The organism is Paenibacillus sp. cl6col, from assembly GCF_900102125.1.
GTDB lineage: Bacteria > Bacillota > Bacilli > Paenibacillales > Paenibacillaceae > Paenibacillus_B > Paenibacillus_B suaedae.
This window is the reverse complement of the sequence record NZ_FNAZ01000004.1, coordinates 57,672-173,014: the sequence shown is the minus strand read 5'-3', so window position 1 is coordinate 173,014 and position 115,343 is coordinate 57,672. Positions and strand designations below refer to the sequence as shown.

Sequence of the window (115,343 nt, the reverse complement as noted above, 5' to 3'; positions counted from 1 at the left end):
CTATACGGGAATTCTGCTCTGACACGCTAGACCGCCTCCTCTCCGACTTGGGAACGATAAATATCCTGATACACTTCACAGCTATCCAGCAGCTCTGCATGGGTACCTATGCCAACCACATATCCATCATCGAGCACCATGATGCGATCCGCGTCCAGCACGGAACTGATTCGCTGGGCTACTATAAGGCAGGTCGTGCCCTCCAACTGCTCTCGAAACGCCTTCTGCATGCGAGCCTCCGTACCTGTATCCACTGCACTTGTACTGTCATCCAGAATAAGTATGGACGGCCGCTTCAACAACGCTCGCGCAATGGACAGGCGTTGCTTTTGCCCACCGGACAGATTGACGCCTCGTTGTCCAATCATCGTGTCGTAACCTTCTGGCAGCTTCTGAATGAACTCAGCCGCTTGTGCAGCTTCAGCAGCTGCCTGCACTTCCTGATCGGAAGCTGCTGCATTCCCCCAGCGAATATTATCCCGAATTGTCCCGGAGAACAGGATCGATTCCTGAAGCACCATACCAACCCGCTGCCGCAGCTTGCGCAGTGGGATATTTCGAATATCTGTCTCACCCAGCAGAATATGCCCTTCTGTTACATCATAAAATCGTGGAATTAAGTTCACCAGTGTTGATTTGCCTGCACCGGTGGAGCCAAGAATCGCAATCCGTTCCCCTGGCATCGCCGTGAAAGAAATCCGCTTCAGGACAGGCTGCCCTCCTCCACCTGTATAGCTGAAAGAAACTTGATCGAAGACAAGCTGACCATGTGCCTTAGGATAAGCTGTGGTGTGCTCCGCTGAATCCGTTGCTAGTTCTGATTCATGTTCTGTTAGATGTTCCATTGCATGCTCTGACCCATGCTCCACTTCCAGTCCAACGTTACGAACAGCAGCGATATCTGAAATATCCGTCTGTGTATTCAGCACTTCAGATATTCTGTCTGCAGACACCTTAGCCCGAGACAGCATCATAAGCATCATCCCCACCATCATAAGCGCGAACAGAATTTGCATCATATAGTTCGTAAAGGCGATGACTTCTCCCACCTGCATACTGCCGCCGTCCACCTTGATTCCACCGAACCATAGAACAGCTACAATACTGAAATTCATAACCAGCATCATAACAGGCATCATAAGCGCCATAATTCGAGTAGCCTTCACCGTTACTTCTGACAAGTCAGCGTTCCTCTTTTCAAATCGTTCCTGCTCATACGAAGAACGAACAAACGCTTTAATAACACGGATGCCTGCTAAATTTTCGCGCACTACACCATTTAATCGATCGAGTTTGGTTTGGACGTTTTTGAATAGAGGAATACCTTTGCGGAAAATAAGAATAAGTGCCCCGAACAACAAAGGAACCGTTACAACGAATATAAGAGCCATCTGCGCGTTCAGCGCGAACGCCATCGCGATCCCACCCATGAACAATAGCGGAAAGCGAGTCATCATGCGCAGCATCATCAGCACGACGTTCTGCACCTGTACGACATCATTCGTTAAGCGCGTAATCAGAGAGGAAGTATGGAATTGATCCAACTTGTCGAAGGAAAAGGTCTGAATGTTCTTGAACATGGCTAAGCGGATATCTGCGCCAACATGCTGTGAAGCAATACTCGCAAAATAAACGCATCCCATTCCACCCGCAATACCGACAAAGGCGATGCCGACCATCATGAGCCCTGTTCTTGCGATATATCCCATATCCCGATTCACTACACCATAATCTACAATATGGGACATTAGCGTCGGCTGCATCAGATCACATATGACCTCAACGAGCATGAGGAGCATCGCGCATAAAGCCGCTTTTCGATAAGGCAAGATATAAGCAAATAACTGTTTCATGAATACAGCGCACCTTTCACGTTAGTTTGGCAACTAATGATACAAACCGCAGGAGGGGACGGCTCGTAGCCTTATTGCAGAAACCCTTTAACAGCAAACAGCGGCTGCTATTCTATTCGCCTACCCTCTCTTCATCATGAGCAGACAGATTGTGATGCATATGCAGCAAGAAACGACGCAGCAGGATTTTCTCCTCCTCGCGGAATCCTTGGAAGCATTGCTGTTCCACTTCCTTCACGGCCTCCTGCACATGCCCTACGGCATCCTTGCCTCTTGGCAGCAAATATACGCGGGAAACCCGCAAGTCCTCCTCATCCGCACGGCGTTCGATGAGCCCCGCTTTCTCCAGACGATTCAGCATCACCGTAACCGTTGCTGGCTTAATCTTCGCCTTCTCCACTAATTCCTTCTGGCTCCGCCCATCTTGATCACTAAGCAGAAACAGCATTGGCAGCTGCCCAGGATGGATGCCCACATCCTGCACCTTCTTCATCATTTCATTGTTGTATGCCCGCACAACCTGTGACAGCAACACCTCTAACGAATCTAAATACGTATCTTCCATTGCTTATAAACTCCCATCCATTTATTTAGCCGACTACTTATTTTGTGACAGTAGTCTACCACAGAGCTGAATCGGATTCAAGCAGCAGACAACCCCCTCAACCGTACGTAACCTGCACAAAAAAAAAAGCATCTGCTCACGCAGACGCTCTCTTCCCGATTCCCGTATATCATCAACAGTCCTACATACTGCCTTATTTATGGCTAGCATGCAGATCATGCATGTTCTGATGAAGCTCCTTAATCATATGATTCATCAAGTATTGCTCTTGTGAATTCAGTCCGTGCTGATTGTCCTGTGCAATGTATTGCTGGATATTCCGCTTTAACAGTTCATTTCGTCTATCTAACATTTGTTCGTAACTCAAACAGAAGTCACTCCTCGCTTGTTGTACGTGCACAATTTAAGCCTATTTAAGTATAAGGAGTAGACTCCTGTTAGAAAAATGTGGTGTTCCCTCTTCCTGCCGCATCTGACCGCAAGAAGCATCATCTTCATGAAACAGAACGGTTCGCTTGTAATAATGCTCGCTTTTACTCCCTGTTAGTCCCCTGCATCAAATATAAGCCCATTCTTCATCATTCGCCGCCGGGATCAAGTGCCTCTGTTATTCTTGCATAGATGCTTACAATCTCGTCCAGCTTCATACGGACAAGTCCACTGGAGGAAGGGGCGACGAACTCATATACGCCCTCTACAACCGGATCTGCCTGTACACCCCAATTGATGCCCGTACGCCCACTGTACTTCTCATACACACCCTTACCGACAAAGCATACAGCCCTCGGCTTATACATCTCAATTTTCTGACGAAGCTGCTGGCGCCCTTCCGCGTACTCCTCTGCCGTTATCTCCGCAGCCGCTCGAGTCGGACGGGCAACAATATTCGTAAATCCATAGCCTAATTCAATCAGATCGCCATCTTCCTCTGCCCGGAACAACCTCGGAGTCAGACCTGCTCGATAAATGATCTGCCAGAATCGATTGCGTGGATTCGCATAATGATGCCCGGTTGCCCCTGATCTCAAGCTTGGATTGAAACCAACGAACACAATACGCAGATGCGGGGCAAGATGATCGGGAATGGAATCCATCGACATGACCTCCTTCACTTATTTACAACATCATGAGAAATTAGAAAATTTCGCATATTTTTCTAAGTTGCCTCACATAATAGAAGAGCGGCAACTTGCGAAAACGCTTGTGAGCTGCATAACATTCGTTTTCACTGTACCGACTGCGCTTGCAGACATACTTGGAACTTGCCGAGTCAACCGTGAATAGAAGGGCTGTCCATAGGGGCAGTTCTTTTCATTCAGCCCGCGCTTTTATTTATCCCATCTCATCAGCGCGCACAAATAAAAGGAGGGTTCTACCATGTACTATGCAAAAAAACAACCCGAGCCAGTTCCCGAGGAGCAAACATCCATCTGGCAATGCAGTCAGGACGGCTGCTCCTGTTGGATGCGGGAGAACTTCACATTCGACGACACCCCCATTTGCCCGATCTGCCAGTCTACAATGGTTGAATCGTCGCGTATGCTCCCTACACTAACGAACAACACCAATTATGCCCACACGAAGTAGAATCGCTCAGCTTCGACGTCCGCGGCTGGCTTCATCCGTCTATGGACTGAGGCTGGCCGCATTTTTTTTACAGCGAAAGGTCTGTGCGCTCACAATGAGACACAGACCTCTTATTTATTCTTATTTTGTTCTAGCGCTTGTACTAACGAACAACGACTGCCGTACCGCTTACTGCAACCATCAACATGCCTTCTCGCACCACTTCATAATCCACGTCAATGCCGACAATTGCGTTGGCGCCAAGTCGTCTTGCCGCATCCTTCATTTCTTCCATCGCAATGACACGCGCTTCCTTCAATTTGCTCTCATATGCACCAGAGCGACCGCCTACTACATCACGCACAGAGGCAAGGAAGTCCCGTACGACGTTGGCTCCCATGATTGTCTCTCCCGTTACAATATCTATATATTCTACAATTTCTCTGCCTTGAATCGATGGTGTTGTCGTTACGATCATCATTTCATTCCTCCTAAGGGTAGGGTAACTTGAAGTTCTTCATACATTCACTGTTTTCTATAGTATCCAGTATACAACGAGCCATTCACAGTACCTATTGATTAATATGACAATCCGCCCTTATTTACTTACATTTTTGCAACATGCATCTGTTGATGTCTCTACTCTGTCCAATCAGATATCCAGACTACCTTGACAAGACTCTATTCATTTGGTTATATTTTACATGTGAATAATATATCGTAATTTCTTGCGACGGAAGCACCCGTAGGAATGGGCAATCATGCCCTTCTTGCGGGTTTTTTTGTTGTCCTGAAGTTAACGACCAAGAGGAGGTTTACAAATGAAACAGAGAGGTTGGCAAGTCTCAGCAGTGCTGCTCGCCGTGTTGCTTCTACAGCCATTGCTATCAACTGCAACGCAAGCAGCAAGCAAGGAATTGTCCCCCACAGCGAAGAGTGCATTGACGAAGATGGCTGAATCCGCAGCTTCCACCCAAGCCAGCTCCATAGACTCCATGTACAGCGAGCTCATTTCCTTGCAAAATCAGAGCCTGCAGCGAGACAGCACCCTGAAGCAGATGCAAGCCAAAAATAAAGAAACCCTGACTAATGTACGCAGTAAGCTCCAACACTGGGATACCGACAAGATTAATAAACTAGAAGCCTCTCTGAAGCAAACAAGACAACGCTACGAGCCGCTATTCGCTTCATATCAGCTCCTGAACGATCAGCTATCCCGCATGGGCTCCAAGAAAGACGACAAAAAAGAAATCCTGCGCAAGCAGCGCGATATTGTGAAGGCTGCAGTCCAATTAGCAAGAATGGACATTAAAACAAAGGTAGAAGCAGTAAAGAAGGCACGTGAGAGCAAATCAAAATTCGTAAAACGCGTACGTGATATTCTGGCAGGCATCAATACCGTGAATACCCAAATGAAATCAGAACGAAGCACGGTTAGTGAGTTACAGAAACGCACTACGCCACTATGGTCATTGCTCAATCAAGCAATTAAGAAGGGAGACGCCAAAAATTCACTTCAGTCGCTAACATCACTCGTCTCCCTAATTCGTCAAATCGATCAGTCCAAAAAGAAGCTGGAGCAGCACGAGTCACGTATTACGGAAATTGTAAACAAAGCAAAAGGCACCTTTACTTCATGACATAATACAGGCTCTACGGTTCACGCCAACTGTAGATGGTCGCAAATAAAAATCCCCGGAGTTATCCGGGGATCATCATTCACATGCAGCTGCGACGTTGACTAGACGGAAGGGCGCAATCATTCTACCTCCAGCCGAGACCCTAATCGCCGTTCTACACTGACTGCTTATGCTGTTCTAAGGCAGCGTCTATATGCCCTTCTTCATCAGAAGTATGCCGTGTGAAGCGTGCTTCAATTTTTTTGCTAATCAACAGAGACAGGCCTATAAATAGGACGACAAAAATAAGCTGCAACGGATGATCAATAAATCGTTGTATATCGTGACCAATATAGGATACGGAGAATACCATGAGCGCCTTGCCAAAGAGAATCGCAATGAAGAAGGAGCGGATTCGCATGCGCGCAACAGCCGCGACCATATTAATAAGAACGAAGGGACCTACTGGGAAAATACTAAGCAAGAAGACATAACTGAATGCATTATGACGCACCCACAGCATGCTCTTCTTCACCTTCGGCTTCTCAGCCCAGCGAGCGAGCAACGGGTGGCCTGCTGCCTTGCGCACAATGAGGAACGTCAGCATGCAGCCGCTCACGATTCCAATCCATGAATAGAGAAATCCGAGCCACAACCCATATACTGCAGCATTCACACCTACAATAACGAGGGTAGGCAGCGGCGGGATAAAGGACTTCATGAACGTCAGTAATATGCCCGGCAGCGGCCCGAAGGAACGGAATTGCTCCAACAACGCCTTCAAATGCTCTTCGGTAAAATAAGAAGTTATCTCGGATAGTTCCATGTTGTACGTATCCACCAGCCTCTATATTTATCTGTCCAAAAATGGCTCAATATGATTGCCATTGTCATACGAGATGGAAGCTGCCATAAGCTCGCTTCGAACAATAGCATAACATACATCGTCCCCACTATACTGCCTTCCACAACAAAAAAGATCGACAAATAAATGGCGTGGCTGCGAATATAACAAGAGCGAAGCAGAAACACAAAGAGCCGCCCCTGAGGACGGCTCTTTGCTATTCATACGGCATCCCTGCCGCATAAATTAATAAATGCCCCAAACCTTAGGTCTGGGGCATTGTAATTTCGTGTCTTACAGCTTTACAACGTTCTCAGCTTGTGGTCCACGGTTGCCTTCAACTACGTTGAACTCAACGCGTTGGCCTTCGTCCAACGTTTTGAAGCCGTCGCCAGTGATTGCGGAGAAGTGTACGAATACATCGTTACCGCCTTCAACTTCGATGAAACCGAAACCTTTTTCTGCGTTGAACCATTTAACTGTACCTGTTTGCATGAACAAATACCTCCTAAAATTTACATGACCTCTTATTTACATAAATAAATAAAATTCACATATTGGACAAGGTTATTCTATCTTCAAAATAACCCTCTGCAATATGTGAATCAGGTCAAATTTGAATATAGTCATCTTACCACAAGGTTACCCAAATAGCAATTCCTGTTTTTTAATTTGTTTTAATTTCCCGTTGTCCAAGTCTTCTCAGGCTCAGACAACGTCAGCGTATTCAACTAATTGACCACATCTACGTGCTCAACCTTCTTTATTGTCATGTACATTACGAATGCACCGATCAGTGCCAAGATGATCGGAACGATAATGATTGAATTCAGCGAGACTCCCCCATTATTCGAGCACACGATGGAAACAATGAGCAAGGAAGACATGATCGTCGTCGGTGTCGAATATTTTCTCATGCCGAAATATAGCGGAATGAGGCTCATAATGCTTGCAGCCATTGCATTCATGATCAACTTCAATGCCCCTCCCCCAATTATCGACAAAGTCAGGGGCTCTTGTATAATGGGTACAATTGCATTTGCTGTCAACAAGATCGCGTTGAGCACAATTTCAGACACAATAATATTGCTAAATGTGAAAATGGCGATAATGGCCAACTTGCTGAGGAGGATCTTTTTCCGACTTATTGGATACATAAATAGGATGTTTATTGTCTTTGATTTATATTCATCAATAATGAACCGAGATATCAATACTGCTGCAAAGACGATAAAGATCATTCGTACAAATGAATCCACACCCACAAAAAGGGCAGTGTAATCCGCGAAAACAACTTCTTCCATCATGTTAGGACTGTATAACATTAAGAATAAGATGGCAATCGCGACAATATTTGCAATAATTGCGTTTCGAATATACCCTCCTATGTGATGCTTCCGAAGCTCCAAAGCTATCAAATTACGCAACATGATCGCCTCCATCCAACAAAGATAAGAAGTATTCCTCTAAAGAGCTGTTTTTCTTATGGATCGATTCTATTAAAATATCGTTCACGACCAGTTCCTTCGTCAGCACTCCCTGCTGGATATTCGGATCATATACTCGAATTATGCGCTCATCCATGACTCGTAGATTGTGTATGCCTAGTTTATCTTCGAGCAGGAACGCAGCTCGCGTGCAATCATTCGTCACAATCTCAATATATTCGCTATTTTTCATACGAACCTCATCCATAGACACTTCTGCAATTAATCGACCCTTATTAATGACACCAATCGTATCTGCAACAAGCTCAATTTCACCCAGCAGATGACTTGATATCAATATCGTTGTACCATATTGTCTGCTCAGCATGAGAAGCAAATCGCGTATCTCCTTAATCCCTATCGGATCCAGCCCATTAATAGGTTCATCCAACAGAAGCAGCTCCGGCTTCGTTGCGATCGCTCTGGCGATCCCTAGCCGCTGTTTCATTCCAAGCGAGAAATCTTTAACTGCTTTATCACCCACATGGTTGAGCTTCACCAGCTCCAATGCCTCATCTATGGCCTTCATGTTGTGATATCCCATGTACTCGCAGTGCAGCTCCATATTCTCTCGTGCCGACAGCTTGTCATAAAATACAGGGTATTCGATAATTGTCCCCATCCGAGCCAGCAGATGATACGACTTAGGGGCTAGCGCTTCCCCGAATACTTCAATTTGACCCATTGTAGGCTTAATTAAGTTCGTAATCATTTTCATAATTGTTGTCTTACCGGCCCCATTCGGACCCAAAAATCCATATATCTCTCCTTGACGGATGTTCATATTCACATTCGAGACAACCTCTTTGTCTAGGAACGTCTTTGTCAAATGATGTGTACGTAATAAATACGTCATGCCAGTATCTCCTCCCGCTCAATGCGTGCTTCCCGATGACTTTATTGTATGAGGCATTCCTCTCTAATTCCTTACTCAATCCTTACAAAAATCTTAAGCTCTATTTGCTCTTCATTCAGTCTCACTCGACACACCTTGGTATTCATGAAGCCGATTGCTAGATTATCTGCTCTACTCATTATCGTACGGGCATGGGAGCGTTTCAATCCGTTATTTCCTTCTGATAGCGATGAATAGTTATTAAGTTGGAGGCATATAGATGGATTATCAGGTATGAATCAACTCTAGTAGGTTAATACTTGTAGTATGTATACAAACTAGTATTTTCTTATCATTGACAAATTGTTCCTCGTAACCTATATTGAGCTTGATAGTTCCCTATGCCTATGATTACAGTCATCTTCGCTTGGATAAGAGGTGTTATGATTGATCAATCACATAGGGCACACTAATCGAAAGATTAGGCCGCAAAGCTTCGGAGTCTAACGGTTCTACGACCTATGATAGTCCAGCTGCAACTAACAATTCTGTTACTTGCAGCTGGACTTTTTTTATTTATGTGAAGTTCTGGCGGAATTAACTTTCCGTTGAGCTATATAAATAAGAATGAGGAGGCATGGACTCACTTCGGTAGGGGAGGAATAAAATGAAAAAATGAGGTGGCGAATTGAATGAAACGTAGAGTAAAGTTGGCCGTAACATGGCTGTGCGTATTTGCCGTGTTCTTCGGGTTTATTCCTCACACACTGCAAAGTGCAGATGCAGCCGCACGTGATCCAATTTGGCCAGAGCCAGGTGCTGTGAAATTAAGCAAGACAGCGAAGCCAACCGGGACGCCAGGAGAGTGGCAGATTACTCTGACCGCCGAAGGGAAGAACGTTGAAGCCGGTGACACCGATGTTGTACTTGTCTTAGACAAGTCAGACAGTATGAAAAGCTACAAACGGTTAGACAATGCCAAAAAAGCTGCGGAGAAATTTGCAAATACACTGCTTTTGTCCAACGTCAAAACAAGAATTGCTCTTGTCACGTTTAGCACCAGCGCAGAGGATACATCATCCGGATTCCTTGGCCAGAATGATAAACAGCAGCTCCTGAACAAAATTAAGGGCATCTCGGCTTCCGGAGGGACAAACATACAAGGCGCTCTCAACACAGCACATCAGTTACTAACTACAAAGAGTTCAGCTAAAAATAAATTTATTGTGCTGCTTAGCGACGGTGCGCCAACGTTCAGTTCTCCTGCAAAAAAGGCCGCTCCTTATTCATGGCCCAACAACAAGTATAACTTTGTACTGTCCAACTTTGACTACACCAAGACTATCGGATCCGGCAGCAGCTATGAATTATCCTCTGGCTTGTTTGGGGATCGATACAAAGTAGATAACTATACGGTTAAGGACAATGGAATTCCTACGATATCTCAAGCCAAAGCATCCAAGGATGCAGGAGTCACCATTTATTCGATTGGGCTTGAGGTCGGCAATGATGCTAACGCTGTATATGTATTAAAGAACAGCGCTTCAGCAAACAACTATTACCCATCTGACAGCGCGGAGCTGGAGAAGGTTTTCTCTGAACTGGCAGGGAAAATTTCCTACGCGGCTGAAAATGCTGTAGTCAAGGATCCGATGGGTGAAATGTTTAACCTTAATTTCAAGGGCAATGCACCTGTTGAAAAGCAAGACTATACAGCATCTCAAGGCACGGTGAAATGGGATGCAGCTTCGGAAACGTTTGTATGGGACGTTGGCAACATTGTAGAGGGAAGTCCGGCAACCCTGACATATACCATCAAAATGGACTCTTCTAAAAATCCGAGTGCCGATGTCAATTACCCGACAAACGGACGTACCACCATGGAATACACAGATGTGAATAGACAACGTACAACAAAAGATTTTGAAGTGCCACAAGTCAGCTTCGGCAAAGGCTCCATTCTTGTGAAAGGCTACAAGGTTAATGAACAAGGCGAGCCTATTAACGCAGACGGCAAGGTTGTCGAACGTGTGGATCTTGCAGAGCAGTTGTACAGCGAGTCTTTCACTGTCAATGGGAAGGATGCGCTGGATATAGGGCCGAAGTACAAGGTTCCTGCTCCGAAGCTCGACAACTATGTGTTGAAAAAGGGCACCGACCCTACAGAAGAAACGTTAACACTGCAGGAACCTAACAAAACAGTATGGTTCGGATATATGCTAGCTCCACAAAAGCTAACGATTAAGTATGTAGATAAGGACTCCGGCACATCCATCGCTGACGACGATACTTCGCTCTCCGGCACCGACGGACAGACGATTACGTTGAAGGCACTCGACATCCCGGGATACACGCCTGAGAACGCCGAAGTTCAATACACATTTAAGGCCAAGGACAACGAATATACCTTCTTCTACAAGAAGACAGCACTCCCTATCACGATCAAGTTCATCGATAAGGATACCGGCAAGTCCATCGCTGACGACGACACATCTCATTCAGGTAAAATTGGCGAGGCCGTTACGTTGAAAGCTCTGGACATCCCAGGCTACACGCCTGAGAAGGCGGAGGTAACCTACACTGTAAAAGCTGCGGATAATGTGGTTACCTTCTTCTACAAGAAGACGGATCTCCCTATTACCATCAAGTTCGTCGATAAGGATACCGGCAAGTCCATCGCTGACGACGACACATCTCATTCAGGTAAAATTGGCGAGGCCGTTACGTTGAAAGCTCTGGACATCCCAGGCTACACGCCTGAGAAGGCGGAAGTAACCTACACTGTCAAAGCAGCCGATAACGTAGTTACCTTCTTCTACAAAGCGAACGCTCAAAAAGTAATCATCAAACATGTCAGCAGTCTTACAAACAGAGAAATCGCTGCCCCAACATCTGAACAAGGTGTCACTGGCCAGACGATTACGTTGAAGGCTCTAAGCATTCCAGGCTTTACAGCTGACAAGGCTGAAGATAGCTATACGTTCAAGGCCGAGGACAATGTATACACATTCTGGTATACGCCAAGCCAACAGACACTGACAGTGGAGTATTTGAGTAAAGAAACCAAAGAAACACTTGCAGATTCTGAAACTCATAACCGGCCTACCGGCACGAAGCTTGGGTTGGAAGCCAAGAAGATTCCTGGCTATACGCCTGAGGTAGAAAGAGAGCTTTACACATTCACAGATAAAAACGACACGTACAAATTCTTCTACACCGCGAATCCACAAAAAGTAACCATCCACTACATTGACCAAGACACCAAGCTTCCTATCGCAAAAGATTCTTCGAAAGACGGCAAAACTGGAGAATCAATAACACTGACTGCACTAGAAGTCACAGGCTACACTCCAGTCAATCCAGAAGTAAAATACACGTTCACTGCTGAGGCTAACCAAGAGCACACCTTCTTCTACACCAAGAAGGACGTTACTCCTCAAGAACGCACCGTGCACGTCCACTATAAGGATGCAGCTACTGGCACAGTTCTGAAGGAATCCACTTCAACAAGCGGCAAGGTTGGAGCAACCATCACACTGAGAGCAGAAGATATTACAGTTGATGGTGCAATCTACGTGCCAGACTCCTACCAGCATGAATACACAATCACTGAGCAAGCTAAACAATCCTATACGTTCTTCTACAGCAAGAAAGAGCTGCCAACCTATTTCGTGACTGTTCATCACCTTGAAGAAGGCACTGACGCAGTGCTGCATGAGCCTACTACGGTCAGCGGCAAGTCTGGCGAAGTCGTTCATGTAACAGCAGAGCCAATCTCCGTAGCAGACGCTGTCTATCAGCCTTTAAAGTTCAATCATGACATTACGATTGACGGAACTCCAGAACAACAGTACACGATTTACTACAAAAAGGGCGATCCTGTAGAGGCATTGCTGCTGACGGTACTGCATCTGGATAAGGAGACTCTTGCACCGGTAGCAGAACCAACTTCGTTGAAAGGCAAAGCCGGAGAGCACATCACACTGAAGCCAACACCGATCACAGTGACAGACGCTGTATACAATCCAGAGCAGTCTACTTACAACTATGTCTTCACTGCAGATGCTTCACAGACGTTCAGGATCCTCTACATCAAGAATCCAATCAGCAAGCCAGATCAGCAAGTAACGATTAAATATGTGGAACAAGGAACAGGCAAGCAGCTCGTAAATCCAACGATTAAGAGCGGCAAAGCGGGGGAGAAGGTCGAACTTACGGCACTGTCCATATCGGGGTACACACCTGTGAAATCCACTGACACTTACACCTTCACCGATAAGGAAGGGCAAGAGTACATCTTCTATTACACGCAAAGCTCAAGTGGCGGAGGCAGCAGCAGTGGCGGCAGCAGTACCTCCTATTATCCAAGCTCCAAGCCATTGCCACCAGTTCCACCATTGCCACCGGTGCCGAAGTTAGAAACGCAATATCATTACAATTACATCAATGGATATCCGGATGGGGAAATCAAGCCGAAAAAACTGATCAGCCGCGAAGAAGTGGCTGCTATCTTCTACCGCTTAATGGAGAATACCACACGGGCCAACTTCTTGAAGGGCACCAACTCTTACAAGGATGTAGCCGAAAAGCGCTGGTCGAACAGACACATCTCCACGATGGAGAGTGCAGGGATTATCACTGGGTACCCAGATGGCACTTTCCTGCCAGAAAAACCGATTACAAGAGCAGAGTTCGCCGCAATTGCTTCCAGATTCGATAAGCTGAATGAGCAGACGAATACACTGTTCTCCGATATCAGCGGTCATTGGGCAGAGAAATACATCGTATCGGCAGCAAACAAAGGCTGGATTAAGGGTTATCCAGATGGCAAGTTCAAGCCAAATCAGTACATCACTCGTGCCGAAGCAATGGCGTTCATCAACAGCGTACTGAACCGAAAAGTGCACAACGATGATGTCCACAAAGACGCGAAGAAATGGCCGGATATCGCCCCTACGGATTGGTACTATTCCGATGTGATGGAAGCGACGAACTACCATGACTACCACCGCAACAAGGATGAATTCGAATCGTGGGAGAAAGTAAACGCTGATGTCGTGTACCCATAATCGCGACTGAGCACGAATATGCAGCAAAGCGCCTCTTCGACGCATGTCGAGGAGGCGCTTCTTCTATGTAGGGCTCTTAGCTCGCAAATAGCTTAGCCATAAATTCATAAGTTAACGGCATGCTGCTCTTCAAATCGTCCCTTGTCGTATCGCTAAACAAATACAAGCTAGCAGCTTCAGCGAAATACTCCGTTGGATACGTCGAGACATAGCCATCACCTTTATATTTTACACTTGCTTCTTTATTGAAAATGGTATTGAATTCCTCAGTACCACTAATTTCATTGAAAACGAGTCGGTCAACCGCATGCAGTGTCTCGTGAATTTCCAGATTCAACGAATTGTGCCCCTTCCCTTTCTCGCTATACCCGATGCGAACCGCCACAACTCGCTCGCTCACTCCAGGAACATCGTCCCATGTCAATCCAGTGCCTTCCCACCCTCTTGGTACTACTCCCTTCAGGTAAGCAAGTTCTGGCTCGTCCGTAATGGCTCCTTGTGTAAGCTTAATCTTAACTCCTTTACTATATAGAGCATTCAAGACCGATGTCGGAAACTTCTCCAGCCGCTGCTTCATTGCAGCTGCCTCACTTCGATTGTAATCGCCGTTAGGCAATACAACCAGCTTGTCCAGAATAGTCTGCTCCTGCGCTTGAACCGGAACTGCGAATAATGGGCATACGATGATAACAGCAAGAATAAGTGCGACAACACGCTTGTCCCATTTCACGATACATTCTCCTCCCGAAGCGAACAGCTGAATAACCGATTCAACACTGCCCTGCTTCATGATTGGTAACTGGCTGGCTTAGCGAGATTCGCTGTAGCCCCTATAGCTTTGCGTCACCATTTTTCAATGGCTTTGCCCTTGTGAAATACGGAGTGCATGATATGAAGTTTGCAAGCAATAAAAAAAAGATCCCCACTTACCGAAATAAGAAGGGATCGTAACGTACATGGACGTTGCCGCTATTCCTCTATAATCGGTAACTGGCTGGCTTAGCGAGATTCGCCGTAGCCCCTATAGCTTTGCGTCGCCATCTTTCGATGGGTTTGCCTTTATCAATATAGACTCTATTGAAATGGAAAATAAATCTATTAGTGCTATATCACTAGATTAATGCTGCTAGAATCGAAAGTCAAGCAGGTAACGGCAAAATTTTACAAGAAAATCGAGTCCTTTTTCCTCCCTATGCCTGAACTTGTCGCATTGTCCCATAACAAAGAGCCCCGATACAATCGGAGCCCCTTCCTCTATGAATCTACCTACTACATCACTGCCTATAGATTTACTTCGTATGCTCTAGAAGGCTTCACCAGGAATGATTTCATTAGATGCCTTGGACAAATTATTGGCTGTTGCTTGTCGGCCATCTGCAATCGACAGAATGAATATACGATAGGCAACACCACTTCGGAGTGCGGATCCTGTAATGTCCTTATCTGAAGAAGTAAGCGTCAGGATACCCTCCTCCGATACCTTCACCACACGATATCCTCCGTTGCGTACCCGATTGGCTTCCGTCAATGTAAAGCTATCTGCGTATCCAGAAGGAACTGCCATTATCGCGTAATAGGCGATGCCCTTGCTATCTGCTGCCTTATCGAATGATACTTTGAGGATTGCTCCTTCCCCTTCCAGGACAGCAGTTACATTCGCCGCTGCCGGAACAGCAGGATCAAGCAGCATAAACTCCTCGGAAGGAGCAGAGAGAGCATTGGATGCACCTTTCCCTCCGGATACAGATAAGATAAATACTCGGTATGCCATCCCTTTTGAGAGCTGCTTGCCGTACACATCACGTGCAGCATCAGGCAGCATCTCCTTCACAGCGCCCGCCTGCTTAGATACCTTCTTATAATTGATTGCCGATACGGTATTTGCAGCAGATAGCTTATAGCCATCCGCCTTCTCCGAAGGAACGATTAGAATTCGATACTCGCCAATTGTGGAATCATTAGCAGGTGCCGAGAAGCTCACTTCCACATCCCGACTATTGCCGCTGTTCTTTGTTCCTTTCACAGCAACATTTGTAACTGTGTCTGCCCCTAGGTTATCCTCCAAGACGATATTTGGAGAAGGTGCAGACAATGCATTGGCTCCGCTGTCATTGTCTCCTACTGACAAAATAAAGACTCGATAACTAACGCCATTTTTAATGGACGAACCATCCACATCACGAGCATCCGAGGACAACGTCAAAGTATGATTCGCTCCGTTCGTTTTGACAACTGCGTAATTGGATCGCGATACTTCACTAGCCGCAGAGACGCCGAACTGACTTGCATTCGCTGATTTTACGACCAGCACTCGATATTGTCGTATATTCGACTCATCTACTGCTCGGGTATATGCTACCTGTAGATCTCGGCCATCACGATAATCGCTAACATCCTTAACACCCACATTCGTAGCGGAGTATACCACAGCACGATTCTCCAGTGTAATCGGCCAAGACGGATTGGATAAGGCATTGGAGTAACTGCCCTTCCCAACAGATAAGACAAATACCTGATAACTGACTCCATTTCGAATAGAAGAGCCATCCACATCACGGGCATTGGAAGGCAGCACAATACTTTGATGTCGTCCCGTTGTACTGACAGCGATATAATTTGATCTAGATATTTCATTTGCACCGGACAGTGTAAATCGATTAGCATCTGAGGACTTTACGACCATAATTCGATACTGGCTAATATCCGACTCATCCGATGCCCGCTCGAAGTTAACTCGCAAATCACGGCCATCATTATAATCGCTGACATCACTGACCGTTACATTCTTAGATGCCTGAACATTCCCTTTATTGTTGAGTACGATCGCAGAAGATGCTGCGGAGAGTGCAGAAGCATTGCCATCCTTGGCTACTGCCATTACGAATACGCGGTACGTCTCCCCATTGCCAATATAAGATCCCTGTACATCTCGGGCATTGGACGGCAATGTCGTCGTTATGTTGTATCCATTCCGCGCGACATCATAATATCTGCCGGACGGAACTCGGTTCGCATCGGACAGATCGAAGCTTCCGGCATCTCGGTTTCTGACTACAAAGATCCGGTAATAGCTCACCTTCGATTCATCGCTGGAACGAATAAAGCTGACCTGCAAGTCACGGCCATCCCCGTAATTGCCCACATCATCCACTTTTGTAATGGACGGCGCCGCGATCGGGCGATCCAGCGTAATAGAGGATGAACCTGCAGACAACGCATGCGGAGACACCTTGCTATTGCTGCTTACAGAGAGTACAAATACGGTATATGAAGTATCGCTGCGAATATAATCACCGGATACATCTCTTGAGGAAGAGGAGAGCGTTGTCGCTAACGTAGAATTGGAACCAGATTTGGAGATTGTCGTGTAGAATGAGTTGGGCACAGCATTTGCAGCAGCCGTGTCAAACCGATTGGCATCTCTTGTCTTCACAACGTGGATTTGATAATTCGCGATGTAATCATCATACTGCGGACGTGTAAAGCTGACCTGTAGATCTCGGCCATCTCCGTAGTCGGCCACATCGCGTACTTGCACATTGCTTACAGCGGACACTGTTGTGTTCGTTAATGTTAGGGTTTGGGAAGCTGAAGATAACGCCGACTTGTTCGTGCCTTTGCCTACCGCAAGCACTAACACCGCGTAGGATTGACTCTTCTTCAGAAGGTCTCCATCTACATCGCGAGTGTTGGATGTAAGCGACACTTGTTGTGGCCCGCCAATCGGGAACGCCACGGTATATTGACCTGTAGGAACAGCCAATGCTTGCGACAAGGTGAATCCATAGACATTCGCGGCCTTCACTACAAATACGCGATAGTGATCCACCGCTGATTCCATTGCCGATTTCAAGAAGCTGACCTCCACATCACGGCCATCTCCATACTTGCCAGTCGTTTGCGCGCTGACACTTGTTACTGGGGATACCGTTTTGTTTGCAGGGAGTGTCCGAATATAAACGCTCTGTGATCGCTGATCCCAGCCTACCTCTGCCCCAATTGCCTCACTGACGAAGCGTACAGGCACCATGGTTCTCCCTAGCAATGTCTGCGGCGGTACATCAAGTACAACAGCGGAGCCGTTTATGGTCGCTGCCTTGGAGCCAATCTTCAGCACAATGGTAGTATCGTCCTTAATGGCCGTCACCATTTGCTTTCTCTGATCCCACAACACCTTGGAATCAAGCGCTTCGAATATGGCGCGCATCGGAAGCATCGTTCGACCCTGAAGCGTTGTCGGTGGCTGATCCGTAACCAGCTTCACCCCATCCATGTAAATGCTGATGGATGCAGCTGCTTGCAGCTGTGTAGGAATGACAAGCAGCAGCATGACAACTGCCACAATCCCTGACAGTATCCTTTTCACCCGTTCCTCCTCCTCGTTCACCAAGCATGATAATCCAATATATGTCTTCCTGTTGCCTTCTTAACGTGGCAATCTAGAGAAAGGTTTCGCTCTAAGTTGCAATCATTCAAATTTGGGCTTGTCCTTTTTTTCGCATGGCTTCCATTACTATTCAACAGGATAGTTACTATATAAAATAACCGTACTTTTATTAGAAAAGCAGTTCGATTATGATAACAGCACAGCATGCGCATGTTGAATTCATAATTTCGGAATGTGATGGAGCAAGGCCTAGGAGGAAGGAACACCGTATGAGAGCAATTGTATTCGGAAGCACCGGCTTCATTGGAAGCCATGTCGTGGAGCAACTCCTGCATGCCGGGCATGAGGTTACCGCCGCCGCACGGCATACAAGCAATATCTCATGGCTCAAACTGAGCGGCGCCCAAGTCATCCAACTCCATATGGAGAACCGTGCAGAACTGGCTTCTGTCATCCAAGGACATGATGTGGTCTACAACTGCACAGCAGATGCGAAGCTGAATTCGACGATACGCCCAGACGCACCCGTAGAAATTCAATTGACGAAATGGTTGACAGACACTGCGGCCGCGCAAGGAGTAGCCCGCTTCGTTCAGTTAAGCACCATTGTTGTCTATGATTTCCGCAGCAATGAACCAATTGATGAACGATATAATACTCAACCGATATACCCGATACAGCAGTTAGGACTAGCAAGGGAGAAGATCGTACAAGAAGCTGGCCTCCGTAGCGGAATGAAGACGGTGATATTACGTCCGGCAAGCACGATTGGAGTACGCGATCAATCCTCATTCTTCGCCAGAATGTTCGCGGCACATGCCCGCGATCAGTATCCAATCATCGGAGATGGTTCAACGAAAGTGTCTCTCGTCGATACTCGCGACATCGGCCGTGCGATGGAGTGGCTTGGTACATATGGTGAGGTCGGGCAGGATAATGGGGTTTATGTATTGAAAGGATTCGATACGACTTGGATGCAATTGAAAGAGGCCATCGATGCCGCTACAGGCAAGCGCGCTTCCCTTCTCCATATCCCCGCTGAACTGACTGAGGAACAACGGAAAGCGTATCCTATGTCGCCTTTTGCATGGGACACATTAACGACCAACCGCATTTGGGACGATTCGCAAATTCGCCAGCAAGGATTCCAAACCCTCTATTCCATGGAGGAATCGGTTACGGATGCAGTTCGTAATCTGATGACTCGGCAGCAATATAGGGCTTATTAAGTAATAATCTACTTTTAAAATACAAAAAGGGACACGAAAATTCGTGTCCCTTCATAACGAATAAACTTGATGCACAAGTAACCCCGTCAACCCTTACTTGGAGGATTGAACTGGACTCGTGTTGGCAAGAACGGCTATCTTCTTCTCACCCTTGACCATAGCAGACTTGCATTGCGGGCATGTCGGTTCATTTGAAAAAGTGAAATTATCTCGCATCCATCCATTGCAATCTTCACTCGAACATATCCACACCGATGTTATTTCCATCGGCACATCCTCTTGTGATTTCTTCCGCGAGCTGTACAAACCCCATCTCTCCTCACATGATATGTTGATACGCCGACTGTAAATATAAAAGCCCCAAACGTCACGTTCGGGGCACGATATTGCGACTACAGCCGAATCAGTATGGTTCCATTATACCATACTTCCAGATTAATCTGTGTAAAAAGTGGATCTCCGTTCCAATTCTGAATCAACCTGTACAAAAGCTCTGTTGAGAAGTGGCTATTTCCTCCCGTAATCGGCCTTTATCTCGCCCCAATGCTCGGTTTCCCACTTCAGAATTTTATTGCTGTAGGTATTCGTCTGCAGCCAATGAAGCGCCCGGTCTACTAAATTCCACACTTCCCGCGTCGATTCATTGCGAACAAGCGTTGTCGCCACTTTCTTCTCGCGTACCCACTTCATCGCGGTTCGCGAATCACTGTATATCGTCTTATTGCTGCCTTGCTGCTTGAGATAAGCCAAAGAATGCACGATGGCAAGGAACTCGCCTAGGTTGTTCGTTCCATTGGGAATAGGCCCATTTGCAAAGATCACTTCTCCTGTCTTCGTATCTACTCCCTGATACTCGATCGGCCCTGGATTCCCTCTCGTCCCTACATCTACGGAAATGCTGTTATAGTCAATCTCTGATTTGGATACGGAAGCAGCAGCCCCAGCGGACTTCCCAGAAGCCCCCTTCTTCGCAGCGCCTTGACCCCAATGCTTCTTCCAGCCTTCCCGATAGGCCTTCTCCGCTTCGCTCTGGGAGGTATAGGACTTATACTTCGCGTCCTTGTAATTGCTCACCTGCGCTTGGCATTCCGGCCAGCTCGTATAGACTCCTGGCTTACTTCCTTCCCATACCACATAGTATTTCTGCTGCGCCATAACTCGTACCGCTCCTTCACCTTCTGCTTCTCTATTGACAGCGACAGCTGCCACTCCACCAGAAATACAGAGGAACATGTTGTTCCTCGTTATCCAGCGTTAGTTGCTCCATCTCTTTACTCCAAGCTTACGTCCATCCCCAGCAGAATCCATCTCTGTCCCATGCGACTTTGCCGCGATGCAGCTTACGGAACGCCTTCTTCACTTCCTTGTCGAGCGAAGCATTCCCATTCTCATTCACATATACGAAATGCTCCCCGAAGTGCGCCTTCACATATTCAATGACATCGCTCTGATAAGCGACACCCTTCGTTCTAATTTCATCGATCATCCATTCCGCTACTTGCTGAGCTGTGTATTCCACCAACATTCCACTCCTAATTCGTATCGATACTTGCATGCCTGTTCTCATTATAAATGAGCCCGCATCATATTCCTAATGTGCTCCACAAATTTTCCCTAATAAAAAAGCCGTCGGTATCCGACAGCTTTCCCCACTCTTTATCCGTAATCCGTTATCCAGTTTTCTTCGTAACGATTTTCAAGGCACCGTAGATAAACCATCCTGCAAACATCGCTGCCAAGCAGCATGCAACAAAGACAATTGTCGGCGGAGACCATACGGCGATAAATGACCATGGCATGCCCTCAAGGAATAACTTCGGAAGCGCAAGCACCAGGCAAATCCCGCCTGCACACACAAGCAGCAAGGCTACAAATCCAATTACTCGCATAACACCAAGCGAAACCAAAACACGCTTCCGTCTCGCGATACTCCAGACAAGCCTTCCACCTGCCAGCCATCCCAGTAGGGCAAGTCCTCCTGTAATCCCAGCTGCAATTGTTGCTGCTTGATCCAGGGCCTGCATCCGATCATTCGGCACCGGATTGCTGAGGTTATCTCCCTTCCACAGCGTTAGCACGCTTTGGCCAATAGCAGCCGTAGCATCGCTCATCACATTGGCAATGACAGCAACGCCAAGCTGCCGATCCTGCTGCAAAATGATGTAAGAGGAGAAGGAAGGGTTTGCGCCCGCATGCATAATAAGATTCTGATCCTCCCCGATACTCCATCCGCTTGCATAGTAGGTATCATCGATCGGTGCTACGGATTTGTCGGGCATATGCGATTCTTGCACTAATGCCTTGCTTACCTGCTCATTCAACCCATATCCGAGCTGTGCGTTCATCCATTTCGCAATATCAATACTGTTGCTTACTAGATATCCGGCTGGGTTATTGCCACGATAAATTGGCGGGTGATATTCTCTTGGCTTCAGAAAACCCACTCGGTATCCGGTCGCCATCTCGCTAGGCAGAACTGACTGGATGCCGACGAATGAATCTGTCATGCCAAGTGGCTCAAGCACATGCTGCTTTATATACGCTTCATAAGACTGCTTCGTTACCTGCTCGATAACTAGTCCCAGCACATCATAGTTAATCGTCGCATACTCATGTGAGCTGCCCGGCTTACGATCCAATTGTTGTCCCAGCAGCATCCGCACCGTTTTCTCCAATGCACGATCCGTATCGTCTTCGGGGATTAAGGCTATCGTCCGGGCCGATATTCCGCTTGTGTGATACAGCAGCTGACCAATCGTAATCGCGGCCGACTTTCCTTCATTGTTCATGGTGAACCACGGCAGGTATTTTCTTACATCATCCGTCCGGTTAATCAATCCTGCCTTTTCAAGCTGCAAAATGGCTAGTCCCGTAAAAGCCTTAGTCGTAGACCCTAATTCGAACAACGTATGTTCTGTCACAGGCTTCTTTGAATCTAGATCGGCATAGCCAAATCCTTTTTCAAACATTGTCTTTCCCTTTTCAACAATAACAACGGACATACCCGGAATTTGACTGCGCTCTCGTTGTTCTTCAATAAATTGCTCAATCTTTTTGGTGCTAGACGTGTGCTCCACCTTCGCTTGTTCCGCTGCAGCATAAGGCAGTGTACAGGTTGCCATTACAAGTACGACTAACATCACACAACCAACAATGGCAGCCATTTCCCAGAAACCAGTTCGTGCTGTATTCATAAATTTCTCCCCATTCTTTGCCCAAGGGCACCTCGCAGTATGCTATTCATGTAGTCATGGCAGGTGATTAGAAAATAAATCGTATGCATGATCAGGTAAATGCCGATAACGGCAAATGAATAGCTCCAGTTGGATAGCATCAGGAGATTGTCCAATGCCTTCATAGCAATCAGGGCATGAATGGTACCGACGATACAGGGAGCAAAGAAGAGAATACCGATTTGGGCCATAACAATGCCTCGAATTTCACCCTCCGTCAAGCCGATCCGAGACAGTGCCTTGCAATGTGCCTGATCCTCTCGAAGCTCGGTAAAAAGCTTAAAATAAATCACGCTGCCCGCCGCCATAAAAAATAACAAGCTAATGAACAGGCCAATGAACATCGTCAAACCCATCAGACCCTGCGCATTCTCGTACTGCGTCCGATAGCCGTCGAACTGGACGGCCCGCTTCATCATGTAAATTGCACCCGATGCCGTCACCATGACCGCACTCAGCATCGACACGAGAAACAGCATCATTGCATTACTCTTCAGTCTGGAACTCAGCTGACCAACGATAATCATCGTGGTACGATGGTAATAGAATCTTGGACTTCTCTGTACAGAGTGCAGTACTAACAAGCTGAACTGGGTGAAGAACAGGTACGTACCGATCGTTACTGAAATCATAACCGGCATGGCCAACAACGGGAAATTCCTCATATTTATGCTAAGTGCCAATCCATAAGCCGTTCCTAAGCAGATGACTGCCAGAGCTGCGAGTCCATGAGAAAAGTCGGCTTGTTCTGCCGGTTTTCTTGAAGCCTCAAGCATATCAACGATCTCGCCATGGCCTGTCTTGCAGGCAGCCCATACAGATATAATCGCGAACAACAATGCAAAGCAGACAACGGTCAAGCCTAGCGCTTCCATAGGTACGGTAAATATGATCGATACCTCCCGATCTAGCAGCACTTCCAACGTCATGAAGAACAGCTTACTGAATGCGATGCCTGAGCCGATGCCCAGCCCAATGGCCGACACGGCAATGCTTGCATGCTCGTACACGATCAATCTGCACAGCTGCCATCGTGTCATTCCGAATAAAGTAAGCAGGCCGAATTCCTGCCGTCGCGTCCGGATGAATGCCGAACTAGAATACAGCACGAACAGTACCGAGAATATAATGATGATATACTGGCAAAACATCATGCCCTGCCTCACTGAGTCAGCTCCTAGTATACGGCCGTTCATCACATCAGGATGGAATCGAAACGCGGCAAACATGTAAAAAACCATAACGGAAAATGTGCTGCTCAGGAAAAAAGCACAGCATGAGCGCCAATTGCCGCGAATGTTGCGCAAAGCAAGAGCTCGAATCGTCATGACCGCTTCACCCTGAGGGTTTCCTTATTTCCTCGCCGATTGATAGTACTCATCACTCCGGTCCTCCCCTGCACAATCTCTTGATGTATCACAACAACGCAAGTATAGCCCTGCCACCGTACGCATCCCATCGATTTAAGTGACATTGCGGTACTAAGCAACCTTACAAGATTGTCACCTTGCAGAGCTTAGTTGAGCATCAGTCAGCATCAGCGCCGTTCAAGTAAATGGATGCCCCTTGCTTGAAACGTCACCGTCATCGTTGTCCCTGCATGAAGCTCTGAAGACGCCGACAATCCGTGGCCTAACCGGCCGCATACTTCCTTGGCTACATACAGCCCCATTCCCGTCGATTCCCCAAGTGCCCTTCCATTCTCCCCCGTGAAGAATGGATCGAATATGCGAGGCAGATCGTGCGACGGAATTCCGGTTCCCTCATCCGTTATGCTTAAGCGGCACTTGCCGCTATCGTCATTCGTTATGCGGAAGCGAAGCTGCTTCACCCCCGGCTTGCCCTTGCTGTATTTGATTGCATTGCTGACGAATTGATTCAATACAACTCGCATCCATTTTTCATCCGTTTCCACCCAAGCCTCACCCTCGATCAGCGGAAAGGTAGAATGGCGAATGCATAGACGCTTATGTCCGTTCACCACCGAACGAACAAGATCATGCAGAGATATTCTTCGTATATGGAGATCCATTTCGAACTTATCGAGTCGTGCTGTATACAACAGCAGCTCCAAGCTGCGGGACATGCGATCTGTCTCCTCCTGAATGCTGGCAGCGAACTGCTTCTGCTCCCCCGTGGATACCGGAATCTGCTGTATTGCCTCCTGGCACAGCATGTCCGCCGCCGATATCGGAGTTTTCATCTGATGCACCCATTGAAGCACGAAATGATTATGCATCTCCTGCTGGCGGTGGTAGTTTCCAAGCTCATTCAAATAGATACGATATTGGCGCTCCAGCACGTCCGCAACGAGCATCTGCTCCCTTGTGACGGGAGACTGAACGAGCACAGCGACGTTCACGTCTCCGGAATCTGTGCATGCTTGCATCAGTTCCTTGTAATAGTTTTTCTGCCGAAAATAATCTACGACTATCCATAGGATTAGAAATAATAGTGAAAGCACGATGAAATAAACGATTGTGCCGTCATCCATTGCTTCCGGATAACGCGCCTGCTTCAGAAGCATCAGGCTGATCCCAAGCACAATAATTAGGGCGCTCGCAAGCAGATACAGCAGCCGATCCCGAACAAACACTATGGGGGACTTATTCATAAACATGCTCCCCCTTCTGACTCTCGCTTTCCTCGCCGAGCACCAGCTTATATCCTATCCCTCTGACCGTACGAATCGCATCCGGCAAACCGAGTTCTCCCAGCTTATTGCGCAGTCTCTTCACGTTTACCGTCAATGTATTGTCGTCAACAAATTGAGTATCGTCCCACAGCGTTTCCAGCAACTGATCTCGGGTCACGGCAGTACCACAATGTACGAGCAGGCTTTCGGCTAATAGCTGCTCGTTCTTCGTCAGCTCGATTTTCCTCTGCTGCCATATAAGCTCATTGCGACTAAGGCTTAATGTTAATCCTTCCGCGACTATGTCCGGTTCCGGCGGTGGGGGAAGCTCCGATACGGCGGCGTAATCCCCATATACTCTGCGCAGTACGCTGCGCACCTTGGCAACCAGCAAATCGAGCATGATTGGCTTTGTAATATAATCATCACCGCCATTCTCAATGGCCATTACTTGATCCATCTCCCCTTCTCTCGCCGAAATGAACATGATCGGTAGATTGGATCGGGCACGAATCTGCCTGCACCAATAATAGCCGTCAAAATACGGCAAATTAATATCGAGCAGTACCAAATGAGGATCAAAAGCGGTCAGTTCGGACATCAAATCTCGAAAATGTGAAGCGCACAATGCTTCAAAATGATATTTTTCTAAATTCCTTTGTATGACGGAGGCGATCTTCTCATCGTCTTCTACTATTAAGATGCGGTACATTTATGTAATCCCTCCCGTGAGCGGTACAAATCATTACAATTTCCCTTTTTACCTAAATAGACTATAAAAATGATACCACCACCGCCATTTTACGTATAGAAAATCGAAAAAGCTGCCGAACCATTCGGCAGCTTCTGTAGTATTATTATTTCTCAATCTCTCACGATAACATCATCATATACTTCACAACGTTATGACCTGGCCATCTTCCGGAACGAGGATTTGCTCCGCAATCCCTTTCTCTTGAGCATAACTACGCAACTCCTGCCTCGACAGCAAGCAGTGATTCACCGCCTCCATATGCGATGAAATAATGATGGATTCCGGCGATGCCTGATGCGTCCGATAAATATCTTCCTTAGTCATGAGAATCGGGTCACCGATAAGGAATTGAGCTGCACCACCGTTTACTACAATCACTTCAGGCTTGTGCTGTTGAATTGCAGCGTCCACCTCATCGCACCAGATCGTATCTCCCGCGACATACAAGGTCTTCTCTGTCGGATGCGACAAGACGAAGCCGGATACCCTGCCCATCCGCTCTCCAATTTCTCCAGTGCCATGCCGACCAGCTGTGCGCTGCAAACAAACTCCTCCTACGGAGGTATGTTCATTCATCGCCTCGACATGATGGAAGCCCGCATCGCGAATCGATTGAGCATCCTGCTCGTTTTGGGCAATAATGCGAATCTCCTTAGGCAACACCGATTTTGCCGTGTCGTCGAAATGATCAAGATGAAGATGCGTCACAATGACGGCATCCACTTGAATGATCTCATCAATAGGAGTCGGCAGCTCAACAAGCGGATTGCGAAGCTCCGCATGCGGTGTATTTGGGAATGCTGGGTAAGTCCCCTTAGGGGCCAAAAATGGATCAACCAGCAGCCTCTGGCCTCCGTACTCTATAATCATCGTAGCATTGCGAATCTGTGTAATGTTCATCCTGCACTCCTCCTGTGGCAAGCCTCTTTTGCTCTTCCTATGAATAGGATAATATGATTGAAGATAGGAAGACATATACAGAATCAAGTGTTAAACGTTAAATACTTGATTAATGAAAGAGGTTGTTACGATGCTGGATTCTACGGATCAACGCATTATTGAGGAACTGTCCCGCAATGGACGAGTTTCGATGAAGGAACTGGGACAGAAGATTCATATGACAGGTCAAGCAACGGCGAATCGCGTACAGAAGCTGGAAGACGAAGGCGTTATTGAACACTATACGATTCAATTGAATCAAGCTAAGGCTGGGTACCCCGTACAAGCATTTATTCAAATCTATACAAAGCAGCCGGATCATCGCCCATTCTTGTCCTTTGTCGAGACACAGCAGACCTATGTTCTTCATAATTATAAAATTAGCGGCGAATGCTGCTATATGATGGAGTGCCGCTTCTCCTCCAATGAGGAACTGGATGCATTCCTCGTGGAATTGAATCAATATGCGAATTACAGACTGTCGATTGTCATTAAGAAAAACCCTTAAGTAGAATCTCATAAATCTTCAGCCCATCATTTAACGTCTAACATCGTCAAACATTCTAACCTTCTTCCACCAATGCTAATAGTAATATAAAGAATACAGCCGTCTTTAAGACGGCCGTATTCTTTGTCCCTTTGTCGGACAAGGCAATGATTATTTACGGTTTATCGGCACCGTTGAATTCGGCACGAAAGATTTCGTCATGGGGATTAGCCGGGGATCCTGCAAACTGAAGTATATTGACGTTAGCACTCATGACATGTTTGCCGTCAAGCGTCCCCCCGCTTTGCGAACCGAATCCATGAATGCCACCGCTATGGCCCCACACCGACTCTCCGTCCGCGCGCTTCGTTACTTCATAAATACCCAAACCATACCGACCGATAGGGGTTTCCACACCATCCAGCATTTGTGTCATCGATTCTTTTGACAACACCTTTCCGCCTAGCAGTGCACTGAAAAACGCATTCAGATCCTTAGCGGTTGAAATCATGTCGCCCGCTGCGTTCCCCCATGAAGGATTGAGCTCCGTGATGTCGATGTATCCTCTGCCTTCCAATGTGATATATCCCCGTGCATGTGGATCTGGCAAAGAGGACTTCGTGCCAGCAACAGAGGTGTCTTTCAACCCCAATTTTGCAATTATGCGTGCCTCGATATTTTCGCCGTACGTTTTACCCGTAACCTTTTGGATAATAACTCCCGCCAATACATAATTCGTATTGGAGTAGCTCCATCCCTTGCCGGGCTCGAACAGCGGCTTCTGCTCCAAGCCAAGCCGAATCAATTCATCCGCGGAATACGTTTGATAAGGCTTCTCTACTACGATCCGCTTTATGAAGTCTTCTGATGTATAATTGGCAATTCCGCTCGTATGATTCAGCAGCTGCCGAATCGTAATGTTGCTTCCATCATATCCATTCCCTTGAACCACGCCCGGAAGCCACTTTTCCACGGAATCATCCAGACTCAATTTGTTCTCCTCCGCCAATTGAAGCATTACAGTTGCGACGAACGTTTTCGTAATGCTGCCAATACGGTAATGGAATTCCGGATCCATCTTACGATCACTATAAATACTTGCCTGGCCCGCCCCATACGACCACACCTGTCCATCCTTTACAACCTGTGCTAGGATACCGGGAACTTCCTTACGCTTCACAAGGTCATCCATCGTCTGTTGGACAAGTGAATGCTTCTCATTTGGTAGATGGTTTACTTGACTTTCTTGTGTCGAAGCCCAATTGTTCCTCACATCCTGTGCCCGAGCTGCCGAAGTATTCAGCAGCATGGATCCTGCAAGCAGCACAGAAAAACTCGCCAACAAACATTTTTGAAATAACATAGAATCCTCTCCTCTTCTTTTCTTGTAGAATCGCGGCATACATCATGCACTCGGTAGATTCAGAAGCTTAATGCCCGCGAATTAATCTCAAGCTATCTGAAAAATGTCATATTTCGTAGTAACGAAATGTCACTTATGGCAAATTACTAGGCAATATGCTCGCGCAAAGGGGCATGACTTGGGGTTCATATGACAAAATGTCATGATGTGACAAGCGCTGTATCATCCCGTTCTGAGTAACATGGATGACGTAATTGCCTCTTGACTGTCGTCATAGTTATTATCAATACACTACAGAATCTATCGGAACTATTGAAATGAGGTGCTAGCATTGAATATAGCAATACCGTGGACGAAGCAGCGGGCGTGGTACGATTGGGCGATTCTTGTCACTCGAATCTATTGGCTGTTCAGCGCGTCGGTCATCGTACTAGCGTTCCGTGAAGAGTTCCCTCACGCGATGTGGATGCTCTGTACGCTAGCTTTGTTCGTCTATCCTCTTCCATTGCTGCTGCGCTTCGGAAGACAATGGCACATGCTTGTGGAAATCTTGCTTGTCGGCGTTTTCAGTATTTGGATAAGTGCCTACTTGCCTTTAGCTTCTTGGCAATTTCTTATGGCTGCCTTTGTATTCGGCTTCTTAAGCAGCCGCAATTCGCTATGGTGGACCGCTCCCCTGGTTGTGATCTGTATTCCCTTTAGTCTCGGCATAGCCGTTAATTCAGCAATGGATGAGATTTTGCTCCGATACCTGCCGAACAACGGGTTAGCCTACTTTCTAGGCTTTGCTTTTCAATTGCTGGCACTCACTCATAAGCAAAGTCTTATCATTCAGGAGCAAAATCGCGTGCTCGAGCATCATGTAACCCAAGTAGAGCAGCTTACCTTGATCGAGGAGCGGAGCAGGCTGTCCCACGAGCTTCACGATACAATCGGGCACACGTTAACATCCATCATTATGGGATTGGAATCGATGCGTCCCGCCATTCCTAAATCACACGGCGAGCAATATGGAGAAATAATAGTACGGGCTCGCAAAGGGCTCGATGGTATACGTACGCATCTGCATGATCTATCCCCCGATCAGAAGGATGGAACCCTAAGCGAATCGATTGATCAGCTGTCCAACGACTTCTATACATCGACAGGCATCAAGGTAAAACTCCGCGTGTTGGGAACAGAGTGTCCTGTAACGAAGCACGTCAGTCACTGCCTGTACCGATGCTTGCAAGAAGCCCTGACGAATGCTGTACGACACGGACAAGCCACCTCCATAGATATTTCGCTATATTTCGATGAAGAATGGCTCCGTCTGCATATCGAGGACAATGGCCAAGGGATGGAGCAGGTACAATACGGCTATGGACTTTCGGGTATGAAAGATCGCCTGCTCGCATTGGGCGGAAATCTGTCTATTCATTCCGTTCTTAGAGAAGGTACAGTAGTCATATGCAAGGCGCCTCTTATCATGCCAGCACCGAACGCTGCAGTGCGAATTCTTATCGTAGACGATCAGGAATCGATTCTACATAGCTTGCATGTGTTATTGACCAAGCACCCTGAATTCGAAGTAGTCGGGGCGGCCTCCAATGGGCGGGCAGCACTTGAACAGTGCGAGCGTTTCCGTCCAGATCTTGTGCTTATGGATGTAAAAATGCCGAAAATGGACGGGATTACCGCCCTTCAAACGATGAAGCAGCGGTGGCCTGACTTAAAGATTGCATTTCTGACTACTTTTCCAGACGTCGGGCAAGCGATGACGGCCCTTAAGCACGGTGCCAACGGCTATATGCTGAAGTCCGTCCATCCAAAAGAACTGATTGAGGCCATTAAATTGATTAACAATGGCGGGACGTGGATCGCGGAAGGCATTGCGGAGCAAGTATTTGCAGGCATGAAGCAATCAAGGACGAGCAACATAGAAAACAGCGCAAGTCATATTCAAGACAATCCATATAGACTTACACAGCGTGAACACCAAGTATTGCACCATCTATCATTGGGCCTTAGATACAAGTCAATCGCGAAAAAACTCTTCTTAAGCGAAGGCACTGTACGAAACTATTGTTCCATCCTCTATTCCAAGCTGAATGTAGGCAATCGGGAAGAGGCTGTATTAAAAGGAAAACAGGAGAATCTTTGCTAATGACCCCAGTAACACGAATGAAGGAGCAATAATTGCCCCTTCTTATTTTACTGTTCGACCTCAACTGCACACCCTTTAGGGGTCAGTCCATTAATCGGGGATGATCGAGAACACGGTTCGTCCCTGATCTTCTACTCGTTGCACGGTTGTCAGCCTCTGATCGATCTTAGTAATATCCGTAATCCCTTGTTTGTTCTTCTCAATCGTTAACGATAGGATCATCCCTTGCAGCGTCTTCGGGTTCTTCTTCAATCTCGTTGTCAGGAAATTTCCTAGCGAAGAAGCCGCCACCCGGAGCCGAGTGCGACCGTACCTATCCTTCATTTTCTTGGAGATGACGGGATGAAGGACATGTGGGTGAGCACCCAGCACCGCATTTACACCGTGTTGGAACAGCAATTGCATAAGCCTGCGCTGCCTTGCCGTCGGCGTTGTTCGATATTCCTGTCCGAAATGCAAACAGGCAATGACCAGATCTGCCTGCTCTCTCAACGCCTTAACATCAGCAAGCATCCTGCTCGGATTCAGGCGATTGACCTGCCACGCTTTCGAGACAGGGATTGAATTTGTACCCAGCGTATACGCGGCAATGCCTAGCTTGATTCCCTTTACAGGTATGATCATGGATGTGTGCGCATCTCTCCTCGAACGATAGGTACCCGTGTGCTTCAATTCATAACGATCAAGAACATCAAGTGTTCGGACTAATCCCTTCCCTCCCCCATCCATGCAATGATTGTTCGCAGTCGAGAAGAAATCAAATCCTGATCGCTTCAGTGCAGGTGCCAATTCATCTGGACAGCTAAAGATCGGATACCGTGTGACAGGATGCCTTTGCTCCTTCCAACGATTGCTCCCCTTCTGTTTCAAGATGCCGTCATCATGCCAGGTTGCACCCGAGAATGTCGTCTCTAAATTGCCAATCGCAAAATCATGCTCCTGTATATAAGGAGCTACTTGTTCGAAAATCGGTTCAAATCGATAGCCGTCAGGCTGCTTCGCCGAGCCAATGATTTCACTCTTCATCAATATATCTCCTACCGCGGCAATCTTGATTACCGTCAAGTCGCTCACTCCTTCCTGCCCATAGTTTATTCAGCTACCCAACAATGTGTAAAAAAACGCGAACAATACGGGCAAGGTCCCAGTCAGACGAATAGGATAGGGTAAACACCTACAGGAGGAGGATCAGACTCCATGAAGAGAAAGGCGAGAAAGACAGCAGCTAAAACACATTCTCTAGTCGAGCCAAAGGGACCGAAGTGGGAACATCATCTCGCATTGATGAAGGATCATGAGCTGCGCGGGCATTTGCCAGAGACATTGAGGATGGATAAGGACTCTTTATCATTCATGCTATCGCTGTATCCAACAATCTATGTGAAGCCGAATCAAGGCGCCTTCGGTGAAGGGGTCATGAAGGTAAGCAAGTCAATGGATTCCTCTGGATCAGAACAGTTCCATGTCCATCACGGAACGAAGCAGCATACTTTCCATTCGGAAGAACAATTGTATCCCTTCATTCTGGCGAAGAAGACAAGCAAAAAATATATTGTGCAGCAGGGAATTGATTTGATGAAATGGGAAGATCGCCCCTTCGATCTGCGCATTATGGTCAGGAAGCAGGAAGACGATAGTTGGAAGAACGAAGGTATTCTCGGCCGTGTTGCCCAGCCTAACAAAATTGTGACAAATATTCGCAGCGGCGGAAGCTCCATGTCGATTGAGAAGTTATTATCCTCGCATACCAATTGGGTCAGTCTGCGCAATGTGAAAGAGCAATTGAATCGGATCAGTGCGCGTACAAGTGAAGTGATTGAGACCAGACATCCCGGAGTGAAGATGCTCGGTATTGATATCGGCATCGATCAACAATTAAAGCCATGGATCATCGAAGTGAATATGAAGCCAGAGAAAATATGCTGGGATTGCATCGAAAAACTCTACCAGGAAAGTGAATCCGTCTAACCTATGGAAAGCAAAAGAGAGCCGACATAACGTCGACTCTCTTTGCCATTCTACCAGCCAAAATCCAATGTCTTTCCCGTTTCAGCCAATGTCTTAATGTTGCTTAGTATCATCCACCAATGTCCCTTCGTACTCTCATAGGATGGATGTCCTTCCGTCCAGTTGTCATTGACCAATGTTAACCGTGTACAGCCGCCAACCTCGTCAATCGTGAAGGTAATTCGAGTCTCCAGCTCCGCATGATTCTCACGATAAGAGGGCCCCGGATGCTCTGTATAGCTCAACACTTTGTTCGGTTCATAGTCCAAAATGCGTCCATACACATGCACCGTCTCGTCGCCTTCATTGCCTGGACCTACATATTCATAAGGAGCTCCAGTTTCGAAGGTCGATTTCAGTACACAACCGAAGAAAATTTTACGCGTTCCTTCTGGAGACGCGATCGAATTCCATACGATCTCAGGCGATGCTCCAATATAAAATTCATACTTTAATGCTTCCATTTGCCTTCACTCCTTCACAAAATGACTGACTACTCGCTCCCGTACTAAGCAGCATTGCGGTGACTCCCATCTATTGCTACTATGATTATAGATATTGCCCGTAAGCTTGTATTGTAAAAACGCGACAGTCCACAGGAATTAGGCACATTGTAACGGTTGGCACATAACAGGGACTTGCTCAATCAACAAGTCCATCGTCCTTCAATCTTGATTTCGGGAGTGATTCGCATCGTACTTATGCAACCCACAATCCATAAGCCTAGCATGGGCATTTTGAACATGAAACAAGGCGAACAGAAATTCACGCTTGCGCGCCATGTGCCCTCTGACCCATTGCGTGATGTTATTAAGCACTTCTGGATCATTCGCTGGGATCTAACCGATCAGCCTCCATACGAACAAGGGATTGTTCCAAACCCATGCGTTAATATGGTCATTGAGCATGGTCACACGGCTATCTATGGAGTTGCGCAGAACCGCTATTCTCATCGTCTGGAGGGCAAGGGAAAGGTATTAGGCATCAAATTCAGGCCAGGAGGATTTTATCCGTTCGCGGGCCTGCCCATCTCCCAGATTACGGGCCGTTCAATGCGTCTTGAAGATGTGTTCCAAGCTGATCCGCGTCTACTTGAACAGGCTGTCCTATCCGAGGACGAGGATGAACATATGGTCGCGGCAGCAGAAGCCTTCTTCCTAGCGCATCTTCCCGCTAGAGACAATAACGTGGCTTATCTCAATCGCATCATTGACCGTATTCAGGGCGATCGCCATATTACGAAGGTCGATCATGTATGTGAACAATTTGAGGTGAATAAGCGCAAGCTGCAAAGACTGTTCCAGCAATATGTGGGTGTGACGCCTAAATGGGTCATTCGACTGTATCGATTGCACGATGCCGCAGAAACAATCGACTACGGTTCTTATCAAGATTTGACGAGACTATCCATAGATCTTGGCTACTATGATCAATCCCACTTTATCAAGGATTTCAAGGGTATCATCGGCGCTACCCCAGAGGAATATACGAAGCGTGTTCTCCACGCAACATAGGAAAAGGCCGGATCCCCTCTCTGTATGGGTCTCCGGCCTTCTGTTATTGATTTATGATTCCAATGATTTCATTCCTGCTCCTAGCTTTTGTTATCCAGCTACATATCCTCTACTATCAAATGAACCGGGCAATGATCACTGCCCAAGATATCCGAGTCAATACGAGCATCTACCAAGAAATCGTTCAATCTCGAAGATACGAGGAAGTAATCAATGCGCCACCCGATATTCCGTTCACGCACCTTCGGCATGTACGACCACCAGCTGTACGCGTCCGTCCGATCCGGATAGAAATGCCGGAACGTATCTGTGAAGCCTGCGTTTTGTAAGATGGTCATCTTCTCCCGCTCTTCTGCTGTGAATCCGGAATTGCCCTGGTTTGACTTCGGATTCTTCAAATCGATCTCTTGATGAGCAACGTTCAAGTCGCCACATACGATGACCGGCTTGCACGCATCCAGCTGCTGCAAATAGCCGCGGAATCGCTCTTCCCACTCTAGTCGTTCTTCCAGACGGGAGAGATCACGCTTCGAGTTCGGCGTGTACACATTGACTAAGAAGAAAGATTCGAATTCAAGTGTAATGATGCGGCCTTCCGGCTCCTCATTCTCCTCGATGCCATAGCGAACCGTCAGAGGCTTCTTCTTCGTAAATACAGCTGTGCCGGAATATCCCTTCTTGAGCGCATAATTCCAATACTGCGAATATTCCTCCCCAAGATCAAGCTCAATCTGCCCTTCCTGCAGTTTCGTCTCTTGGACACAGAAAATATCTGCGTCCATCTCTTGAAAGTAGTCCATAAAACCTTTATTCACGCAAGCGCGCAACCCGTTCACGTTCCAGGATATAAGCTTCATCTTCTATATCTCCTTGCTTAGCTATCAATAGTTTAGATGGTACTATACTATGTAGTGTACCATAATCTAGTACGGCCCGTAGACCAATCAAGTAAGAGTATATTGGGATAAATTACCACAATCCTCTGCCCAATAACAAATTCTATAATACTATTTTTCTATATTGAACCTCTTTTAATAGGCCAAAATACCCATTTTTAAACTATGAATCGTGAGGTAAAATAGTCACTAACCTTAGTGGAAACATATGGGTCATATTACTTTTATAAGGGGGTCTGAATTCAGATCGTTTGCATCATTGATAGAGCGCAGGCACAGCACTAACCATTTCAAAAGGGAGGTTGCAGCTTGAAATTACATACGATACGTCGAAAATTAGCGGGAATCCTTAGCATCGCCATGGTAGCCGCCATGCTATTCCCGGCCCCATCACACACTTATGCGCAAGAGATTACTTCGAAAGAACAGGTTACACCAAAGGTCAATTCCAACCTGTCTCCACAGCTCCAACTTCCTGGTCAACCCGAATCACCAACCAAAACAGGCAACAACTTTGTTCCTCAGTCCGACAGCAATAAGCCGATAACTGTCATCGTCGAATTAAACACAGAGCCCGTAGCCTTGTCCCAAGCGGAGCAAGGGCAAAGCTCTGCTCCATCTGTTGCCGATCAAGAACAGAAAATTAAACTCGAGCAAAACACCTTTAAATTGCAAGCCCGGATAAGCTCGAAAGCGGTAATCCGCCGTGAATATACGGCCGCACTCAATGGATATTCCGTGAGCATTCCAGCTAATGAAGTGGATCGCTTAGCGAAGCTTCCTAACGTGAAAGCCATCTATCCAAACTTGGAATATAATATACCTGTTGACGACGGGAGTGTATTCAAGCCACTCATGGATGTAAGCGCTCCCTATATTGGTACGAATGTATTATGGGACATCGGCGTCACGGGTGCTGGCATTAAGGTTGGAGTGTTAGACACAGGTGTCGATTATAACCATCCTAGCTTAAAGGATGCCTTTAAGGGTGGTTGGGACTTCGTTGATAACGACAGTGATCCGATGGAAACCCGCCCTGATCTTTCGAAGCTGCCTAGAAACGGAAAACCATACCATACATCACATGGAACTCATGTAGCCGGCACGATTGTGGGCCGTGGCGACCCTAACAATCCGAACGGAAAGACTGGATGGGTCAGAGGCATCGCTCCTGGCGCTGACTTATATGCATACCGGGTACTGGGACCTTACGGCAGTGGATATACAGAGAATATTATTGCTGGTATTGATAAAGCAATTAAAGATAAGATGGACGTCATCAACCTGTCGCTAGGCGGAACATTCAACAACGCTTATACGGCTGATTCAGTGGCCGTCAACAATGCAGTACGCGCTGGTGTAACCGTTGTAATGGCAGCAGGCAACGAAGGTCCTAATTCTGGAACGCTTGGCTCGCCTGGCGGAGCTCACCTTCCAATATCCGTAGGAGCTTCTACACCTCCAATGATTACACCTTTCTTCCAGGCTCCAGGCATTCAACAATTGCTGTACGCCAAACTGTCTACGCATGCACCAGAAATCACTAATAAGAACACATCATTCGAGGCGGTATATGCCAACCTCGGCAAGCCTGAGGACTACAAATATATCAAAGCATCCGGCAAGCTTGTGCTCGTCTCGCGCGGCGATATTAGTTTCCGGGACAAAGCAATAAATGCAGCCAAGGCTGGAGCTGCAGCGCTTATCATTTTCAACAACGAACCTGGGGAGCTGGGAGCAACTCTTGAATTACCAGATCAATACGTTCCTACCTACACCCTCTCACAAGCTGCGGGTCAAGCACTAAAGAGAAACATTGATAAAGGGATAGCCACGGTTACCTTTGATACCGTACCAGAGGAGGATCTATTAGCGGACTTCAGCTCCCGCGGGCCTCTTCTTCCGGACTATATGATTAAACCAGACATCACTGCTCCAGGTGTTGCGATACGTTCTTCCGTACCAGCGTGGGATGGAGACTATGCGTCGAAAGGCTACGAAGCTAATAATGGTACAAGTATGGCCGCCCCACACATCGCTGGCGCCGCTGCCCTGCTGCTGGAGAAGTATCATCACAAGATAGAAACAGACGAACTGAAAGCTCTCTTGATGAATAACGCTAAAACCATAGAAGACCGCGATCATAAATTATACTCCGTAACCGAACAGGGCGCTGGACGAGTGGATCTCAATCAAGTTATTCAAGCTACAGCCATTGCTCTCGTTGAAGCAACAACCAATGCAACAAGCGATGGCCAAAGTATCCCGTATGAGACAGGGAGTGTATCTTTTGGATTGGTTCCAGAAGGCACCCACTCCAAAGAAATTGTCGTTAAGGATATTGCAAATACGAATCAAACCTATACAATCAGCAGCTCCTGGAGCGGAACAAGCAAAGGTATCAACCTGCAGTTCACCTCGAATACGGTAACTGTACCTGCAAATGGTTCAGGAAGCCTAGGGATTAAGGTAACGGTTCCAGAAAATACTACCGGCAGCTATGAAGGCAGCATCATCTTAACTGAGCAAACAACCCATCACCAGCTGCACCTTCCTGTCAGCCTGTTTGTTGGGGATAACTATGGAATTGCACCAATTACAAACCTTACTGCGGATCCTATGTACTTCTCACCAGGCGGCAAATTTTCTCCTGCTCAGACAGCAGATGCTTATTTCGATGTAACAACAGAACTGGCTGATTTCAAGATTTCAGTAACAGACGCGGTATATGGAACATACATGGGCGATTTTTATGACAGCCAAGGCAAACTTCACAAGCCGGGTGTCTATGGATATCGGAATTGGAATGGAACGGTATGGAAAGGCGGGAAAGCTGTCTCCTTGCCGGATGGGCGGTACGAGTTCACTCCATCTATCAACGATAAGAAGCTTGAAGACCAGAAATCATTTTTCGTTATTGATCGCGAAGCACCGGAATTTACTCTGGATGATCCCCCTCTTATCAGGAACCAAGAGAATCCAGGCACGGGATTTATCCGAGGGGAAATTACGAAGGACTTATTCAAAGATTTATTCCCTGACAAGATTAATGAATATATTACCACAGTTGCATTTGATCAATTGGACAAGCAGCATATCGGCAAGATGAACAGTGACGGAACATTTGCAATTGAGGTTCCGTTGAATCCAGGCAGCAATGAATTCATTCTAATGATATATGACGCTGCAAAAAATGGTTTTGGGTATATTGCTGAGCGTATCGTGTTCGACAATAAAGATATCGTCTATGCGGGAAGCAGCAGCTCTAAAGTGCCGACTAGAAATCCATTTGACGTCAAGATCAATTATTCCGTTACAGAAGCTGTATACTCTGCTTCATTCAGTCTTACTTATGACAGCCAGGTAACGTTGTTGGGTGTGGAACCAAGCGTTACGATGGCTACTTATCAAGATAAGCACTATCCAGGTACGCCTCTGATCATTAAAGAGGATAGAGTTGAAGAACCTGGAGGCAAGATCAGATTGAATTACAGCGTCAGCCTAAGTGGGGGGGCGTCTGAGAAAGAGGGCGATATTGCAACGCTCGTCTTCTCTGGCAATCAAGAAGGAACTTATGAGTTTAACCTTGAAAATGTGCAGCTGTATAATGAGAACAACGAATTAATTCCAATAGACAAGGTCTTATCTTCTAAGATAGAAATCGCCAATCCATCCGAGCCGAATCCAGGGCCTGGGCCGGATCCAGGACCAGATCCAAGTCCAGGGCCAGCTCCGACTCCAGGGCCAACGCCGCCAGTTTCATCTTCTTTATCAGGGGGTTCTGCATCTTCAACTGCGCCTGTTCAGGTTCCATCAGGCAAGCAACTGAAGGCGGGATTACTGACGGAGACGAAGAAGGATGGAGTTGCAAACGCGGTGTTCGCGATAAATGCAGATGCCGTGAAAAAGCTGCTGCAGGACAAAGACGCCAAGCAAGTTCGACTCGATATTAGCGATGTTAATATGAAGGGATACGGTGAAGTTGCGTTCACGCTGGACAAGTCGACTGCGAAGCAGCTACAGGAATCAGGCAAGGACTTGCTTCTATCTGGAACAGATTTTGACATTGTCATCCCGAATAAATCGGCAGCTGATCTTATCGGCTCAAACGGACTTGAGCTTGTGCTTTCCCTGTCTGACCACAAGGATAAAGGGTTCGCGAAAGAGCGCGGCGAAGCTACCTACACCTCTCCAAAGCTCACCATCCGCGGCCCTAAAGATGCGAAGAGTGTGACGCTTGGAATTACACTCAAGCTGACAGATGCCGCGAAGGATATTCGCAGGGCAGGTGTCTATGCACTCGCGCAAGATACGGTTAACTCTTGGAAATACACATTGGCAGGAACACAAGCGGCCGACAAAAAATCGGTCACGTTCGAAGCAACTCAATACGGTACCTACACCATCGCAGAGCATGTAAGACCATTTAGCGATATTGCTGCACATTGGGCGAAGGATGAAATCGAAGTAATCGCCGCCCATGATCTGCTGCATGGTAAAGACAGCTTAGACACGTTCAAACCGAACGATGTCATTACTCAGGCTGAATTCGTCTCCTTGCTTGATCGCTTGACGAACAGCGGCAAGACATGGGAGCAGCGAATTGCTGAGCCTGGGGCACGGAATCCAATCACACGCGAGAAGCTGGTCGTCTTGCTAGCGCAAGCACTGCAGGCCGATCTCTCCCAAGCGAATGCATCACTTGGGTTCAAGGATGAGTCTCGTATTTCACAAGATGCGAAGGCTGCCGTTGCATATGCAGTCAGCAAAGGGCTCATCAAAGGTTCTGATGACAATACGTTCAATCCGACTGGAACTTCCACTCGTGCACAAGCAGCTATCATTTTGTATCGTGTACTGAATCAGCAGTAAGCTTAGCGCCCCAAACTCAAGAAGCAGAATTCCTACGCACTTCACGGAGGATTCTGCTTCTTTTTTTCATAGAATTAATCATTATCAGTCCATCCTGCCGCTACTGCTCAATAAGCAGGGCAAGTTAGATAATCAACCAATAAGCCCCGTCCAATATCCATTTACCGAGGCAGCCATATCCGAAATGTACTGCCCTCGCCTATTCGGCTAACAACGTCTATCGTTCCACCATGCGCTTCAACGATCGATCTCGTAATAGCCAGACCTAGTCCGGAACCTCCACTTTTGCGATTCCGCGAAGATTCGCTGCGATAGAATCGATCGAACAGATAAGGAAGATGCTCAGGAGCAATACCCAACCCATTGTCAGAGACGGATAGCTGAACTCCATTCTTATTTTTCATACCCTCGACGTGAATGTGCCCTAGTTCTTCATCCGTATGTTGAACCGCATTATGCACCAGATTGAGCACAACCTGCTTCATCTTATCGGGATCTTGCTTGCATAACAGCTGAGGCTCTAGCGTAATCGTCACCGTTCTCTTTCCTGCCAGCATTACTAGCTGCGGTTCCATGCTACGAATGATTCCATCTAGAGATCCTTCGATCAGTTCAATGGAGGGCGCCCCATCTCGATCCAGCTTCGCCAGCAGAAGCAAATCATGAATCAGCTTACTTAGTCGCTCCGACTCGCTATGCATGCTTGTTAATGCCTTATGCAGCTGTTCGGGATGCTGGGCCGCCCCGCGAAGCAGAACCTCTAGAAATCCATGGATCGAAGTCAACGGTGTACGAAGCTCATGGGATGCATCGGCAACGAAGCGTCGCATCTGCTCCTTCATCTCCCGTTCCGCGTCGAAGGAAGTCTCTAGCCTCTCCAGCATGCTATTGAAAGAATCGGCTAGACGATCCACCTCAGATTGTCCCTGCGCGGTGGAGAAGCGCCTATCCAGATTGCCTGCATCGATTTGTTCAGCTGTACTCACCATTGCAGACAGCGGTCGCAGCGTCCTTCGGATGACTGGAAGCAGCACAATTACCCCTAGTAACATCGCTATAGCAGCTATCATGAGAAAAGTAAGCGTCTGCCCCATGAGCAAGTCGTTAAGCGGAGCCGTTGGCGCACTAATCTGCACCGTCCCTATTTCCCTGCCAGGAGCTGATAAGACGGGATGCAGTACAACCAACTGTTCTTTTCCGTTCGAATCATTTGCAATGTGGTAGGATGGATTGCCCAGAGGAGCCCTTCTTGCCTTCTTATACTCCTCAGCATTCAATTGTACGGTGGCAAGTTCACCTTGCCCATTCGGCAGTGAATGATAGTCCCCTGCTTGATCAATGAAGGCCACATGGGTATCCGGCATAAGCAGCATCGGCATTGAGGGTTCGGGTACACGCTGTCCCGACTGTTCAAGCTGACGATGATACTGTCCCACCCGCTTCCAGACGAATCCAGGAATGCTCATTGCATGACTTTGAAGACTCGCTGCTTTATTCTGATACACAACCTCGCGCATAAATATATACTGCAGCATGCCGACGATCACCAGCAAGATAGCAATGACAAGCAAAGAACGATACAGCAATTGGGTACGTAGTGAATACAAGTTTACGATCCTCTTTAGACCGGAACGCCATCGATTCCTCATGGGATATCTACCCGATAACCAGCTCCACGCAACGTTCTAATTAACTGATGTTCCTTGTCGTTCAACTTTTCCCGCAAAGATCGGATATATACCTCGACAATATTGTCCTCTCCCCCAAAGTCATAACCCCATACCCGATCCAAGATGACAGACTTGCTCAATACCACGCCACGATTCAGCACGAGGAACTTGAGCAGATCATACTCCGTTGGCGAGAGCGCCAGCACACTGCCGCTATACTTCATTTCCTTGCGCTTGTCATCGATCACGAATGGCCCTATCTGCACATCCCCGAACATCGTCGGGAACTGATTGCGAATCCGTGCTTGAATTCGTGCCAATAGCTCAGCGAAGCTGAATGGCTTGACCATGTAATCGTCTGCCCCCAGATTCAACCCCTTCACACGGTCATCCACCTCATCCTTCGCCGTAAGCATAATAACCGCCACATCTTCTGACTTCTTCAGCATACGGCACACTTCATATCCGTCCATCCCCGGCATCATCACATCCAATATAACGACATGAGGCTGGAACTCGGTAAATCGGGCTACGGCAGTTACGCCATCCTGTGCAGCCTGCACATCAAACCCCTCATTTACCAAGCCCAGCTCAAGAAATTGTAAAATATTCGGCTCATCATCTACGATGAGAATTCGAATCCCTCTGCTCCGATACATCCACGCCTCTCCCTCACTGCTGCGATATATTCCCTGTTCCTTCTATTATCCTATTATTAGCTGAAATGCAGCTGAGCGTTCGCTTAAAATTTATTGAGGCTGCGCGAATGCATGGAGTCCATTCACTACTACGATAAATCGATCAAGTGAATTTAGCGAATATCCTTCTGGATATTCCTATACCATTCGATCGTTTCGTCTATTCCTGCCGACAAACTATACTGAGGCTGCCATCGCAATTCCTGCTTCAAGCGCCCAGCATGAGCGCCAACATACAAGGGTTCATCTACGGGATCAGGGAGTGCCCCGAATCGAAGCAAACGTTCACGCCCCAACTTCTTGGCAATCATCAGGGCGATCTGCTTCACCTGAACCGGCTTCCCTGAACCGATATTCAATGCGCCCTCCACCTTGCTGAAGAGAAAAGACACCAGCGCATCCGCCACATCCTTGACATACAGAAAGTCGCGATACTGCTTGCCGTGTGAGCAGGCTGCCTCCCGTTCGGCCAACAGCGAGCGAATAATCGAAGATACGAGACGGTTCCCTTGCTCATAAGGGCCATATAAATGAAAAATACGTGCCCAGCCGCTGCTTATCCCTCGTTGTTCCGTAAAAGACACCAGCCAAGCACGCAGCGAATTTTTGCATACCGCATATAAAGTCTTCTCCGATAATGGAGAATTGACCTCTGACAATAATCCCGGTGTCCATTCATATTCAGCACAAGAGCCAGCAACGATTAATCTTTGTCCTCCACTTTGAATAAAATGATCAATAAGCGTCTTGCTGGATTGCATCCAGTTATAGTTGCTCAGAGAAGTATAGCATTGCGGCGGAATAGCATCCCAGGCAAGGTGAATAAGGTGTGTCGGTCTTACCTGTTCGATAAGGGCCTTCACTTCTTCCTCATCCCACAAATCTATCTGATGCCACGTACAGAAGAGATCCGCTCTATGCGCTCTCCGATATATAGCATGGACGTCGTACCCTTCCTGGAGCAAGATCTGAACGACGAAGCTGCCGATCCACCCACTGCCGCCTGTAACCAGTATTTTATCCATCCTTCACACCACTTCAATCTCTGGAACAAAGATGACAAACTTACCGCCCCATTCTCGGATATAAGCGCACTGCTCCATAATCTCTTCTTTCAAATTCCAAGGCAGTATAAGCACATAATCTGGACGTACTCGCTTCAGCTCCTCAGGACTGCGAATAGGAATTCGCGAACCAGGCAAATACAGCCCCTGCTTATATGGATTCTGATCCACAGTAAATGGAAGCCATGCCGTGTGGAACCCGCAATAATTAAGCAGCGTATTGCCCTTCGCCGGTGCCCCATAACCTGCCACCAGCTTGCCTTGATTGCGAGCTTCCATCATGAATCGGATAATATCCTCCCGCATCTGTTCTACCTGCTGGGCGAACGCGGTGTATGCCCGCCAGTCGTGCAGTCCGTTCTGCCGTTCCTGTTCCAGAACCTTCTGCACAGCTGCTGCAGCCAATCTGTCCTTGTCCTCATGCATGACATACAAGCGCAATGACCCCCCATGTGTAGAAAGTTCTTCTACATCTGTTACTTGGAGTCCGTGCATGGAGAATAGCTGCTGAGCCGAGAACAGGGAGAAGTAAGAAAAGTGCTCATGATAAATCGTATCGAACTGCTTATATCGAATAAGATTGAGTACATGCGGAAATTCAATCGTAATGGTACCTTCCGGATGGAGCAGCCGCTTCAGACCAGCGACAAAATCCTGCACGTCCGGAACGTGAGCCAGCACATTGTTCGCTACGATTAGATTCCCGCTAATCCCCTCGTCCTTAACGAGCTCTTCCGCCAGCCGTTGTCCGAAAAACTCTGCCTTCGTCGGAATTCCCTTATCCCTCGCAAGTTGAGCCACATTGCTTGCTGGTTCTATCCCCAGTGTTCGTATACCCTGCTGATGGAAATACTGCAGTAAATAACCGTCATTGCTCGCAATCTCGATGACCAGTGAATCGCCGTTCAGTCGAAATCTGCGAATCGCCATGTCTGTATATTGTTCTGCATGCTTCAGCCAACTCGTAGAATAGGAGCTTAAATATAAGTAATGCTTGAATATACTAGCCGGGCTCGCGAACTGATCAAGCTGTACGAGACAACAAGTATCACATACATACGAATGGAGCGGATAATAGGGTTCGGCATCTCCCAATTCCTCTGGTGTTTGGAAGGCATTTGCAAGTGGAGATTGTCCTAAATCGACAAAGGTATGCACAAGCTGTGTACCGCATATCCGACAATGTGAGTTCATTTGCCTTCTCTCCCTCCTTCTCTGCGAACATAGTCGACGATCTGCCGCTCTGATAGCACTCTAGCGTTCATTCCTGCACGATACTGCTGATGCCAGGAGATCGTCCATGCTACAGCCTCCTTGATAGACAACTTCGGATGCCAGTTTAATAGCTGTGCAGCCTTGTTGCTATCCAGAGATAGTCTAGGAGCTTCATAGCGAGAGGCTACTTGTTCTAGCACCACTTGTATGTCTACCTGCCAGATCTCTGCTGCCATTTGAATGATATCTTGAACGGTTGTGTCTGGCTGTTCCAGCGGCCCGAAGTTCCATCCATCTGCGTACTGCGGATGATCCCACAGCTTCTCCGCGAGAAGAAGATAACCGTGCACGGGTTCCAACACATGCTGCCACGGTCGTACCGCGTTCGGGTTCCGAACAAGTAGTGGTTCAGAGGCGGAACAAGTTCTTATTACATCCGGCAGAAGACGAGATTCTGTCCAATCCCCGCCGCCAATGACGTTACCTGCCCGAACGGACGCCATTCTAGGCCCTTGACCATCCTCGCTGCGAAAATAGGAATCTCGATAGCTTGCTGCAATGATTTCGGCACAAGCCTTACTAGCACTATAAGGATCATGACCGCCTAGCGGATCTTCTTCGCGAAATGGAAGCACCGATTCCCCTGTATTGCGATAGCACTTGTCGCTCGTTACATTGACTACAGCACGAACGCTAGCTGTATGACGAACCGCCTCCAGCAGATACACCGTTCCCATTGCATTCGTGTGAAAGGTGCTTACCGGATGTTCATAGGACGCTTGTACGAGCGGCTGTGCAGCCAAATGGAACACAATCTCCGGCTCGTGCTCCGACATCACCTTCAGCAGAGCTGAATAATCATTCACATCATCGATAACGGAGTGCACACACACTGCTTGAATATCGGCAGCATCATACAGATTCGGCTTCGTACTCGGTGGTAAGGCGTATCCAACAACCTCCGCACCCATCAAGGACAGCCATATCGTCAACCAGGATCCCTTGAAGCCCGTATGTCCCGTAACAAGAACCTTCTTTCCCTGCCAAAAAGCTTCATTGATCATGCCTGCCACACCTTCCACGGCGCTTGTCCCCGTTCCCACAAGTCCACCAATTTCTTCTTATCCCGCATTGTGTCCATCGGGTGCCAGAAGCCATGATGCTCATAAGCCATAAGCTGCCGCTGGCGTGCTAGTTCGGTTAAGACATCCGTCTCCCATACGGCAGCATCATCTAGAATATATGGGAACACGTCAGGCTCCAATACAAAGAAGCCTCCATTTATCCAGCCGCCATCCCCTGCAGGCTTCTCTGTAAAATCAATGACCTGCTGCTGCGCCAAGGCAAGCGAACCGAATCTCCCTGGAGGTTGAACTGCCGTTACTGTCGCATATTTGCCATGGGATTGATGATACGCAATCAATTCAGCAATATTTACATTACTAACGCCATCTCCATAGGTGAGGCAAAAGGTAGAGTCGCCAACATACGCTTGAACTCGCTTAATCCGTCCTCCCGTTTCTGTCCCCTCACCAGTATCGATTAGTGTAACCTTCCACGGAACAGTATTGTCCCCATGATAGTCAACAGTGTTACTACCCATATCTAACGTGAAATCCGTATGCCGCATATAGTAATGGATGAAATATTCTTTGATGGCGTGCCCCTTGTACCCCAGACAAATGATAAACTCACGAATTCCATAATGGCTGTACAGCTTCATAATGTGCCACAGTATCGGCTGGGGGCCAATCTCGATCATCGGCTTCGGCTTGACCTGCGTCTCCTCACCAATTCTCGTTCCGTATCCGCCTGCAAGTATGACCGCCTTCATACAGCTCACCTCCATAGACGCTGATAAACAGGATGACGACTTAAATCGGTCGCTTGGTTCACATAACTGTTATATCTCCGCTCTAATTCTTCGCGGGTAACGAGATGCTGTAGCCCCATGCTTCGATAAATACTGCCTTCTGAAAGGGTTGGCCCAATCTGTAACTTTCGAAGCCGTGTTTCCTCTGTCCATGGGCTATAGAAAAACTTGATAACAATGGCCGGATACGGATTATCATTGAAGGGGTAATCGATAAACGGATGGGAAGAGAAGTGTCTTCCTGGAGCATAATTACCCCGAGAGTACTTATGAATGAATCGGCCGGTATCAGGCAAAATAAAACCATGGTGGCGCTGCTCTACTAAAGGCTTGGCTGGATCCGGCTCATCATAGCCGTAGTTAGGGTCATCAACTAGCATAATCGTACGAATAGAATACATACTGCTGCCCATCTCATCCAGCGAAGAAAAGAACTTATTCTTATCAGGGAAGCATAAAAATTCCGTTGTATTCAACGCCATTTTCCAGCCCATGCACTCTTCCTCGATTTCCATGACCTCTATATCAACCTGTTCTGCGTCAAATGTAGGGACTTTGGAATCTCGAACCTCCCAATGGGGAACCAATTGTCGGCAAATTTCAACAGAGCGATCCGTCGACCCTCGATTGATGAGAATTCCATGATCAAAAAGTGAAGCATGATGCTTCAACCACCATGGCAGCAAATATTCCTCATTGTAGAAGTGAGAGATTACAGTTCTCATGTTTCCATACCTCCTTTTCCTATTACTATATGAATCTCAAATAATAGAAGCCTCTCATAATCGTTCCTACATACATACCTTTTTTCATCGCCATTGTCCGGTTCTGCTTCTTCCATCAACGCTAATACGATAAAAAAGGCGGCCCTTGGTTGGGCCACCTCTGAATCATTCCGTATGCAACTAGTTCCCTGCTTATTGTGTAAGGCTATATTAAGAATTGCTTTCCAGTATTTCTCGCAGTACTGGCTCCAGTCCATCTGCCATCTGCACAAACCCTAGATCGGTAGGATGAGTGCCGTCCACGAAGCATTCAAGAGCATGCTGTGGAAGAAGCTGTTCACCATCACAGAAGTAGATAAGACGATCCCCTGCTTGCCGCAAGGATTCCACTAACGTCATCTGCATGTGCTTGCGCACTTGATGCAGTCTGGAGTCCTCCTCATCGAAGCGTGTAAAGGAGAATGCAAGTCTCGATAATATAAGAATCGGAACTTCTGGATGCGCTTCACGATAAATCCTTACGAATTGCGGCAGTGTCTCCGCATATCGTTCTGGAGAGACGCTGTTCGCTTCGTAGTCCAGAATAAGACAAGCTGGATCGGATATAGATGCAATAATATGAGCTAGCTCGGCCTCTCCTTTTCCATGGCCAGAGAAGCCTAAGTTAATGAATTCACGATTGATTCTTCGACTAAGAATGTTCGTGTAACACATTCCAGGACGCATGGCGCATGCCCCTTGGGTGATGGAGGTTCCGTAAACAATAACCTTGCCTGGATCCTCATAGGCAGGCGGGGACTCCACGATGGCATCCCTTTTCAACCCGACCATAATCTCCTCTACCCCTTGATACAGCGGGAAGTTCAGAACGACAAGCCTTTTCTGTGCTTCATCTCGGAAAAATAGGACAGACTCATACTCAGAATCTCTAGGATTCCATCCTGCCGTCGTACTTCGGTAGTGGAGATGTCCATCCGCTTCCACATAGCAATCGAAGCCGCACTGCCCCGTCGCCGACATATGATACATGTCGTGTGGGCCAGATAACTTCACCCGCAGAAACAGCTTCGAAGAGTCCGTCACGAAGCGGATCTGACCACCTGCTGTATGATCCGCCAGCCAGTCGACTCCCTCTGGAATTTTGTGTTCTGGCGATACGGGGAGCCGTCGATATTTCCCCTCCGTAGACAGCCAGTGTAATCCAGCAATTGCGAACGGCGCTTCAAGCGGCGAATACCAGATCACATCGGATGTATTCGTCCTCTGCTGCTCCACCGTTAACTCTGCTTCCTTCACTTGTACATCTTGATATTCCGAATCCATTTGCAAGCTCCTCTCGAATGGTGTGCTTACCCAAACAGACACTTACTCACTGGATTAATTCTCCATAGTATATTCCTACTCCTCTTCACTTCTTACATAATTTCGATTGGGAGGGGGAATGTATGAAGAGTATTAATTTTGAAGACACAGGAGGAACAAGGTTATGTCCCGAAGAAGTCGTCGAAAGTTGCTTGTTACAGGTGCCGAGAACAGTGTCAATGCTTTTAAAGCCGAGGTCATGCGCCGCGAAGGATTTGCAGTAGATCCGAACCGGCCGAATGATGTCAAATATGAGGTAGCTAAGGAACTGGGTGTGCCGTTGCAAGAAGGGTACAATGGACAGTTGTCAACGGAAGATGCAGGTCGCGTTGGCGGACGAATCGGCGGCTCGATGGTGCGGGAGATGATTCGCCTTGCTCAGGAGAATTTAACGAAGCAGCAGGGGAAGTAAGATAAGATCTCTTTCTTGGCATGCCAGACATTATTTCATGCAATAATCATTCAGAAACGGTAGGAGTGTCTGCTTATGTGCTATGAGAGCATTATTATTGGTGGCGGCATTGCCGGGCTGCAAGCTGCCATTCAGCTGGGGAGATACCGACACCGCGTGCTGGTGATCGATAGTGGTTATGGCAGATCTACGATATGCCGTTCCTACCATAATGTGCTCGGATGGCCTGAGGGAGTGTCCGGTACTCAGCTTCGTCTTTTGGGTAAACGGCAGGCCACATCGTTAGGCATACATCTGCTTGAAGATACCGTGACGAGTCTCGCACCTAATGGCGAGCATGGCTTCACCGTGACGACAACAGAGAACGGCCTCTTCACAGCAAGTACACTCCTGCTCGCCACTGGAATCATGGATCGGCTTCCATCCTTGCCCAATCTCATGCCCTGCCTAGGCCTTACGGTGTATGTATGCCCTGATTGCGATGGTTATGAAGTGAGCGGTCGGCGAACCATTGTGCTCGGTTCTGGCTCTACCGGAGCTGATATGGCACTAACGCTATTGTATTGGACCCGTGACATCGTCTATGTGAATCACGAGCAGAAACCCTTGTCTGCTGATCAAATGCAACAATTGGACGCACAGAAAATTGAAGTAATTGATGCACAGATTGAAGAAGTAGTATGTAAGGAAGAAGGTGTCTTCCGTGGCGTGAGACTTTCCGATGGAAGGATCATCGATGGAGAGCGTGGATTTGTTGCCTTCGGAGGCAATGAGGTGAAGTCCTCCCTCGCAGAGCAGATTGGGATAGAGCGGCATGAAAATAAACACATTATGGTGGATCCACGTACGAAAATGACCAATGTCCCGAATGTATGGGCGGCAGGAGATGTATGTGTGCATTCGGAACAGGTTACGATTGCGATGGCGGAAGGTTCACAAGCTGCAATTTGGATGCATAAAGCAATCCTTCAGCAGGCTTCCCCTAAGGAAGGATCCTCATCATCTTAGATTGCTAACGCCTCCTTCCAGCATCCGGTTGCTGCAATTGAGCTTCACTGCTGCTATCCGATCCCCTACGAACTGCACCTACCAGCATGGTGGGTTATGGAAAACATATTGCTACATACGGTACAATAGAGGCACAGACATAGTGCGTTAAGGGGGTGCCTCTTATTACGAAAAAGAATCAAATCATGTCCAGATTGCTTGGTTTCACGGCTCTATTGTTTCTCCTTGCCGGGTTAGCCCTTATCCTATATCCGAAGTGGAATCAATACAACGAACAACAAAGAGAGCTTCGGCTCCTTACGGAGTGGGACAACTTGCCGCAAGACAGCATTCAAGTAACCTCCAAGATACAAACCGATTCAACCACACCAAAAAAACAGGAGCCTAAATCCATTGACGGTCTCCTTGTATATGGGGCAATATCGATCGACAAAATCGATCTGCGGGAACCTATGGTAGAAGAAGCCACACCTGCCTCTCTCAAGGTTGGAAGTGGAATCGTTGTCCCCGGCCGAATGCCGGGCGAGATCGGCAACTTTGTATTGGCGAGCCATCGTAGTCTGACATTCGGCAGACACTTCAATAGACTCAATGAGTTAAAACAAGGCGATAAAGTTCAATTAGAAACGTCGGATCAGACCTACACGTATACCGTGCAATCGAAATCCGTCGTGACCCCAGAAGATCTGTCCGTTCTCGATCAGAATCCAACGGATCGGGAGCTGACACTCATCACCTGTGATCCAATCGACACAGCCACACACCGGCTTATTGTGAAGGCTGTCATGGAGAAGACCCCATAACGCCGCATCAATCAAAGACGCCTCCAACACCACTGTTTCTGTGGGATTGAAGGCGTCTTTTTAACACGGCCTGCTAGCTTCGTGGCGTATAGAAGTTTTCCGTGTAGTAGACTTTCGATTTACCTCCGAAAAATACGCCTACACCCATTCGCGAATAATCTCCTAATATGTTGGCACGATGCCCTTCCGAGTTCATCCAGTTCTCATGAACGAAGATGGCACTCGTCTGGCCAGCGGCAATATTCTCTCCTGCGGACTTATATATGATTCCGTCTGCCTTTATTCGATCGAACGGCGACTTACCATCCGGATTATTATGATCGAAGAAGCTTCTTTCTCCCATATCACCGCTATGCTTGCGTGCTGTTCCTGCGATCTTATCGTTCCATTGCAGCGGCTTCTTGCCATTGCGTACGCGAACTGCGTTCGCTAGATCGAATATTTGCTGCTCGAAGCTTGTCCGCAATTGCTCGCTAGGCGTACCGAAGTAACCCTTGAACGACAACTCCACAGCTTCAGCAATGAATTGGACAGCTGTTACCGTGCCGCGCTGACTCACATCATAGAACACCGTCGCATAAACGTCGCCTACCTTGTGCATACTGTATGTTCCGCCGTTATCCTTGTAGTTATAGATGGTATTGCCTTTCTTAATTCGGCTGATGGAAGACCCGTAGGCTGCTGTAACTTCCTGCTTCGTCGAACCAAATCCAATGCTGCCATAATCAGCCTTAGCATTCGAGTATAGAGCTACAACTTTCTTGTTGAGCACACCGACCTGCACATACTGCTTATAATCCTTGTTATAGATGTACCACTCGAACCCGTACTCGCTTACGTCTTTGCGTGCTGGTTGTCCCAGTCGCTCGAAGAGCTGCTTCTCACTCATACCGAGCGAAATGCCCTGAACCTTGACTCCTGCCGCCTGTGGCACATTCAACAATTCTGATGCAGCAGTCCCGCTTCCGCTAGTTTCATCCGCTGCATAGAGAGTTGGCTGTGGCATGAACATGCCGAACAGCAATGCAGCACTAAGCCCTATTGCAATTCTTCGCTTGCTGCCTACCAATGATTGTTTTTCTTCTACTTGCCAGTTTGCGTTGTTGTCAGTCGTTTCCGTACAACGTGTCCGCATCCTTACCATCTCCCATTCTTTGACGTTATCCGCTCGAATGAGATGAACACCAGGGGCGCTTCTTGTATATACAAAAAAGCGCCACCCTAATGGCGGCGCACTTAAATAGACGCTCGTATTGTCGCAATTAGGGCAACCCGGCTGTCATCGCATTGTGTAAATGCATTAGACCCGTGGCTTTGCGTCCCCTGCTTTCGCGAGGGTTTGCCATTATCCAAATGTAACAGTTATATGTCTATGGTAACATGCAACAGAACTGCTTGTACACTCCTGAACGATTGTAATCTTCTGTATGTGGACAGAATAGTAGGCTAACCGCCAAGGAACTCTCCTTGGCGGTTCATATATCAACGCCTTACAAATAATCGTTTCCGAGCTATCCACATGAGTGCTGCGGCAGTAATGAGAATCATACCGACGATTGGCGATACAGGCGCTTCTTCACCAGTTTGCGGCAGCTTACCCCCCGCTTAGCATTCGGCTTCTTCGAATCCGTCTTGCCTCCTAGATCTGCATCATCAGGATTTCCTTCATCATCCTTGTCACCGTCTGGATTGCCCATGCCATGCTTCCACCCGGTTCCGTCGTATTTCCTGTATCGGGATCTGTCGTCTCACCAGGTACCGTAGGCTGATCAGGGTCAGTCGTCGTTAGGCGAGAGTCTACTTACACAATAATCCATGATTCTGAACAAAAACTGAAACATACGTGGTTCACTCTTTAAACGAATTTTAAACGAACGATCGACCTCTCCTTAATCTTCACCCTTTACGCTCAATAGACAGAGGCAAGTACGCTCTGAAGAACGGGAGGAATAGGAACGTTATGCGGCTCTATGAAATATTGCTAGCTTTCTCTTGCTTTGCATTATTGATAAGTACTCTATTTACACGCAAACTGCCCCGGCTAACCGGCATCGTAGCCAGTACAATCAGCATGTCCATTCTCACGCTGCACTTGTGGCAAGAGGGTTATCGATGGCAGATGTTCGGCGTGTACAGCCTAACTATCGTAGTAACGGGGAGTCTATGTTGGAAAAGTATACGGTCATCTAGCACGTTCAATCTGTGGAAATCTGTGCGCTATACTTTATTTGGCCTATCCTGCGTCGTAATCACATTGAACGTCTTGTTGTCGTCATACTTGCCTGTTTTTCAGCTGCCGAAACTGGAGGGACCCTATCAAGTAGGCACATTTACGATGTCGCTAACGGATGAAGGTCGAGAGGAGATCTATACAGAGAATGGTGGAGATAAACGTAAAATCCTTGTGCAATTCTGGTACCCCGCACAAGTAGATAATGTGCAGAAGACCGTACCTGTCTTTCCTGAGGATCCAAAGATGCTCACTGCCTATAAAAAGGGATTATCATCATTTATCAGGCTCCCTGAACCGATATTCGATTATTGGAAGTACATCCGCAGCAATGCCTATGAAGAAGCAGCAGTACAGCCTACTTCCGTTCCCTATCCATTAATAATCATCAATCATGGAATGGGGACAACCCGACTGCTTCATGTGTCTCAAGCCGAGCAGCTGGCCAGCCACGGTTATATTGTCGCTTCCATCGACCATCCGTACAGCACAGTAGCTACAGCGTTTCCAGATGGCATAAATACAGACTATCGAACTACTTTCAACATGGATAATTTCTATACGGTAGGCAAATCCATCGGAACGGTATGGACGGAAGATGTGAATTTCGTCATTCGCCAGTTGGATGGCTTGAATGCTGGTCACATGCCAAGCCCACTTACGGGCGCCATCGACATGGACAAGATTGGTGTCATGGGCCACTCCTTCGGGGGTGCGACCGCATTTAACGTCTTGAACACGAACCCCCGCGTCAAAGCGGCGGTTAATATGGATGGCTCTCTCTATGAATTAGACATCAATAGACTAGCCGACAAGCCCGCCCTGTTCCTGAAGGCTGATAAGTTCACCGAGATGAAGGAGCAGCAGCGTAAGGGGCTTATTACAGATACGAAGATGAGCAGCATCATTGCACAAGAGCTTGCCATAATGGAGAAAGTAAAGCAGCACGGTGGAAGCATCATTCAATTGGAAGGTGCGAAGCATTATAATTTCACCGACCTGCAGCTCTATTCGAATCTCCTGCAATACGCCGGTATTACAGGAACAATCGACGGGTACAGAGGGTCATCTGTCGTCAATCACTATGTTCTGGATTTCTTCAATAAGAACCTGAAGGGTACTGGCGGAGCGCTGATGAACAGCACCAGCAGTGAATATCCCGAAGTTACTTTTCGTTGACACACAATAGTAATGCTACTAGGCCGGGAAAGGCAGTCTTCCTTCCCTTCCCGGCCCCAGTCTAATGAAGATAAAAAATCAATTACAGGGTAAGGAATCGATTTAATCATAAGTAATATACCGACGGTTGGTATCTATTTGTGCAAAAAAAAGTTGTTCTACCCCTTACTTGAAATTCGGCGGACATTCCATCCATTGATACCTGCAACCACAATTCCGGAGCCGAGCAAGCTTAATCCCCATCCTGTCTGACCAAGCCCAAGTAGGACTCCTCCTACAGTCAGCAGCAGCAGTCCGATACCACCACTTATTATAGCACCTCTGTATGCCGCCTTCCGAGATGGATGTGCAGCTTGATAAGCCTGATTCATTGCTCTCTTGTAGGTGCTGTCAGACAGCCTCTTCGTAGATTCAAGCAGCCTCTTATTTCTCATATTCATGCGCTCCCCCTCTCCAAGTTCTTCCTCATCTTCATCACAGGTCCCTCTCATTCTCACTTTGCAATTCCTAAGTTAATGACTGCACTTGCTAAAGCACATACGCCAAACAGAACCGCCCAGCCTGCCCAAGTGCTTGTATCGCCACGCCGCTTGCTCAGCACGAGTCCGATGGTTCCCGCTATTAGAACCACACTCGCGATGACAGATCCAACGATAAATCCTACATGCATTTGCATTGTCATCTCCTCCTTCACTCTACATTCAGGAAAGCCCCCATGTTCTTGTATTGCTCCATCACTTTCTGAATCAAGCTGTCGCTGACAACATCCACGCCTAATTGCTTCATCATTAGCTGCAGAAATCGGAGACGTCGAACGGTTCCCTCGATGTCTCGCATAAACAGTACCGGGTTCATCCATACGTTCAACAGCAGCAAGAACACTTCTGCGCATTCATCGGGATATTCCGTCCTAATCGATCCATCTTCCATCCCTTGCTTCATAATAGAAGCAAGCTGCGTCGCATCCTGCAGAACGCAATCCTTGATCCCATTCACGACAAACTGTGGATTATGGATCTGTGAGCATAGGAGAGCATCAAGAGAGTGCGCATCGTGATCGACTGCAAGAGCTTCCAATAGGGAAATGAGCTTCTCGCGGGCATTCGCTGCTTGAGTACTCTGTATTAAGGTCTGGAACATGTCTGCTGTACGATCTGAGCGCTGGTTCATAACCGCCTCCAAAATCTCTTCCTTGGACATAAAGTGATGATAGATCGCTCCCTTGGACATTCCTACTTCATTAATAATGTCTTGAATACTCGTTTTGTCATAACCCTTTTCCATGAAGAGTTTTGCTGATACCGCCATAATCTGCTCCAGCGTCTGTTCTGGATATTTGTTTCTTGCCATACTGTTTCCTCCTCCATTTTAATACCGACCGTTGGTATCTATAATGATGATGTCACAATCAAACTCTTTCGTCAATAACGTAAGACGCTTCGCTATTCGATTGAACTTTTTTGCCTCCCACATTGGTGTGAACGCACATAAAAAAGGCAGACGCCCCTATTCCCACACAATTCAGTGGTTTTGGAGCGTCTTCGCCCTTCTTAAGGGACTGACTCATATGGTTGCTGCCCTTACAGAGTGGTTACTTATGGAATTGCATACACCGTACACAACTTATTCAATGATATAAAAAAGTGCTGTCCAAGCTACGATTTTAATGGAATCACATTTTTATCGATCTGTGCTTTAGAGGATTCCCCAATGAGTCCTAATCTCCACAATGCTGTCCCTTTCAACTGATGGCGCTTCGCAAGCCCAATTACACTGCTAATCGTCTTCTCGTTCTCGCTCCATGTCGAAATGCCTAATACCAGCTTCTCTTTCGATACTTCCTTCAAAGCAAGCGTAATGGCCTCATTCACTTTGTCCAATGGCTCCGGCACTTTCCCTCTCGTATATTCATACGCCATAATAATGAGATCATCCGCCACTGTTGCCAATGTCTTATAGTCATATCCTTGATAGGCTCCATTCAATGGATGAAGCGCAAGAGAGAGCTTGAGATCAGATGCCTTAGTCTTCTGGGCCAAACGTGTAACGAACTCATTAAAGTCCCGCTTTGCCTTCCCAATATCTCCAGACAAGCCCAACCCTTCAAAATCAAGCACGATGCCGGAGAAATTTTTGTCCGTTGCAAGCTGCACAATATCCGCAATCGCCTTATCGCGAAGCGCCGAATCCTCTAGCATTTTCGTCAGCTCGTTCTTCCGATCTGAAGCAAACACCATGAGATACGGACTAGTTCCTTCCTGCTTTGCCTGATCCACTATCCCCTCAGGTGTTATTTCTCCTGCAGCTTGGGGCCAATAGAAGTCTTTGCCGCTCGTTGTGATCGTTCCATCTTCTTGAAGCCTTGCCCAGCCAAATCCCACAGTATCAAATTGAGGGATATACTGGCGCTCGCCGAAAGCTTTTACCGCATAAAAGGCCATACTGTACATCTTCTTCGGCGGTGACTGCAAGGAGACGACTTTCGTTTTCTGATTCCAGGATACTTGTGCACCGAACTGCTTACTGAAAAAGCTGAGCGGAATATAGGTCGTTCCGGTACGGGCAAACGGCGCTGCACTCAACTGCACGGCCTGTCCATTCACTTTGGCTATCTTCTGGTTCAATTGCAGAACTACTACCTTCTTCCCATCTGCAGCCATTTGATTCGCCGTTACCGTCTTATCTTTCGCATTCCACAGCACTTCGATGCCGAGCGCTTCTGCGATTCCACGGAATGGAACCATCGTATTCCCCTGTACAATAATGGGCTCTGCCTGAAAATCTAGCGGATAGTTATCCAGCATAATCTTCGTCTTCATAGATTGACTGTTCCCAGCCGCCTCTGCGATGCCTGCTTGCTGCGGAAGTAGCAGCGTAGAGGTCAATAGCATAGACAACAGCGAACAGATAAGAAATCGCTTTTTCAAGAAAGCTCCCTCATTTCTTACAAGATTATGAGAGCGATTGCTCTATTATTCTCTCATTCGGATCTATTTTAACTTATTTCTCAATAGAATTCCTGCAATTCCTTAATGTTCCAGTTTATTCACAGGCCTGTCGCACCTCATCTGCAAATCAGTCTCTATTTACATCAAAGATATCTCAATGGGAATGATTCGCTGATCGCAAGAATACATATGAGATGTACAAGTTATTAACCACTGTACCAATTCCAAATAGAAGGAGTGATTGCATCTTGTCACAGATTCAGTTCAGTCCTAAGGTAGAAGCATTCTTGCAAGGTACGAAAAAGCTGTTCATCAATGGAGAATGGACAGAATCCGTGAAGAATAACGTATTCTCCTCTATGAATCCCGCAACTGGTGAAGTGCTGGCTGTTGTTGCCGAAGCGCAGGAAGAAGACGTCGACAGAGCCGTACAAGCTGCTCGCGATGCCTTCGATCATGGTGAATGGTCCCGCATGAGCGGGGCTGATCGCAGCCGCCTTATTTACAAGCTGGCAGACTTAATTGAATCGAATAAGCGAGAGCTTGCGGAGCTGGAAACGCTGGACAACGGCAAGCCGCTCCGTGAAACACTTGCTGCCGATCTTCCTCTCACCATCGAGCATTTCCGATACTATGCTGGCTGGGCAACCAAAAATGTTGGACAAACGATCCCGACGGCCGGCAATTTCCTCACCTATACGAGACATGAGCCTGTAGGTGTAGTAGGACAAATCATTCCGTGGAACTTCCCACTGCTGATGGCTGCTTGGAAGCTGGGCGCCGCGCTGGCCACTGGCTGTACGGTTGTCCTGAAGCCAGCTGAGCAGACGCCGCTGTCAGCACTCTATCTCGCACAGCTTATTCAGGAAGCCGGCTTCCCGCCGGGTGTCGTGAACGTCATTCCAGGCTTCGGCGAGACAGCTGGTGCTCCGCTTGTCCAGCATCCACATGTTGATAAGATTGCCTTCACAGGATCAACAGTAGTAGGCAAATCCATCATGCAGGAAGCTGCCCACTCCCTGAAGAAGGTTACCCTTGAACTTGGGGGCAAGTCGCCGAACATTATTCTTCCTGATGCTGATCTGTCCCGCGCAGTCCCTGGAGCGCTCAGCGGCATTACCTTCAACCAAGGGCAAGTGTGCTCAGCAGGCTCACGGCTGTACGTGCAGAAGAAGCTCTATGATAACGTTGTTGCTGACCTCGCTTCCAAGGCGAAGCGCATTCGTGTTGGAGCTGGCTTGGACTTAGACACGGAGATGGGGCCTCTCGTGTCCTCCGAGCAGCATGATGTCGTCCAGCGCTACATCGAAGCAGGCAGAGCAGCTGGCGCTGAATTGGTGACGGGCGGAAGCGTACCCTACAATCAAGGCTACTTCGTCGAGCCAACGGTGTTTGCACAGGTTGATCCGCAGATGACCATTGCTCGCGAAGAGATCTTCGGCCCAGTTATTGCAGCATTGCCGTATGATACGCTGGATGACTTGATTGAACAGGCTAACCAGTCCGACTACGGCCTTGCGTCTGGCGTATGGACACAGGACTTGAAGAGCGCCCACTATCTTGCAAGCAAGCTTAGAGCAGGAACCGTATGGATCAACTGCTACAACGTATTCGACGCAGCCGCTCCATTCGGTGGCTACAAGCAGTCAGGAATCGGACGTGAAATGGGCTCCTATGCGCTAGACAATTACACCGAAGTGAAGACGGTATGGGTGAATCTTGATTAATGCTGCATTTCTAACCCTTGGCATGACATGACAGTTATCCAGCTGCCAGCAGCTAAATAAGAAGGGAAGGCCGGTCTCTAGGAGTCGGTCTTTTTCCTACTGGTCTGACAAGCTGGGACGTCTCATTCTATTTCAGCAGTCGAATTCAGATTTTGTTCAGCCAAATATGATTGAATAGAACTAACGAGTACGACTATGACTGCTGGAGGAATGCGAACATGCTATTATCCATCATTCAACAAGAGGCACTTGAGCAGGCAAGACGACATGGAGGACGGCTCATTCGCTGGAGTGGAGGATGTTGGACATATGAGGGAGCTGCTATTTTAGAAGAAGATGATCATAGCAAAGCATTCCCCGAATGGCATTGCACCACCAATACGATCTTCGCCTTGGTACGGCGCGGTTACCTGTTGATGGAAGACTGGCGGAGCTGTACACTTGTTGAATCACTCCCAAGCTTGAAGTCTATTAATATGCGGGCTATTCTGGAACATAGGCACTTGAAATCGTAACACGGCTATTCACTACTTGTAGAATCAGCTTATATGCAGCATACATTCTCCCTACGTATTCAGGAATAGAAATAGAATGGGGGCTATCTTAACAATGGGACTGCATGCCATAATTGTTGATGATGAGCGACTCGCTCTAAAGAAAATGGAAAAATTGCTGACGGAACAAACCGGAAGAAATAAAATTGAGCGATTAATGGCTTGCTATAATCCCTATGATGCAATTGAAATTGCACAGCGGGAGCAGCTCCACGTAGCATTTCTAGATATTGAAATGCCGGAGATTAACGGGTTCGAATTAGCCGAACGTCTGCTGCAAATTCATCCAAAGCTACATATTATTTTTGTGACGGCCTATCAAGAATATGCGGTCAAAGCATTCGAGCTTAATGCACTTGATTACCTACTAAAGCCGGTCCACCACAATCGGCTGGCATTGACCTTGCAGCGGCTTACCTCAACGAATCCGCATAATGGAACAACTCCTGCAATCAGTCATGAGCGAACACCCCAGCTGACATTATGCTGTCTGCAAAGCTTGCACTATATCGATGCGAACGGCGCTGCACAACGATTCCCTTGGAAGACGTTGAAAGCTCAAGAGCTATTCGCGTATCTGCTCTATTACCGAGGGAAAACCGTGAATAAGCAGGTACTGATGGATCTGCTGTGGCCGAATTATGATACGGAACGCGCTACGACGCAGCTGCACACGGCCATTTATCAAATTCGAAAAATGATCAAAACCGCAGAACTCGATATAGAAGTCAAATATAAAGACGAAGGATATCGTCTGGCTTGGGGCGCATTGCGACTTGACGTGGAAGAATGGGAGAACTCTGTTCGCGAGGCTCCCTTACTGCAGACAGGTACCTTAGCGCAGCATCTTGCCATCTTGAATGCATACACAGGAGACTTCCTAGAAGAGCACAGATATGGCTGGGCCGAATACGAATGGGAGCGCATACGATCGATCTGGTTGAACCATGCGGAGGCAGTTGCTCAATACTACCTTTCGGATGAAATGTACTCAGAAGCTACTCTGATTTATCGCCAAATTATTGACAAGTTCCCTCATATGGAGCATGGTTACTTCGCGCTAATGAACATTTATGCCTCTCTGAATCACTCAGCCGAAGTACGCAAACTGTACAATCTTCTGACAAGCAAGCTCGCAGAGGAATATGATACGGCTCCTAGCAAGGAAATTACCGACTGGTACTATCAATGGATGATGGAATCAGCGCAAGCTAATGGATCTGTAATCTAGCAGCTGCTCAGCACATACACCGACCAGCGCCTTACCCATCCCGATAATCTATCGGGATTTTTTTGTGTACATTGTGTTTCTTCATCTTAATATAGTCACCATATAATCATCGTACGCCCCTCCACCTTTCTCATTTTCGCACAAAAAAATGTCAAGCAAATCTGTTTAACATACCATTTCGTTGGGTAATTTCACATGTCAGGAAATGTTTTCTGAAACTTTCATTTGGTTTGACAAAACTGAATCTTTTAGTAGACAATGATTCAGTTGCAAAAAAATTTAAAAAATAGGAGATTCTAAGAATGAACAACCTTAGAAAGACATTATACGGTCTCTTAGTAGTCGCTATTATGTTGAATCTTGTTCTGCCTCCCACGCTTGTTCAAGCGTATGATGGGTTGCCGAATGCATTGTTCAATACCGGAGATCGTAATGCCACAAGCGTTACCGACCTCACCTATGGCAAGGATCCGAACAATGGCCAGGATCCCAGCAGCGTGACGAAGGTTACTTACGGGGCAATTACAGACAATATTCTTACTTCCGTCTCTATAACGGATGCGAAGGGGAATAATATTTCATCTATTCGTCCAAATCTGAATGAATATGTGAATATAGACTATACTTGGAAGCTTCCGGCCGGTCATCATTACGGCGCTGGCTCGACCTTTACATTCCGACTTCCAGACAAGTTCCAGTTATCGGCTCCAATTAAGAATCAACCTTTGAATAAAGGTGGAATCGAATACGGCACTTTTGACATTACAGCGGACGGTCAAGTAACCTTCACGTTCAATGAAGAAATTGAGGATGGCCAAGAGCTAATCGGTGATTTCTTCGTATGGAGATATTTCGACGAGAAAAAGTTTGAAGGTGGAACCCAGCAAGAAATATCTTTTGATATTCAAGGGAACTCCAGCTTCGAAATCCCAATTCATTTCAACAAAAATCCAAACAGCAAAGAGATTACGAAGCGTGGCACGGCCAATCGAACGATCAATCCTACCGAAATCGAATGGGTTGTAGACTTCAATACAAGTGAAGACAACATCAATAACGCTATCTTCACCGACATGCTGCCAGACGGCTTGGAAATCGATATGAGTTCGATTACGGTACATAAGCTTGACGTTCAATTGAACGGAACTGTTAAGGAAGCTGAACAAGTAGCTTACCTACCCGCACGCGAAGCCAATGGCTTCAAAATCGAGCTGGGCAATATTCAAAATGCCTATCGAGTGAAATACAAAACGAAAATTACCAAGACAGATGACAAACGCTATACCAATGCTGTTCAGGTCACAGGAGATAATCATAACCCTCTAACGATCTCTTCGAGTGTGGATGTACGATTCAGCAAGCCGCTAGAGAAACAATCGACCGGCTACGATCCTTACACGCAAACGATCAATTGGAAGATTGAATACAATTACAACGAGCGTGAAATCGACCAAGCGAAGGCTTGGATTGCGGATGTTTTTGACACGAAGGTTCAAGAACTCAATGTGAATTCATTCGTAGTGAACGAAATGTCTATTGACGATAACGGAAAAGCAATCGTTGTCAGACAACTGGGCAAAGATGAATATACGGTCGTAAAAACAATCGACGGATTTAAGCTGCAATTCAAAAATAAAGTAACGAAAGCTTATTCCATCGAGTATTCGACCAAATCCATTGACCGAGTTTATGAAAATGGAAAAGTCAACAATAAAGTCACGATGCATGACAACACCTCTAAAGAGGCATCGAGAGACATTTACCCTGTCATCTTCTTCAAGGGCCATGATGATGTTAACTATGCCAACAAAACGATTGGTTGGTACCTCACCCTGAATCAAGACAACAAGGTGATGGAAAATGTCGTCATTGAAGATACATTCAAGACGAAAGGTTTGACCATTGATCAGAAAAGCCTAGAGGATAGCTTGACGGCTGCTGGATTCATCAAAGATAAGGATTATACGCTCAATTATGTAGTAGATCCTACAAATCCCCGCTATCATAGCGGATTCAAGATTACATTTACAACGAAAATTACTTCCAGTCTAGTTATTCGGTATCAGACTACATTCGATCCAGTTCTAAATAACGCCAGCTACACAAATAGTGCGACTCTGAATTGGAAAGAAAATAATATTGCTCAAAAGCCTATCACGAAAGAAGATACCGTTACGCCAGATGGCTACACGAAGAACAACGGGAATAAAACAGGTACGTACGATGCCCGCACGAAGGAAATTACGTGGACTATCGATATCAACTACAACCTTCACCACATCGATAAAGCCGTACTTCGCGACTTCTATACCGGCGAGCAGACATTCGTTGACGGATCTTTGACGGTACACGAGCTGATCTTGTCGGGTGGCGCAAATGGTGTTACAGAAGGCAGAATTACAAACGATTATACATTCGAAAAGAAAACGGAAAATAATAAATCGGGTTTCGAATTAACGTTCAACAACCCAATTGACAAGGCCTATCGAATTTCGTACAAGACAAGCCTTAACAATCAGTCTGTCGTCAAATCCTACAGCAATGGAGCAACATTAGAGGATAAATCGACATCAAACAAAGTATTCGACGGCTCGGCTTCTGTATCACCGCAATACGGCGATGAGTATGTATCCAAGACAGGTGTCCAAGGTAAAGGTGAACAATCGGACATCGCGTTCTGGACCGTCAACATTAATCGCAGCCAATCGCACATCAAGGCCGGTTCGGTTCTGACAGATACGTTGTCTGCCAGCCAAAAGCTTGTGCCAGAATCGATTAAGCTGTACGAAACGACCGTGTCACAGAACGGAACCTTGACTAAGACTTCCACGCCAATGGATTTGGAGCAAGTTGCGGAATTGAAGGTCGATGGCAACAAGCTTACGCTTACCTTCAAGACAGAACTGGATAAAGCTTACGTTTTAGAGTATCAATCCTTTATTGATGCCGATAATGGTGCGAATTTAAGCAACAAGGTATCTTTTGAAGGTCAGTCCTCCGGAACGGTAAACGGCAATGAATCATCTAGCATCAAAGTTGAATTCGCGGGAGCCGGAGGCGGAGCAAGCACCTCCAGCCGCGGAGATTTGAAAATCAAAAAGGTCGATGCTGCTACAGCAGCGCTGCTGGAAGGCGCGAAATTCGGACTGTACGATAAATCGGGAACGATCCTGCTGCAAGAGGCAGAGACGGGCAAGGATGGAATCGCAACTTTTACTGATTTGCGATTTAGACAATACAAGATAAAAGAGCTGGCCCCTCCTCCAGGCTACTTGCTGCCGCAAAAGCCGGAGCAGGTCATTACACTGAGCAAGGATGGCCAGGTCGTTACCATTAAGAACATCAAAATCGTAAGAGATTTTGAGCTCACGAAAGTAGATGCTGAAAATAGATCTAAGCTTCTTAAAGACGCTGTGTTCAAGCTTCAGCGGTTTGATGGGGTCGGATATACAGATGTCAATGGATATACGAACCTTCCTACGAAAAAGAACGGTAAGGTGAAACTGACGGATCTCCCTCCAGGTCAATATAAACTGGTCGAGGTTCAGGCTCCCGTTGGGTATATGCAGGAAGCTAAAGAAATTCCATTTACAATTGATGAAAACCAAACCGTACAAAAAACGGGGACTGTGACAAATAACCGAATCAAAGGCTCTGTTGAACTGACAAAGGTAGATGACGGCAAGCCTGCTTCACCTCTTGCTGGGGCTGAGTTCGAGATTCAAGATGCTAAGACAGGTAAAGTCGTGCGCAGCAAGCTGATTACCGGAACAGACGGTAAGGTGAGCACGGGCAACTTGGATATCGGAAGCTATCAATTTGTCGAGAAGGCTGCACCTAAGGGGTACAAGCTCATTACGACTCCATTGAAATTTGATATTACAGATGAGAGCAAGATTGAACTTACATTTGTAAATGAAAAGCTTCCGGGCTCCTTGAAGCTCTTGAAGATTGAAACAGGTAAAGCGACCAAAGGGTTGAAAGGTGCGCAGTTCCGTATCCTTGATGAGAACCAACAGCCTCTCCTTAATAAGGACGGCAAGCCATTCCCGATTCAAACAACTGATCAAGATGGTCTCATTATCATTCCTGATCTGAAGCCGGGCACTTACTTTGTTGAAGAGACTAAAGCTCCAAATGGCTATCTCATTGATAAAAAGCTGACCGAGTTCACGATTACGAGTGAGAAAGAAACGCTCGTTACTGTCGAGAATACTCGTGAACCTCTTCCGGGCTCCTTGAAGCTCTTGAAGATTGAAACGGGCAAGAAAGATAAAAGTCTTGAAGGCGCTCAGTTCCGTCTCCTTGACGAGAACCAGCAGCCTCTCTTGGATAAGAACGGTAAGCCGTATCCAATTCAGACTACGGATAAGGATGGACTTATTCTGATTCCGAATCTGAAGGTGGGCACTTACTTTGTCGAAGAGACTAAAGCTCCTGATGGCTATCTCATCGACAACAAGCTAACTGAGTTCACAATTACGAGTGAGAAAGAAACGCTCGTTACTGTCGAGAATACTCTTGAACCTCTTCCGGGATCCTTGAAGCTCTTGAAGATTGAAACGGGCAAGAAAGGTAAAGGGCTTGAAGGCGCTCAGTTCCGTCTCCTTGACGAGAACCAGCAGCCTCTTTTGGATAAGAACGGTAAGCCGTACCCAATTCAGACTACGGATAAGGATGGACTTATTCTGATTCCGAATCTGAAGGCGGGCACTTACTTTGTCGAAGAGACTAAAGCTCCTGATGGCTATCTCATTGATAAAAAGCTGACGATGTTCACGATTACGAGTGAGAAAGAAACACTTGTTACTGTCGAGAATACGCTGAAACCAATCGAGCCAATTGCCCCGGTTGATCCAGTTGATCCTATTGATCCTGTTGATCCAGTCGATCCGGTTGACCCAATCAATCCAGTTGATCCGGTTAATCCGGTCGATCCATCACATCCTGGTGACAATTCGAAGGAACCGACCGAAAACGGCAATAAGGAACCGAGCAAACCTATCAATCCGGAAGAACCAAACAAGCCAGAAAAACCTGAAGATGATGGCAGCATTCCTGGCCACATCACAGAAGAAGGATCTAATAAAGAGCCTGAGAAAGAAACGGGCAATGAAACAGGCGACAAGCCAAATAAAGAAACGGATTCAGGCAACGAGACTGGTGACTCTGGTAAAGAGTCCGATAAAACGGATGGCAAAGACTCCGGCGATGGCAAGGATGACACCGCCACTGACAATGGGTCGAACGAGAAGTCCGAAAATAACGGAACATCGGATAAAGTAAAAGATAAGAGCACAAGCGATAACATCACCAACCGTGAACAAAACCGGAAGCAAGATAAATCCGACAAAGTGCTGCCGAAAACAGGCGAAGACAGCCCGCTGCCTATGCAGCTTGCTGGACTGGCACTTGTCATGCTCGGATCCGTATTGTTCGCCATTCGCAAGAGATGGATGAAATCTTAATAGCAGCTATTCCAGACCGACCCCAACTTATGGGGTCGGTTTTTCTATCCCCTTCCACCCAAAAGAGGATTGATATTTCGGGCATGATCGAGTAAAGTAGTAACTGTGCATACTGTGTATCTATCTAATATACAGTATGCACAGTTTCGAACAAAGAGGGTATTTTATGAACATTATTATTAAGAACGTGTCCGACGTTCCCTTATATCGACAGATCAAGGATCAGATCAAGGACGCGATTCTGCGTGGCGATCTGAAGGAAGGCGAACTGCTCCCCTCCATTCGCTCACTTGCGAACGATCTGCATGTCAGCGTACTAACGACCAAGCGCGTATACGCTGAGTTGGAGGAAGAAGGATTTATCATGACGAGGGCTGGGAAGGGCTCGTATGTGGCGCCAGAGAGCCAAGAGCTGCTGGCAGAGTCCAAGCGTCATCTCGTGGAATCGAAGCTCGCGGAGGCATGGCAGCTAGCCCGGACACTAGATATTCCGAAGGAAGAACTACGTGAAATGATGGAACTACTATTTGTAGAGGAGGATGAGCAATGAGCAATCTATTGGAAGTAACGAATGTTAACGTCCAATTTGAACACTTTCGTCTGAACAATATTAGCTTCGCCCTACAAGAAGGCTGTATTACTGGATTTATTGGAACGAACGGTTCAGGGAAGACGACGACCATTAAAGCCATTCTAGGACTCATTCAGAAGAACGCGGGCAGCGTTTCGTTTCTGGGGAAGGAAATGGACAAGCATGAGCGCGATTTGAAAAACCGCATCGGCATCGTATTTGATGAAGGCTATTTCTATGATGATATGACGCTGTCGGAAATGAAGAGCATCATCGCCCCCGCCTATACGAACTGGGATGAAGCCATCTTCCAGCACTATATCCAGCGCTTCAACCTGCAGCTGAATCAGAAGATATCGACCTTATCCAAGGGCATGCGCATGAAATATGCCATTGCACTCGCCATGTCCCATCATGCCGATTTACTCATTATGGATGAGCCCACGAGTGGTCTTGATCCCCTCATCCGGTGTGAACTGATGGAGCTTCTATTGGAGTTCATGAACGAGGAAGGAAAGAGTGTCTTTTTCTCCACACATATTACGTCTGATTTAGAGAAGATCGCAGATACCCTGTTGATGATCGATCATGGGGACATCTTATTTCACGAAGACAAGGATGCATTGCTGGATTCACATGCCCTTGTGAAGGGAGACAAGAAGCTGCTGAATGAGCGCACAGAATCCCTCTTCTTATCTCTACAGGTTACCGCATACGGATTCGAAGGCATTACGCGCAGCATTCCCGAAGTGCGGCAGTTGATGGGCAACGTGCATATGGAGAAGCCGTCCATCGAGTCCATTATGCTGGCTTACATAGGAGGTAATCGACATGCTCATTAATCTGGTCAAAAAAGATCTCATCCTTACGAAAAAGTATTTGCTGGTCATGCTGCTATTCGCCATCGGTGGACCTCTATTTATATCTTATCGGATGCCGCTGAGCGGAAATGGAAACATCAGCTTTCTTATTACCGTACTCTTTATGGAGTTTATTCTATTCAATACCGTGTCTGTGTCGGAGGAAAAGTATAAGGGGGCCTCGCTGCTGTGTGCCACTCCCTATACACGCAATGCGCTAGTCAAGGCTAAGTATCTGCTCGTTCTCACCATCTTTATTGTGAGTCTCGGCCTTTATACAATCACATCCCTTGTCGTTCCACAACTATTAAGCCGCTTGAGTGTCTTGGGCGTAGGGACGGCCTTGCTGCTCGTCAGCCTGTACTTGGGCGTGTTGATTCCGTTGCAGTATAAATATGGTTATGAAAAAACGAAGTTCATATCTATGATGATCATATTCGTGACCCCCTTCATCACTCCAGTGATCATGAAGTGGTACCAGTCTCGGCCTGTTTCCATTTCGATCTCGCTTCCACTTCCACACGAGATTCAGCAGTGGATTCCAGGTATCATTGCGCTTGCCATTGGCATCGTGTCGATGATGATATCGATTCGTATTTATGCAAGCAAGAACTTGTAATTGTCCGTACAAGTCGCAAGCTAAGATAGTAAACAATACATCTTAAGGCGAGGGGTAATCCCCCGCCTTATTTCGTTCATAAGCATGTGAACGTCTACCGCTTTTTATGGAAAAATGGTAATCTACGGACATCTGCCCTTCATCGAGGAGTCACAACAGTTCAATTCCCTTGTTCTTCAATTTCTGCAGCAATCACCTGTATATTCATAAGGGAGGGCTGCCTAAAGGTCAGTAAGGTGACCTAGGGCAACCCTAGAACTCATTTTAGAGTACATCTATCAATATCATAATTTCGTCATAGCAAAGGACACACTCGTCCCCTCATTCACCTTACTGCGAATAACGAGACCCGCTCCATATAGCTGCTTCAATCGTCGGTCTGTATTGAGCAGCCCAATTCCCCGCTTCTCAATCCCATGGAATTCAAGCAGAGTATCAACTCGATGAGCATCCATACCTACACCGTCGTCGCGAATCTCCACATGAACATACCGTTCATCCTGCGTAATCCTGATCCACACTGTTCCCCCACGAGCACGGCTTAGCACCCCGTGCCGAATGGCATTCTCCACAAGCGGCTGGATTGTCAGTGGCGGAATCATCACCCGAATGTGCTGCTCCAGCTCCCAAATGACATTCAGTCTGTCCTCGAAGCGAGCATACTCGATAAATAAGTAGGAACGAACGAGATCAAGCTCATGTTCAATCGGTACCAGCTTCGACGAGTTCAAGAAGTCGAAGCTGATTCTCAAGTAAGAGCTGAATGCCTCAATAAGGTCATTCATCTTGTTCGTGTCGAAATCACTGAGCGCCGTAATTGTGTTCAATGTATTAAATAAGAAGTGAGGCTGAATCTGCGCCTGCAAGTAAGCAGCCTCCATACGCAAGCGTTCATTCACTGCCTGCTTCAACTCCGTCAGCGCCTGTACGCGGGAGCGCAGTTCCATAGCATCAACAGGCTTCGTTACATAATCATTTGCACCCGCCAAAAATCCCGAGTGCACATCCTCCGCGTTGCTTCGCGCAGTTAGGAGCAGAATAGGCAATTCCAGAATCGTAAAGCGTTCGCGAATGAGACGAGTTAACTCGTAACCGGACATATGGGGCATCATGACATCCGTAATGATCAAGTCCCACTTGGCTGTATCCAGCTTGCTTAAGGCCTCTTTGCCGCTCGTTGCTCTCACAACCTCATATCGATCGGTGGACAAGATGTCCCCAAGTATTTTTAAATTCACGCGATCATCATCAACAATCAATATCATTGGCTTATACAGAGCAGAGGCCGTCTGCTGCTGCACCACATGAAGCTCGTCAGAGATCATGCTCACATCTCTTGCAGCCTTAGCAGACACAAGCGCCTCTATCGGGTTCTCCTCCTGCACAAGCAGAATTGTATCCGGTTCGGCCAGGTGCAGGGTGAAGGAAAATACAGATCCCTTTCCAAGTTCCGATTCCACTTCCAGTCTTCCGCCATGCAGCTGCACCATTTGTTCACAAATGCGAAGTCCAAGTCCGATTCCCCCGGCACTTGTATCCGTATCCGCAGTTCCTTGTTCGTAAGCATGGAATGCCCGCTCCTGCAGTTCCTTATTCATGCCAATGCCTGTGTCAGCAACAGAGATACAGGCCCGTCCTTCTCGAACCTCTGCGGAAATCATTATTGAACCCTCATCCGTGAACTTGATTGCATTATGAACAAGATTGGACAAAACTTGAACTAATCGCTTCTCGTCCGCTATAACAGGCGGAAATGTCTCGGGTATCGCCATAACCAGCTGGATTGGCTTGCCCTCCATCATGAAGCGCAGCATGTCCAGCACGCCAGACGCCACCGATTGCACATGAAGCGGAGTGCAATATAAAATGACTTTTCCTTCCCGGAGCTGTGCCAAGTCAAGTAAATCATTAATTGTATGCGACATGCGGCGACTGATCGTAATAAGCAGTTCCATATCTGCCCTGCTCTTCTCATCCATCAGTTCCTTCTCGCGTGTGACAACAGACTGCGCAATATTGATGACACCGTGCAGCGGCGTGCGCAATTCATGCGACGTATTTGCCAAGAATAGATCCTTCTTCTCGTCAGCCTCCCGCAGCTGATCGTTCAATTTTGCATTCTCTTCAGCATTGCGGAAATACATTTTGAACCAATACGCTGAAAATCCGACGATCGAGGCGATGATGTTGATCGGATAGTAAATCATATTTTTCGTTCCGTTATAAATAAAAACGCTCCAGGTGATCCCTGACATAACACTGACAGCCGCAAGCAGCAAAATATAGGCTTCCCTACGGTTTTGATAGACCATCTGCATAATCAGGGATGATAACCAAATAATCGGGAAGAGATAGAGCACGCTGAAAATCCTATAGGTCGTCGTGAAGAAAACAAACGGTGCAGGGGCAACAAGTACAAATACTGTAAACAAGACTAAGAAGCCCGTATACCCGTAGAATAGCTTCCCACGCCGTGTAAATCCAGAAAAGTTCCTTCCCATAATCATCATGAAGCAGGCATGCCACAAATAAGCAAGAATCTTGATTCGAAGCGCCCAGGTATAATTGATTGGAAGCCATAACAGCAGGATCGAATCATTGTCTGCTATGACTAATGTGCCTGTCATTGTCATTAATAACCCGAAAATAATAAAAGTCTTCTCTCGCGGATTAAAGCAATACAAAATGACAGCATATAGGCCATGCAGCATCAAAATGATAAAGGTAACTAATTGAAAACCGATGGAATACCAACGTTGAAATTCAACCGCCGCCTGCGTTCCGAATCTTATAGAGCGAGCGATGCCTCCTTTATAGGGGTTGTCGAAGTTGGAGACTTGTAGCAGAACCTCGATGACGCCTTGATCCTCTGCCTCGACCTCGTAGGAAGTGGTAAAGGATGACTGAACGGGACGATATGACTCCGCATCGGTGGACACTACCCCCGATTTCGCATTGATTTGTCCATTGATTAGAAAGACGTTGGCCGCTTGAATTTCTCTTATCCAAAAATGGTAAGGCTGATTTATCGGCTGATCGACCAATACACGAAGCCGGTACGTCCCATAGCCATATGAATTCCTTTTATGCTGCCGCCAGCCCTCTCTCCAATCTCCAGGAACCTGAACATAGCTGGATTGACCTTGGAACTGACGCAGCTCATCCTCATTCGATATCAATGCATCTGGATAGAACTCCCACTGACCATCCAAATATACGGTATGCTTGTCGTCCAATTCCATTCCGCGCAGATCAGCAACCCCATTGGCCACCTTGACATGCTGAGATGCCTCCAAGGTCATAAGCCACGTTACGTGGATGCCAGCAAGAAGGAGCACGAACAATAACGTGCTCACAATGATTTTTTTCTTGTTCATCATATTATGAGGTTTTCTACAGCAATCTTCTTTTTCCTGCATTTTGGCATCTTTGCCCATTTTTATATTCACTAAAAAAGGCGAGGAGCTCCTCGCCCCTCGCCTCATACAAGTTAACCTACCTGTCATCGTTCTGCCAGTATCTATTATTCTTCTACCTCATGTTACTCTATCTATTCATTCTCTATCTATACACGATCGCCTATCACTCATCTGCTATTCGACACGCAGCGTATACCATTCGATTGCCGAAGGCTTGCTCGTGATCTGACCCGCCATCGGGTTGGCATAGTACCACGTAATCGACTGATCCTGTACAAGCGGCATCATGTTCCCAGGGGATGGAACGCCTCCGAGATATGTCGGCTGCTTAAGCATCGTTCCCTGGCCATCCACGACCGCATACTTCATTCCTTCCCCGAGTCGGCTCGACTCCGTCCATAACAAGACAAACTTATTATCATTGATCTTGCTAATATATGTATCCCTGATGAACACGCCGTCCTCAGACGTATGCTGTGTCAGCCATATCGGCTTGATGATTGATTGATCTTGCGCATTCTTCGGCACGACACTAAGGAATACATTTTTGCCTTTCCCATCTTGTGAACCGGCGGTACTGTTGGCGCCAATGGCAAGATAGCTGGATGCAGATACTTCTAGTCCGCCCAAGTTGGCGCCTGTGTAATTATCACCGATCTTGCCCGGTATATTAATGAGGTCAATTTTTTTCGTAATCTTACCACCCTGCTCCACCTGCAGTACAATAGAGCGCGGATACGCATCGCCATGGTCAGCGTATACGATTCGATCTCCATCCATGCGAACATATGTGGCAAAGGAATGGCTCACATGGTTAGACGGGAACTGACCACTCTTACTAAGCACCTTCATCGCAGCCATATCAATGGTAAAGGTCATATTCGACTGATGCCGCAAACCATCCTTAGCGGTCTTATAGCGAAGACGAGTCGATTGAACTACGAGTTTGCCATTGGCACTGTCCATCGTAACATTCCCAGATCTGAACGGTTCTGATACGTACACATCTGATACATCTACCTGACCAAGCTTGTCCCACGAAGCATTATATTTCACTACGCGATATACTGCCTTTGTGCTGGATTCCTCCATGTTGTCTTGTCCGAATACGAGATAATAATTGCCGTCCTCACCTTGATGGAAGCCTCCGAATTTGGGCAGCTCCATGTTCAGCGTCTTACTTCCCGCTGCGGTATAGTCCTTATTGAATTGCTGAATATGTATCTTCTGCTTGTCCGAGTCCCATTGCAGCAAATTTAGCTGTCCATCCTTTAGGAACAAATAGCGGGCAGCTGGCTCGAACCAATTTCCATAATGATAATCATTGGTTGTACGCAGTTGGGTAACCCCTTCAATAGAGCGGATCGCCATCTCTGGTTGGGCAATGATATGAATTGAACTGCTTAACGCCCGCCACAGAACGGGAACATGCAGCTGCTCTCCTAATTCCCGCAGTTGAAAATAATTGCTGCCCCCGATATTATAAGACGTCAATTGAATTTCTGTGCCATCTACATATACTTTGGAGGAAGTCGGTATCGCCTGTCGTTCAGCTGCCTTGCCTGACTGTGCAGACTTCTTGGCAGGCTCTAGCTCCCCTCCGATTGGGGTATAGGCTTGTCCTGTATGCACACGAATCGCATTACTCGTGGTATCAACGGCTACATCGAAGCTGCTCTTCGTCCCCTTCAATGCCATTGCAACATCTCTCAACTTGAAGTAGTTGCTGCCCCCAATATTGTAGGCATCCATCTGATTCATCGGTTGTCCATTAATGCTCACATTGGCCTGAGTCGGCCGTGCCATTACGGATTTGTCTGCAGCCTGAACGGAAACAGCCATTCCTAGCATCATCATGATGCTGAACAGAATACTTACTTTTGTTTTCATGAAATTGATGTCCCCCATTTTTCTATCCAGCTTCGCTCATGGCTTGCATCATTCATCACACACCATGGTCATCCATCCATATTCGTCCATAATCTCTACCATTCTATAGCAACAATCTAAATTACACAACGAACCTAACGGCGAATGACGGCAGTAGAGCACTTCATTTTAGCGGAACTTCAAGACTTCAATACCGCCGCCTTCCTTCGAAACTAAGTCTCCCTGCTAGGATCTCTGTATGTCTTCGCACCAATTCTAGCATGAACACCCCATCCACGATGCTCGGAGATAGCCACAATTCGATTGTCGCGACCATATTGAAGTTGCTGTAGGGCATCGAAATCCGGATGAATGACCTCATTGGATAAATAAGCCGAGGTCTTGCTTCCAGGCTTCCTCGCTCCATTCAAGGCTGTGATCATACCCTGTGAAGAGGTAATACCAATTCCATGCCCGTAATAGAGATCGTTGCCTAGCTTCACGACATTTTCTCCTTGCCACTCCGGCGTACGTGGATTGAAGTCTGGATTTCTAAAATAAAGAATATCCCCTAAAAATGTCTCAGCGAGGTTCGAGTTCGACACCAATCGAAGATTTCGGTCATAATTCCAATCCCATAGAAGCAAATCCTGAAAGTAACGGTCAAAAACGGCTTCACCCAGCGTATCTATAATTGCCTTGTACAGAACAATAATAATAGCTGTCGCACATTCAAATGCATACTGTCCCCCATTATGAAAAATATCGTTTATGGCAGCAGAAGGCGAGACACCTCTTCTTAATTGAAATCCCCCTCTGTCCGTACGTATCCAATACCTCTCGTTGCATCTGGAATCGTCGAATCCAGCAAAGTCCACCCCACTATCGTGCAGTGTCTTCGCAGCATTCACGATATTGGAGCGCATTCTCAATTCTAATTTCAAGTCATCAGGGGAATTATATCGATAAACGACAGGACTCCTCTGCTTAGCCGCAATTACATTCCTCTCCAACTCCGATAATCCCAATGTATTGAGCTGCCCTGTGCTAACACCTGCAATCTCGATCATCCTTACTCTCCTCCTAAGATCCTCTGATTACCGAAAGCTTTGTGGGAATCGGAATACATGAAGCGGATCGTACTCCTGATTAATTAGGTGTAACCTACAGTACTCTATGCGCCCCCATCTACTCGGGTTCATGTCAGAAGATGGGATCTACATCCGATAAGCGTGAAATCTTCATAAAATTACAGGGCTTAAGACTTATACTACAATATGGAAATCAGGGAAGAAATCCGCTACAATAGTGGTTATCATCAGTACCTGCAAGTTAACCTCTACCTTCAGTCTTTCTTCTTCCCTTGTTTGTTTCATCCACACGGCATTCAAATTCCTTATTGTGAAGATCGGATAAAAGAATCGGATAGGTGCTCTCGACTGCCTGATGCACGGAATATGGACGTATGAGATACCGCCGTTAATACATAGATGGCTTACAACCTGTGTCTAAAAGGAGGGATCTTAGCTAACCAGCTTGGCTCTACGCATGATTAGAAGACGGAATGTTCTGATAATGAAGGAGGAGTATTGATGAATGTTGGAATACAGCCTGGGAGTGGGCTATATTTGCATGTTAAATGGTTCGCAGCCGATCACGAGTGGACACCTCAAGCAATGAGCAAGGTGCTCACCCCTACCTTTCTGTTCTGGTTTAGCTTCACGATTGTTGTATTGTTGCTTGTTTCGAGGTATAACGCAGCTTTGGAGCGCATCCCTATCGTTGTGAAGGTACATTCGTTTCTCAATAAGTTAAAACGCTTTCACCTACTGATTATGCGAGTAGGTGTTGGCATTGCATTACTGATGCAGATAAGCACCGGTTCCTACCTGGCCCCCACATTGCGAATCGAGACATGGTGGGTCTATGCACTTCTTATTACTAGCTTGCTTGGTCTGCTTCATCGCAAGACCTTGTTTATAAGCGGTATAGCGTTAGGCGTCTTATATGTGAAGGCACTCGCTAATTATGGAATGTTCCACATGCTCGACTATATGTTCTACCTCGGCATCATTTATTATTTGCTTGTCTCGAACACGAGATGGAGCCGTTCTGGCATCCCTGTCCTCTATATATGGACCGGCTTGTCTCTTGCTTGGCTTGCGATGGAGAAGCTGACCCTCGCCAAGCTGGCGTGCTCCCTGATGCACGAATACGGAATTCCGTCACTAGGCTTTACCGTTGAAGACTTCGTACTGATTAGCGCCTTTATTGAGCTTGGCCTTGCGTGGGCATTTATCGTCGGTATTATGAATCGATTCACAGCTCTGCTATTAACCGGATTATTCCTCGTCACAACCACTGTATTCGGATTTACCGAAATCATCGGCCATATGATTATGCATACGATACTGCTCATCTTCCTTATTGTTGGCCGGGACGGCTATACGACATTTCTGCTCTCCAGACGCGCTCCCAAACTACGCAGCTTCTTCGTGGTGCTGCACTTCACCATTATGATCTTCAGTATGATGACCGTGTACATATGGATGGGGCAGCCTAGCAGCGGATTTACTGTACCTGATCCTGCGACGCAAGCAGCACAAGTGAGTAAAATACCGGCATTTTGCCCAATCAAGTGACGCAGCTAGTAGCATTTTTACCAGTAACCTCGTATTTCGTGTCGGCCAAAAATTTAAGCGTTATAACTTATTGACCATTGGTACCTCGACGTAGGTGGCTGTTTTTCTCTCAACAGAAATGAAAAAAGACACCATTCGGGTGTCTTTTTTCATGATTCATATCGTATTGCGGCTCGACTATCCTTCCAGATCCACGTTGTGGTAGACTTGCTGCACATCATCAAGGTCTTCGAGCGCATCAATCAGCTTCTCGAACTGTGCCTTCTGATCGTCGTCCAAGACTACTTCGGTCTGGGGCAGCATCGTAATTTCAGCTACGCTGAATTCCGTAATGCCCTCATTCTTCAGCGCTTGCTGAACAACATGGAATTGATCCGGCTCCGCGTAGATGATTACCGCTTCGTCCTCTTCCAAGATGTCGCGTGCGTCTACATCGGCGTTCATCAAGATTTCCAGAACATCGTCTGCACTCTTGCCTTCCAGACCGATAACGGCCGTCGGACTGAACATATACGTTACAGAGCCGCTTACGCCGAGACTTCCGCCATTTTTGTTAAATGTGGAACGAACCTCCGAAGCAGTGCGATTCACGTTATTGGTCAAAGCGTCTACGATCACCATGGAACCGCTTGGACCAAAGCCCTCATAACGAAGCTCATCATAGTTCTCATCGGAGCCGCCCTTTGCTTTCTCGATCGCGCGATCAATGATCGCCTTTGGTACATTGTATGTTTTGGCACGTTCAACCACGAATCGCAATGATTGGTTCAGCTCGGGATCAGGCTCGCCTTGCTTCGCTGCAACGTAGATCTCTCTGCCGAAACGCGCATATATACGACTCGTATTCGTGTCCTTAGATGCTTTTTTTTCCTTAATATTATTCCATTTACGCCCCATACTGTATCTCGCTCTCTTTCCGCATAAAGTATGCATACTCCATATAATTATATCTTTTCGAGAGAGCTTGGGCAAATATGAAAACTTTTGAATTTCAATTCTTAGCTAGTTATATTGGCGATTTTTCCGGTAAAATTCAGACATTTCTAGCAAGTAGGGTATCCGTTCACACTGTTAATTCGTACAAAGGTGTAAAAAACAGAAAGCTGTGTTAAAATACTGTAATTGCACCCGCTATTTTGTTAGGGAGGTTTAGTGAATCACCATGCTCATTATCGGTATCACCGGAGGCACCGGATCCGGCAAAACAACGGTTGCCAAGTCCGTCATTGACCGTCTTGGATCAGATAAAGTTACCTTCATTTCCCAAGACAACTATTACAAAGATCATTCTCACCTCAGCATGGCTGAACGCGAAGTGATTAACTTCGACCACCCGCTCGTATTCGACAACGAGCTGCTGCTTGAGCATGTGAACCTGCTCAAGCAAGGCAAAACTGCTTATGCACCGGTATACGACTTTACCGTTCATGCCCGTTCCACGGATGAGACGGTAGAGCTGAAGCCGAATAATATCATCATCATCGAAGGGCTTCATGTGCTGTTCGATGAAAATTTACGTCAATTGCTCGACATTAAAGTATTTGTGGACACCGATCCAGATGTACGGATTCTACGCCGTGTACTTCGCGACATTGAAGAGCGCGGTCGGACGATTCATTCGGTCTACAACCAATATCTGACTTCGGTCAAGCCGATGCACGATGCATTTATCGAGCCTTCTAAGAAGTACGCTGACCTGATTATTCCAGAAGGCGGTCAGAACGAGGTAGGCATTCATATGCTGTCCGTGCTGACAGAGAAATACTTGACGAGCGAATGGAATTAACGTGAAGAAGCCGCTCGAATGGCAGAGATGCATCTGCCATTCGAGCGGCTTATTTTCTTATGAGCCAAGTGGCTTTTGCTAAATGGTATACAGTCAGTGAGGAGATACTCGCCCTCTCTGTCTGTTATGGTTTTACATTGTAGGTTCGAAGCTTTCCAGCGTCTTCATGCCATCGGCTCCAAAAATATTGTATACTCCAAATTCATAGAAGGAGTAGCCATAGTCCGTGTTTCTTTGAATTCCTTCGAACTTCACATATCTTGCTTCTGTCGGCGTGAAGTGAATCGTGTCCCGCCCATCTTGAGCCGTAATGATTCCATCGTTCTTCGTCGTGACATTTATCCATTCTTTCTTATCGTTAGACACGAGGATTCTGTATGTTTTGGCGCGAGCGTATTCCCAATCAATGCGGATCGTATCGAACTCCTTCACCTCACCAAGATCAACCGTGAACCATGAATTATCTACATAATTGCTTGCCCATCTCGTAGCAGGCGATCCGTCCACTGCTTTTTGCGGCATGTAATTCGGGCTATTGCTCTCTACCGAGGAAGCTTCAACCGCCTTATTTTCCGCCAAGTTGCCAAGAAGGTAGTAAGCATTATCCTTCAGCGTGTTGTAAGCACCATCTGCAATGTGGCCTTTGATCTTCTGGAACTCCAGCATCGCATTGAACATCTTGATAAACTTATTGAACTTTTCATCATTACCTTCGAATCTCTTCGCATTATCCAAATGAGCCTGCAAGGAGCGAGCCGCCCCCGGATTTTTGAACTGGTTCTCTTGCTCGAATTGATCAACTAATGTTTTGATGAGATCCACATTTGTTCCTGCATCAATGATATAAGTTGTCTTCTTTGATTTGCCTGCAGTCACCGTAACCGTAAGTTCATGCTTGCCAAGCTTGCCCGCAAAGTTGATTGGCGTACCTGCTGTGTACGGCTTGCCGTCGAATGTCGCAGTAACTTTAGTAATGCCGCTTCCGTCGTCATCCTTGAGCTGCCATGTAAATTGCACCGTCTCTGTGGCCGGCACTGTTGTATGGCTCTCCAGCAGTTTTCCGTTCATTTGTACGTCAGCATCGGAAGGAACGCCGCTATTCACGCTGTATGTGCCCTTCACGAATTGGTACAGCCAATCATACAAGATTCGATTGGATGGATCCTTACTTACAGCCGTATTATATACGGCGTCATTGCCCTGATAGTAAGCATTATATCCGTTTTGCATAAACCCAGTTTCTGCACCATTGTTCAAGTACTCGATATACTTCTCACGGAAATGGTTATCCGTCAGCATCCGGTCATCAAACTCCAACTCCATGCCCATGCCGTGCTGTTTCGCTAAGTACGCTGCGTCCGGCAGGCGCTCAGGGTCGATGTCATCCTCGAAGAAGTAATTTGGCTGGTAAGCCACATTATCGATGCCAACATCCTTCCACAGGAATGACTTGTATCCTGAGAAGAACGGAACCCAGAACAGCCTCATGCCCATGTCATGTACCTTGGCACTTGTTGCACGAAGCAGATCTGGTCCCTTGCTGTGTGTGCTGATCTGCTCATCTAACCAGTACATGCCGACAAGCTCCAAATTGGAGTAGTTGGCAGCTGCCCACTTCTGCTTCACTTGATCCAGCCACCAGTGAACAGCCTTCACCCGGTTAGCAAGTGCCTGTTCCACACCGATCGAGTCGCTGAAGCTCAAGTTGCCATCGCCAATATCACCGAAGTCAGCGATGCCTTCTGCTGGATATGGGATCATATACACGACTTTCGTTTTACGGTTAGGATCGTTCAGCTTCGCCCCGACTTCTTTGGTCGCTTCATTTAATTGATACATATCGCCTTGCGTTGCAAATGTCTTTTCCAAGTACCATTTCCAGTCGTCCAGCTTGCTGTTCAGTCCCAAATTACGGCCCATTGGCGTATCTAAACCAAGATAGAGAACTCCATCGAACAGCCAATCCTTCGGATTGCCTGCCTCATCTACGTAGCTAATATTCGGAATGATGCGCTCCTTCGACCAATCACCCTTGCCATTCGCATAGTGCCCGTTGTACAGCAGCCCAAGATCGCTAATTCCGGCAGTCGCTTCTCCTGGTGCTTGGAAGGCTGGTATCTGCGTAGGAACAGTATCTGCACCTTGCACCTTGCCGTCTTCGCCTAGAATTTCAATTTCATCGACTAACGTCATCGCCCTGTTATGCATCATGAAGCTTACCTTCACATAACGTGCATAAGCGATGCCACCGTACGCCAATCCTTCTTTGTTCGGATCCTTGATTCCCTCTTTGTTGCCCTTCCATTCAAACGTCTCTTCATGCTGTCCGTCTATCCATAACGTTTGGAGTGCATTATGAGATAACAAACCCCAATTTTCCTTATCGTCCGATACATAAATGGACACGGTTAACGGCAGAAGGACATTGTTGTTCGGCCAATCCTGCAAGAAATGAGCCTTAACGGATGAGATTGATTTGTTCTCGCCGAGATCAAATACCACTTCACGCGTTCTCTTCTTCAAATGTCCAACCCATGCCGGGTCTGACTTCGTGACCTTGCCGTACTTGCCATCTGTCAGCTTATAGCCATCATCAGCAAACTCCGGTTCTGGTGCTTGCGACCATTCATAAGGGAGACCTAGAGCCAGATTGCGCTCCCCTTGCTGAGATTCAGCAGCTTGCTGCGCCGTATATTGCTCACTCGCTGGCAACGACGTATTCGCCTCCTCCGCCTGTACTAATGGAACCATCATTGAGAGGGCTAACACCGTAGACATTACGATGGATAACCATTTCTTTTTCATTAATTGAACTCCCTTTCTATATGTAAGATTAAGAATGTCATCAAATTCGGTAAGCATGTAATTTGATTGAATATTATTGCGGTTTCATATCCCCCTCCCTTTTCAACTGATAAAACCCACGTATATGATAGCGCTTACTTTTAAAATAAGAGACTTTCTGTCCTATTCAAATAGATTAATCATTACTTTTGTATACTTTTGTTTACCTACTCTATCAAGACATCATTTTATTTGATTTTGCCAGGATCCACCCCGTAAATATAGCACACCCAATTGACTGCGATTCCTAACGGAGAGATCGCCTTGATGTGCTCTTACTATCCGCTGTGCTATCGTCAATCCGAGCCCTGTCCCTCCATATCCCAGATTTCGGGAGACCTATCGCTTCGATAGAACGGCTCAAAAATACGGGGGATATAAAACTGCCCGGCAGAAGAGATTCGAAGCCATCGCATATGGATGATCTGCAACTATGGGTAACCCTTGTCGCCGCAACCGCACGGCTCATTACTGCCTTATGCATCCTTATTTATCTTACAGGAATCGTGATATGCCATTCCAAGGCATCGAGCCCATTCTGAGACAGATACTTGAGGTCAATATTTGGATCGGATTAGTCATCAACATCATCATTGTAGAGTGGATGATAATTCATCGAGTCCCGAAGCGATCAGATCCAAGTAAGGACAAATGAAATTAATACCTTCCTATGCAAAAAGGAGCTTCGTCCATTTGGAAGAGCTCCTTTTAAATGTATAAAGACTCTGATCTACCTAAATCGTAATAGGTCTACTGTTCTTGCTCCGACTTCCTCGAGAAGCAAGAAGCATACAATTTCAGTTCCTCTTTATTTGTAGCTACGTGACCCTCTAACTTCATTCCGATTTTCTCTAGCAGATGACCGGATCGTTCGTTGTCTATCGTGGTGATTGCTACTATGCGTTCTAAACCAAGCGTCGATCGCCCGTATTCCAATGTTGCGGCAGCCGCTTCGTAGGCGTATCCCCGCCCACGGAACTCAGGGAGGAAGGCAAAGCCGATGTCCACATCTGTCAGGGAGTCCCTCTTGATAAGTCCGCACAATCCGATAGGAGTCGAATCTTCCTTCAATTCCGTCAAAAACAAGCCAAAACCTAGCCGCTTGTAGTTCTCTATGGGGCCATTCACAATATAGTCACGCGCACCCTCAACCGTTCGAATTCCTTTATCGCCGATATAGCGGTGCCATGCTTCATCATTCAAGAGCCTTAACATGAATTCCGCATCATCATCTGTTAACTTACGGTGAATTAATCGATTCGTCTCAAGAACTGCCAAAGCATTTGATCTCCTTTTTTCATAATAGAAGACATATTAACTAATATATATTACCATGCATTCGAATATGTCCATCACAGGCTATGATATTAGTCGTGTGCGCTTTTTATACAAACCCGTACCAAGGGATACTTCTTCAAATGCAGGCTCAAACGATTTGGGAAACGATGCGTAATGGGTGCGGGGAGGGAAGTTCGGCAATTTGCTATTGATGCCTTTTGCACAGCAGAAATTCCGAATTCGGAGGTAAATAAGAACGGTTAATTGAGCCGATAAAAATACACGCCATTTATCAGGCAATTAGTCCTACGATATAATTGCTGCAGGGAACTTGCGATTTACCGAGGTCGCCTCATGCTTGGACATTGAATTCCCTCCTCCTTTAGCAAGTTAGGAATACATCAATCAATTCCATTATTATACAAGGGTTTGATTATCCAAGCATTCGGACATTTTAGTAGGAAAAAATTATCCTTTCAACTCCACCATCAGAAGCGACTTTACGCAATCGGCTTTCTTATTTGGAGATGAAAGGAATGGCTCTCTTTTAGTTTTTATTTAGGAAAGGTCCTTTTTCGCCACAAAAGCATAATAATGTGTGTTTTTCCATGGATTTAATCTTTCTGGATAAATGTCTATCATTGTAGTTTCAAATCCGGATTGCTGCAACAATGATTCATCTTTACTTGTATGTCTGTACAAAACATGATACCAATCGTCAATTTGTTCAGAATAATGATCAATAATAACATCTTCCTCCACGCCGCAAGCATGCTTTACAAGCATTACCCCATTATCCTTCAGCATATGAAAGCAGTTATTATAAATTGATTTTACTTCCTCATCATTAAAATAAGTAATAACGCCAAATAGTAATATAGCATCATACTTTTTATTATCGATGAATTCCGTTAAATCGGATTCAACAGTTTCAATTTTAGGGGAGTTGGCACAAAACTCTAAAAATAACCGTTGTTTATCAACAGCCTTGATATAAGAGACTTTAGACTCTAAAATATTTGTTGTTCTACCGGGACCGCAGCCTAAATCCAATACAACAGATGACGAATCGATATAGTTATCGATTAAGCCCATATCGAACAGGATGGTATCGTCTTCCTTATAATGCGTAGCTAAATTCGGATCTGATATTTTAGCTCGTCTAGTAAAGAAATTATCTATTTTATTTTTATCCAACATGACTTGTACCCCCGATTTCTTCCGCAAAAAGAGTTAATGATTCTCTAAATAACAAGAGCTGCCTCTTCCACCGTAAATTACTTTATGCATGAACTTTGCGAGTAACCAAATTATTTCTAACCCACATTATCGCAGCATCATAATCCGAAGGTGTATCAATTTCTTGACAGCGGATAGGCACAGCGTTTAATGGAAGAAATTTCTCCAAAACTTCATATACATGTCGGGTGCCCGATTTTAATTTAGTTGCATCTACTTGCACAAGTCCGGACCATTCGTAATTTCCGTTGTCTCTTGAAAATTTGGTTACCGACTCTTTTAATCCACTATGCTCAATATTTACTAAGACGGGATCTTCCGTCGTAGGTTCACAATATCCTATACCTTCTTCATTAGAATCTAAGAATGATTGGAAGTCATCCGGATGTATTAATAAATCGCCATCCAAAGAAATAATCATCCCCTTCGCATGGCGAGATCCTAAAGATAAACTGGCGGCAGTCCCAGTTGTCAAATAATTATGGTTAAAAACAAAAGTCACGTTTTTTCTTATTTTTAATACCTGCTCTATTACTTGCTCGGCTTGATAACCTACCACTACACGGACATCTTCGACCTTCTCCAGCATCTGTAATTGCCATGCAATAAGAGGTTTGCCTTCAAGCTCAATTAGTGCCTTAGTTATCCCTAACCCCAACCGCGACCCTACTCCTGCACAATTTATGACAACTGTCTTAGAAAACGACATAATTGTTCCTCCTCATACACAGCATGACTAGCACAAGCAAGGACTGAGTTGGCAGGTGAATGAACGCCTCCGTAAGCTAGGCCGATTGTTGCTTCCTTTATCATTTCCGCATCGTTGTTTCCTTCCCCGATAGCTACGATCTTGCCGACGAAATCCTTTGCTACTTTTCCTTTTTCGAGGACGGCTGTTACTTTCGTAATGTAACCATCTTCAACCTCAGCCCGGGATGTGTAGCTCTTAACTCCAATACGTTCACATAGAGACCCCACCCAAACATCTAAATTGCCAGTCACTACATAACTATTATCTCGATTATCTTCGATAAATTGAACGATTTTTTCATTTAGGGGTACGCTCGACACAATGTCCTGAACTGTTTTTACCGGTATTTCCTTCAGTAATTCAACTCTTTTCAAAAAGCTTTCATGGAAGGGAATGACGCCTTTAATGGTATCTTCCGTCAGCTTTCTTATTTCCTCGTATAGTCCTACCTCTTTAGCGATAATCGGAAGTATCTCTTTTTTCGTAATCGTACCATCTAAATCGAATAAAAAGCTCCAGCTCGTACTCATCTTTGTCCTCCACCCATTGAAGTCAGTCAAGCATCTTTAGTTCTTTGCAGAACGAAAATCCATTGCTTCGTTTCTTTTTGTGCTTTAATGTCTTCATAAAAGAATTCTTCACTTACCTTCAATGTAAATCGATTACTATAAAAAACTTTAAAAATATCGTGATACTCTTTTTCCGTTCGGTAAATTGCGCTATATTCGCTCTCTAGATTTTCAGAATAAAATTTATTTAGCGTTAATCTTTCTGCTAAAGCGACGGGCTCAGATAGATAAATGATGCACTCTTCATCGAATTTATCAATTAATTTTCTAAGTACAGGCTTTACGTCTTCATCATTTATGTACATGAGGACTCCGCCCGATATAACGAACCGATTAAATTGCTTATGGGTTGGAATGTCTACCTCTTCATTGGCGATCCCTTGAATCGACGAATGAAGGAATCGCGTACTTTCTTTCTTCTGTATATCTTCGCGCGACTGTATAATATCGATAAATTCCTTTACATAATCTACGCCCACATAAGTATCCGCAACAGGAGTGATATATTTCGATATGCGCCCCGTACCGCACCCGACTTCAAGCACAACACTGTTACGATCCAAATTTAGTAATGGCAATCTGTGCTCTACTTCAAAGCTGGTCCATGCTTCGATCTTGCTTGTATCTTTATCCCCGCACAACACGACCGGCGCATCTATATCGATAGAGATTTTATCCGCTGCTCTTTTTTTGTAAAAATTCATCATGCTATCATAATCAATATGGACATTTTCAGCATATATCCTTTTCAATAGCCTTCATCCTCTTCCTAGACCATCTTTTCAAATCTTCAATTCCGTTCCGTCCAAAAACTTAATAGACGACGCATAGCAATGCCCATGCCGCTTTTCTGCCGACGGCAATTCCATATAATTTCCATATATTAAAGACAATATATAATCATAGCCTTTCGGTGCAAAGAAAGTATGACCTTCAAATTCGACTCTTATCGACTCAGCATACCATTCACGCTTGTAGATTTGGGCAAATGTATTATGGCTCGCCAATAAACTCGATTCTTTTTTATTGTCGCGTTTAGCAAAATGCTCAAATATTAAAATAGCAAGCCTTCGCGGAATGAAAGAAACTGCATAGTACAGCAATCTACTGAACATATTACTTTCACTTTTTTTTCCAACTCGCGACCATAGTACCTTTCTGCATAATTTACAAATAAAAAAAGACACATTCTGTCTATACTTATTACGCGAGATATAATCTAGTGGAAGAATATCCAAAAACATTCCATCATGTTGCTTCATATGTTCCTGACCGGCACGAACATATGACGTATTTTTCAATCTCAGCTTTCCATACACCCAATTATAGTGTCTATCCGTTGTTTGGTTTTGCAAGAAGAACTTTTCCGTGTTCAGTTCTCCTTTGCACACTTCGCAGAATTTCTCATAATCTTCCCTGAACATTTGTATATCTATATCATCATCCCAAGGAATATAGCCATTATGCCTTATGGCTCCTATTAAAGTACCGTATGACAAGAAATATGTAATATTATATTTTCTGCATATTCGATCAACTTCTAACAGCATTGATAACATATCATTTTGCAACTTTTTTAGCTGCTCATCGTTTAGTTGCAAATAGTTAATTTTCTTTTTCACATTACTGCACCTCGAGTGTTGCCCGTTGCGTTATCTCTATTCGTGTGAGATAGTATTCTCTCATAGTCATCAAAGTAATCTATTTCTGACCAAAACATTCCCTTAACATCAATGGTTTCGATATTTTTTTCTTCTACAAATGAATATAATATATTCTCCCACCATAATTGGTGCTGTTGGCTTCCAATCAAACTATCTAGTTTCTCTTTAAATTCCACCAGGAATTTCCCTTTAATCTTACCTATCCCTACATATTCACAAGTTCGTTCTCTTAGGGGAAGATTCTTCCCGTATTTTTTTATATATCCATTTTCTAAGTTTAAAAAATAATCGCCGACTTCTGTTCTACCGGTGTCTACCATTAGAGCACATTCTTTTTCTGTCTCTATAATTAAATTTAAAATGTCATCATCGATATAAACGTCACCATTCATAATAATAGTGTCATCCGTCAATTCTTCTTTGGCAAACCAGAAAGAAGCGATACTATTTGTTACATCGTAGAATGGATTGTAATAATAGGTAACATCTAACCCCTCTAACGCTTCATAAATTTTGGTTTCACAGTATCCTACACATACAATGGGTTGAATATTTCTTTCTAAAAACATCATCACACTTCTTCTAATTAACGGTATCCCATCTACCGGCAATACGCATTTGGGAATTTCCTCAATCATTCTTGAAATTCTAGTTCCTCTTCCCGCAGCTAACAAAATAGCCTTCATATTCTACCTGTCCTCCTCTCAACCATTCTCCACGCTTTCGAATTGCTCCCAAAAGATATGCATAACATCAATACTCCCGGTTGTTACTCGAATCCAGTCAGCTAAAACAGGCTGGTTATAGGTTTTGATTAAAATATTCTTTTCCTTTAACAATGAAAAAATCTGCTTTGGATCCTTTTTACTTTTGATAAGCACATAGTTCCCAGAATTAAAGTGATATTCATAACTGTGTTTCTTAAGTTTATCTAGTAAATACTCTCTCCCCTGTCTCTCTATCTCTGTCAATGCATCAATAATTTGGGGATTTCCTAATATTTTTTCTGCAAATTTAATCGCAAAACAATTCACTGGGTATGTTGAACATGCTTTTTTTATTTCACTAACTAGTTCTTCATTTGAAATGATGTAGCCGATTCGACATCCGGCGATAGAAAGCATCTTTGAAAATGTTCGAAATATCAACACGTTATCGTATTCGTTTGTACAATGTATAAAAGTCTTGGGAGAAAAATAATGATACGCTTCATCAATTACAACCAAAGCACAATTTTCACGAGCTTTTTTTATAATCTCTCTGACTTCATGTTCTTGCCAAGGTGATCCAATAGGACTATTGGGGTTAAGTAAGACCACAATACCGGTATCCCTATCAATAGAATCCAGTACACTGTCCAAGGACACTTCAAAATCATCATTAAAAATAACAGGCGCATGTATCATTCCATACATTTTCATATAGACGGAGTACATCTCAAAACTGGGGCTAACTGATACTACTTTCTTACCTGACTCTCCAAAGACTTCGAATAGCAATCGTATTGCATCGTCAGATCCATTTGTCAAACAAATACTTGATGGTTCACAATCCAAATATCCAGCTAATTGTTCAACTAATGATGTCATCTCAGGATACATCGCAACATATTCAGGAGTTATACTTCCCATTACTTGTTCAAAAAACTGTACCGGTAGCCCTTCCGGGTTTTCGTTCATATCCAAACGAATGTAATCTTTACGACTTTCGTTATATGATGTTCTATATAAGTTTTTTATATTGGGGTTTACGTAGTACATGTTATAGCACCTCTCTGCATCAAACGTTTGAAAGCTGTTGCATTACCTCACTCTTGATGCTATGGTGAATCTTTTTTCCGCACGTTCCATCCGCATTAGATATGCTCTTTTTAAATCTAGAAACACGGTCTTCTTTTTTTAAATCTTCGTTACGTTCTACCATATCTACGAATTGGGATACTGTTACATCTTGATTTACAAAATAGCAACCAAGATAATCAGAATAATAATATCTATCTTGTTTACTCATGTCTTCACTTAATAATCCTAGAACGGGTTTTCCCGTAATAATATACTGCAGCATAACTGAACTGTAATCACTTATGATACCATCAGAAACAGTGACAGCGGGATAAATATCACTACTATTATCAATTATAATGTTGGGTGACCGTTTTAATTTGCTTACAAGTTTTTCAAAAGTAGCCCATAGATGTGGACGCATTGTCTTTATTGTAATTTCAGTAAGTGGATGCGGACGCCAAATGAAGGCACATTGTTCATAGTCCATGAAGGAATTTAATACTTGCTCTGTTTGTTCAAACCAAGTATCAACGGACAGAAGATCGGCAATTCCTGTATTAAATAAAATTACATGTTTACCTTTTATGACTTGTTCCCAATAGAAAGGAATTTCTTTTTGCTCGCTTTTTGCAATAATCATTGCGTCAAGTTTAGGGGAGCCTAAATTCATTATTTTATGGGGCTCTATTCCATTGGAGATATACCCCTCTTTTGTGTTGTTTGATTGTACAATGATCTTTGTTGCATTTTTGTACGCAGGAAGTAAGTTCATTTTTTTATTCTCAGAACTTCCAGCCACATAATATGGTACGTAAGCTAGCATATCTGTATACTGTGCTAGATTCTCTGAAAAAAAACGAGGGTTAACCATAGTAAGTTTATTGTAATTATCAAACGGATTGTGGATATAAATAATATCTGGACGTCTATTTTCAAAATCATACATTTCAAATAACGTGATATCTATATCTTCTGGGAATTCGTTCCCTTCATAGCAAAACTTAATGAATTCACCCTGCTCATTTTTTTCATAGTATGGAATAGGAACTACGTAACAAGTGCAATTCGGATCGTTTTTTGCTTCTCTATATATACTTTCTAACGAATCCCACATTGATGACTTATAAGGCATGAACGCAATTTCTATTTCCGTTTTTACATCGTTTATGATATAAAGTCTTATATCTTTTATGGCCTTTTTTACTTTTTTTAATAATAAGTCTGTCCCTTTTCCATCTATAAATAATTCAAAATTATGAATTGCATTTTCAATTAAACTGCGAACTTTTTGCTCCTCTTTCATTAGATCAGCGAAGAACACCAAACTATTAATGCAATCTTGCATCATTTCAGTCGTATTGCTAGCACCTCTATTTATTACATAATCAGTGCCTTCTTCTATCGTAGTAATCAACTCTAAAATTTGTTTTTTCTGATTTAAGCGCATACTTTTCTTCACTCCATCAACGTGCATACTACAGACACCTTAGTGACCAAATTAAGGTCAATATTTGAAATACGTGCCCACAGATTCCGTCATTATTTTACCCCTTCACCATCTACAAGGCACTACAAAAATCCCATGGGGTTATGCTCGTATTTTCATGCTACTAGACTTGTCACCTTGTATATACTATCGACAAAATACTACATAAGATTAATAGTAATGACTTGGATGAATTCAGGTAACAACATATAGAGAATTCCAACAACAATAAACAGCCGACCTCCCCAGCCGGCTGTTTTAATTTACAATAATAGTATATTTACCAATCCTACAAACTTCAATTATGCACAGGATTTAAATCTCCATCCCCATGTCTCGCTTTTGCAATTACTAGATGCCAACTTCCCTCATCTTCACTGTAATTTGCTCAATCCTGCCGTCCATATCTATCCCCGTAAACTTAGGGAGACTCAACTCGCTCACAATCGCTCCGTCACGCATAAACATGATCCGTTCCGTCCGTGCCGCAACCTTGGCGTCGTGAGTAACAAGCATGACAGCAGTACCTGCTTCGTTGATTTTAGAAAAGATGTCCATAATCTCCTGTGCCGACTTCGAATTAAGCGCACCCGTGGGTTCATCGCCAAAAATAATTTTGGGACTGTTCATAAGCGCACGGCATATCCCTGCACGCTGAAGCTGACCACCCGACACCTGTGTAATGTCGCGCTTTTCTAGCTCCGCAATACCTACCCTCTTCATGAGTGCCCTTGCCTTTTCCGTAATTTGTGCAGCATTCTTTCGATTGTCCCTCATAGAGGGAAGAATGATATTATCGAGGATATTCAAGTTTTTCAACATCGTCGGCTGTTGGAAGACAAACCCCATTTTTGTTCTGCGTATATCAGACAACTCGTTCTCGCCAATCTCCGCTAAATTCTTATCGTCCATGATGACTTTACCGCCATTTACGCCATCTGTTCCGCTCAGTGCGAACATCAGTGTTGATTTTCCCGATCCTGAAGGCCCCATGACCGCGACGAATTCGCCTTCATTGATTTCAACGGATACACCGTCGAGAACATTGCGCTTCTCATCACCCTCGCCGAAAGATTTTACGAGTTGATCGCCGATAATGATCTTCTTCATATGCCTACTCCTTTATACTTTCGGAAATTTTGATTTTCCCTGCTCTCGATGTACCGATGATGGTTGCGATAAGCACAGTACCGATCATCATTAGTGGGCTAAGCAGATATGCTGACAGTGGATTGACCGTAAATTGGAACGCCGACGCCCCAAAGTAAGAGACCATTGCCCCCGCAAGCATCTCTCCGAGCGTATTGGCTAGAAGCGTTCCAAGGACAATGCCCACAATCAGCACGAACACGGAACGCGTCACATACTGCGCCTGAATATCCGAATTTGTAAAACCGAATGCCTTCATAACGGCAATGGAGTATCTATCCTTTGCAACAAGCAGTTTCATAAACAACAAGGTAACCAGTACCGCTATCAACAACGCAACGGCAATTGCGGAATAGGATGCCTTGCCAACAGCACTGATTGTCGAGCCAAATGTCTGTGCCATAAACTCATCGATGTCTGACACCTTTGCAAAAGGGAATTTATCCGCATATTCTGAAATTTTACTACCGATAAGCGATTTGTCAGCAATTACCGCACTGATCACAACCCACATCATCTCTGCCGACTGATCGGTAAACACCGCCTTTGCGGTTTTGCCTCCATTGGTAATGTCAGAATAAATGCCGCTGACCTTGAGATTTTTTTCTTTCCCCTCTATCACCAGAGTCATGGTATCGCCGACTTTTTTGTCGAGCTCTTTGGCGTTCATGACCGACAGCGCCACTTCATCTTCTGCACGTGGAGCCGTACCTTCCGAATATTGCACTGGGAATACGGAATGGTCTCCGAGCTCGATCTTTACCCTTTCCTCCGAGCCATTCTCCATCTTAGCTTTAAATGTTTTGGTTGTGAGTACCGCATACTTGGAGATCGCGCTATCGCTGCTCATTGTTTTGAGCATTTCAGCTGCCTTCTCAGACATATGGTCAGTCTGCTGTATATCGATGCGCATATCGCTGTTGCCTATCCCCATATATTTGATGAAGCTTTTTGAGGAAATGGTGTTGTAGAGGTTCTGAGGAACGATGATGATAAATGCCGAAATCACCAACACGGCAAGCATGGTGACGTATAGCTTCTTCCTCGCAAGCACATCTTTGATACCAAGAAAAGCATTGGTATGGAACAGTTTGTTGTTACTCAGATTGAAGCGTTTTGCGCCCGAGGCCTTTTCCTGAGAAGTTCCATAGCGAATGGCTTCGGCAGCGGATATTTTCCGGAAGCGCCTTAGCACTCCATTTACAAAAGCAATAATTGCCCCAAATACAAGCAGTACGCCGATTACTCCGAACAGCATAGCAACAGAAGTGTTCTCGCTTTCTCCCATATACATGCGGATATTTTCAAGGAGCAACCCTTTGAATACAAAAGAAAGTGCATAACCGAGCACACAGCCTGCCGCTGCAATCGCCGCATACTTCACCAGATAAATTCCCTTGATATCGGAAATGCGGAGCCCTATGGCCTTCATCACGCCAATCTCGCGGTAATCGTCTTCGATCTTCGCCAGGAGTGTAAAGCGGATGCACATCAATGCGATTGCTACAACAAGTACGCTGACTAGAAGGATCACCCCTATCATCATCCCGTCGGAAATCGCGTTAAGTGTTTTGAAGAGAGAGTATGTAATCGCTGGCCCGTTCGCTTCGAGTCCAGAAGAGGTATAAGCCGTTTCGAATTCACTGGTCTTAGACAAATCCTTGAGTCTAAACTCGATCAAATACTCGACGTTCCCTGCATGTTTTAACTCCTCATAATCATGCTTGCTGACCAGCATTCGCTTCGAAGAAGCTAACGAGGAATTCATTTGCGAATCTCGAAGCATGCCCGCAACCGTGAACTCCTTCCCGCTTATGTTCGCCTTGTCGCCAATCTTCGTGATTCCGTCCTTGATGTAGCTGATCGGAACGTACAGTTCTCCATCGGATGCTTGGATAGGACTGCCGTCAAGATTCAAGAGGAAGTCAAACTTCTCGCTCTGGACAGTAAGACCATTGTCCTGCACACTATTAGCAAGTGAACCATTGCCAAAGCGGATTTGCGAGCCGTCCATATTCAAAAACTCAAGCACCTGAAAGTCTTCAACATTAGCATCTTGCTCTGCAAAAGCATTCAGCCGTGCTGTGTTAAGTGCACCAGAATGCATCTGCATAAAATGCGGCGTTTTCGCCTGAATCATAAGTGTGTCTAGCGCACCTGTTAGATTGACGATGAGAATTGCCGCCAGTGAGACAAGCATTGCCGCAGCGGCAACAAATATCATCGTTGTCAGGGTAATTGCCTTGCTCTTCAACATGTCATTACGGATTATCCTGAAATGCATACGTCACCTCTGTTCCTCGAACTTCTTAGCCGATTTCAAGTCGTACAGAATCACAAAAGCCATGCAGAACAAAATTGCAGCAATAAGTCAGCGATGTTCATAAGTAACCTAAGCAACCCTTCCCTGTTATCTGTCACTAGTCATATGGCTATCTTCCCTGATGATAGAACGAGAACTTATATGTTCCGGCTCCGTTTGAAACTAGGACGTTTTGGTCGGATACGAAACCTTCATGATCTCATGAAAAAATTCACATTTTTTCCGAATGATGTAGTTCTGTTTAACTACTCGGCATGTTTTCCGTTTATGTTTCCGAACATCCTCATCGTGTGAATGAGACTTCCCTCTGCAGCCCCAAGCAGTCTCTCTATGTTATAAACAAATGCCTGCATACGTAACATCCGCTCTTCGTCCGTCAATTCAACCACATCATCATCCAACACGGTATTTGCATAGATCACGATCATCTCCATGCATTCATATGGGAACGGCGTATGGAACATGCCCACCTGGATGCCTTCGCGGATAATTTCCGCCAGTATCGGCGTAACGCCGTTAATGATGACCTTCTGTATTTTCTGATGCATAAGTGCGTTCTGCGGCTTGTGAATATGCTCCATTATCTCCTTGCTGCTCCCGCCGCTTATGTTCAGTGCCATGACTACACGGATAATTCGCTTGACTACAGGGATGCTCTTGTCAGCAGCAATATCCTGCGCCGCACCTAATAGACGGACATTGTACCGCTCGATCAACGCGTCTAATATATCCTCCTTCGATTTAAAGTGGTGATATAAGGTTCCACGTGCAATCCCGACCTTATCGAGGATATCGTTTGTACTTGCACCGTCAAAGCCTTTCAGGCCAAAAAGCTCATCCGCTGCGTCAAGAATTTCATTTCTACGCTCTTCGGCTTCTTTTACAATTCTCATCCATATACCTCTTTCTTTAGTAGACCGACTGCCTGTCTGTTAGATGTTAACATAAACCAATCTATTAAAAAAGGACTTTTGCCCTAAAAAATTTGAATACATGGAAGGGTTTAATAAGTATCCCTTAACGCTTTTGTTGGGTATTAAAAAAGCTCAGACCTAATCAGGTCGAGCCTTTTGTAAAGCAACCACTATTTCGTCTTCATCATCATCTATCCAAAAACCGGATTACTGTACCGTAAGAAAAAATCTCCATAACCTGCTTTTTGCCAATCAAACTATCAGAAACAGCTACACGATATTCAAATTGACAACTTATCACAGCATCCCCACGCAATTGCTCACATTTTTTCTTTAACTGATTTTTAACTCCCTCAAAGGCTAAATTAGGGTCTGCAGATTTATAATAGCCTTCTTTGTGAGAATCCATCGCGAATATGGTATCAATCACTTCATAATTTCTTTTCAAATCACCTGTTGTGATGATTACTGACATAACCTATCCCTCCGAATCCAATGATTTGTATATAATCAAGGAGTATTTCGGCAAAGGGCAAGGGCATTCCTTCCAAACCTATGAAATTCGAAAGGTTTGTCTTCTCATCCACATCGTGGCGACCCACTTTTCGCCTTTGCTTACAGGTGTACCTGCATGCAAGGTAAGTTCGTTTAATTCAGGATTACTGTAAAAATATTCGAAGTAGACCGCCATGCCTTTATTAGGAAACACGGATAAATTAAGCTTAGGGAAGGTCGTTTCTCCGCCTTCCTCCACATCATTCAGATACATAACTAGTGTACTAATTCGATTATTGCCACTTGCCCGACTCGTCTCAGCGAAGTAATCATAATGCGGTTTATACTCCTGACCGGGGGTATAGAGCAGCACTTGCAAACCATCACCATGCTCGATCGGAATATTCATGATATGAGCGATTCGCTTCTCAATCCTTGCGACCGACTCACTGTCTTCACAAAATACTCCACTGCTCGTTCTAATTTGATTGACTGAACGGTCTTCTCCGATTTTGGAGCGCTGCAGCCGATCTCTTGAGTGTTCAATCAGTTCATCGCACTCTTCATTACTAAGGACATTTCCTAGTACCATAACCAAGGGCTCCTCATATTTGGCAAGGATTCGAATCTCTCGATCTTCTGTCTTGATAGTGCTTCCGACATGATCAAAAATAGTACGTTCTTTCTCCGTCGCGTTCCCGATCATCCTTAGGTATCCCCCAGTTAATGACATCAATCACAAAAATAAGATACCATAAAATGGTCATTCCGCTCTACTAATTTTTAGAAAGGTACAGACCACTTTCACCTTTACCTCTACATTCCGAATCATACATTCCTGATTCACAACTAATACGCAGCCGCAATATAATGTTTCTAGGCTGTATGTGACGAAAATACACGAGCATTCAGTCAAACGTTATCATTGTTATTGTTCTTTCATCTGATGGTTTACGTTGTCTTTATGATAAAGAGTGGAACGGGTGATATCATAATGATCTATACAGCTCTTGGGGACTCCATCACATTTGGGGAAAATGCATCTTCACTGGCAAAGTCTTATCCCCGATTGATCGTCTCTGCGTTACATTCAAAATCATGCAGAGCCCAAGGCTTTGTTCTGGCTCAGCCTGGTTGGAACAGCTATGATCTATTGGATGCTTTGATTTGGCGCGGGGCCCCTGGAATCAGTCATTCCTCTGTCGTTTCGGTATGGATTGGCGGGGTGGACTTAGCGAACACGGCACTAGCCGCGCTTAGATCTAAGACAGCACCGGAAGTACGACATATGATTGCAAACTATGAACGCAATTTAAGTTCCATTTTCACTCAAATTCAAGCAGGAAGCTGTGCTCGAATCGTTTGCTGCACCCAATACAATCCATTTCCCAAAAGCCCTCTTGCCGTTGATGCGGTAAGCAAATTAAATCTTCTAATCAGTGAAATTTCCCGTCATTTTGATGTTACGGTAGCTCCCGCTCATAAGTGGTTTGAAGGGAAGAAGGCCGAGCTTATCTATGGATTTCAACATGGAAAGATTGAAGATGCACTGGGCGGATTTTTGCCGATACACCCGAACAACAGGGGTCACCAAGTGATTGCAGCGAAGTTGGCGCCATATCTTTTTCCAAACAATCCCCCGCTTTTTACTTAACGAATAAGTTCTAGTATAATAGCGAAGAATGAAAATAGTACAAATCCAAAGGAGGGATTGCACATGGATATCAAAGCAAAAATTGAAGAAGTCGTTGCAAAAGTCAAAAACGATCCGGACTTCTCATCTAAATTTATGAGTGATCCTGTCTCGGCGATCGAATCTGTAATAGGGATTGACCTGCCAAATGATCAGATCAATGCATTAATCGAGGGTGTAAAAGCGAAATTGACCGTAGATAAAGCCAGCGGTGTTTTTGATTCGATCAAGAAGCTGTTCTAATTTGTACATAACAAGTTGAACAGTTCTCATACAAAGGGGATATACAAGTCATGTGAAATGACCTGTATATCCCCTTTTCGCATTTTTGCAGCTGCTTAACTGGCCATGGCCGGAATCCTAATATAGTAATATCTGTGGGTGCATGATATGGTAATACAGGAAACTATTATTAGAAAGAAGGAATTGAATGATTTATAAAGCAGATCACAATGTAAGAGAAAAATTGGTGCCTATGTTCGAACATATGGATAGCACGATTGTTCTCTCTTATCTCCAAGGACATATGGGTGACGCTTGGGTAGACAACCTTGAGAATCCAACTGTTGCTCAAATCACTGTGGGGATTTTTGTGTTTTATGCGGGGAACCCCAGCGCAGAAGAAGCTGAAGAATTACTTTACAATCTTCCTGAATTTACGCTTGCAATTGTTGATTCGGATGGGTGGAAAAAGCGGATAGAAACGGTTTACAAAGGATCCTATGAGAAATTTCAGCGATTTAGATTTAAAAAAGATTCTGGGGATTTGGATAGAGCACACATACAGAATCTACTGTCTGCATTACCTGAAGAATATGAAATTAAAAAAATTGATAAAGAGATAGCTAGCGCCCCTTCCTTCCATGAGCTCTCAGAAGACTTTGTCAGTCAGTTTGATTCGATTGATGATTTTATGGAAAGAGGAATCGGGTATGCTATTTTACATAAAGGGCAGATTGTTTCTGCGGCAACATCATTTAGCATCTATGATGACGGAATCGAGATCGAAATTGCGAGTCACCCTAACCATAGAAGGAAGGGACTTGCAGCAACTGTTGCCTCTGTACTGATTTTAGATTGTCTGGATAGAGGGAAATACCCGAGTTGGGATGCGGCGAATGCTGAGTCTGTTGAGCTAGCAAAAAAGCTGGGATACACGTTCAAGGAATCTTATGACACCTATTTTATTAATAACAAAGTGAACAGAAACCAACCTTAGATCCTCTTTATACACCTGTAATGTGTAAATCTTCTCCTTTAACTGATCATATTATGAAATGTATTATTTTTTTGCGTATTTACAATAATGATCTAGGGGAATCAAAAAGCATGCATGATAGGATTTTAGAAAACCAAAACGTAGGAGGTAATCATGGGCAGAATCGTTCATTTCGAAATTCATGTAGATGACATGGAACGTGCTAAGAAATTTTATGGAGAGGTATTTGGATGGACATTTGAGGATTGGAGCGATTATGCTGGAATGCCCTATTTCGGAGCTACGACTGGGGATGCAAATGAACTGGGCATTAACGGGGCTTTGATGCAACGTAAAGGCACTACCCCTGAATCAGGTCAGCCTTTGAATGGCTATGCATGTACAATGGGAGTGGAAGACTACGATTCTACTGAGACAAAAATCCTGAATCTTGGAGGCAAAGTCGCATTGCCGAAGCATGCACTACCCGGAATGGCATGGCAGGGGTATTATATTGACACCGAGGGGAATACTTTTGGGATTCATCAGCCAGATAAGAATGCAAAATAGGATTATTTCCTTTACACATAGAAAAACCCGGCCGCTTGAGGTCGGGTTTTTCAAGTACACCTTATTTTATATACGTGAGAGATGCTTCATTAATATCGTACAAGGTACCTTTATTGCTTTCAACAAGCTGAATAATTTGCTGATAAGCAAATCCTTCTTTCGGTGCGATTGCATCCAGCGTTACCTTATTCGCTTTTACATTGTTGATTACTTCTTTAAGAGAATACTTTGTTTTTTTCGGCGATATTTCTTTATCATGAACAGGTGCATCCGTTATAAAAATAATTCTCTTTGCATTTTTGCTGCCTGACATTTTCTCCATCGCCATTTGAACCGCCTCTAAACCCGATTCATCCACATCCATACCGCCAGTCGCCACCAGACTGCTTAGCTGGTTCTTCAATACTCCCTTTTGATTCGTAAAATTGAAAAATTCCAATGCAGGATATTTGCTATCGATATAATTGATATCGCGATACGCAAGGATGGCAAGATTAGATCCGGAAGGAACTGAATCCACGAACTTGCTGATGGATTCTTTCACGTAATCAATGACCTCTGCCATACTGCCCGTAACGTCGATGACAAACACAATATCCGAAGCCTCGTTAATCTCTTTCGAGATATTTTGCAAAATTGGTGATGAACTCTCAGATCCAGATCCCCCATTGGTTGGAGTCCTCTCGCTCTCGATGGAGGTTGGAATATCGGGCTCATACTGAAAAACAATAACCGTTCTTGACGTTCCTTCCCACTTCACTTCTGCACCAAGCGCTTCACTAATAAATTGAATCGGAACCATTGTAGAACCGTTTACTAATTGCGCAGCTGCATTCAGTTTGACAGCCACACCGTTGACATAAGCTGTAGATGAACCAATTGTTAACACAATGGTTGTACTTCCCCTTGTTGCCGTGATCGTTTGTGTAGAGGACTTCCATTTTACGGTTGCACCTAATGACTCAAAGATCCCACGAAGCGGAACCAATACATTCCCTTTTCGATTGACAGGGGGCTGTTTATAAGTCTGCTGCTTCCCTCCGATAAATACCCCGATCTGTTGCGTCTCATGACGGACAGGATAGAATTGAGGGCTAGAGACTGCAACTCCTCCATACTGAGTCATAACTTTTACATAAATATAATATCCCCCTGCTGGCAACCCCAACGCGCGCAAGGAATAGGTAGAAGAACTGTTAGCTTCCACCTGAATACGCCTAACCAGTTCCCCATTTGAATTTTTAATCATGACGTATGTATAATAACCCGACTTCCTCATTTCCGCTGTTGTAGACACCGTAAATGTATAATTCGATTTTAGTGTAATCGCACCTGGGAAGTTCTTTCCGCTGGGCACGTTAAATTCAGGCACAACGACAGTTTCAGCTTCAGGTACCGTAGTTGTAACCGAACCTGATGGCGGCTTCGGCTCGGTCACTTCTGAAGGCGACTTTGGCTCGATCACTTCTGATGGCCACTTCGGCTCGGTCGCTTCACCGGATGGTCTAGTTGAAGATATCGATGTTTTTGGGAAGTAAAAATAAATTTTCGACTGTCTGCCTGGTGCCTTCCGTTTCTCTGATATCGTGATGGTGAGATTCTCATGGTTAAACGTAAACTCTGAAGAACTAAGTTTATGACCATCAATATGCAGACTGACATTTTTGCTCGAGTTCAGTATATAACGGGATGACACTTGGAACGTTCGAGTGGAGCCGTCCCCCCCAGTCAGGGCATTACCGATGCTGGCTTTACCTGACACCCCTTCTTCCCATTCAAAGGTAGGAGCAATGGCATATTTCATTGAAATCTCGGCTCCGCTATCGGGCGCCTTACGCATCGTTATCGTATGGTTTCCATAATCAATCGTATACGCTGTAGAATCTATCTCTCGTGCATTGATAAACAATCGGATCTCCGTATTGGACGCTGTAATCTGATTACTTGTCTGGAATGGGAACGTTTTCCTTATCCCATCCCCATCTTCAAGAAGATGAACGAGATAATCCCCCTCCCTATAATCAAGCCTCTCACTTGCGCTTGCCGTTCCTCCGAACAGCAAGACAAAGCTAATCAATAGAAAAACCATCATTCTAACTTTCATTTTCTCTGCCCCTTTATCAATGGTGTGTGCTAAAACAGACCAAACCCCTTTTTGGACACATGAACATATGTCCATTTTACTAGTTTGACACTATTTTCTTCTGTCATCTTCTGAATTTTATTAGGAGGTTTGTACTACAACAAAAAATCCACAACCGCATAAGGTTGTGGATTGACTTCATGGAGGCGAGGGAAATATTGATTTCTTCATTGGACTTGCTGCCGAAGCTTATCATTCGATGACTACCTTTGAGTTTGAAATCGACAAATATTATTAATTCCATGCATATATCGTCACTCCCCTATAGGCATCTGCATACGATGGAGAAAATGAACAAATCTAAATTGGAGGTCATGACCATGAGCTTGCAACAACAGGGGCAACAAGAACAAACACTGTATCGAATGGATCCAACGACTATGCATAACGTAAGATCCATTCAAGATCACATAGGAAATATATGCCGCAACCATATGAATAAACTTGTTCTAGTGGAGACGATGGATGGCGATGTTTTTGAAGGGGTACTTATCCACTGTGAAAGAGGAATTTTATACTTACGACTTCCAAGCCATGGAACTAGTCGCGCTTTTGTACCTGGTTTCCAAAATGATTTCGTCTTGCCCCTAGTGCTGTTCAATTTACTCGCCATTTCATTAATATAGGCCTGATCAAACCTAATCTAAGGAGTGAAATCTTATGGCATTTGTATCGCCTCAAGGACCACAAGGAATACAGCAGGCACCATCCTCCCCTCCTCCACAATTTGCACCACCACAACCCGCTGCTACAGCGTTCGCCATCGACCCCGGAGCTATTTCCGGTTGTTTATTCCGCAACACGTATGTGTGGTTAAGAAATGGGAACTCGTTCTGGTTCTTCCCAACCTTTGTAGGACGTAGATCCGTTGCAGGTTTTAGATGGACCGGTTTTGGATGGATGTTTACGGGAGTCGATCTAAGAAGCATTGTGTCATTTACATGTTTTTAGAGAAGAAAATAGCGGCCCAGTCCCTTATCGGTACTGGGCTTTTGCATATGGGTAACCCACAAATTTAAAATCTTTACCTAATGGCTGCACACTGACATCGTGAAGCTCTACAGCACCACTCATCTTTTCGATCCCTGTCCCGCCGAGAAAGGACGAAGCATTCCGACCACCTATCAACTTCGGAGCCATGTAAATAATGACTTTGTCGATGAGTTTATTCTCAAAAAAGGCTGCATTGATTTCACCCCCGCCTTCTATCAAAACGGAAGAGATCATCTCCCTGCCCAAAAGCTGAATAACTTCGGTTGGATTGACCCTGCCCGTCTGTTCCGTAACAAAGACTTTAACACCTGCCTTTTCTAAGGCTGCCCTCTTCTCGACGTCGTGGGAAGTTGTTGTAAACACCCAAGTGGGAGCTTTTTCATCTATAACCACCTTAGCATCCAAAGGTAACCGTAAAGAGGAATCCAAAACCACGCGTATCGGATTCCTACCGTTAGGCAACCTTGTTGTAAGCTCGGGGTCATCTGCAAGCACCGTGTTGACGCCAACTAAGATCGCGGCATTCTGATTGCGGAGAACGTGGACATCTTCCCGAGCCGCTTCTGAAGTAATCCATTTGCTATCGGAAGAGTAGCTATTGATTTTCCCATCCATCGTGATAGCTGTTTTTAAAGTTACAAACGGAATATGCTGGACAATGAATTTATTGAAAACCTCATTCATTTGGTAAGATTCTTCTTCACATACTCCCGTGATGACTTCGATTCCTGCTTCCCGGAGTATATCCACCCCTCTCCCCGAAACGAGCGGGTTAGGGTCAAGTGCTGCGATCACCACTTTTTTAATGCCTGCTTCAACAATTGCAACTGCGCATGGCCCTGTTCTACCGTAATGGGAACAAGGCTCAAGCGTCACATAGATGGTCGCTCCCCGCGTAAGCTCTCCAGCCATGCGGATCGCATGGATTTCTGCATGGGGTTCGCCTGCCTTCATATGAACCCCGATGCCCACGATGCGGTTTTCGTTGACAATCACAGACCCTACAAGCGGGTTGGGATCTGTCTGCCCCTTCATGGCCTTTGCATTCTGTATGGCCAGCCGCATATAGAATTCATGGTTATTCATCATTGTTGCAGGAGCCATTCCCTTCGTTTATATGTCCCGACCGCTCGATTTTGGTTTTTAAGTATTTTTCATTATATTCCGATACATCCCCCCAAAGCTGTACCCGATCTTCCACTGCCATGCCTGCGTTTCGAAGCGCATCAATCTTTTTAGGGTTATTGGTTATCAGTGTAACCGGTTTGGTCCGAAGGACATTTAGTACTTGTATCGCATCACTATAGTCACGGGCATCGTCAACAAATCCAAGTTTAAGATTGGCATCTACGGTATCGTAACCATTTTGCTGAAGGATATAAGCCAGCGCTTTACTGAAAAGCCCGATCCCTCTGCCTTCGTGGTTGGCAAGATAAAACAGCGCGCCAGTTCCATGTTCGGCAATATGCACCAATGACTGTTCAAGCTGATATCCGCAATCACAGCGTTTGCTGCCGAAAATATCCCCCGTGTGGCAAATGGAATGGAACCGGATTAAAGCATGATCTGCATTCTCGAAGTCTCCGTGCACCAGCACACTCGATTGTTGAAATTCAGCTAAATTTACATTCGATAATTTGGCAACAATATGTTCAAAATCTTCCGTTACCTCGCTGCAATTCAACCAGCAATACCATTTAAACTGAACGGTCTCCCCCCGCAAATTAATCGGAAGATTTATTGGTCCGACTAGATAAATGGCTCCGTTTTCCGTGTTGATCATTTTAATTCTCTCTTGTAGAAGAGAAATGACTTTCGGATCAAACTCCTTAACAGCAGGCATTAACACAACTCCTCTTTTAACCAATGTTTATGTCTTATTGTGAACGAAACAACTTTTATACCCTGTTATATAGTTAAACCAGCATCCTGCCTAAGCCAATCCAGAACATCACGTTGATTTTCTTCCGAAACGCCATGTTCGGTCGGGTATATCTTTAATGTGATTCGTTGCGTGTGTTCCTTTAAATATGTCGCCGTTTCATGCACGATCCTGACTGGGAATATGGAATCATACTCACCGTGCGAGACAAATACCGATACATTATTCAGACTTCGAAGTGAATATTCCGTCTTTACAAAGTCAGGAATGTATCCATTCAACGCAACGATTCCCTTTAGTTGATCTCCCATTGTAAGTGCAAGCGTCATGGATAGAATGGCGCCTTGACTGAAGCCGAGCAAGTAACATTTGTCCGGATCGATCGGATACTTATCCATCGCATATTGAATGAAAGCTTCGAGCTGTTTTACCGCCTCATCAAACATCTCTCGAATGGGATTGCCCAAACTTTTCAGTTCGTAATATTGATATCCTGCACCAAGCGGTAGATTACCGCGAATCCCAATGACAATGAAATCATCACTTATAGGTGCTACCAAGCCAAACATATTTCCTTCATTAGAACCTTTACCGTGCAGCGTAAAAATAACCGGGTATTTCTTATTCGGTACTACATTGGCAGGCAGGTGAACGTCATACTGGTAAAACGGAGTCATTTGAACCACCCTTTTTGAGACGCTTTTCCTGCCATAATAATGCGGTCAAGCGAGAATGGCGACCGGTCGGCCACTGCAAGGTATAAAGAAATCATCATAAATCCAAGATCCAACTCATAGCCCGCCATTTGAGCATTGCCAAGAAGTCCGACGGAGAGTTTTGCAGTCAGTATTGCACCAATAAGCATTACTACGAATAACGCCGATACATAACGGGTAAACAATCCCGCTATCAGCATGATACCGCCCACAAGCTCAAGCAGCGCCACGATATAAGCCGCAAATCCAGGGATACCAATAGAACTGAACCACGCCTCAACATTAGTCATGCCCATTTGAAATTTCGCGATACCATGAAACATAAATATGATTCCTAGCACTACACGCATAATAATTGTTACTGCAGCTATCTTCGTCACACAAATCACCCTCAAAATATTATTAGTTATAAAGAAATAAAATTCATATTAGTAATATTAATCAAAAGCAAGTAGCGTGTCAACAAAAAAATTGCTAATATATAATTATATTTGTTATCACTAATATTAAAGAGGTGCAGTCCTATGGATATTGGCTCCACAATACGTTCTATCCGAAAACGAAAAAATATAACTATTGCTCAAATCTGCGAAGAAACTGGTCTATCTCAAGGATTCATGAGTCAAGTGGAAACTAATAAGACTTCCCCTTCCATATCAACTCTAGAAAACATCGCAAAGGCACTAAAAGTACCTTTAGCTTACTTGCTATTAAAGAAAGAAGATCGGATGAATATTGTTCGTAAAGATGAGCGAAGCATTACGACAAGCGGTTCTGATAAGTTAACAGTGCAGCACTTAAGCTCTACGAAGAACGTAAGGATGATGGTCGTTGAATTTCCTCCAGGGGCTTCGACGGGGATTGCTCCACATGCGCATGAAGGTGAGGAGGTTCATATTGTCATTGAGGGAAGAATCTACGCGGAGCAGGGAGAAGACGCGGCCGAATTTGAAAAAGGTGATTCCTTCAGTTGGAACGCATGTACACCCCATTTGGTGAAAAACATCGGTGATGACACTGCCATCGTTCTAATATCCATCTATACGGAGAACGACAACAATCGGGAGCTCATCTAACTATCAGCTATGTTCGTAGGACAAAAAAAACGAGGAGTCTTGCCAGTGGCAGAACTCCTCGTTTCGTCTATGTTTAAATCAACTTATACTCTTTAAGCAGCTGCATGATTCTGGTGTGAGAGACCTTTTGCACACCCGTCACTGCTGCTAATTGGATTGCTGGAGGCAGTTCCATATCGGTTAGCTTCTTGCCGTCCATCATTTTCGCTGTGGAATCCAACAACACACGGACATCATAAGCGGATCCAAATACTTCTGGCACGCCGCGATCAATGTCAAGAAGCGTGTATACAGCTTCCATGGCGGTACGTACCGAATATTCTGTGGTGAATACCGTGTCTCGCGGTGTTTCGGCAAAGTTACCGATAAAGGCAGCGTTGATACAACCATCAGGAACTACATTCGGACGGTCTCTCGCAGCTCTTGGCATGAAGTAAGATGTAACATAAGGCATCATGCAAGGCACACAGTTTGCGGAGTTTACGGCAAGATCGTGAATCTCTGCTTCAGGTACGCCCATGTGGTAGAGCCATTCTTCCGTGATCTCGATACCCGTGCAGTCCTTCATCGGTTTCTTGATGTAGTCACCTGGTACGTCGCAATACAAGCTGTAAACCCATACGACGAGCTGATCTTTTGGCTGCGATTTGAAGTGAGGCTGTCGGTTCAAGGTAAAGCTCATCAGCCATTTTGAATCTTTTACTGTCACGATACCGCCGGTAACGACCTTGCCACTGAATGGATCCCGCTTGCAAATTTTCTCGATGTAAGGAGGGATTCGGTCATCCAACGTTGTAACCGTAGCAGACTCCCAGTTGCTTTCCGCTATGTTGCCACAGAATTTGTCTGGACGGCCGAAGGCAGGATCCTGCTCCGCAATCTTCTTCCAAAGCTCCCAGCTTCCCCCGAGGGAGGTATTCATAACGGCAGGAGTGTTGTTGTCGCCTAAAGTGGAGCTCTCGGTATTACTGCCATTCGTGATGAATACCAGATCATTTTCAGTCAGGTAAAAGTGTTTTTCTTGTCCGTTTTGAACATAGACCAGCTTTTTAGCAACTTTCTTGTTCTCCGTAATATCAAACTCAACATTCGTTACGGTCGTTGCATATTGGAAGGTGACGCCATGGCCTTGCAAATACTTCATTAGCGGCAGTGCAAGAGACTCATACTGATTGTATTTTGTAAATTTCAACGCTGAGAAATCTGGCAATCCCCCGATATGATGAATGAATCTAGCGATATATCTGCGCATTTCCATTGCACTATGCCAAGGCTCAAATGCAAACATCGTCTGCCAGTAAAGCCAGAAATTCGAGTTAAAGAAATCTTCCGAGAAGACATCTGTAATTTTCATATCTTCAAGCGCTTCTTCTGGCGTAAAGAACAACTTGATAATTTCCATCGAAGCAGTTTGAGTAAGTGTGAATTTGCCATCGGTATGTGCATCCTCACCACGATTGAGGATAGCACGCTGCAAGGAGAAGTTCGGATCCTCCTTGTTGAGCCAGTAAAATTCATCTAATACTGATGCGCCCTCTGTTTCAAGTGAAGGAATAGAACGGAATAGATCCCACAGGCATTCGAAGTGGTTCTCCATTTCCCGGCCACCGCGGATAATGAACCCTCGACCGTCATCGTAGATGCCGTCTAATCCACCTCCGGCAATATCGAGTTCTTCAAGAATATGAATGTTTTCCCCCTTCATCTGACCATCCCGTATGAGGAATGCGGCTGCGGACAGTGATGCAAGACCAGAGCCGATCAGATAGGCGGATTTTTGATCAACACCGAGTGGTTTCTTTGGACGGGCAAAAGCTTCATAGTTACCATTGCTATAATACATCCTTACAACCTCCTTTAGTGGTCCTGACACCTCCACTTTATAGGAGTATGAATGCAATAAAAATAGACAAGTAAAGCCCTGTGTCTAAAATGTAAACTTCAAGTGCCATATGTCTAAAATATCCATAGGTTGTGGTAGAATAATAAGAAACATTGCATCCTAAGGAGAGGTTTCCAATTCATCCGTACACCAAACATGCATTAGCTGATGCATTGAAGGATATGCTGGGCACCAAGACTTTAGATAAAATAACGGTTAAAGATTTAGTGGAAGCCTGCAAGTTGAATCGCCAAACCTTTTACTATCATTTTCAGGATATTTATGACCTGCTCGGATGGATATATAAAACGGAGGCACTGGGTGCTATCCAGAATAACAAATCCTATGCGACTTGGCAGCAGGGGCTATTAATCATTTTAGAATTTGTGGAAAGCAACAAGGCGCTTTGCATGAACACATGTCGTTCTCTTGGAAAAGAGCATTTGGAAATGTTTTTAAATCAGGTTTTGTTTGAACTCCTGAGCAATGTCATCAATGAAGTATCAGATTCCCGTGTGATTTCAGAAAAGAACAGGACGTTCATCGTTCAATTTTACAGTCATGCCTTTGCAGGAACGCTGCTGGATTGGATTGAGGATGGGATGAAAACACCCTGTGAGGTAATCGTGAACCACATTGTTCGACTGATGGATGGGCGTTTTATGGATGCAGTGGAGCGTTTTAAGTGAATCTAAATCTATCATTTTTTACAAATTAATACTTAATTTAATGGAAACACCCTGGATTTTACTACCAAATACCCCCTATACCTGATAGACTAACGAATAGTATTATATTTCAAGGGGGAAAACATGAAGAACATCACAAAATTTCTATCTATTTTATTAGCCGCAGTGATTATATTATCTGGATGCTCAAGTAATAATGCTGCAGATTCGCAGGATCGATCTGCGGATGAGAAGCTGGCATTATCCTATGTCACAAACTACCACAATGGAACGAAAGAGGCCAAAACGAAGTTTGTTGATGAGAGTATACATCCTGATGTGCAAGGTAAATTCCGTGTTGGTGCTAAGAGAGCGCTCCCAGAGGACGAGCAGCTGAAGGATCCGAAGGTTGTAGAATCTGCTGATTATGATGACGGAGACACAAAAGGATCATTAGTACTCATTCAATCGGCAGACGATAAAGAAATGATTGCGCTGATTACCGAAAATAAAGTTTACATGCATTTTAGTCTACAGAACACGGCTCCGGATACGTATGATCAAATACGCAGTTCATTTAAAACAGCTAAAAAAGGCTAAATATTTAAATAACAATAGAGCCACCTGGTCTGAACTAAACCCGTCAGTAGACATTAAAATACAATGATTAAGCAGCTTTAGCTCGTACTTCCATCGGGCTAAAGCTGTTTAGTTTTTTCTGCAGCCGTTCACCCCTAATTCCTATCCCCTGTAGAGCAAGAAAAGCCGTGCAAATGTCAGGAAATAATCCTAATTCCATAGCTCCCGTCACTCTATTCAGCATTATACGGTGCCCCATCGTATCTGTATGTTTTAGTACGAATCTTTTCCAACCCTTTTGATTTTTTTATTGGATGTTCGCCTTTTTTGGGCATAGTGAAAAATGTTCATCTAGGCATTTGAACAGGCTAAATTTCTAGATACCCATACAATAGGAATAGAATAGGGGAAATGCCTTGTACCCGTCCAATTATATGAATTTGAGGTGACGGTCTTTGGATTGGAATCAAAACAGAGGAGCTTACCATGCATTTTTCAGCCTTGGAGCAACGTGCCAGACTGCGCATCAATTAAGAAGACTAAAACTCCGTAAATTTAGTGGCCCACTTGATTGGTTTATATCCTATCCTTCCTCGAAAATTTCACATCTCCTCAAGACAAGGTTCAATGGATTTATGGAATTAGACAAATTGCGTCTTATAAACATAGTCGATAATCATTATGTTTTACGTGATACGGAATACCATGTAGATTCGTATCATGATTTCCCCGTTCCTTATAATCCCAACCAGCTGTACCCCAAGTTCAAAGAGACAATGGACCGTAGGGTATCCAGATTTTTGAAAACAATAAAAACCGGCCCTGTTTGTTTCGTTCGTACAGAAACTTCAAGCTCGGAGGCGCGGCTCCTGGAACAAGCTTTATCTGGCATTTCGCACAAAGATTTCAGGATACTCATAGTTAATTTCCATAATCAGTGGGGAAAAGGCGTCATTTATGACGATTGGGGACTGCAGCGCGTTTCTTCTGTCAAAATTCCGCCAGGCAGGAATTGGAGAGGCTCAGACCATCATTGGGATCTCATTATGAAAGGGTTTAAATCGGTATAGTGCCTATTTTCATCTGCCGATTTATTTGAAACGCGACAATTAGAAAATCACGTCATTTGAGACGTAATTAATAGTACTCTGATTGCACGTACTGAAGCCTTGTTCATCTTTGAGTAAATAATCTAGTTTCTTATTCATTTCCCATTCTGAAAATAGCATAACAAAGGCTTCTACGGGTGTAGTCACAGTCATCAAGATGTTGAAGCATTTGGACTTGAATAAGCCGATGATATTTCACATTCTCATGAACCGACATACCCAATGATTTCGGAAAAATATCAGCTAAGTCGATAATGTATACGATAAAATATAAAACAACGATAATTTGTGTGAGGAAAATGGCGTAGGTATGTGATATCAACAGGAGATAGCACGCGATAAACAACGTTGTTGATGTCCTGCATCGTTATCCCTACCTCTCATCATTTGGTGTATCTCACGCTTATCAGTGAGGAAAGAAATTGCAAGCATATATGTTCAAGTGGCAGTTATTCATTGGCCGTGCCATACAGGAGTGTCGGTGTCTCATACTATAGTGAAAAATTAGTAACTCCCTTCTTATATGTATATTTCAGAGTGTATGTTTCTTCTTTTCCATAGGGCATTGTAGCAATTTTTATACGAGTATAATCAAGCCTGCTATCTCTTAAAATTCTTTTCACCAGGGCAATACTCCGTTCTTCTTCCGTAACAACACAAAATATATTTAGAGCATACTTTTTCGAGTCGGACATGCATTTCCCCATATCTGAGCCATCAACATAGCCTAAGTTAGCATCTACTAGAGATATCTCCAAATATTCCATTACTTTATCTCTTAACCAGTGATCACGTTGACTGCCTTTTGCACTTTTCAGTGGATATTGTATCACTAACCAGAATTTTCCGCTCATTCAGATTCACCAACCAATCTACATTTAATATATTTAATTCTATCGTGTGAGCGAAGATAACGGCGTTTCTAATGAATTCGCTTATATAAATAACTATAACAAGAAAACTTTGTATGTGGACGCGCTTATTAGCAATAGCAAAAAACTGTTTGTACGTTAAAGTCTCCCTCCAATGCTTCTCACTCACTCCCTTCGCGTGAGACTGAACTCCTGACAGCGGCTCTCCCACGCTGCGAACGCAAAAAGCCAACCTCACGTGGTCGGCTTAATGATGGTGGAGGCGAGGGGATATCGTTTTCTTCATTGAACTTGCTGTCGATGCTTATCCTTCGATGACTACCTTAGTGGTTGAAATCGATGCCGTGCTCGTTCGCTGTTGTCTTCCTACGAAGCCATTCCCCCACTTTCTGCGCGCGGAACGAACCCCAGGGGTTCTCATCCTTATGCTTCGCCTCCAACGCAAAAAGCCGACCTCACGCGGTCGGTTTTTTCAGGTTTTTGGTGGAGGCGAGGGGGTAATCGATTTCTTTATTGAACTTGCTGTCGATGCTTATCCTTCGATGACTACCTTAGTGGTTGAAATCGATGCCGTGCTCGTTCGCTGATGCCTTTCCTTCGAAGCAATTCTCCCGCTACCTGCGCGCGGAGCGAACCCCAAGGGTTCTCATCCCTAACTTCGCCGAGCATGACAAAAACCCGACCTCATGCGGTCGAGTTTTTCATGGTGGAGGCGAGGGGATAATCGATTTCTTCATTGAACTTGCTGTCGATGCTTATCCTTCGATGACTACCTTAGTGGTTGAAATCGATGCCGTGCTCGTTCGCTGTTGTCTTCCTACGAAGCCATTCCCCCACTTCCTGCGCGCGGAACGAACCCCAGGGGTTCTCATCCCGTAACTTCGCCTACTTCCACCAAAACAAAAAACCGACCTCACGCGGTCGGTTTTTTCAGGTTTTTGGTGGAGGCGAGGGGATTCGAACCCCTGTCCGAAGATAACGCAACACGAGCTTCTACGGGTGTAGTCACAGTTTTGATGTCACCCGAGCATCGCCCCGTAACCGGCTATGCTTTGGGTCAGCCTGATTGTCTTCTTCAGCACACCCCAGGCGGAGATGTGACAGCGTATCCCACTAAAAGTTGAGCCCCTATCTCGGCACATGGGCGATGCAGAGTAGAAGCACGCTCACAGGTTATTAAGCTGCGAAAGCGTAGTTTGTTTGTTGTTTGCCGTTTAAATGGCTTTAGCGTTGATGAAGTGGACGCGTCCCCACTACCCGCTACCCGAGCCCGAACTATCCCCGTCGAATCCAAGAACGCCCCCATAAGTGATAAGCGAACCTCGCCCATCAGGGGAATAGAGTCTTGAATTAAAGAGAATCTAGTTAAGACACAGATAGTGTATCCTTCCACACTATTCAGTTGTCAATGATGTTCGTATTCGGTCAGCAGCGACACCATGCTGTACAGCACTGTTCGTTACCGACACGTTTATTATAACACACTCAAACGAAAGTTGTTAGTCAACTTGTTGCCAGTGTTACATGCCATTTCCTTGGTACAAATGATCCAAAAGGAATACTGCTAGCAACAGTAGCAAAAAATCGCATTATGCCTCAAGCTAACCTTAATACTTCTGCTTCTCACGCAGCGCGCGTTGAATTTGACGATCCGCATCACGCTTAGCGGCCGTTTCACGCTTATCATAATTCTTCTTGCCTCGACCGAGTCCAATCAGCAGCTTCGCATATCCGTTACGAACGTATACCTTCAACGGAACGAGCGTGTACCCTTCCTGCTTCGTCTGCCCGATCAGCTTGTTAATCTGCTCTTTGTGCAGCAGCAGCTTGCGCGCACGCGTCGGATCGGTAGGATTGTGTCGGTTTCCCTGCTCGAATGGGCTAATATGCATATTGTGAATAAACGCTTCACCACCGCGAATTGTAGCAAAGGAGTCATTAATGTTCGCTTTGCTCATGCGCAGCGACTTAATTTCTGTCCCTGTCAGCACCATGCCCGCTTCATAAGTGTCCTCAATAAAATAATCATGGGACGCCTTCTTATTTTGGGCTAAAACTTTATTATCATTCTTCTTACCCATGATTGCCCTCCAACGTTATGACAATGACATCATCACCAAGTGAACAAGGCAAAATTGCTTTGAACCACTTCACTATAGCTTGTTGCTTAGAAGTATATTGTACCAAAAAGAACACCCTCGACTCAAGCAAGAAACATATCGGATTCAAATGTTATTAGGCAAGAATAAGCACAGACTATGTTTGGCTTAAGGTGTTCTTCAATTCATATCTCGTAATCGTAAAGTAACTCCAATTACGATAACATATGAACATCCGAGACTCCCTGTAATCGAAGTATCGTCTCGCAGCATACGGCTACCGATCTTACATCTTCAGACAGCACCTTCAGATCAATCTGCAATTGTCTTGCACTTGCCAAGGTTCGCCGCTCTTTGTCATCCATGTCTTCGGGGTGACCGTCCTCCCTGCCGACTTCCATATCGCTTTCAGACAAGTAATCGCTTCTATCCTTCTGTTCTATCCCCTGTCCCGCTCCAAGCCACTTCGTCCATGACTTCCCTGCATTGCGCTCCGGCCGCATACGAATGCTTCGTACCGTAAGCCCCTGCTCCTCTGCAACCTTTGTCAATTCTGACAGCCATCCATCGCGCTCTTCCACAACGACTTCCAGCTCGTGAATTCGATGTGCAACCCGATTTTTAATATCATACTTATTCAGCAGCCACAAAGCGACGAGAGATAAGGCACAACCGAATAAGGCCGCAGAAATAAAGCCAGAGCCGCAAGCAAGCCCAATCGCCGCCGAAACCCACAAGGAAGCAGCTGTCGTTAGCCCCTTCACACTAGTTCCATTGCGTATTATCGTCCCTGCTCCAAGGAAGCCAACACCGCTGACGACCTGAGCCGCAATACGCGCCACATCCACAGCGGCTTTATTATCACCGCTTAAATCTGGGAATCCGTATACCGATATGAGCATGACAAGCGCAGATCCGAGGCTCACCAGCATGTGCGTCCTTAGCCCTGCAGCCTGACTTCGCTTCTCCCGTTCCAATCCAATACAGCCACCTAGCACTAATGCAAGCACCATACGCAGCATAACATGATACATCGATATATCTGAAGGGCTCATCTTACTCACCTCTCTAACGAAGTAAAAAGCAGCGTCTCCTAAGATATGTACATTGTATCATATGTATTCCGTTTGATTGTCCGTATGCCCACCTAAGCGTTGAAATCGAAACCCCAGCTTCCATCTCACAGAAAATAATAAACGGCTCCAGTCCCGCTCTTAAGCGGAACCAAAGCCGTTATTTCTTACTTGTTGAAAACGGAAAACTTATCGCTTCTTACGAACAAACTTTGCAGTCTTGCTGTTTGCTTTCCCCTTCTGCCTTGCTGCTTTGTGGGCAGATTCGCCTTGATTACGAGCCTTTGCCGCATCTTCACCAATGAAGATCCCGCTTTCGGACGTCGTTCTCCGCCCCTTCTTGCCGCCAGATGTGCCGCTACCTCGATAGGAGCCTCCATCACGCCCTGGTTTTCTACCGCCCTGATCATTGCCACCTGATCGACCATAACCGCCTCGGCCAGAGCCAAAGTCGAAGGAGCGTGGACGATCAGCTTCTTGTTCCGCATCTGAAATGAGACGATCTACCCAATTGGAGTCATCATACTCCTTCTTCGCTGGGGCTGGACGCTCCGCATTCCCTTGGCCTGCGCCAAAGTTAATGCCACCCTTACCGCGTGGCTGAGGTGCACTTGATGACTTCTCATATGGATTGACTCCACGACCCTGCTCTTCGCGCCGTCCTTTGCGTCCACGGCGGCCCCTCTGCTGCTCACGGAATTCGCCTTGGTTATACCAATCGCCAGCGAATGCGTCGGCCTCATGCTCCACAGCATCACCATTGTTGTGACGCTCATAACGAGCATCCCGCTCCAATCGCTCCTCATGCTGGTGCTGATCTCGTCCGTAACCCCCACGCAACTGCTGGGTCGAAGAAGCACCATACTGCTCATAAGCTTGCTTTTCCGCCGGATCAATGCCTGTGACAGTACGTCTATCAGCACGACCAGCTCCAGGCATGCCTTGACCAGCGTGCCGATCTGCACGACCGTCTCCACGTGTACCTTGACCAGCAGGCCGATCTGCACGACGACCACGATCGAAACGTTCTGTCGGACGACTATCTCGACCGCCCAATCGATCCGAACGACCGCCTCTTGCTCCTCTATCCGTATCGCCGCCATTTCGCGGTTGTCCACCACGGTCGCGTTCTCCTGGACGGCCGCCTTTTCCATCCTTACGGCCCTTATAGTCGCTACGTCCAGCTCCACCGCGTCCTTCGGCACCAAATCCACCGCGACCACGTTTCTTCCGGATGTCGAAGCCGAAGTCACGTCCGTTATGGCGAGACTTGCTCTCAATCAGCTCAAAATCAATCGTATGCTCATCCATATTGACACGAGCTACCCGAATACGAACTTCATCGCCAATACGGAATACATTTGCCGTCCGTTCCCCGATCAGCACCATATGCTGCTCATGGAAGTGGTAATAATCATCATTCAATTCACTTAGTCGAATAAGCCCTTCAACCGTATTATCCAGCTCAACAAACATCCCGAAGCTTGTCACACTGCTAATAATGCCGTCAAATTCCTCGCCGACCTTATCGAGCATGAATTCTGCCTTCTTCAGCGCTGTTGTATCCCGCTCTGCATCAACGGCTACCCGCTCGCGCTCCGAGGATTGCTGCGCAATATCCGGCATGCGTGCATGTAGCTGCTCCAAGCGCTTCTCAGGCAACGCTCCTCCATTATCCATCACTTCCCGCATGACTCGATGAATGACCAAGTCTGGGTAACGGCGGATAGGCGATGTGAAGTGCGAATAGAATTCAGCAGCTAGTCCGAAGTGGCCTGTCATCTCCGCATCATACTTCGCCTGCTTCATTGAGCGAAGCATCATCGTGCTGATCACAGTCTGCTCACGCGTTCCCTCAATTTCCTCAAGCAGCATCTGCAAGGAACGAGGATGTACCGAATTGCCCTTGCCTCGAACAACATATCCGAAGTTCGCTGCGAAGGACATGAAGTTGAACAGCTTCTCACTATTCGGCTCTTCATGAATCCTGTATAGGAACGGAACTCTGAGCCAGTGGAAATGCTCCGCAACCGTCTCGTTAGCTGCCAGCATGAACTCTTC

General features: G+C 45.7%; 102 protein-coding genes, 1 other RNA gene and 4 riboswitches (1 of these 107 only partly in view). Of the genes, 34 read left to right on the top strand and 69 right to left on the bottom strand.

Features of this window, described 5'->3' with window-relative positions; all coding sequences use genetic code 11:
• Positions 1 to 26: 26 nt before the first annotated feature.
• From BLS15_RS12670 to mug, 4 genes are all read right to left on the bottom strand, one after another.
• The gene (locus BLS15_RS12670; protein WP_021255726.1) at positions 27 to 1,853 is read right to left on the bottom strand and encodes an ABC transporter ATP-binding protein; all 1,827 of its coding nucleotides are present in this window, start codon (positions 1,851 to 1,853) and stop codon (positions 27 to 29) included.
• A 112-nt stretch (positions 1,854 to 1,965) separates the two neighbouring features.
• Positions 1,966 to 2,418, bottom strand: coding sequence for a MarR family winged helix-turn-helix transcriptional regulator (locus BLS15_RS12665; RefSeq protein ID WP_021255725.1), 453 nt, complete (start codon positions 2,416 to 2,418; stop codon positions 1,966 to 1,968).
• Between the two features lie 193 nt (positions 2,419 to 2,611).
• Positions 2,612 to 2,785 (bottom strand): hypothetical protein, encoded by a 174-nt coding sequence (locus BLS15_RS28980; RefSeq protein ID WP_005543625.1) that lies wholly within the window; start codon positions 2,783 to 2,785, stop codon positions 2,612 to 2,614.
• A 211-nt stretch (positions 2,786 to 2,996) separates the two neighbouring features.
• Complete coding sequence (gene mug, locus BLS15_RS12660; protein WP_021255724.1) at positions 2,997 to 3,512, bottom strand: G/U mismatch-specific DNA glycosylase; 516 nt, start codon at positions 3,510 to 3,512, stop codon at positions 2,997 to 2,999.
• Positions 3,513 to 3,795: 283 nt separating this feature from the next.
• Between mug and BLS15_RS12655 the strand changes: the two genes are divergently transcribed.
• Entirely contained in the window at positions 3,796 to 4,005 is a 210-nt protein-coding gene (locus BLS15_RS12655) for a cold-shock protein (RefSeq protein WP_021255723.1), read from the top strand.
• 142 nt (positions 4,006 to 4,147) lie between these two features.
• Here BLS15_RS12655 and BLS15_RS12650 read toward each other — a convergent pair whose 3' ends face one another.
• Positions 4,148 to 4,462, bottom strand: a complete 315-nt coding sequence (locus BLS15_RS12650; protein WP_021255722.1) for a YbjQ family protein — start codon at positions 4,460 to 4,462, stop codon at positions 4,148 to 4,150.
• Positions 4,463 to 4,805: 343 nt separating this feature from the next.
• On the opposite strand from BLS15_RS12650, the gene BLS15_RS12645 reads away from it, so the two are divergent.
• Positions 4,806 to 5,624, top strand: coding sequence for a hypothetical protein (locus BLS15_RS12645; protein ID WP_028533507.1), 819 nt, complete (start codon positions 4,806 to 4,808; stop codon positions 5,622 to 5,624).
• 154 nt (positions 5,625 to 5,778) lie between these two features.
• On the opposite strand, the gene BLS15_RS12640 is transcribed toward BLS15_RS12645, so the two are convergent.
• From BLS15_RS12640 to BLS15_RS12625, 4 genes are all read right to left on the bottom strand, one after another.
• Positions 5,779 to 6,429 (bottom strand): TVP38/TMEM64 family protein, encoded by a 651-nt coding sequence (locus BLS15_RS12640; protein ID WP_021255720.1) that lies wholly within the window; start codon positions 6,427 to 6,429, stop codon positions 5,779 to 5,781.
• A 312-nt stretch (positions 6,430 to 6,741) separates the two neighbouring features.
• Positions 6,742 to 6,942 carry a cold-shock protein gene (locus tag BLS15_RS12635; RefSeq protein ID WP_005543633.1) on the bottom strand — a complete coding sequence of 67 codons (201 nt, stop codon included), beginning with the start codon at positions 6,940 to 6,942 and terminating at the stop codon, positions 6,742 to 6,744.
• 236 nt (positions 6,943 to 7,178) lie between these two features.
• The gene (locus BLS15_RS12630; protein WP_021255719.1) at positions 7,179 to 7,877 is read right to left on the bottom strand and encodes an ABC transporter permease; all 699 of its coding nucleotides are present in this window, start codon (positions 7,875 to 7,877) and stop codon (positions 7,179 to 7,181) included.
• Positions 7,867 to 8,790, bottom strand: a complete 924-nt coding sequence (locus BLS15_RS12625) for an ABC transporter ATP-binding protein (protein WP_021255718.1) — start codon at positions 8,788 to 8,790, stop codon at positions 7,867 to 7,869. Before BLS15_RS12625 ends, BLS15_RS12630 begins: the two co-directional genes overlap by 11 nt.
• Positions 8,791 to 9,222: 432 nt before the next feature.
• Positions 9,223 to 9,310, top strand: a riboswitch (cyclic di-GMP riboswitch).
• A gap of 151 nt (positions 9,311 to 9,461) precedes the next feature.
• On the opposite strand from BLS15_RS12625, the gene BLS15_RS12620 reads away from it, so the two are divergent.
• Positions 9,462 to 13,838 (top strand): MucBP domain-containing protein, encoded by a 4,377-nt coding sequence (locus tag BLS15_RS12620; protein WP_090511810.1) that lies wholly within the window; start codon positions 9,462 to 9,464, stop codon positions 13,836 to 13,838.
• Positions 13,839 to 13,914: 76 nt separating this feature from the next.
• Here the strand turns inward: BLS15_RS12620 and BLS15_RS12615 are convergent, their stop codons facing one another.
• Together BLS15_RS12615 and BLS15_RS12610 are read right to left on the bottom strand one after the other, a co-directional pair.
• Positions 13,915 to 14,568 carry an anthrax toxin lethal factor-related metalloendopeptidase gene (locus tag BLS15_RS12615; protein ID WP_028533504.1) on the bottom strand — a complete coding sequence of 218 codons (654 nt, stop codon included), beginning with the start codon at positions 14,566 to 14,568 and terminating at the stop codon, positions 13,915 to 13,917.
• A 61-nt stretch (positions 14,569 to 14,629) separates the two neighbouring features.
• Positions 14,630 to 14,715: riboswitch (cyclic di-GMP riboswitch) on the bottom strand.
• Between the two features lie 105 nt (positions 14,716 to 14,820).
• Positions 14,821 to 14,906, bottom strand: a riboswitch (cyclic di-GMP riboswitch).
• Positions 14,907 to 15,141: 235 nt separating this feature from the next.
• Positions 15,142 to 18,204, bottom strand: a complete 3,063-nt coding sequence (locus BLS15_RS12610; RefSeq protein ID WP_036667606.1) for a copper amine oxidase N-terminal domain-containing protein — start codon at positions 18,202 to 18,204, stop codon at positions 15,142 to 15,144.
• A gap of 290 nt (positions 18,205 to 18,494) precedes the next feature.
• Between BLS15_RS12610 and BLS15_RS12605 the strand changes: the two genes are divergently transcribed.
• The gene (locus BLS15_RS12605; RefSeq protein WP_028533503.1) at positions 18,495 to 19,454 is read left to right on the top strand and encodes an NAD-dependent epimerase/dehydratase family protein; all 960 of its coding nucleotides are present in this window, start codon (positions 18,495 to 18,497) and stop codon (positions 19,452 to 19,454) included.
• A gap of 93 nt (positions 19,455 to 19,547) precedes the next feature.
• Here BLS15_RS12605 and BLS15_RS12600 read toward each other — a convergent pair whose 3' ends face one another.
• The 8 genes from BLS15_RS12600 to BLS15_RS12565 form a co-directional block, all read right to left on the bottom strand.
• Positions 19,548 to 19,760, bottom strand: a complete 213-nt coding sequence (locus BLS15_RS12600) for a cold-shock protein (protein WP_021252735.1) — start codon at positions 19,758 to 19,760, stop codon at positions 19,548 to 19,550.
• Positions 19,761 to 19,961: 201 nt separating this feature from the next.
• Positions 19,962 to 20,609, bottom strand: coding sequence for a ribonuclease H (gene rnhA / locus BLS15_RS12595; protein WP_028533502.1), 648 nt, complete (start codon positions 20,607 to 20,609; stop codon positions 19,962 to 19,964).
• 127 nt (positions 20,610 to 20,736) lie between these two features.
• A complete protein-coding gene (locus tag BLS15_RS12590) occupies positions 20,737 to 20,973 on the bottom strand; it encodes a DUF6953 family protein (protein ID WP_021252737.1) in 237 nt (78 codons plus the stop codon).
• A 151-nt stretch (positions 20,974 to 21,124) separates the two neighbouring features.
• Positions 21,125 to 22,648 (bottom strand): serine hydrolase domain-containing protein, encoded by a 1,524-nt coding sequence (locus tag BLS15_RS12585; protein WP_021252738.1) that lies wholly within the window; start codon positions 22,646 to 22,648, stop codon positions 21,125 to 21,127.
• A complete protein-coding gene (locus BLS15_RS12580; RefSeq protein WP_021252739.1) occupies positions 22,645 to 24,015 on the bottom strand; it encodes an FtsX-like permease family protein in 1,371 nt (456 codons plus the stop codon). Before BLS15_RS12580 ends, BLS15_RS12585 begins: the two co-directional genes overlap by 4 nt.
• Before the next feature lie 209 nt (positions 24,016 to 24,224).
• A complete protein-coding gene (locus BLS15_RS12575) occupies positions 24,225 to 25,301 on the bottom strand; it encodes a sensor histidine kinase (RefSeq protein ID WP_028533501.1) in 1,077 nt (358 codons plus the stop codon).
• Entirely contained in the window at positions 25,294 to 26,034 is a 741-nt protein-coding gene (locus BLS15_RS12570; RefSeq protein ID WP_028533500.1) for a response regulator transcription factor, read from the bottom strand. Before BLS15_RS12570 ends, BLS15_RS12575 begins: the two co-directional genes overlap by 8 nt.
• A gap of 183 nt (positions 26,035 to 26,217) precedes the next feature.
• The gene (locus BLS15_RS12565) at positions 26,218 to 26,976 is read right to left on the bottom strand and encodes an MBL fold metallo-hydrolase (RefSeq protein ID WP_021252742.1); all 759 of its coding nucleotides are present in this window, start codon (positions 26,974 to 26,976) and stop codon (positions 26,218 to 26,220) included.
• A gap of 130 nt (positions 26,977 to 27,106) precedes the next feature.
• Between BLS15_RS12565 and BLS15_RS12560 the strand changes: the two genes are divergently transcribed.
• A complete protein-coding gene (locus BLS15_RS12560) occupies positions 27,107 to 27,523 on the top strand; it encodes an Lrp/AsnC family transcriptional regulator (RefSeq protein WP_021252743.1) in 417 nt (138 codons plus the stop codon).
• A 154-nt stretch (positions 27,524 to 27,677) separates the two neighbouring features.
• Here BLS15_RS12560 and BLS15_RS12555 read toward each other — a convergent pair whose 3' ends face one another.
• Positions 27,678 to 28,865, bottom strand: coding sequence for a serine hydrolase domain-containing protein (locus BLS15_RS12555; RefSeq protein WP_021252744.1), 1,188 nt, complete (start codon positions 28,863 to 28,865; stop codon positions 27,678 to 27,680).
• A 331-nt stretch (positions 28,866 to 29,196) separates the two neighbouring features.
• Here BLS15_RS12555 and BLS15_RS12550 point away from each other — a divergent pair, with 331 nt between their 5' ends.
• A complete protein-coding gene (locus tag BLS15_RS12550; RefSeq protein ID WP_021252745.1) occupies positions 29,197 to 31,011 on the top strand; it encodes a helix-turn-helix transcriptional regulator in 1,815 nt (604 codons plus the stop codon).
• Positions 31,012 to 31,101: 90 nt separating this feature from the next.
• Here the strand turns inward: BLS15_RS12550 and BLS15_RS12545 are convergent, their stop codons facing one another.
• Entirely contained in the window at positions 31,102 to 32,076 is a 975-nt protein-coding gene (locus BLS15_RS12545; protein WP_090511804.1) for a CapA family protein, read from the bottom strand.
• 132 nt (positions 32,077 to 32,208) lie between these two features.
• Here BLS15_RS12545 and BLS15_RS12540 point away from each other — a divergent pair, with 132 nt between their 5' ends.
• Positions 32,209 to 32,979, top strand: a complete 771-nt coding sequence (locus BLS15_RS12540) for a YheC/YheD family protein (RefSeq protein WP_090511801.1) — start codon at positions 32,209 to 32,211, stop codon at positions 32,977 to 32,979.
• 50 nt (positions 32,980 to 33,029) lie between these two features.
• On the opposite strand, the gene BLS15_RS12535 is transcribed toward BLS15_RS12540, so the two are convergent.
• On the bottom strand, positions 33,030 to 33,482 hold the full coding sequence (locus tag BLS15_RS12535; protein WP_090511799.1) for an SRPBCC family protein: 453 nt from the start codon (positions 33,480 to 33,482) through the stop codon (positions 33,030 to 33,032).
• Positions 33,483 to 33,761: 279 nt separating this feature from the next.
• Here BLS15_RS12535 and BLS15_RS12530 point away from each other — a divergent pair, with 279 nt between their 5' ends.
• On the top strand, positions 33,762 to 34,532 hold the full coding sequence (locus BLS15_RS12530; protein ID WP_254777335.1) for an AraC family transcriptional regulator: 771 nt from the start codon (positions 33,762 to 33,764) through the stop codon (positions 34,530 to 34,532).
• 98 nt (positions 34,533 to 34,630) lie between these two features.
• Here BLS15_RS12530 and BLS15_RS12525 read toward each other — a convergent pair whose 3' ends face one another.
• A complete protein-coding gene (locus BLS15_RS12525; protein WP_090511790.1) occupies positions 34,631 to 35,389 on the bottom strand; it encodes an exodeoxyribonuclease III in 759 nt (252 codons plus the stop codon).
• Between the two features lie 348 nt (positions 35,390 to 35,737).
• Here BLS15_RS12525 and BLS15_RS29810 point away from each other — a divergent pair, with 348 nt between their 5' ends.
• A complete protein-coding gene (locus BLS15_RS29810; RefSeq protein WP_090511785.1) occupies positions 35,738 to 40,300 on the top strand; it encodes a S8 family serine peptidase in 4,563 nt (1,520 codons plus the stop codon).
• Positions 40,301 to 40,461: 161 nt separating this feature from the next.
• Here BLS15_RS29810 and BLS15_RS12515 read toward each other — a convergent pair whose 3' ends face one another.
• The 8 genes from BLS15_RS12515 to BLS15_RS12480 form a co-directional block, all read right to left on the bottom strand.
• Positions 40,462 to 41,949, bottom strand: a complete 1,488-nt coding sequence (locus BLS15_RS12515) for a sensor histidine kinase (protein ID WP_028533494.1) — start codon at positions 41,947 to 41,949, stop codon at positions 40,462 to 40,464.
• Complete coding sequence (locus tag BLS15_RS12510) at positions 41,946 to 42,629, bottom strand: response regulator transcription factor (RefSeq protein ID WP_021252753.1); 684 nt, start codon at positions 42,627 to 42,629, stop codon at positions 41,946 to 41,948. The genes BLS15_RS12515 and BLS15_RS12510 overlap by 4 nt, the downstream gene beginning before the upstream one ends.
• 152 nt (positions 42,630 to 42,781) lie before the next feature.
• Positions 42,782 to 43,693: an NAD-dependent epimerase/dehydratase family protein gene (locus BLS15_RS12505; protein WP_090511782.1), complete on the bottom strand. Its 912-nt coding sequence runs from the start codon at positions 43,691 to 43,693 to the stop codon at positions 42,782 to 42,784.
• 3 nt (positions 43,694 to 43,696) lie between these two features.
• A complete protein-coding gene (locus BLS15_RS12500) occupies positions 43,697 to 44,926 on the bottom strand; it encodes a class I SAM-dependent methyltransferase (protein WP_028533492.1) in 1,230 nt (409 codons plus the stop codon).
• On the bottom strand, positions 44,923 to 46,011 hold the full coding sequence (gene rfbG / locus BLS15_RS12495; RefSeq protein WP_036667605.1) for a CDP-glucose 4,6-dehydratase: 1,089 nt from the start codon (positions 46,009 to 46,011) through the stop codon (positions 44,923 to 44,925). The genes BLS15_RS12500 and rfbG overlap by 4 nt, the downstream gene beginning before the upstream one ends.
• Positions 46,008 to 46,781, bottom strand: coding sequence for a glucose-1-phosphate cytidylyltransferase (gene rfbF / locus BLS15_RS12490; RefSeq protein WP_021252757.1), 774 nt, complete (start codon positions 46,779 to 46,781; stop codon positions 46,008 to 46,010). The genes rfbG and rfbF overlap by 4 nt, the downstream gene beginning before the upstream one ends.
• Before the next feature lie 5 nt (positions 46,782 to 46,786).
• The gene (locus BLS15_RS12485) at positions 46,787 to 47,545 is read right to left on the bottom strand and encodes a glycosyltransferase family 2 protein (RefSeq protein ID WP_021252758.1); all 759 of its coding nucleotides are present in this window, start codon (positions 47,543 to 47,545) and stop codon (positions 46,787 to 46,789) included.
• A 210-nt stretch (positions 47,546 to 47,755) separates the two neighbouring features.
• Positions 47,756 to 48,868 (bottom strand): SGNH/GDSL hydrolase family protein, encoded by a 1,113-nt coding sequence (locus BLS15_RS12480; protein ID WP_021252759.1) that lies wholly within the window; start codon positions 48,866 to 48,868, stop codon positions 47,756 to 47,758.
• Positions 48,869 to 49,031: 163 nt separating this feature from the next.
• On the opposite strand from BLS15_RS12480, the gene BLS15_RS12475 reads away from it, so the two are divergent.
• The 3 genes from BLS15_RS12475 to BLS15_RS12465 all read left to right on the top strand — a co-directional run bounded on the left by BLS15_RS12475 (position 49,032) and on the right by BLS15_RS12465 (position 51,130).
• Positions 49,032 to 49,319 carry an alpha/beta-type small acid-soluble spore protein gene (locus BLS15_RS12475; RefSeq protein ID WP_028533490.1) on the top strand — a complete coding sequence of 96 codons (288 nt, stop codon included), beginning with the start codon at positions 49,032 to 49,034 and terminating at the stop codon, positions 49,317 to 49,319.
• A 75-nt stretch (positions 49,320 to 49,394) separates the two neighbouring features.
• Positions 49,395 to 50,327, top strand: coding sequence for an NAD(P)/FAD-dependent oxidoreductase (locus BLS15_RS12470; RefSeq protein ID WP_021252761.1), 933 nt, complete (start codon positions 49,395 to 49,397; stop codon positions 50,325 to 50,327).
• Positions 50,328 to 50,512: 185 nt separating this feature from the next.
• A complete protein-coding gene (locus tag BLS15_RS12465; protein ID WP_231515193.1) occupies positions 50,513 to 51,130 on the top strand; it encodes a class D sortase in 618 nt (205 codons plus the stop codon).
• A gap of 73 nt (positions 51,131 to 51,203) precedes the next feature.
• Here BLS15_RS12465 and BLS15_RS12460 read toward each other — a convergent pair whose 3' ends face one another.
• From BLS15_RS12460 to BLS15_RS28975, 3 genes are all read right to left on the bottom strand, one after another.
• The gene (locus tag BLS15_RS12460) at positions 51,204 to 52,265 is read right to left on the bottom strand and encodes a CAP domain-containing protein (RefSeq protein WP_021252763.1); all 1,062 of its coding nucleotides are present in this window, start codon (positions 52,263 to 52,265) and stop codon (positions 51,204 to 51,206) included.
• Between the two features lie 128 nt (positions 52,266 to 52,393).
• A riboswitch (cyclic di-GMP riboswitch) is annotated at positions 52,394 to 52,484 on the bottom strand.
• Between the two features lie 128 nt (positions 52,485 to 52,612).
• A complete protein-coding gene (locus tag BLS15_RS29960) occupies positions 52,613 to 52,687 on the bottom strand; it encodes a hypothetical protein (RefSeq protein WP_368087123.1) in 75 nt (24 codons plus the stop codon).
• The gene (locus tag BLS15_RS28975; protein ID WP_155987352.1) at positions 52,675 to 52,827 is read right to left on the bottom strand and encodes a hypothetical protein; all 153 of its coding nucleotides are present in this window, start codon (positions 52,825 to 52,827) and stop codon (positions 52,675 to 52,677) included. The genes BLS15_RS29960 and BLS15_RS28975 overlap by 13 nt, the downstream gene beginning before the upstream one ends.
• A 263-nt stretch (positions 52,828 to 53,090) precedes the next feature.
• On the opposite strand from BLS15_RS28975, the gene BLS15_RS12450 reads away from it, so the two are divergent.
• Positions 53,091 to 54,539: an alpha/beta hydrolase family protein gene (locus tag BLS15_RS12450; protein ID WP_028533488.1), complete on the top strand. Its 1,449-nt coding sequence runs from the start codon at positions 53,091 to 53,093 to the stop codon at positions 54,537 to 54,539.
• 158 nt (positions 54,540 to 54,697) lie between these two features.
• Here BLS15_RS12450 and BLS15_RS12445 read toward each other — a convergent pair whose 3' ends face one another.
• From BLS15_RS12445 to BLS15_RS12430, 4 genes are all read right to left on the bottom strand, one after another.
• Positions 54,698 to 54,979 carry a hypothetical protein gene (locus tag BLS15_RS12445; protein WP_139170660.1) on the bottom strand — a complete coding sequence of 94 codons (282 nt, stop codon included), beginning with the start codon at positions 54,977 to 54,979 and terminating at the stop codon, positions 54,698 to 54,700.
• Positions 54,980 to 55,032: 53 nt separating this feature from the next.
• On the bottom strand, positions 55,033 to 55,215 hold the full coding sequence (locus tag BLS15_RS12440) for a hypothetical protein (RefSeq protein ID WP_021252766.1): 183 nt from the start codon (positions 55,213 to 55,215) through the stop codon (positions 55,033 to 55,035).
• Positions 55,216 to 55,229: 14 nt separating this feature from the next.
• Complete coding sequence (locus BLS15_RS12435) at positions 55,230 to 55,889, bottom strand: TetR/AcrR family transcriptional regulator (RefSeq protein ID WP_021252767.1); 660 nt, start codon at positions 55,887 to 55,889, stop codon at positions 55,230 to 55,232.
• 305 nt (positions 55,890 to 56,194) lie between these two features.
• A complete protein-coding gene (locus BLS15_RS12430) occupies positions 56,195 to 57,466 on the bottom strand; it encodes a stalk domain-containing protein (protein WP_021252768.1) in 1,272 nt (423 codons plus the stop codon).
• A gap of 269 nt (positions 57,467 to 57,735) precedes the next feature.
• Between BLS15_RS12430 and BLS15_RS12425 the strand changes: the two genes are divergently transcribed.
• The 7 genes from BLS15_RS12425 (at position 57,736) to BLS15_RS12395 (ending at position 68,517) form a co-directional block, all read left to right on the top strand.
• The gene (locus tag BLS15_RS12425) at positions 57,736 to 59,214 is read left to right on the top strand and encodes an aldehyde dehydrogenase family protein (protein WP_090511775.1); all 1,479 of its coding nucleotides are present in this window, start codon (positions 57,736 to 57,738) and stop codon (positions 59,212 to 59,214) included.
• A 218-nt stretch (positions 59,215 to 59,432) separates the two neighbouring features.
• Entirely contained in the window at positions 59,433 to 59,729 is a 297-nt protein-coding gene (locus tag BLS15_RS12420; RefSeq protein WP_021252770.1) for a hypothetical protein, read from the top strand.
• A gap of 76 nt (positions 59,730 to 59,805) precedes the next feature.
• Positions 59,806 to 60,999 (top strand): response regulator, encoded by a 1,194-nt coding sequence (locus BLS15_RS12415; protein WP_254777334.1) that lies wholly within the window; start codon positions 59,806 to 59,808, stop codon positions 60,997 to 60,999.
• Positions 61,000 to 61,301: 302 nt separating this feature from the next.
• Positions 61,302 to 66,467 (top strand): SpaA isopeptide-forming pilin-related protein, encoded by a 5,166-nt coding sequence (locus BLS15_RS12410; protein WP_090511765.1) that lies wholly within the window; start codon positions 61,302 to 61,304, stop codon positions 66,465 to 66,467.
• Positions 66,468 to 66,633: 166 nt separating this feature from the next.
• On the top strand, positions 66,634 to 67,017 hold the full coding sequence (locus tag BLS15_RS12405; RefSeq protein WP_021252774.1) for a GntR family transcriptional regulator: 384 nt from the start codon (positions 66,634 to 66,636) through the stop codon (positions 67,015 to 67,017).
• Complete coding sequence (locus tag BLS15_RS12400) at positions 67,014 to 67,880, top strand: ABC transporter ATP-binding protein (RefSeq protein WP_028533484.1); 867 nt, start codon at positions 67,014 to 67,016, stop codon at positions 67,878 to 67,880. The genes BLS15_RS12405 and BLS15_RS12400 overlap by 4 nt, the downstream gene beginning before the upstream one ends.
• Positions 67,870 to 68,517 (top strand): ABC-2 transporter permease, encoded by a 648-nt coding sequence (locus BLS15_RS12395; RefSeq protein ID WP_021252776.1) that lies wholly within the window; start codon positions 67,870 to 67,872, stop codon positions 68,515 to 68,517. Before BLS15_RS12400 ends, BLS15_RS12395 begins: the two co-directional genes overlap by 11 nt.
• Before the next feature lie 284 nt (positions 68,518 to 68,801).
• Here the strand turns inward: BLS15_RS12395 and BLS15_RS12390 are convergent, their stop codons facing one another.
• The 4 genes from BLS15_RS12390 to BLS15_RS29955 form a co-directional block, all read right to left on the bottom strand.
• The gene (locus BLS15_RS12390) at positions 68,802 to 71,897 is read right to left on the bottom strand and encodes a hybrid sensor histidine kinase/response regulator (RefSeq protein ID WP_254777333.1); all 3,096 of its coding nucleotides are present in this window, start codon (positions 71,895 to 71,897) and stop codon (positions 68,802 to 68,804) included.
• Between the two features lie 213 nt (positions 71,898 to 72,110).
• Positions 72,111 to 73,826 (bottom strand): hypothetical protein, encoded by a 1,716-nt coding sequence (locus BLS15_RS28970; protein ID WP_021252778.1) that lies wholly within the window; start codon positions 73,824 to 73,826, stop codon positions 72,111 to 72,113.
• 212 nt (positions 73,827 to 74,038) lie between these two features.
• Positions 74,039 to 74,875, bottom strand: a complete 837-nt coding sequence (locus tag BLS15_RS12380; protein ID WP_028533482.1) for a protein-glutamine gamma-glutamyltransferase — start codon at positions 74,873 to 74,875, stop codon at positions 74,039 to 74,041.
• Between the two features lie 27 nt (positions 74,876 to 74,902).
• Entirely contained in the window at positions 74,903 to 75,007 is a 105-nt protein-coding gene (locus BLS15_RS29955; protein ID WP_081676786.1) for a BBE domain-containing protein, read from the bottom strand.
• Positions 75,008 to 75,397: 390 nt separating this feature from the next.
• Between BLS15_RS29955 and BLS15_RS12370 the strand changes: the two genes are divergently transcribed.
• Positions 75,398 to 76,447 (top strand): hypothetical protein, encoded by a 1,050-nt coding sequence (locus tag BLS15_RS12370; RefSeq protein WP_021252780.1) that lies wholly within the window; start codon positions 75,398 to 75,400, stop codon positions 76,445 to 76,447.
• 177 nt (positions 76,448 to 76,624) lie between these two features.
• Here BLS15_RS12370 and BLS15_RS12365 read toward each other — a convergent pair whose 3' ends face one another.
• A complete protein-coding gene (locus tag BLS15_RS12365; protein ID WP_021252781.1) occupies positions 76,625 to 77,344 on the bottom strand; it encodes a YebC/PmpR family DNA-binding transcriptional regulator in 720 nt (239 codons plus the stop codon).
• A gap of 265 nt (positions 77,345 to 77,609) precedes the next feature.
• Here BLS15_RS12365 and udk point away from each other — a divergent pair, with 265 nt between their 5' ends.
• Positions 77,610 to 78,233, top strand: coding sequence for a uridine kinase (gene udk / locus BLS15_RS12360; RefSeq protein WP_021252782.1), 624 nt, complete (start codon positions 77,610 to 77,612; stop codon positions 78,231 to 78,233).
• A 132-nt stretch (positions 78,234 to 78,365) separates the two neighbouring features.
• Here udk and BLS15_RS12355 read toward each other — a convergent pair whose 3' ends face one another.
• The 15 genes from BLS15_RS12355 to BLS15_RS12285 all read right to left on the bottom strand — a co-directional run bounded on the left by BLS15_RS12355 (position 78,366) and on the right by BLS15_RS12285 (position 95,435).
• Positions 78,366 to 81,038: a DUF4855 domain-containing protein gene (locus tag BLS15_RS12355; protein ID WP_139170659.1), complete on the bottom strand. Its 2,673-nt coding sequence runs from the start codon at positions 81,036 to 81,038 to the stop codon at positions 78,366 to 78,368.
• A gap of 789 nt (positions 81,039 to 81,827) precedes the next feature.
• Positions 81,828 to 82,355 carry a GNAT family N-acetyltransferase gene (locus tag BLS15_RS12350; RefSeq protein WP_028533481.1) on the bottom strand — a complete coding sequence of 176 codons (528 nt, stop codon included), beginning with the start codon at positions 82,353 to 82,355 and terminating at the stop codon, positions 81,828 to 81,830.
• A gap of 558 nt (positions 82,356 to 82,913) precedes the next feature.
• A complete protein-coding gene (locus BLS15_RS12345; RefSeq protein ID WP_090511762.1) occupies positions 82,914 to 83,555 on the bottom strand; it encodes a class I SAM-dependent methyltransferase in 642 nt (213 codons plus the stop codon).
• A gap of 82 nt (positions 83,556 to 83,637) precedes the next feature.
• A complete protein-coding gene (locus BLS15_RS12340; RefSeq protein WP_090511758.1) occupies positions 83,638 to 84,303 on the bottom strand; it encodes an NTP transferase domain-containing protein in 666 nt (221 codons plus the stop codon).
• A complete protein-coding gene (locus BLS15_RS12335; protein WP_028533479.1) occupies positions 84,276 to 84,875 on the bottom strand; it encodes an HAD-IB family phosphatase in 600 nt (199 codons plus the stop codon). Before BLS15_RS12335 ends, BLS15_RS12340 begins: the two co-directional genes overlap by 28 nt.
• Positions 84,876 to 84,901: 26 nt before the next feature.
• The gene (locus BLS15_RS12330; RefSeq protein ID WP_090511754.1) at positions 84,902 to 85,666 is read right to left on the bottom strand and encodes a class I SAM-dependent methyltransferase; all 765 of its coding nucleotides are present in this window, start codon (positions 85,664 to 85,666) and stop codon (positions 84,902 to 84,904) included.
• Between the two features lie 30 nt (positions 85,667 to 85,696).
• Positions 85,697 to 86,536: a LicD family protein gene (locus BLS15_RS12325; RefSeq protein ID WP_090511750.1), complete on the bottom strand. Its 840-nt coding sequence runs from the start codon at positions 86,534 to 86,536 to the stop codon at positions 85,697 to 85,699.
• A complete protein-coding gene (locus BLS15_RS12320; protein ID WP_028533476.1) occupies positions 86,533 to 87,264 on the bottom strand; it encodes a phosphocholine cytidylyltransferase family protein in 732 nt (243 codons plus the stop codon). Before BLS15_RS12320 ends, BLS15_RS12325 begins: the two co-directional genes overlap by 4 nt.
• Before the next feature lie 18 nt (positions 87,265 to 87,282).
• Positions 87,283 to 88,338: a pyridoxal phosphate-dependent aminotransferase gene (locus BLS15_RS12315; protein ID WP_028533475.1), complete on the bottom strand. Its 1,056-nt coding sequence runs from the start codon at positions 88,336 to 88,338 to the stop codon at positions 87,283 to 87,285.
• Between the two features lie 19 nt (positions 88,339 to 88,357).
• Positions 88,358 to 89,836: a CDP-glycerol glycerophosphotransferase family protein gene (locus BLS15_RS12310; RefSeq protein WP_090511745.1), complete on the bottom strand. Its 1,479-nt coding sequence runs from the start codon at positions 89,834 to 89,836 to the stop codon at positions 88,358 to 88,360.
• A gap of 363 nt (positions 89,837 to 90,199) precedes the next feature.
• The gene (locus BLS15_RS12305; protein WP_021252791.1) at positions 90,200 to 90,958 is read right to left on the bottom strand and encodes an ABC transporter ATP-binding protein; all 759 of its coding nucleotides are present in this window, start codon (positions 90,956 to 90,958) and stop codon (positions 90,200 to 90,202) included.
• Between the two features lie 4 nt (positions 90,959 to 90,962).
• The gene (locus tag BLS15_RS12300; RefSeq protein ID WP_090511742.1) at positions 90,963 to 93,281 is read right to left on the bottom strand and encodes an ABC transporter permease; all 2,319 of its coding nucleotides are present in this window, start codon (positions 93,279 to 93,281) and stop codon (positions 90,963 to 90,965) included.
• 284 nt (positions 93,282 to 93,565) lie between these two features.
• Positions 93,566 to 94,213 carry a TetR/AcrR family transcriptional regulator gene (locus tag BLS15_RS12295; protein ID WP_090511737.1) on the bottom strand — a complete coding sequence of 216 codons (648 nt, stop codon included), beginning with the start codon at positions 94,211 to 94,213 and terminating at the stop codon, positions 93,566 to 93,568.
• Between the two features lie 208 nt (positions 94,214 to 94,421).
• Positions 94,422 to 94,709 carry a hypothetical protein gene (locus BLS15_RS12290; RefSeq protein ID WP_021252794.1) on the bottom strand — a complete coding sequence of 96 codons (288 nt, stop codon included), beginning with the start codon at positions 94,707 to 94,709 and terminating at the stop codon, positions 94,422 to 94,424.
• Positions 94,710 to 94,787: 78 nt separating this feature from the next.
• Complete coding sequence (locus BLS15_RS12285) at positions 94,788 to 95,435, bottom strand: 2OG-Fe(II) oxygenase (RefSeq protein WP_090511732.1); 648 nt, start codon at positions 95,433 to 95,435, stop codon at positions 94,788 to 94,790.
• A 288-nt stretch (positions 95,436 to 95,723) separates the two neighbouring features.
• Between BLS15_RS12285 and BLS15_RS12280 the strand changes: the two genes are divergently transcribed.
• The 4 genes from BLS15_RS12280 to BLS15_RS12265 all read left to right on the top strand — a co-directional run bounded on the left by BLS15_RS12280 (position 95,724) and on the right by BLS15_RS12265 (position 98,190).
• A complete protein-coding gene (locus tag BLS15_RS12280; protein WP_090511728.1) occupies positions 95,724 to 96,383 on the top strand; it encodes an SGNH/GDSL hydrolase family protein in 660 nt (219 codons plus the stop codon).
• A gap of 63 nt (positions 96,384 to 96,446) precedes the next feature.
• A complete protein-coding gene (locus BLS15_RS12275) occupies positions 96,447 to 96,665 on the top strand; it encodes a hypothetical protein (protein ID WP_028533469.1) in 219 nt (72 codons plus the stop codon).
• 187 nt (positions 96,666 to 96,852) lie between these two features.
• Positions 96,853 to 97,641 carry a GNAT family N-acetyltransferase gene (locus tag BLS15_RS12270; protein WP_090511725.1) on the top strand — a complete coding sequence of 263 codons (789 nt, stop codon included), beginning with the start codon at positions 96,853 to 96,855 and terminating at the stop codon, positions 97,639 to 97,641.
• Between the two features lie 153 nt (positions 97,642 to 97,794).
• Positions 97,795 to 98,190, top strand: coding sequence for a VOC family protein (locus tag BLS15_RS12265; RefSeq protein ID WP_021252798.1), 396 nt, complete (start codon positions 97,795 to 97,797; stop codon positions 98,188 to 98,190).
• A 61-nt stretch (positions 98,191 to 98,251) separates the two neighbouring features.
• Here the strand turns inward: BLS15_RS12265 and BLS15_RS12260 are convergent, their stop codons facing one another.
• Positions 98,252 to 100,294, bottom strand: coding sequence for a stalk domain-containing protein (locus tag BLS15_RS12260; RefSeq protein ID WP_175460759.1), 2,043 nt, complete (start codon positions 100,292 to 100,294; stop codon positions 98,252 to 98,254).
• Between the two features lie 359 nt (positions 100,295 to 100,653).
• On the opposite strand from BLS15_RS12260, the gene BLS15_RS12255 reads away from it, so the two are divergent.
• Both BLS15_RS12255 and BLS15_RS12250 read left to right on the top strand, forming a co-directional pair.
• Positions 100,654 to 100,959, top strand: coding sequence for a hypothetical protein (locus BLS15_RS12255; protein WP_090511716.1), 306 nt, complete (start codon positions 100,654 to 100,656; stop codon positions 100,957 to 100,959).
• Positions 100,960 to 100,993: 34 nt separating this feature from the next.
• Complete coding sequence (locus BLS15_RS12250; RefSeq protein WP_090511713.1) at positions 100,994 to 101,284, top strand: transporter; 291 nt, start codon at positions 100,994 to 100,996, stop codon at positions 101,282 to 101,284.
• 24 nt (positions 101,285 to 101,308) lie between these two features.
• On the opposite strand, the gene ribD is transcribed toward BLS15_RS12250, so the two are convergent.
• The 4 genes from ribD to BLS15_RS12230 form a co-directional block, all read right to left on the bottom strand.
• Entirely contained in the window at positions 101,309 to 102,412 is a 1,104-nt protein-coding gene (gene ribD / locus BLS15_RS12245; RefSeq protein WP_090512130.1) for a bifunctional diaminohydroxyphosphoribosylaminopyrimidine deaminase/5-amino-6-(5-phosphoribosylamino)uracil reductase RibD, read from the bottom strand.
• Positions 102,405 to 103,169 (bottom strand): GTP cyclohydrolase II, encoded by a 765-nt coding sequence (locus BLS15_RS12240; protein WP_021252802.1) that lies wholly within the window; start codon positions 103,167 to 103,169, stop codon positions 102,405 to 102,407. Before BLS15_RS12240 ends, ribD begins: the two co-directional genes overlap by 8 nt.
• Positions 103,170 to 103,234: 65 nt before the next feature.
• The gene (locus tag BLS15_RS12235; RefSeq protein WP_090511708.1) at positions 103,235 to 103,885 is read right to left on the bottom strand and encodes an alpha/beta hydrolase; all 651 of its coding nucleotides are present in this window, start codon (positions 103,883 to 103,885) and stop codon (positions 103,235 to 103,237) included.
• Positions 103,882 to 104,274: a DoxX family protein gene (locus tag BLS15_RS12230; protein WP_090512126.1), complete on the bottom strand. Its 393-nt coding sequence runs from the start codon at positions 104,272 to 104,274 to the stop codon at positions 103,882 to 103,884. Before BLS15_RS12230 ends, BLS15_RS12235 begins: the two co-directional genes overlap by 4 nt.
• Positions 104,275 to 104,448: 174 nt before the next feature.
• Between BLS15_RS12230 and BLS15_RS12225 the strand changes: the two genes are divergently transcribed.
• Positions 104,449 to 105,000 carry a helix-turn-helix domain-containing protein gene (locus tag BLS15_RS12225; RefSeq protein ID WP_021252805.1) on the top strand — a complete coding sequence of 184 codons (552 nt, stop codon included), beginning with the start codon at positions 104,449 to 104,451 and terminating at the stop codon, positions 104,998 to 105,000.
• 73 nt (positions 105,001 to 105,073) lie between these two features.
• Here the strand turns inward: BLS15_RS12225 and BLS15_RS12220 are convergent, their stop codons facing one another.
• Entirely contained in the window at positions 105,074 to 106,843 is a 1,770-nt protein-coding gene (locus BLS15_RS12220; protein WP_090511703.1) for an oleate hydratase, read from the bottom strand.
• Between the two features lie 152 nt (positions 106,844 to 106,995).
• Between BLS15_RS12220 and BLS15_RS12215 the strand changes: the two genes are divergently transcribed.
• The 3 genes from BLS15_RS12215 to BLS15_RS12205 all read left to right on the top strand — a co-directional run bounded on the left by BLS15_RS12215 (position 106,996) and on the right by BLS15_RS12205 (position 109,199).
• On the top strand, positions 106,996 to 107,571 hold the full coding sequence (locus BLS15_RS12215; RefSeq protein ID WP_090511698.1) for a TetR/AcrR family transcriptional regulator: 576 nt from the start codon (positions 106,996 to 106,998) through the stop codon (positions 107,569 to 107,571).
• 123 nt (positions 107,572 to 107,694) lie between these two features.
• Positions 107,695 to 108,150 carry a hypothetical protein gene (locus BLS15_RS12210; RefSeq protein WP_021252808.1) on the top strand — a complete coding sequence of 152 codons (456 nt, stop codon included), beginning with the start codon at positions 107,695 to 107,697 and terminating at the stop codon, positions 108,148 to 108,150.
• A gap of 434 nt (positions 108,151 to 108,584) precedes the next feature.
• Positions 108,585 to 109,199 carry a DUF1796 family putative cysteine peptidase gene (locus BLS15_RS12205; RefSeq protein WP_090511694.1) on the top strand — a complete coding sequence of 205 codons (615 nt, stop codon included), beginning with the start codon at positions 108,585 to 108,587 and terminating at the stop codon, positions 109,197 to 109,199.
• Between the two features lie 530 nt (positions 109,200 to 109,729).
• Here the strand turns inward: BLS15_RS12205 and BLS15_RS12200 are convergent.
• Positions 109,730 to 110,092, bottom strand: a complete 363-nt coding sequence (locus BLS15_RS12200) for a hypothetical protein (protein ID WP_028533462.1) — start codon at positions 110,090 to 110,092, stop codon at positions 109,730 to 109,732.
• Positions 110,093 to 110,424: 332 nt separating this feature from the next.
• On the opposite strand from BLS15_RS12200, the gene BLS15_RS28540 reads away from it, so the two are divergent.
• Together BLS15_RS28540 and BLS15_RS28535 are read left to right on the top strand one after the other, a co-directional pair.
• On the top strand, positions 110,425 to 110,697 hold the full coding sequence (locus BLS15_RS28540; protein ID WP_139170658.1) for a hypothetical protein: 273 nt from the start codon (positions 110,425 to 110,427) through the stop codon (positions 110,695 to 110,697).
• A complete protein-coding gene (locus BLS15_RS28535) occupies positions 110,678 to 110,989 on the top strand; it encodes a hypothetical protein (RefSeq protein ID WP_139170657.1) in 312 nt (103 codons plus the stop codon). The genes BLS15_RS28540 and BLS15_RS28535 overlap by 20 nt, the downstream gene beginning before the upstream one ends.
• A gap of 60 nt (positions 110,990 to 111,049) precedes the next feature.
• On the opposite strand, the gene ssrA is transcribed toward BLS15_RS28535, so the two are convergent.
• The 4 genes from ssrA to rnr all read right to left on the bottom strand — a co-directional run.
• Positions 111,050 to 111,414, bottom strand: a transfer-messenger RNA (tmRNA) gene (gene ssrA / locus BLS15_RS12195).
• A gap of 303 nt (positions 111,415 to 111,717) precedes the next feature.
• Entirely contained in the window at positions 111,718 to 112,191 is a 474-nt protein-coding gene (gene smpB, locus BLS15_RS12190; protein ID WP_021252812.1) for an SsrA-binding protein SmpB, read from the bottom strand.
• A 233-nt stretch (positions 112,192 to 112,424) separates the two neighbouring features.
• Positions 112,425 to 113,264 carry an MgtC/SapB family protein gene (locus BLS15_RS12185; protein ID WP_021252813.1) on the bottom strand — a complete coding sequence of 280 codons (840 nt, stop codon included), beginning with the start codon at positions 113,262 to 113,264 and terminating at the stop codon, positions 112,425 to 112,427.
• Positions 113,265 to 113,471: 207 nt separating this feature from the next.
• A protein-coding gene (gene rnr / locus BLS15_RS12180) for a ribonuclease R (protein WP_090511689.1) crosses the window boundary here: on the bottom strand, positions 113,472 to 115,343 show its 3' portion. It continues 1,344 nt past the right edge of the window; 1,872 of the gene's 3,216 nt are visible here — the last part of the coding sequence; its start codon lies off the right edge, out of view; its stop codon occupies positions 113,472 to 113,474.

Coding starts and splice junctions, on each gene's coding strand:
- BLS15_RS12670 (WP_021255726.1), bottom strand. CDS start 1,853: ATGAAACAGTTATTTGCTTATATCTTGCCTTATCGAAAAGCGGCTTTA.
- BLS15_RS12665 (WP_021255725.1), bottom strand. CDS start 2,418: ATGGAAGATACGTATTTAGATTCGTTAGAGGTGTTGCTGTCACAGGTT.
- mug (WP_021255724.1), bottom strand. CDS start 3,512: ATGGATTCCATTCCCGATCATCTTGCCCCGCATCTGCGTATTGTGTTC.
- BLS15_RS12655 (WP_021255723.1), top strand. CDS start 3,796: ATGTACTATGCAAAAAAACAACCCGAGCCAGTTCCCGAGGAGCAAACA.
- BLS15_RS12650 (WP_021255722.1), bottom strand. CDS start 4,462: ATGATCGTAACGACAACACCATCGATTCAAGGCAGAGAAATTGTAGAA.
- BLS15_RS12645 (WP_028533507.1), top strand. CDS start 4,806: ATGAAACAGAGAGGTTGGCAAGTCTCAGCAGTGCTGCTCGCCGTGTTG.
- BLS15_RS12640 (WP_021255720.1), bottom strand. CDS start 6,429: ATGGAACTATCCGAGATAACTTCTTATTTTACCGAAGAGCATTTGAAG.
- BLS15_RS12635 (WP_005543633.1), bottom strand. CDS start 6,942: ATGCAAACAGGTACAGTTAAATGGTTCAACGCAGAAAAAGGTTTCGGT.
- BLS15_RS12630 (WP_021255719.1), bottom strand. CDS start 7,877: ATGTTGCGTAATTTGATAGCTTTGGAGCTTCGGAAGCATCACATAGGA.
- BLS15_RS12625 (WP_021255718.1), bottom strand. CDS start 8,790: ATGACGTATTTATTACGTACACATCATTTGACAAAGACGTTCCTAGAC.
- BLS15_RS12620 (WP_090511810.1), top strand. CDS start 9,462: ATGAAACGTAGAGTAAAGTTGGCCGTAACATGGCTGTGCGTATTTGCC.
- BLS15_RS12605 (WP_028533503.1), top strand. CDS start 18,495: ATGAGAGCAATTGTATTCGGAAGCACCGGCTTCATTGGAAGCCATGTC.
- rnhA (WP_028533502.1), bottom strand. CDS start 20,609: ATGGCGCAGCAGAAATACTATGTGGTATGGGAAGGAAGTAAGCCAGGA.
- BLS15_RS12585 (WP_021252738.1), bottom strand. CDS start 22,648: ATGAATACAGCACGAACTGGTTTCTGGGAAATGGCTGCCATTGTTGGT.
- BLS15_RS12580 (WP_021252739.1), bottom strand. CDS start 24,015: ATGACGATTCGAGCTCTTGCTTTGCGCAACATTCGCGGCAATTGGCGC.
- BLS15_RS12575 (WP_028533501.1), bottom strand. CDS start 25,301: ATGAATAAGTCCCCCATAGTGTTTGTTCGGGATCGGCTGCTGTATCTG.
- BLS15_RS12570 (WP_028533500.1), bottom strand. CDS start 26,034: ATGTACCGCATCTTAATAGTAGAAGACGATGAGAAGATCGCCTCCGTC.
- BLS15_RS12565 (WP_021252742.1), bottom strand. CDS start 26,976: ATGAACATTACACAGATTCGCAATGCTACGATGATTATAGAGTACGGA.
- BLS15_RS12560 (WP_021252743.1), top strand. CDS start 27,107: ATGCTGGATTCTACGGATCAACGCATTATTGAGGAACTGTCCCGCAAT.
- BLS15_RS12555 (WP_021252744.1), bottom strand. CDS start 28,865: ATGTTATTTCAAAAATGTTTGTTGGCGAGTTTTTCTGTGCTGCTTGCA.
- BLS15_RS12540 (WP_090511801.1), top strand. CDS start 32,209: ATGAAGAGAAAGGCGAGAAAGACAGCAGCTAAAACACATTCTCTAGTC.
- BLS15_RS12535 (WP_090511799.1), bottom strand. CDS start 33,482: ATGGAAGCATTAAAGTATGAATTTTATATTGGAGCATCGCCTGAGATC.
- BLS15_RS12530 (WP_254777335.1), top strand. CDS start 33,762: ATGAAACAAGGCGAACAGAAATTCACGCTTGCGCGCCATGTGCCCTCT.
- BLS15_RS12525 (WP_090511790.1), bottom strand. CDS start 35,389: ATGAAGCTTATATCCTGGAACGTGAACGGGTTGCGCGCTTGCGTGAAT.
- BLS15_RS12515 (WP_028533494.1), bottom strand. CDS start 41,949: ATGAGGAATCGATGGCGTTCCGGTCTAAAGAGGATCGTAAACTTGTAT.
- BLS15_RS12510 (WP_021252753.1), bottom strand. CDS start 42,629: ATGTATCGGAGCAGAGGGATTCGAATTCTCATCGTAGATGATGAGCCG.
- BLS15_RS12505 (WP_090511782.1), bottom strand. CDS start 43,693: ATGGATAAAATACTGGTTACAGGCGGCAGTGGGTGGATCGGCAGCTTC.
- BLS15_RS12500 (WP_028533492.1), bottom strand. CDS start 44,926: ATGAACTCACATTGTCGGATATGCGGTACACAGCTTGTGCATACCTTT.
- rfbG (WP_036667605.1), bottom strand. CDS start 46,011: ATGATCAATGAAGCTTTTTGGCAGGGAAAGAAGGTTCTTGTTACGGGA.
- rfbF (WP_021252757.1), bottom strand. CDS start 46,781: ATGAAGGCGGTCATACTTGCAGGCGGATACGGAACGAGAATTGGTGAG.
- BLS15_RS12485 (WP_021252758.1), bottom strand. CDS start 47,545: ATGAGAACTGTAATCTCTCACTTCTACAATGAGGAATATTTGCTGCCA.
- BLS15_RS12480 (WP_021252759.1), bottom strand. CDS start 48,868: ATGGATTCGGAATATCAAGATGTACAAGTGAAGGAAGCAGAGTTAACG.
- BLS15_RS12475 (WP_028533490.1), top strand. CDS start 49,032: ATGTCCCGAAGAAGTCGTCGAAAGTTGCTTGTTACAGGTGCCGAGAAC.
- BLS15_RS12470 (WP_021252761.1), top strand. CDS start 49,395: ATGTGCTATGAGAGCATTATTATTGGTGGCGGCATTGCCGGGCTGCAA.
- BLS15_RS12465 (WP_231515193.1), top strand. CDS start 50,513: ATGTCCAGATTGCTTGGTTTCACGGCTCTATTGTTTCTCCTTGCCGGG.
- BLS15_RS12460 (WP_021252763.1), bottom strand. CDS start 52,265: ATGCGGACACGTTGTACGGAAACGACTGACAACAACGCAAACTGGCAA.
- BLS15_RS28975 (WP_155987352.1), bottom strand. CDS start 52,827: ATGGGCAATCCAGACGGTGACAAGGATGATGAAGGAAATCCTGATGAT.
- BLS15_RS12450 (WP_028533488.1), top strand. CDS start 53,091: ATGCGGCTCTATGAAATATTGCTAGCTTTCTCTTGCTTTGCATTATTG.
- BLS15_RS12445 (WP_139170660.1), bottom strand. CDS start 54,979: ATGAATATGAGAAATAAGAGGCTGCTTGAATCTACGAAGAGGCTGTCT.
- BLS15_RS12440 (WP_021252766.1), bottom strand. CDS start 55,215: ATGCAAATGCATGTAGGATTTATCGTTGGATCTGTCATCGCGAGTGTG.
- BLS15_RS12435 (WP_021252767.1), bottom strand. CDS start 55,889: ATGGCAAGAAACAAATATCCAGAACAGACGCTGGAGCAGATTATGGCG.
- BLS15_RS12420 (WP_021252770.1), top strand. CDS start 59,433: ATGCTATTATCCATCATTCAACAAGAGGCACTTGAGCAGGCAAGACGA.
- BLS15_RS12415 (WP_254777334.1), top strand. CDS start 59,806: ATGGGGGCTATCTTAACAATGGGACTGCATGCCATAATTGTTGATGAT.
- BLS15_RS12410 (WP_090511765.1), top strand. CDS start 61,302: ATGAACAACCTTAGAAAGACATTATACGGTCTCTTAGTAGTCGCTATT.
- BLS15_RS12405 (WP_021252774.1), top strand. CDS start 66,634: ATGAACATTATTATTAAGAACGTGTCCGACGTTCCCTTATATCGACAG.
- BLS15_RS12400 (WP_028533484.1), top strand. CDS start 67,014: ATGAGCAATCTATTGGAAGTAACGAATGTTAACGTCCAATTTGAACAC.
- BLS15_RS12395 (WP_021252776.1), top strand. CDS start 67,870: ATGCTCATTAATCTGGTCAAAAAAGATCTCATCCTTACGAAAAAGTAT.
- BLS15_RS12390 (WP_254777333.1), bottom strand. CDS start 71,897: ATGATGAACAAGAAAAAAATCATTGTGAGCACGTTATTGTTCGTGCTC.
- BLS15_RS28970 (WP_021252778.1), bottom strand. CDS start 73,826: ATGAAAACAAAAGTAAGTATTCTGTTCAGCATCATGATGATGCTAGGA.
- BLS15_RS12380 (WP_028533482.1), bottom strand. CDS start 74,875: ATGATCGAGATTGCAGGTGTTAGCACAGGGCAGCTCAATACATTGGGA.
- BLS15_RS29955 (WP_081676786.1), bottom strand. CDS start 75,007: ATGAACCCGAGTAGATGGGGGCGCATAGAGTACTGTAGGTTACACCTA.
- BLS15_RS12370 (WP_021252780.1), top strand. CDS start 75,398: ATGAATGTTGGAATACAGCCTGGGAGTGGGCTATATTTGCATGTTAAA.
- BLS15_RS12365 (WP_021252781.1), bottom strand. CDS start 77,344: ATGGGGCGTAAATGGAATAATATTAAGGAAAAAAAAGCATCTAAGGAC.
- udk (WP_021252782.1), top strand. CDS start 77,610: ATGCTCATTATCGGTATCACCGGAGGCACCGGATCCGGCAAAACAACG.
- BLS15_RS12355 (WP_139170659.1), bottom strand. CDS start 81,038: ATGAAAAAGAAATGGTTATCCATCGTAATGTCTACGGTGTTAGCCCTC.
- BLS15_RS12345 (WP_090511762.1), bottom strand. CDS start 83,555: ATGTTGGATAAAAATAAAATAGATAATTTCTTTACTAGACGAGCTAAA.
- BLS15_RS12340 (WP_090511758.1), bottom strand. CDS start 84,303: ATGTCGTTTTCTAAGACAGTTGTCATAAATTGTGCAGGAGTAGGGTCG.
- BLS15_RS12335 (WP_028533479.1), bottom strand. CDS start 84,875: ATGAGTACGAGCTGGAGCTTTTTATTCGATTTAGATGGTACGATTACG.
- BLS15_RS12320 (WP_028533476.1), bottom strand. CDS start 87,264: ATGAAGGCTATTTTGTTAGCTGCGGGAAGAGGAACTAGAATTTCAAGA.
- BLS15_RS12315 (WP_028533475.1), bottom strand. CDS start 88,338: ATGTACTACGTAAACCCCAATATAAAAAACTTATATAGAACATCATAT.
- BLS15_RS12310 (WP_090511745.1), bottom strand. CDS start 89,836: ATGCACGTTGATGGAGTGAAGAAAAGTATGCGCTTAAATCAGAAAAAA.
- BLS15_RS12305 (WP_021252791.1), bottom strand. CDS start 90,958: ATGAAGAAGATCATTATCGGCGATCAACTCGTAAAATCTTTCGGCGAG.
- BLS15_RS12300 (WP_090511742.1), bottom strand. CDS start 93,281: ATGCATTTCAGGATAATCCGTAATGACATGTTGAAGAGCAAGGCAATT.
- BLS15_RS12295 (WP_090511737.1), bottom strand. CDS start 94,213: ATGAGAATTGTAAAAGAAGCCGAAGAGCGTAGAAATGAAATTCTTGAC.
- BLS15_RS12290 (WP_021252794.1), bottom strand. CDS start 94,709: ATGTCAGTAATCATCACAACAGGTGATTTGAAAAGAAATTATGAAGTG.
- BLS15_RS12285 (WP_090511732.1), bottom strand. CDS start 95,435: ATGATCGGGAACGCGACGGAGAAAGAACGTACTATTTTTGATCATGTC.
- BLS15_RS12280 (WP_090511728.1), top strand. CDS start 95,724: ATGATCTATACAGCTCTTGGGGACTCCATCACATTTGGGGAAAATGCA.
- BLS15_RS12275 (WP_028533469.1), top strand. CDS start 96,447: ATGGATATCAAAGCAAAAATTGAAGAAGTCGTTGCAAAAGTCAAAAAC.
- BLS15_RS12270 (WP_090511725.1), top strand. CDS start 96,853: ATGATTTATAAAGCAGATCACAATGTAAGAGAAAAATTGGTGCCTATG.
- BLS15_RS12265 (WP_021252798.1), top strand. CDS start 97,795: ATGGGCAGAATCGTTCATTTCGAAATTCATGTAGATGACATGGAACGT.
- BLS15_RS12260 (WP_175460759.1), bottom strand. CDS start 100,294: ATGAAAGTTAGAATGATGGTTTTTCTATTGATTAGCTTTGTCTTGCTG.
- BLS15_RS12255 (WP_090511716.1), top strand. CDS start 100,654: ATGAGCTTGCAACAACAGGGGCAACAAGAACAAACACTGTATCGAATG.
- BLS15_RS12250 (WP_090511713.1), top strand. CDS start 100,994: ATGGCATTTGTATCGCCTCAAGGACCACAAGGAATACAGCAGGCACCA.
- ribD (WP_090512130.1), bottom strand. CDS start 102,412: ATGAATAACCATGAATTCTATATGCGGCTGGCCATACAGAATGCAAAG.
- BLS15_RS12240 (WP_021252802.1), bottom strand. CDS start 103,169: ATGCCTGCTGTTAAGGAGTTTGATCCGAAAGTCATTTCTCTTCTACAA.
- BLS15_RS12235 (WP_090511708.1), bottom strand. CDS start 103,885: ATGACTCCGTTTTACCAGTATGACGTTCACCTGCCTGCCAATGTAGTA.
- BLS15_RS12230 (WP_090512126.1), bottom strand. CDS start 104,274: ATGCGTGTAGTGCTAGGAATCATATTTATGTTTCATGGTATCGCGAAA.
- BLS15_RS12225 (WP_021252805.1), top strand. CDS start 104,449: ATGGATATTGGCTCCACAATACGTTCTATCCGAAAACGAAAAAATATA.
- BLS15_RS12220 (WP_090511703.1), bottom strand. CDS start 106,843: ATGTATTATAGCAATGGTAACTATGAAGCTTTTGCCCGTCCAAAGAAA.
- BLS15_RS12210 (WP_021252808.1), top strand. CDS start 107,695: ATGAAGAACATCACAAAATTTCTATCTATTTTATTAGCCGCAGTGATT.
- BLS15_RS12200 (WP_028533462.1), bottom strand. CDS start 110,092: ATGAGCGGAAAATTCTGGTTAGTGATACAATATCCACTGAAAAGTGCA.
- BLS15_RS28540 (WP_139170658.1), top strand. CDS start 110,425: ATGACTACCTTAGTGGTTGAAATCGATGCCGTGCTCGTTCGCTGTTGT.
- BLS15_RS28535 (WP_139170657.1), top strand. CDS start 110,678: ATGCCGTGCTCGTTCGCTGATGCCTTTCCTTCGAAGCAATTCTCCCGC.
- smpB (WP_021252812.1), bottom strand. CDS start 112,191: ATGGGTAAGAAGAATGATAATAAAGTTTTAGCCCAAAATAAGAAGGCG.
- BLS15_RS12185 (WP_021252813.1), bottom strand. CDS start 113,264: ATGAGCCCTTCAGATATATCGATGTATCATGTTATGCTGCGTATGGTG.